The organism is Acinetobacter sp. GSS19 (assembly GCF_028621895.1).
Lineage (GTDB): Bacteria > Pseudomonadota > Gammaproteobacteria > Pseudomonadales > Moraxellaceae > Acinetobacter.
Genome location: NZ_CP117520.1, coordinates 1210828 through 1326170 on the forward strand (window position 1 = coordinate 1210828; position 115343 = coordinate 1326170).

At 42.3% G+C, this 115343-nt stretch carries 112 protein-coding genes, 2 tRNA genes, 3 rRNA genes and 1 pseudogene (2 of these 118 only partly in view); 39 read left to right on the forward strand and 79 right to left on the reverse strand.

Going from position 1 to position 115343, the window contains the following annotated elements:
• The 4 genes from PGW99_RS05795 to pnuC all read left to right on the forward strand — a co-directional run.
• Positions 1-409: the 3' portion of a GntR family transcriptional regulator gene (locus PGW99_RS05795; protein ID WP_273779274.1), read on the forward strand. 281 nt of this gene lie to the left of the window's left edge; 409 of the gene's 690 nt are visible here — the last part of the coding sequence; the start codon falls outside the window, past its left edge; its stop codon occupies positions 407-409.
• 265 nt (positions 410-674) lie between these two features.
• Positions 675-1913 carry a phosphotransferase enzyme family protein gene (locus PGW99_RS05800; protein WP_273779275.1) on the forward strand — a complete coding sequence of 413 codons (1239 nt, stop codon included), beginning with the start codon at positions 675-677 and terminating at the stop codon, positions 1911-1913.
• An 8-nt stretch (positions 1914-1921) separates the two neighbouring features.
• On the forward strand, positions 1922-4090 hold the full coding sequence (locus PGW99_RS05805) for a TonB-dependent siderophore receptor (RefSeq protein WP_273779276.1): 2169 nt from the start codon (positions 1922-1924) through the stop codon (positions 4088-4090).
• A 28-nt stretch (positions 4091-4118) separates the two neighbouring features.
• Complete coding sequence (gene pnuC / locus PGW99_RS05810; protein WP_273779277.1) at positions 4119-4694, forward strand: nicotinamide riboside transporter PnuC; 576 nt, start codon at positions 4119-4121, stop codon at positions 4692-4694.
• Positions 4695-4851: 157 nt separating this feature from the next.
• On the opposite strand, the gene PGW99_RS05815 is transcribed toward pnuC, so the two are convergent.
• The 4 genes from PGW99_RS05815 to PGW99_RS05830 form a co-directional block, all read right to left on the reverse strand.
• Positions 4852-5244, reverse strand: a complete 393-nt coding sequence (locus PGW99_RS05815) for a lysozyme inhibitor LprI family protein (RefSeq protein ID WP_273779279.1) — start codon at positions 5242-5244, stop codon at positions 4852-4854.
• 261 nt (positions 5245-5505) lie between these two features.
• Positions 5506-6507, reverse strand: coding sequence for an HlyD family secretion protein (locus tag PGW99_RS05820; protein WP_273779280.1), 1002 nt, complete (start codon positions 6505-6507; stop codon positions 5506-5508).
• Between the two features lie 44 nt (positions 6508-6551).
• Entirely contained in the window at positions 6552-6758 is a 207-nt protein-coding gene (locus tag PGW99_RS05825; protein WP_273779281.1) for a DUF1656 domain-containing protein, read from the reverse strand.
• Positions 6751-8826, reverse strand: a complete 2076-nt coding sequence (locus PGW99_RS05830; RefSeq protein ID WP_273779282.1) for an FUSC family protein — start codon at positions 8824-8826, stop codon at positions 6751-6753. The genes PGW99_RS05825 and PGW99_RS05830 overlap by 8 nt, the downstream gene beginning before the upstream one ends.
• A 442-nt stretch (positions 8827-9268) precedes the next feature.
• Between PGW99_RS05830 and PGW99_RS05835 the strand changes: the two genes are divergently transcribed.
• Positions 9269-10081, forward strand: coding sequence for an IclR family transcriptional regulator (locus PGW99_RS05835; RefSeq protein ID WP_273779283.1), 813 nt, complete (start codon positions 9269-9271; stop codon positions 10079-10081).
• Between the two features lie 50 nt (positions 10082-10131).
• On the opposite strand, the gene PGW99_RS05840 is transcribed toward PGW99_RS05835, so the two are convergent.
• Both PGW99_RS05840 and PGW99_RS05845 read right to left on the reverse strand, forming a co-directional pair.
• Positions 10132-10416, reverse strand: coding sequence for a hypothetical protein (locus tag PGW99_RS05840; protein ID WP_273779284.1), 285 nt, complete (start codon positions 10414-10416; stop codon positions 10132-10134).
• 103 nt (positions 10417-10519) lie between these two features.
• Positions 10520-11134: a cytochrome b/b6 domain-containing protein gene (locus PGW99_RS05845; protein WP_273779285.1), complete on the reverse strand. Its 615-nt coding sequence runs from the start codon at positions 11132-11134 to the stop codon at positions 10520-10522.
• Between the two features lie 259 nt (positions 11135-11393).
• Here PGW99_RS05845 and PGW99_RS05850 point away from each other — a divergent pair, with 259 nt between their 5' ends.
• From PGW99_RS05850 to PGW99_RS05870, 5 genes are all read left to right on the forward strand, one after another.
• Positions 11394-11801, forward strand: coding sequence for a rhodanese-like domain-containing protein (locus PGW99_RS05850; RefSeq protein WP_273779286.1), 408 nt, complete (start codon positions 11394-11396; stop codon positions 11799-11801).
• Between the two features lie 204 nt (positions 11802-12005).
• Positions 12006-12356: a NirD/YgiW/YdeI family stress tolerance protein gene (locus tag PGW99_RS05855; RefSeq protein WP_443098213.1), complete on the forward strand. Its 351-nt coding sequence runs from the start codon at positions 12006-12008 to the stop codon at positions 12354-12356.
• A gap of 102 nt (positions 12357-12458) precedes the next feature.
• The gene (locus PGW99_RS05860; RefSeq protein WP_273779287.1) at positions 12459-13118 is read left to right on the forward strand and encodes a response regulator transcription factor; all 660 of its coding nucleotides are present in this window, start codon (positions 12459-12461) and stop codon (positions 13116-13118) included.
• Complete coding sequence (locus PGW99_RS05865; protein WP_273779288.1) at positions 13119-14474, forward strand: sensor histidine kinase; 1356 nt, start codon at positions 13119-13121, stop codon at positions 14472-14474.
• A gap of 358 nt (positions 14475-14832) precedes the next feature.
• Positions 14833-15447: a riboflavin synthase subunit alpha gene (locus PGW99_RS05870; protein ID WP_273779289.1), complete on the forward strand. Its 615-nt coding sequence runs from the start codon at positions 14833-14835 to the stop codon at positions 15445-15447.
• A 221-nt stretch (positions 15448-15668) separates the two neighbouring features.
• Here PGW99_RS05870 and PGW99_RS05875 read toward each other — a convergent pair whose 3' ends face one another.
• The 3 genes from PGW99_RS05875 to PGW99_RS05885 all read right to left on the reverse strand — a co-directional run bounded on the left by PGW99_RS05875 (position 15669) and on the right by PGW99_RS05885 (position 18316).
• Positions 15669-16160, reverse strand: coding sequence for a flavin reductase (locus PGW99_RS05875; protein ID WP_273779290.1), 492 nt, complete (start codon positions 16158-16160; stop codon positions 15669-15671).
• A 107-nt stretch (positions 16161-16267) separates the two neighbouring features.
• On the reverse strand, positions 16268-17296 hold the full coding sequence (locus PGW99_RS05880; protein ID WP_273779292.1) for a methionine synthase: 1029 nt from the start codon (positions 17294-17296) through the stop codon (positions 16268-16270).
• Positions 17297-17323: 27 nt separating this feature from the next.
• Positions 17324-18316, reverse strand: a complete 993-nt coding sequence (locus PGW99_RS05885) for a DUF1852 domain-containing protein (protein ID WP_273779293.1) — start codon at positions 18314-18316, stop codon at positions 17324-17326.
• Between the two features lie 829 nt (positions 18317-19145).
• Between PGW99_RS05885 and hmpA the strand changes: the two genes are divergently transcribed.
• Complete coding sequence (gene hmpA, locus PGW99_RS05890; protein WP_273779294.1) at positions 19146-20354, forward strand: NO-inducible flavohemoprotein; 1209 nt, start codon at positions 19146-19148, stop codon at positions 20352-20354.
• Positions 20355-20418: 64 nt separating this feature from the next.
• Here hmpA and PGW99_RS05895 read toward each other — a convergent pair whose 3' ends face one another.
• Together PGW99_RS05895 and PGW99_RS05900 are read right to left on the reverse strand one after the other, a co-directional pair.
• Positions 20419-20814: an autotransporter domain-containing protein gene (locus PGW99_RS05895; protein ID WP_443098214.1), complete on the reverse strand. Its 396-nt coding sequence runs from the start codon at positions 20812-20814 to the stop codon at positions 20419-20421.
• A gap of 159 nt (positions 20815-20973) precedes the next feature.
• Positions 20974-21630: an ArsR/SmtB family transcription factor gene (locus PGW99_RS05900; protein ID WP_273779296.1), complete on the reverse strand. Its 657-nt coding sequence runs from the start codon at positions 21628-21630 to the stop codon at positions 20974-20976.
• Between the two features lie 191 nt (positions 21631-21821).
• Between PGW99_RS05900 and PGW99_RS05905 the strand changes: the two genes are divergently transcribed.
• From PGW99_RS05905 to PGW99_RS05915, 3 genes are all read left to right on the forward strand, one after another.
• Entirely contained in the window at positions 21822-23120 is a 1299-nt protein-coding gene (locus PGW99_RS05905; protein WP_273779297.1) for an MFS transporter, read from the forward strand.
• Positions 23121-23200: 80 nt separating this feature from the next.
• Complete coding sequence (locus tag PGW99_RS05910; RefSeq protein WP_273779298.1) at positions 23201-23392, forward strand: DsrE family protein; 192 nt, start codon at positions 23201-23203, stop codon at positions 23390-23392.
• Between the two features lie 12 nt (positions 23393-23404).
• On the forward strand, positions 23405-23551 hold the full coding sequence (locus tag PGW99_RS05915; protein ID WP_273779299.1) for a hypothetical protein: 147 nt from the start codon (positions 23405-23407) through the stop codon (positions 23549-23551).
• 106 nt (positions 23552-23657) lie between these two features.
• Here PGW99_RS05915 and leuE read toward each other — a convergent pair whose 3' ends face one another.
• Positions 23658-24308: a leucine efflux protein LeuE gene (leuE, locus tag PGW99_RS05920; protein ID WP_273779300.1), complete on the reverse strand. Its 651-nt coding sequence runs from the start codon at positions 24306-24308 to the stop codon at positions 23658-23660.
• Positions 24309-24665: 357 nt separating this feature from the next.
• On the reverse strand, positions 24666-25025 hold the full coding sequence (locus tag PGW99_RS05925) for a YidH family protein (RefSeq protein ID WP_273779301.1): 360 nt from the start codon (positions 25023-25025) through the stop codon (positions 24666-24668).
• A 207-nt stretch (positions 25026-25232) separates the two neighbouring features.
• Between PGW99_RS05925 and PGW99_RS05930 the strand changes: the two genes are divergently transcribed.
• Together PGW99_RS05930 and PGW99_RS05935 are read left to right on the forward strand one after the other, a co-directional pair.
• Positions 25233-25502: a hypothetical protein gene (locus PGW99_RS05930; protein ID WP_273779302.1), complete on the forward strand. Its 270-nt coding sequence runs from the start codon at positions 25233-25235 to the stop codon at positions 25500-25502.
• Between the two features lie 11 nt (positions 25503-25513).
• Positions 25514-26652 (forward strand): IS3 family transposase gene (locus PGW99_RS05935; RefSeq protein WP_100223103.1). Its coding sequence is split into 2 segments (ribosomal slippage): positions 25514-25772 and positions 25772-26652, totalling 1140 coding nucleotides; the frame shifts between segments, so codons are not numbered across the junction.
• A gap of 202 nt (positions 26653-26854) precedes the next feature.
• On the opposite strand, the gene PGW99_RS05940 is transcribed toward PGW99_RS05935, so the two are convergent.
• From PGW99_RS05940 to PGW99_RS05955, 4 genes are all read right to left on the reverse strand, one after another.
• Positions 26855-27640, reverse strand: a complete 786-nt coding sequence (locus tag PGW99_RS05940; RefSeq protein ID WP_273779303.1) for an acetoin reductase — start codon at positions 27638-27640, stop codon at positions 26855-26857.
• Positions 27641-27970: 330 nt separating this feature from the next.
• Positions 27971-28300 carry a four-helix bundle copper-binding protein gene (locus PGW99_RS05945; RefSeq protein WP_273779304.1) on the reverse strand — a complete coding sequence of 110 codons (330 nt, stop codon included), beginning with the start codon at positions 28298-28300 and terminating at the stop codon, positions 27971-27973.
• Between the two features lie 272 nt (positions 28301-28572).
• Positions 28573-29736 (reverse strand): zinc-dependent alcohol dehydrogenase, encoded by a 1164-nt coding sequence (locus PGW99_RS05950; RefSeq protein ID WP_273779306.1) that lies wholly within the window; start codon positions 29734-29736, stop codon positions 28573-28575.
• A gap of 448 nt (positions 29737-30184) precedes the next feature.
• A complete protein-coding gene (locus PGW99_RS05955; protein WP_273779308.1) occupies positions 30185-30673 on the reverse strand; it encodes a hypothetical protein in 489 nt (162 codons plus the stop codon).
• Positions 30674-30985: 312 nt separating this feature from the next.
• On the opposite strand from PGW99_RS05955, the gene PGW99_RS05960 reads away from it, so the two are divergent.
• Positions 30986-31228: a hypothetical protein gene (locus PGW99_RS05960; protein ID WP_273779311.1), complete on the forward strand. Its 243-nt coding sequence runs from the start codon at positions 30986-30988 to the stop codon at positions 31226-31228.
• A 69-nt stretch (positions 31229-31297) separates the two neighbouring features.
• Here the strand turns inward: PGW99_RS05960 and PGW99_RS05965 are convergent, their stop codons facing one another.
• The 12 genes from PGW99_RS05965 to paaA all read right to left on the reverse strand — a co-directional run bounded on the left by PGW99_RS05965 (position 31298) and on the right by paaA (position 42358).
• Positions 31298-31927, reverse strand: a complete 630-nt coding sequence (locus PGW99_RS05965; RefSeq protein WP_273779312.1) for a gamma carbonic anhydrase family protein — start codon at positions 31925-31927, stop codon at positions 31298-31300.
• 34 nt (positions 31928-31961) lie between these two features.
• The gene (gene paaX, locus PGW99_RS05970) at positions 31962-32903 is read right to left on the reverse strand and encodes a phenylacetic acid degradation operon negative regulatory protein PaaX (RefSeq protein ID WP_273779313.1); all 942 of its coding nucleotides are present in this window, start codon (positions 32901-32903) and stop codon (positions 31962-31964) included.
• A 65-nt stretch (positions 32904-32968) separates the two neighbouring features.
• Entirely contained in the window at positions 32969-34261 is a 1293-nt protein-coding gene (gene paaK / locus PGW99_RS05975) for a phenylacetate--CoA ligase PaaK (RefSeq protein WP_273779314.1), read from the reverse strand.
• Positions 34262-34317: 56 nt separating this feature from the next.
• Complete coding sequence (pcaF, locus tag PGW99_RS05980) at positions 34318-35529, reverse strand: 3-oxoadipyl-CoA thiolase (protein ID WP_273779315.1); 1212 nt, start codon at positions 35527-35529, stop codon at positions 34318-34320.
• 13 nt (positions 35530-35542) lie between these two features.
• Positions 35543-37093: a 3-hydroxyacyl-CoA dehydrogenase gene (locus PGW99_RS05985; RefSeq protein ID WP_273779317.1), complete on the reverse strand. Its 1551-nt coding sequence runs from the start codon at positions 37091-37093 to the stop codon at positions 35543-35545.
• A gap of 3 nt (positions 37094-37096) precedes the next feature.
• Positions 37097-37888: a 2-(1,2-epoxy-1,2-dihydrophenyl)acetyl-CoA isomerase PaaG gene (paaG, locus tag PGW99_RS05990; protein WP_273779319.1), complete on the reverse strand. Its 792-nt coding sequence runs from the start codon at positions 37886-37888 to the stop codon at positions 37097-37099.
• A complete protein-coding gene (locus tag PGW99_RS05995; protein ID WP_273779321.1) occupies positions 37888-38658 on the reverse strand; it encodes an enoyl-CoA hydratase-related protein in 771 nt (256 codons plus the stop codon). Before PGW99_RS05995 ends, paaG begins: the two co-directional genes overlap by 1 nt.
• A 26-nt stretch (positions 38659-38684) precedes the next feature.
• Positions 38685-39743, reverse strand: a complete 1059-nt coding sequence (gene paaE, locus PGW99_RS06000) for a 1,2-phenylacetyl-CoA epoxidase subunit PaaE (protein ID WP_273779323.1) — start codon at positions 39741-39743, stop codon at positions 38685-38687.
• 41 nt (positions 39744-39784) lie between these two features.
• On the reverse strand, positions 39785-40285 hold the full coding sequence (gene paaD, locus PGW99_RS06005; RefSeq protein WP_273779325.1) for a 1,2-phenylacetyl-CoA epoxidase subunit PaaD: 501 nt from the start codon (positions 40283-40285) through the stop codon (positions 39785-39787).
• Between the two features lie 28 nt (positions 40286-40313).
• Positions 40314-41069: a 1,2-phenylacetyl-CoA epoxidase subunit PaaC gene (paaC, locus tag PGW99_RS06010; protein ID WP_273779326.1), complete on the reverse strand. Its 756-nt coding sequence runs from the start codon at positions 41067-41069 to the stop codon at positions 40314-40316.
• An 11-nt stretch (positions 41070-41080) separates the two neighbouring features.
• The gene (gene paaB, locus PGW99_RS06015; protein ID WP_273779327.1) at positions 41081-41371 is read right to left on the reverse strand and encodes a 1,2-phenylacetyl-CoA epoxidase subunit PaaB; all 291 of its coding nucleotides are present in this window, start codon (positions 41369-41371) and stop codon (positions 41081-41083) included.
• Positions 41372-41413: 42 nt separating this feature from the next.
• Positions 41414-42358: a 1,2-phenylacetyl-CoA epoxidase subunit PaaA gene (paaA, locus tag PGW99_RS06020; RefSeq protein ID WP_273779329.1), complete on the reverse strand. Its 945-nt coding sequence runs from the start codon at positions 42356-42358 to the stop codon at positions 41414-41416.
• A 261-nt stretch (positions 42359-42619) separates the two neighbouring features.
• On the opposite strand from paaA, the gene paaZ reads away from it, so the two are divergent.
• The 3 genes from paaZ (at position 42620) to PGW99_RS06035 (ending at position 47877) form a co-directional block, all read left to right on the forward strand.
• Complete coding sequence (paaZ, locus tag PGW99_RS06025; protein WP_273779330.1) at positions 42620-44734, forward strand: phenylacetic acid degradation bifunctional protein PaaZ; 2115 nt, start codon at positions 42620-42622, stop codon at positions 44732-44734.
• Between the two features lie 189 nt (positions 44735-44923).
• On the forward strand, positions 44924-46360 hold the full coding sequence (locus tag PGW99_RS06030) for a spinster family MFS transporter (protein ID WP_273779332.1): 1437 nt from the start codon (positions 44924-44926) through the stop codon (positions 46358-46360).
• Positions 46361-46698: 338 nt separating this feature from the next.
• Positions 46699-47877 carry an MFS transporter gene (locus tag PGW99_RS06035; RefSeq protein WP_273779334.1) on the forward strand — a complete coding sequence of 393 codons (1179 nt, stop codon included), beginning with the start codon at positions 46699-46701 and terminating at the stop codon, positions 47875-47877.
• An 80-nt stretch (positions 47878-47957) separates the two neighbouring features.
• Here PGW99_RS06035 and PGW99_RS06040 read toward each other — a convergent pair whose 3' ends face one another.
• The 3 genes from PGW99_RS06040 to PGW99_RS06050 all read right to left on the reverse strand — a co-directional run bounded on the left by PGW99_RS06040 (position 47958) and on the right by PGW99_RS06050 (position 51856).
• Positions 47958-49169 (reverse strand): YeeE/YedE family protein, encoded by a 1212-nt coding sequence (locus PGW99_RS06040; RefSeq protein ID WP_273779335.1) that lies wholly within the window; start codon positions 49167-49169, stop codon positions 47958-47960.
• A 248-nt stretch (positions 49170-49417) separates the two neighbouring features.
• The gene (locus PGW99_RS06045; RefSeq protein ID WP_273779336.1) at positions 49418-50605 is read right to left on the reverse strand and encodes a PilT/PilU family type 4a pilus ATPase; all 1188 of its coding nucleotides are present in this window, start codon (positions 50603-50605) and stop codon (positions 49418-49420) included.
• 195 nt (positions 50606-50800) lie between these two features.
• A complete protein-coding gene (locus PGW99_RS06050; RefSeq protein WP_273779337.1) occupies positions 50801-51856 on the reverse strand; it encodes a 3-deoxy-7-phosphoheptulonate synthase in 1056 nt (351 codons plus the stop codon).
• A gap of 710 nt (positions 51857-52566) precedes the next feature.
• On the opposite strand from PGW99_RS06050, the gene PGW99_RS06055 reads away from it, so the two are divergent.
• On the forward strand, positions 52567-54120 hold the full coding sequence (locus tag PGW99_RS06055) for a phospholipase D family protein (protein WP_273779338.1): 1554 nt from the start codon (positions 52567-52569) through the stop codon (positions 54118-54120).
• A 387-nt stretch (positions 54121-54507) separates the two neighbouring features.
• Here the strand turns inward: PGW99_RS06055 and PGW99_RS06060 are convergent, their stop codons facing one another.
• The 3 genes from PGW99_RS06060 to PGW99_RS06070 form a co-directional block, all read right to left on the reverse strand.
• Positions 54508-55098: a uracil-DNA glycosylase family protein gene (locus PGW99_RS06060; protein WP_273779340.1), complete on the reverse strand. Its 591-nt coding sequence runs from the start codon at positions 55096-55098 to the stop codon at positions 54508-54510.
• Between the two features lie 120 nt (positions 55099-55218).
• Positions 55219-55917 carry a histidine phosphatase family protein gene (locus PGW99_RS06065; protein WP_273779343.1) on the reverse strand — a complete coding sequence of 233 codons (699 nt, stop codon included), beginning with the start codon at positions 55915-55917 and terminating at the stop codon, positions 55219-55221.
• Complete coding sequence (locus PGW99_RS06070) at positions 55914-57035, reverse strand: phosphotransferase family protein (protein WP_273779344.1); 1122 nt, start codon at positions 57033-57035, stop codon at positions 55914-55916. Before PGW99_RS06070 ends, PGW99_RS06065 begins: the two co-directional genes overlap by 4 nt.
• Positions 57036-57256: 221 nt before the next feature.
• Here PGW99_RS06070 and PGW99_RS06075 point away from each other — a divergent pair, with 221 nt between their 5' ends.
• Together PGW99_RS06075 and PGW99_RS06080 are read left to right on the forward strand one after the other, a co-directional pair.
• Positions 57257-57697, forward strand: coding sequence for a MarR family winged helix-turn-helix transcriptional regulator (locus tag PGW99_RS06075; protein WP_273779346.1), 441 nt, complete (start codon positions 57257-57259; stop codon positions 57695-57697).
• Positions 57694-58899, forward strand: coding sequence for an MFS transporter (locus tag PGW99_RS06080; RefSeq protein WP_273779349.1), 1206 nt, complete (start codon positions 57694-57696; stop codon positions 58897-58899). Before PGW99_RS06075 ends, PGW99_RS06080 begins: the two co-directional genes overlap by 4 nt.
• Before the next feature lie 96 nt (positions 58900-58995).
• Here the strand turns inward: PGW99_RS06080 and PGW99_RS06085 are convergent, their stop codons facing one another.
• The 4 genes from PGW99_RS06085 to PGW99_RS06100 all read right to left on the reverse strand — a co-directional run bounded on the left by PGW99_RS06085 (position 58996) and on the right by PGW99_RS06100 (position 62941).
• Positions 58996-59598: a nitroreductase family protein gene (locus PGW99_RS06085; RefSeq protein ID WP_273779350.1), complete on the reverse strand. Its 603-nt coding sequence runs from the start codon at positions 59596-59598 to the stop codon at positions 58996-58998.
• Positions 59599-59853: 255 nt separating this feature from the next.
• A complete protein-coding gene (locus tag PGW99_RS06090) occupies positions 59854-60345 on the reverse strand; it encodes a hypothetical protein (protein WP_273779351.1) in 492 nt (163 codons plus the stop codon).
• 90 nt (positions 60346-60435) lie between these two features.
• Positions 60436-61830, reverse strand: a complete 1395-nt coding sequence (gene fumC / locus PGW99_RS06095; RefSeq protein WP_273779352.1) for a class II fumarate hydratase — start codon at positions 61828-61830, stop codon at positions 60436-60438.
• Between the two features lie 103 nt (positions 61831-61933).
• The gene (locus PGW99_RS06100) at positions 61934-62941 is read right to left on the reverse strand and encodes an SDR family NAD(P)-dependent oxidoreductase (protein ID WP_273779353.1); all 1008 of its coding nucleotides are present in this window, start codon (positions 62939-62941) and stop codon (positions 61934-61936) included.
• A gap of 74 nt (positions 62942-63015) precedes the next feature.
• Between PGW99_RS06100 and tusD the strand changes: the two genes are divergently transcribed.
• The 4 genes from tusD to PGW99_RS06120 are packed head-to-tail and all read left to right on the forward strand — an operon-like array spanning position 63016 to position 64411.
• On the forward strand, positions 63016-63384 hold the full coding sequence (tusD, locus tag PGW99_RS06105; protein ID WP_273779354.1) for a sulfurtransferase complex subunit TusD: 369 nt from the start codon (positions 63016-63018) through the stop codon (positions 63382-63384).
• A 53-nt stretch (positions 63385-63437) separates the two neighbouring features.
• Entirely contained in the window at positions 63438-63788 is a 351-nt protein-coding gene (locus PGW99_RS06110; RefSeq protein WP_273779356.1) for a hypothetical protein, read from the forward strand.
• 13 nt (positions 63789-63801) lie between these two features.
• Positions 63802-64083, forward strand: coding sequence for a hypothetical protein (locus tag PGW99_RS06115; RefSeq protein WP_273779358.1), 282 nt, complete (start codon positions 63802-63804; stop codon positions 64081-64083).
• Positions 64084-64099: 16 nt separating this feature from the next.
• Complete coding sequence (locus PGW99_RS06120) at positions 64100-64411, forward strand: TusE/DsrC/DsvC family sulfur relay protein (protein ID WP_273779359.1); 312 nt, start codon at positions 64100-64102, stop codon at positions 64409-64411.
• A 385-nt stretch (positions 64412-64796) separates the two neighbouring features.
• Here PGW99_RS06120 and PGW99_RS06125 read toward each other — a convergent pair whose 3' ends face one another.
• Complete coding sequence (locus tag PGW99_RS06125) at positions 64797-66281, reverse strand: CYTH and CHAD domain-containing protein (RefSeq protein ID WP_273779361.1); 1485 nt, start codon at positions 66279-66281, stop codon at positions 64797-64799.
• A 1058-nt stretch (positions 66282-67339) separates the two neighbouring features.
• On the opposite strand from PGW99_RS06125, the gene aroQ reads away from it, so the two are divergent.
• From aroQ to accC, 3 genes are read left to right on the forward strand one after another with little or no spacing between them, the layout of a single operon-like run.
• The gene (gene aroQ / locus PGW99_RS06130) at positions 67340-67798 is read left to right on the forward strand and encodes a type II 3-dehydroquinate dehydratase (protein WP_273779362.1); all 459 of its coding nucleotides are present in this window, start codon (positions 67340-67342) and stop codon (positions 67796-67798) included.
• Positions 67799-67815: 17 nt separating this feature from the next.
• The gene (gene accB / locus PGW99_RS06135) at positions 67816-68235 is read left to right on the forward strand and encodes an acetyl-CoA carboxylase biotin carboxyl carrier protein (protein ID WP_273779363.1); all 420 of its coding nucleotides are present in this window, start codon (positions 67816-67818) and stop codon (positions 68233-68235) included.
• Positions 68236-68251: 16 nt separating this feature from the next.
• Positions 68252-69622 (forward strand): acetyl-CoA carboxylase biotin carboxylase subunit, encoded by a 1371-nt coding sequence (accC, locus tag PGW99_RS06140; protein WP_273779364.1) that lies wholly within the window; start codon positions 68252-68254, stop codon positions 69620-69622.
• A 74-nt stretch (positions 69623-69696) separates the two neighbouring features.
• Here accC and PGW99_RS06145 read toward each other — a convergent pair whose 3' ends face one another.
• Positions 69697-70173: a hypothetical protein gene (locus PGW99_RS06145; RefSeq protein WP_273779365.1), complete on the reverse strand. Its 477-nt coding sequence runs from the start codon at positions 70171-70173 to the stop codon at positions 69697-69699.
• A 291-nt stretch (positions 70174-70464) separates the two neighbouring features.
• Between PGW99_RS06145 and PGW99_RS06150 the strand changes: the two genes are divergently transcribed.
• Entirely contained in the window at positions 70465-71391 is a 927-nt protein-coding gene (locus PGW99_RS06150) for a hypothetical protein (RefSeq protein ID WP_273779366.1), read from the forward strand.
• A gap of 23 nt (positions 71392-71414) precedes the next feature.
• On the opposite strand, the gene PGW99_RS06155 is transcribed toward PGW99_RS06150, so the two are convergent.
• Positions 71415-72490 (reverse strand): IS3 family transposase gene (locus tag PGW99_RS06155; RefSeq protein WP_273779367.1). Its coding sequence is split into 2 segments (ribosomal slippage): positions 71415-72238 and positions 72238-72490, totalling 1077 coding nucleotides; the frame shifts between segments, so codons are not numbered across the junction.
• 109 nt (positions 72491-72599) lie between these two features.
• On the opposite strand from PGW99_RS06155, the gene PGW99_RS06160 reads away from it, so the two are divergent.
• Positions 72600-73115 carry a GGDEF domain-containing protein gene (locus PGW99_RS06160; protein ID WP_443098218.1) on the forward strand — a complete coding sequence of 172 codons (516 nt, stop codon included), beginning with the start codon at positions 72600-72602 and terminating at the stop codon, positions 73113-73115.
• 12 nt (positions 73116-73127) lie between these two features.
• On the opposite strand, the gene PGW99_RS06165 is transcribed toward PGW99_RS06160, so the two are convergent.
• The 8 genes and pseudogenes from PGW99_RS06165 to PGW99_RS06200 form a co-directional block, all read right to left on the reverse strand.
• Complete coding sequence (locus tag PGW99_RS06165; protein ID WP_273779370.1) at positions 73128-74291, reverse strand: MFS transporter; 1164 nt, start codon at positions 74289-74291, stop codon at positions 73128-73130.
• Between the two features lie 209 nt (positions 74292-74500).
• A complete protein-coding gene (locus tag PGW99_RS06170; protein WP_273779371.1) occupies positions 74501-74902 on the reverse strand; it encodes a helix-turn-helix domain-containing protein in 402 nt (133 codons plus the stop codon).
• Between the two features lie 2 nt (positions 74903-74904).
• Positions 74905-75195: a type II toxin-antitoxin system HigB family toxin gene (locus tag PGW99_RS06175; RefSeq protein ID WP_273779372.1), complete on the reverse strand. Its 291-nt coding sequence runs from the start codon at positions 75193-75195 to the stop codon at positions 74905-74907.
• 230 nt (positions 75196-75425) lie between these two features.
• Positions 75426-76109 (reverse strand): hypothetical protein, encoded by a 684-nt coding sequence (locus PGW99_RS06180; RefSeq protein ID WP_273779373.1) that lies wholly within the window; start codon positions 76107-76109, stop codon positions 75426-75428.
• 453 nt (positions 76110-76562) lie between these two features.
• A pseudogene (locus PGW99_RS12370) lies at positions 76563-76760 on the reverse strand (I78 family peptidase inhibitor); the annotation flags it as partial.
• Positions 76761-77061: 301 nt separating this feature from the next.
• Positions 77062-77265: a hypothetical protein gene (locus PGW99_RS06190; protein ID WP_273779444.1), complete on the reverse strand. Its 204-nt coding sequence runs from the start codon at positions 77263-77265 to the stop codon at positions 77062-77064.
• 1428 nt (positions 77266-78693) lie between these two features.
• Positions 78694-79832 (reverse strand): IS3 family transposase gene (locus tag PGW99_RS06195; protein WP_100223103.1). Its coding sequence is split into 2 segments (ribosomal slippage): positions 78694-79574 and positions 79574-79832, totalling 1140 coding nucleotides; the frame shifts between segments, so codons are not numbered across the junction.
• A 174-nt stretch (positions 79833-80006) separates the two neighbouring features.
• Entirely contained in the window at positions 80007-81341 is a 1335-nt protein-coding gene (locus tag PGW99_RS06200; RefSeq protein WP_273779376.1) for an amidohydrolase, read from the reverse strand.
• Positions 81342-81761: 420 nt separating this feature from the next.
• Between PGW99_RS06200 and PGW99_RS06205 the strand changes: the two genes are divergently transcribed.
• Positions 81762-82106 (forward strand): hypothetical protein, encoded by a 345-nt coding sequence (locus PGW99_RS06205; RefSeq protein WP_273779377.1) that lies wholly within the window; start codon positions 81762-81764, stop codon positions 82104-82106.
• A 73-nt stretch (positions 82107-82179) separates the two neighbouring features.
• Here the strand turns inward: PGW99_RS06205 and PGW99_RS06210 are convergent, their stop codons facing one another.
• The 7 genes from PGW99_RS06210 to PGW99_RS06240 form a co-directional block, all read right to left on the reverse strand.
• Positions 82180-82674, reverse strand: coding sequence for a Dps family protein (locus PGW99_RS06210; RefSeq protein ID WP_273779378.1), 495 nt, complete (start codon positions 82672-82674; stop codon positions 82180-82182).
• A 309-nt stretch (positions 82675-82983) separates the two neighbouring features.
• On the reverse strand, positions 82984-84147 hold the full coding sequence (locus PGW99_RS06215) for a pilus assembly PilX family protein (RefSeq protein WP_273776727.1): 1164 nt from the start codon (positions 84145-84147) through the stop codon (positions 82984-82986).
• A gap of 15 nt (positions 84148-84162) precedes the next feature.
• Positions 84163-85287, reverse strand: coding sequence for a PilW family protein (locus PGW99_RS06220; protein WP_273776728.1), 1125 nt, complete (start codon positions 85285-85287; stop codon positions 84163-84165).
• A 20-nt stretch (positions 85288-85307) separates the two neighbouring features.
• Positions 85308-85778 carry a type IV pilus modification PilV family protein gene (locus PGW99_RS06225; protein WP_273776730.1) on the reverse strand — a complete coding sequence of 157 codons (471 nt, stop codon included), beginning with the start codon at positions 85776-85778 and terminating at the stop codon, positions 85308-85310.
• Entirely contained in the window at positions 85775-86272 is a 498-nt protein-coding gene (locus PGW99_RS06230) for a GspH/FimT family pseudopilin (protein ID WP_273776731.1), read from the reverse strand. Before PGW99_RS06230 ends, PGW99_RS06225 begins: the two co-directional genes overlap by 4 nt.
• A complete protein-coding gene (locus PGW99_RS06235) occupies positions 86269-86625 on the reverse strand; it encodes a type IV pilin protein (RefSeq protein WP_273779445.1) in 357 nt (118 codons plus the stop codon). The genes PGW99_RS06230 and PGW99_RS06235 overlap by 4 nt, the downstream gene beginning before the upstream one ends.
• A 321-nt stretch (positions 86626-86946) precedes the next feature.
• Positions 86947-87846: a LysR substrate-binding domain-containing protein gene (locus PGW99_RS06240; protein WP_273779447.1), complete on the reverse strand. Its 900-nt coding sequence runs from the start codon at positions 87844-87846 to the stop codon at positions 86947-86949.
• Between the two features lie 108 nt (positions 87847-87954).
• Between PGW99_RS06240 and PGW99_RS06245 the strand changes: the two genes are divergently transcribed.
• A complete protein-coding gene (locus tag PGW99_RS06245) occupies positions 87955-88377 on the forward strand; it encodes a CidA/LrgA family protein (protein ID WP_273779449.1) in 423 nt (140 codons plus the stop codon).
• A gap of 1 nt (position 88378) precedes the next feature.
• On the forward strand, positions 88379-89074 hold the full coding sequence (locus tag PGW99_RS06250) for an LrgB family protein (protein WP_273776732.1): 696 nt from the start codon (positions 88379-88381) through the stop codon (positions 89072-89074).
• A gap of 6 nt (positions 89075-89080) precedes the next feature.
• Here the strand turns inward: PGW99_RS06250 and PGW99_RS06255 are convergent, their stop codons facing one another.
• From PGW99_RS06255 to PGW99_RS06275, 5 genes are read right to left on the reverse strand one after another with little or no spacing between them, the layout of a single operon-like run.
• Positions 89081-89821 (reverse strand): adenosylcobinamide-GDP ribazoletransferase, encoded by a 741-nt coding sequence (locus PGW99_RS06255; protein WP_273776733.1) that lies wholly within the window; start codon positions 89819-89821, stop codon positions 89081-89083.
• Entirely contained in the window at positions 89818-90423 is a 606-nt protein-coding gene (locus tag PGW99_RS06260; protein WP_337960654.1) for a histidine phosphatase family protein, read from the reverse strand. Before PGW99_RS06260 ends, PGW99_RS06255 begins: the two co-directional genes overlap by 4 nt.
• A gap of 1 nt (position 90424) precedes the next feature.
• Positions 90425-91477 (reverse strand): nicotinate-nucleotide--dimethylbenzimidazole phosphoribosyltransferase, encoded by a 1053-nt coding sequence (gene cobT, locus PGW99_RS06265; RefSeq protein WP_273776734.1) that lies wholly within the window; start codon positions 91475-91477, stop codon positions 90425-90427.
• A complete protein-coding gene (gene cobU, locus PGW99_RS06270) occupies positions 91462-91995 on the reverse strand; it encodes a bifunctional adenosylcobinamide kinase/adenosylcobinamide-phosphate guanylyltransferase (protein WP_273776735.1) in 534 nt (177 codons plus the stop codon). The genes cobT and cobU overlap by 16 nt, the downstream gene beginning before the upstream one ends.
• Positions 91983-92621 (reverse strand): 2'-5' RNA ligase family protein, encoded by a 639-nt coding sequence (locus PGW99_RS06275; RefSeq protein ID WP_443098185.1) that lies wholly within the window; start codon positions 92619-92621, stop codon positions 91983-91985. Before PGW99_RS06275 ends, cobU begins: the two co-directional genes overlap by 13 nt.
• Positions 92622-92872: 251 nt before the next feature.
• Here PGW99_RS06275 and PGW99_RS06280 point away from each other — a divergent pair, with 251 nt between their 5' ends.
• Positions 92873-93268, forward strand: coding sequence for a hypothetical protein (locus PGW99_RS06280; protein WP_273776737.1), 396 nt, complete (start codon positions 92873-92875; stop codon positions 93266-93268).
• Between the two features lie 152 nt (positions 93269-93420).
• Here PGW99_RS06280 and PGW99_RS06285 read toward each other — a convergent pair whose 3' ends face one another.
• The 6 genes from PGW99_RS06285 to PGW99_RS06310 form a co-directional block, all read right to left on the reverse strand.
• Entirely contained in the window at positions 93421-93654 is a 234-nt protein-coding gene (locus PGW99_RS06285) for a hypothetical protein (protein ID WP_273776738.1), read from the reverse strand.
• A 394-nt stretch (positions 93655-94048) separates the two neighbouring features.
• Positions 94049-94163: ribosomal RNA gene (gene rrf / locus PGW99_RS06290) — 5S ribosomal RNA — on the reverse strand.
• Positions 94164-94333: 170 nt separating this feature from the next.
• Positions 94334-97226, reverse strand: a 23S ribosomal RNA gene (locus PGW99_RS06295).
• A gap of 372 nt (positions 97227-97598) precedes the next feature.
• Positions 97599-97674, reverse strand: a tRNA-Ala gene (locus PGW99_RS06300).
• Positions 97675-97712: 38 nt separating this feature from the next.
• Positions 97713-97789 (reverse strand) — tRNA-Ile (locus PGW99_RS06305).
• A 61-nt stretch (positions 97790-97850) separates the two neighbouring features.
• Positions 97851-99386 (reverse strand): 16S ribosomal RNA (locus PGW99_RS06310).
• The 16S, 23S and 5S rRNA genes sit together here with 2 tRNA genes alongside, the layout of an rRNA operon.
• 515 nt (positions 99387-99901) lie before the next feature.
• Here PGW99_RS06310 and PGW99_RS06315 point away from each other — a divergent pair.
• Positions 99902-100801: a LysR family transcriptional regulator gene (locus PGW99_RS06315; protein WP_273776739.1), complete on the forward strand. Its 900-nt coding sequence runs from the start codon at positions 99902-99904 to the stop codon at positions 100799-100801.
• 105 nt (positions 100802-100906) lie between these two features.
• On the opposite strand, the gene map is transcribed toward PGW99_RS06315, so the two are convergent.
• Positions 100907-101722 carry a type I methionyl aminopeptidase gene (map, locus tag PGW99_RS06320; RefSeq protein WP_273776740.1) on the reverse strand — a complete coding sequence of 272 codons (816 nt, stop codon included), beginning with the start codon at positions 101720-101722 and terminating at the stop codon, positions 100907-100909.
• A gap of 704 nt (positions 101723-102426) precedes the next feature.
• On the opposite strand from map, the gene PGW99_RS06325 reads away from it, so the two are divergent.
• Positions 102427-102876 carry a universal stress protein gene (locus PGW99_RS06325; RefSeq protein WP_273776741.1) on the forward strand — a complete coding sequence of 150 codons (450 nt, stop codon included), beginning with the start codon at positions 102427-102429 and terminating at the stop codon, positions 102874-102876.
• Between the two features lie 585 nt (positions 102877-103461).
• Here the strand turns inward: PGW99_RS06325 and PGW99_RS06330 are convergent.
• Positions 103462-104988, reverse strand: coding sequence for a TerC family protein (locus PGW99_RS06330; protein ID WP_273776742.1), 1527 nt, complete (start codon positions 104986-104988; stop codon positions 103462-103464).
• A gap of 377 nt (positions 104989-105365) precedes the next feature.
• On the opposite strand from PGW99_RS06330, the gene PGW99_RS06335 reads away from it, so the two are divergent.
• Entirely contained in the window at positions 105366-105830 is a 465-nt protein-coding gene (locus PGW99_RS06335; protein WP_273776743.1) for a MarR family winged helix-turn-helix transcriptional regulator, read from the forward strand.
• Here the strand turns inward: PGW99_RS06335 and PGW99_RS06340 are convergent.
• From PGW99_RS06340 to tadA, 9 genes are all read right to left on the reverse strand, one after another.
• The gene (locus tag PGW99_RS06340; protein WP_273776744.1) at positions 105827-106489 is read right to left on the reverse strand and encodes an SOS response-associated peptidase; all 663 of its coding nucleotides are present in this window, start codon (positions 106487-106489) and stop codon (positions 105827-105829) included. The two genes, PGW99_RS06335 and PGW99_RS06340, sit on opposite strands and share 4 nt — an antisense overlap.
• A 165-nt stretch (positions 106490-106654) precedes the next feature.
• Positions 106655-108820, reverse strand: coding sequence for a malate synthase G (locus tag PGW99_RS06345; protein ID WP_273776745.1), 2166 nt, complete (start codon positions 108818-108820; stop codon positions 106655-106657).
• Between the two features lie 365 nt (positions 108821-109185).
• Positions 109186-110325 (reverse strand): cell division protein ZapE, encoded by a 1140-nt coding sequence (gene zapE, locus PGW99_RS06350; RefSeq protein WP_273776746.1) that lies wholly within the window; start codon positions 110323-110325, stop codon positions 109186-109188.
• 574 nt (positions 110326-110899) lie between these two features.
• Entirely contained in the window at positions 110900-111583 is a 684-nt protein-coding gene (gene pyrF, locus PGW99_RS06355) for an orotidine-5'-phosphate decarboxylase (protein ID WP_273776747.1), read from the reverse strand.
• Between the two features lie 33 nt (positions 111584-111616).
• On the reverse strand, positions 111617-111976 hold the full coding sequence (locus tag PGW99_RS06360) for a lipopolysaccharide assembly protein LapA domain-containing protein (RefSeq protein WP_273776748.1): 360 nt from the start codon (positions 111974-111976) through the stop codon (positions 111617-111619).
• Between the two features lie 17 nt (positions 111977-111993).
• The gene (locus PGW99_RS06365; protein WP_273776749.1) at positions 111994-112299 is read right to left on the reverse strand and encodes an integration host factor subunit beta; all 306 of its coding nucleotides are present in this window, start codon (positions 112297-112299) and stop codon (positions 111994-111996) included.
• Positions 112300-112455: 156 nt separating this feature from the next.
• Entirely contained in the window at positions 112456-114129 is a 1674-nt protein-coding gene (gene rpsA, locus PGW99_RS06370) for a 30S ribosomal protein S1 (RefSeq protein WP_273776750.1), read from the reverse strand.
• 110 nt (positions 114130-114239) lie between these two features.
• Entirely contained in the window at positions 114240-114923 is a 684-nt protein-coding gene (cmk, locus tag PGW99_RS06375; protein WP_273776751.1) for a (d)CMP kinase, read from the reverse strand.
• Positions 114924-115110: 187 nt separating this feature from the next.
• Positions 115111-115343 carry the 3' end of a tRNA adenosine(34) deaminase TadA gene (gene tadA / locus PGW99_RS06380; protein WP_273776752.1) on the reverse strand. The gene runs 280 nt beyond the window's last position, so only the last 233 of its 513 coding nucleotides appear in the window; the start codon falls outside the window, past its right edge — the gene reads right to left on this strand; its stop codon occupies positions 115111-115113.

Below are 115343 nucleotides of genomic sequence, written 5' to 3' on the forward strand. Positions count from 1 at the left end.
CTCGGCCCAACAGATTGATCAATTTAATCGCAGTGATCTGTTTAGTGAAGAAAGTCGCCAACTCGGCTTTATTGAAATTATTCGTTTACGTTATGCGGATGATGTACCTGTACTTCTAGAATATAACTATTTGCCTATCAGGTTATTTCCAAATGTACTGAATTATGACGTGATTACTTCAGTCCAAGAAGTCGTTAAAAATCGTTTTCATTATGATTACACGAGTAGCCAGTTAAAAATTAAAAATACCGGTGTATCCCATTTCGAGAGCCAATATTTAGGAATTCCTTTAAGCCAAACAGCAACTTACATTGAACGTATTTCAAAATCAGACGATCTTGTGATCGAATATGACATCGAAATTTGGTCCCAAGACAAAATTGAAATGACCTTGGATATACACGTATAAGCTTTAATGTTCATCGTAAAAATTTAGATCCTGGCGACTTGAACTGTTTTTAGGCTTTATAATTTCTGAAATACTTATAACAACTAATCATTCTATTTTTTTATTTAAAACGCTAAACTTGCGTTCAGCTTAATACTGGTATGTACCACTTAACTGTATCGTATGTCTTACATATTAAATGTGGATCAAAATGATGCATCCAAATTTTCTTAAATGATGAAGATCCACTATTGCGAAATGAGAATCTGGCTCAGGAGTGTCTACGATGACCATCATCACAGATGATTTAGGTCATGGTATGGGGAATGCTTGGGAAAATAAAGACTGGGCACATATTTCTGAACGGGAATTACAAAGCCTGCAGCAGCATTATGCATGTTTACAAGGCAATATTCAGACCTTATGGCATAGTCCACGCCCCTTTTCATCGGCTGTACTCTTAACCATTGTACAGGATTCAGCGACCACCGATGAAACAGTCGCTCATCCGTATTTTATTAAGCGCAGCCATTGTTCATTTCGTCGTGCCCGCGATATTTTACAGGAGCATGCCGTTCTTCAGCATTTAGCCGGCAAGGAAATTCCTGTTGCAACCTTGCTCTCGACCCATCAAGGTCTCACGGCTTTAGAGTTGGGTGACTGGACTTATGAAGTCTATGAAAAAGCAGAGGGTTTTGATTTATATGCAGATCAGCAATCCTGGAAGCCTTTTTTCTATGCTGAACATGCCGCCAAAGCGGGATCTTTGCTTGCTAAACTGCATCGTGCGATGCAGGATTTCCCTGATCTGCAGGGGCGATCGGCACGTTATCTAGTATCAAATCAGCAGCTTTTAGAAAGTGAAAATATCGTTGCAGCCATACAATCGCGCATTATACAAAGTCCAGAATTAAGCTGTTATTTTGCCGATAAAAATCTAGAACCGTGCTTTCTAGATCGAGTCGCACAGATTCATCAGAAGATTAAGCTTGTTTTGCAACAGGCAGCAAAAATTTGGACGCACAACGATTTACATGCTTCAAATCTCTTTTGGTCAGCGCCTAATGCGGATGCTGAGATTACGGCTGTGATTGATTTTGGTCTATCGGATCGGAATTCAGCAATTTATGATCTGGCTGTGACGATTGAACGTAATTTTATTGATTGGTTAGAATTAGAACAGAGCTCACATATTCAGATTGATGAAACCGGTTTAACCGCCTTTCTACACGCCTATTTTTCCGAGATACCTCCACAAGAAGATTTGAGTATTTTGCCGGAACTACTGAAAATCGTGCATTTGGATTTCGCTTTTTCAGAACTTGAGTATTTTGTTGGCATTACTCAAAACCAACAACATGCCGATGCTGCTTATTACCATTGGATCATCGGGCACGTCGACTGGTTCTTTGGCGAACAAGGTCAGCAATTTAACCACACGTTAACCCGACTCATTCAACACGAATTGCAATCTTCTCAGTCGCTCTCTCTAACCCCAGCATCATCCCCCATTTCACATACATAAGGTTTCGTATGAACAATCGTCAATTCAAACAGAATGTATTAACCAAGTCTTTAAAATTGATCATTCTGTCGCAGCTCTGTTTAGCCCCGCTGACTTATGCTGAAGACGATGTTCAACAGCTTGACACGATTGTCGCCACAGCTGATCAAAGCATCCCTTACTCGAGTGCCAAAGTGAATGTTGAGGGATTTGCTACGGACATTCTGCAAAAAATACCGGCATCAGTCTCTATCGTCACTGCAGATCTCATCGCGGAGCAACATGCTCGTGTACTGAATGATGTGGTAAAAAATGATGCATCTATTGGTGATGGTTATGCCGCGATTGGCTATTATCCAAACTTTGTCTCACGTGGTTTTGCACTCGATTTGGCATCTAGCTATCTGATTAATGGTAATGTGATTCGTGGTGAACAAAACGTTGCGCTTGAAAACAAAGAACGCGTAGAAATTTTAAAAGGCATTTCCGCGATTCAAAGTGGGATGTCGACCCCGGGTGGTGTGGTCAATTATGTCACCAAGCGACCGAAAGAAGTACAAGCATTAACATTCTCTGCCGATCAACATGGACAGTTTTCAGTGGCAAGTGATGTCGGTGGTTTCTTGGGTGATGAGCAACAATTCGGATATCGCATCAATCTGGTGAATGAGCAGATAGAGTCTTATGTCGACCATGTAGATGGTGAACGCTATCTAGCGGCATTGGCCTTGGATTGGAAGATGTCAGCGCAGTCCAAATTGGAATTTGATCTGGAAGCACAGCGTTCCGAACAAAGATCAGTGCCGGGTTATCAATTATTGGATGGCAAAGTCCCACAAAATGTGAAGTGGGATCGATTGCTGGGTTATCAGACTTGGGGCAAACCGGTCACGATTGACAGCCTGAATACCAGTTTAAAATATAGCTATGCATTGAATGATGACTGGAACTTGGGACTCGTTGCAGCGCACAGTAAATCCAAGGTTGATGATTATTCAACATTTCCTTGGGGTTGCTATGATTCAGTCTGTGAATACAGTGGCTTAGGCAACACCTTTGATGCGAATGGCAATTACGATATTTATGATTATCGTAACCCTGATGACACTTTCAAAACCAACCAATTTAAAGTCAAATTGGACGGGGTGATGGATAGCAACTGGGCACAACATCATCTAAATTTTGAGATTACGCAAACCAATAAATCTCGTGATCGTTTTACCGGTGTCAATGAATGGATTGGTGTGGGTAATATTTATACAGAAACCACAGACTTTGCACCATCAACAGCGAATGCTGGACAAAAGTATCAAGCGCTTAAAAGTAAACAAACCGCATTCACAGCCTTAGATCGTATTGAATGGAATGAACATTGGTCCACTTTGCTTGGTGGGAAATGGGTTGAGCTTGATGAACAAGCTTACGGTGAAGGTCAGGTAAAAGTACGCGATACCGATTTAGGCAAATTTTTACCGCAGTTTGCAGTGAGTTATAGTCCTGTAGAGTCAACGACTCTGTATGCCTCTTATGCGAAAGGTTTGTCAGATGGAAAAACAGCGCCTTGGTTTGCAAACAACGCTAGTGAAACCCTAGCGCCGATCTATTCAGAGCAATATGAAATTGGCTTGAAACAACAGATCAAGCAGTTTTTATTCACTGCGTCGATTTTTGATCTACGCCAAGACAACCAATATAGCCAGCCAACTGACACAGGCTTTATGTTTGTACAAGAAGGTGAGCAGCGGAGTCGTGGTCTAGAGTTAGGACTGAATGGTGCATTAACGGATGATTTGGCATTGACCTCATCATTGGCATGGACCAGAGCCCGTTTGGAGAATGTTGAAGCGGTTGAATATGGCAATCATCAAGCGCAAAACGTGCCAAAAGTTCGTTTCGCAACACATCTTCGTTATAACGTACCGAGTATTGAAGGTCTCACTGTTCTGGCAGGTGGTCAGTACAGTTCAAGTAAATATGCCAACAAAGAAGGCACTGCAAAAGTTGGGGGTTATAGCGTATTTGATTTAGGTGCAGCCTATCAATTTAAGCTGAATACGACCGATGCATTGCTGCGCTTGAACATTAATAACCTGTTCAACAAGAAATACTGGCGTGATGCAGGTGAATTTTTGGGCGACGATTATTTATTCTTGGGTTCGCCACGCACAGCAACCTTGTCATTCAATTTGAACTTCTAAATTGGCTGCTTAATCAGGTTATATTGCCATGGAAAATATAGAAATTGCAGCGTTCCTGTTCAATGTGTTGGGAGTATGGCTGACCTCCAAACAATATAAAGCCTGCTGGTTGGTGAATATTGTCGCTGTATTTCTCTATATCATTATTTTTTATCGCGTCAATTTATATGCAGATGCAGCATTACAAGCCGTATTTATCTTGATGCAACTGTATGGTTGGTATAGTTGGTCGAAGAAAGATCAAGACCAGGATCTTACCGTACAGATTGGCTATTTAAATAAAAAAATCTGGGTGTATAGCCTGATTGTGGGTATTGTCGCTGGTCTGGTGATTGGCGCTTTATTTGCTCATTTCACCGCAGCGTCACTACCTTGGTTGGATTCAATGTTGGCCTCTTTCAGCTTGGTGGCAAGTTATTGGGCGGCCAAAAAATATATTGAAAGCTGGGGACTATGGTGTGTTTTAGATGTAATTTATGTCGGCATGTATAGCTATAAATCATTGTATTTAACAGCCGTGCTCTATTTTCTTTTTATTCTTCTGGCACTCAATGGCTGGAGAATGTGGCGAAATTTATATGGAGCAAAAGTATCTTTAAATTAGAGATAAATGAACTGATGGATCATACTGGTAATGTCCCTAAAAATAATAGGATCTGAAAGTAAAATATTCTCTTTGAGAAACTGGATGGCGACTCCCCTTTTTACAAGCTGATCATCTTGTTTAGCAGTCCACCATTCCCTAATAAGTACTTTATTTCCTACTTGAAGTTCTCCAGTTCTTTGGCCCGAGAAGCGGTAGTGGACATAAAACAGTCATTACTACTCACAGCTGCCATTGTTCCACCATCAGGATCGGCGTAGAAATCACAGTTTGCATCTCGATATCTGATCCATGCACGCTGAGCTTCTTGTAGTTGCTTCTTTCGTTCAGGTGTTAGCGATGCCATTACATCTCTATATGCTTGATTTAAACGTATATCCTGACGTTGTGTTTCCGCCCCAATACAATCAAGCATTTCTACAGTAACACCACCAGATCGATCCATACAGCTAGAAAATTGCTGACTCAATTCCACTTCGTCAGCAAATGAAATTTGTGCTAGACACCCCAGCACCATACCAAATACAAGTGATTTATTATTCAAAAACATTGCAGCCTCAACTTAGTTTAAAAAGTATCTAAATCGTTTTGAATGTGTATTTTTGTCTTTATCTGAATAACTATCTATTTCATACACACTTTACACAGTTCTACTCGTACTACCATAATTCTACTCGATAAATATCCTGTATTTTTACAAAAAAAAGCATTATAGATCGACAACGCTATATCCTCTAATTCAAAGATGAAGAAGCGGTGAAAGTGATTACTCAATATCCTTTTGATAGAGCCTTCTGGTCAAGCCAATCCGTTAATTTTCCAGAATATGGATGGTTGCTGTACGACCAGAAACGAAAGCGAGCTGATTCGTAGGCATTTCATCCAACATAATTTTGACCGGCACACGTTGTGCTAGACGTACCCAGCTAAAAGTAGGATTTACATTCGCCAGTAGATTTGAACTGCTGGAGCGTTCACGGTCTTCAATGCCTGAGGCAATTCCCTGCACATGGCCCTTAAGCTTTTGTGCATCCCCCATCAGTTCAACCGTTGCAGGTGCACCGACATGAATCTTATTCAGTTTGGTTTCTTCAAAATATCCCACGATATAAAGCTGCTTGCGATCCACTAAAGCAGCTACTGCCTGCCCGGTCTTCACATAATGCCCCACTCGCAAGTCAAAATTCGATAAAGTACCATCGGCCGGTGCGCTCACTTCCGAACGCTGCAAATTTAAACGTGCCATATTCAAATGACTCTGGGCTACCTCAACCAGAGCTTGGTTCTGCATAACATTGGCTTTCGCCTGCTCAATGGAAGCCTGTAACTGTTTATGTTCTGCATGGCTTTGTTCAAGGTTCGCAAAGACTTGATCCTGCTCTTGTTTGGAGATTGCACCTTGCATCAAATTACTGTATCGGGTCGCGGTTTGTTCTGCTAGATGCAGATTGGCAGCAGACTTCACCAAATTAGCTTTGGCAGCTAGCAAGCTGGCTTGTGCCTGTGCCAGTCCCGCCTTGGCCTTGCCTAAATCAGACTTGGCTTGTTCAACATCGAGTGCTTGACGTGCAACATCAATTTTAAAGAGCACCTGTCCTTTTTTCACCGTCTGGTTATCCTGTACCAGCACCTGTGTGACCAGACCGGAAATATCTGATGAAACTTGAACAACATCCCCTCTTACCCGGCCATCACGCGTCCATGGCGCTGCATTGTAGTAATTCCATAAATGCACAATCGTGTAAACTGCGATCAAAATCGCTAGCATCAACACCACTGGGCGGATGACTTTTCGCACATCAAATGCATTCATGTAATTCACTTTTGCCGTACCTTTTTAATGATCCGATTAAAAAATTAAGCCCAACACCACAGAAATAGCCAATGCATAAATAGCAGTAGCATCATGTAAAAACACAGGTTGAAAATACTGGGGACGGCAATCCAGCCGTCCATCATCCATCGATGTGTGAATCGAGTACATAGCCTGAATAGTCCATAGGCGAAAATGGCCTGTACCAGTAGAATAGGCACATAAATGCCATAAATATTGACTTCACTCATGTGACGCGGTCTGCCCGGTTGTATGCACATGACCGATACTTGCCCGAATATTATTCAGTGAAATTAGTAGGCGTTGTCTGAAATGGAGATCTTGAATTTCATTCGCCTGTGTCTGCAAAACGTCCATTTGCTGTTGCAGCGCAGGATTAAAGCTTGCAGCTTGTCCCAAATGATTTTCATGCGTCCGGAAGTATTCATCGAGGTTTTGCTGCAGCAGATTGAGCTGCTGTTTCAGTGGGTCACCCTCCGGAAGTTGCAGCATCAGTTCCTGCAAACGAACCAAATCCACAATGGCACTGCTCTCGATCAATGCATTCTGGATTGCGATTTTAAGCGTGGGTGCCTGTACAGCTTTGCTATTCATGATCCCGACCCGATCCAGCATACTACGCAGGTGAACTTTAAAATCTGTCCCATAAGCCAGGTAAATGGCCTGTCGTAATGCACGGTAATGTAAAGCCAAAATACGGGAAGCACTGGTATCCGGGGACATCGCCCGAACCAGGTCAATCACAATCAAGGAGGTGATTACTCCCAAAATCATCGCAATAGAACTGTCCAGATATGCCACAGTATCAATGCTATATCTATTGTGTAAATTTAATCCCATCATGGTATTAATGCCTAATACCATTCCTACAGGCATTAAGATTGGATTCGCCATCATGCTGACTGCGATCAATATGAGCGGACAGAGCACCAATGCCAGCTGCCAAAAATCCGTCACATACGGAAAAATGCCAAAGGCATAGATGAACCCCAATCCTGCTGAAATCAGGCTCCAGACGATAAAGATCCGTAGCACGGGCACGGGATTATCTAAAGCGGTCAATATACAGGCGGTAATTACCCCCATTTGTGCCATCATGTAACCGGCTTTCCAACCCGATAGAATCCATGCGGCTGTGACTATTAGGGTAATCAAGGTTGCACTCACACCGCCCCGTACCGCAACCCCATAATCACGGTGCAGGCTTGGATAATCTGTTGTGAGCGTCGTAATGCTGGCAGGAATTTCCTTGTTACCTTGTTGGATACACTGCCAGATCAACTTGACTGCCATAATATTGGCCATAAAATGCCGGATATCCATTTTTAGCGCAGCAACCACCACCTGCTGTTCTGGAGTGACGGCTGCCATCAACGCATCGAAATCAGTGTCGAATCCAGATGGATACTGCTGTAGATCATCCTCTCTAAGTGGCTGTTCCTGCTTGATTAATAGCAGAACACGCTGCTTAATCTGTTGCAATTCGAGCGCTATGCTCTCCTGCTGCATTTGTTGTAATTGCCTGATCCGCTGTGACAACGCCACCAAATTTGCCACCACCAGTGACATTTGGTGCAACATTTCCTGTAGCGGTTTAGTCATGCCTTTCAGTTCGCCTTTTTCATAGGTTAAATGTACCGTCAAGGTATGAATATCCGCGGTATCACGAGTCATCACAGATAGAATCTGCGCATAACGTTCTGGAGTTTCTTCCCCATTCAGCAGATTCTCGAATACATTTTCAAGATCGTTCAGGGCTTTGTTGACCCTTTGTCTGATAACGGCCCCCAGATGAACCGGAAAGAAGCTAGCTGAAACCACAGCACTGGAGATCACTCCCACTGAAATTTCCAGTACCCGAGCCAGAGCAATGTCAAAAATACTGTATGTTTCAATCGAAGCAATGGCATTAAAGATAATCAGGACGGTGGAATAGCCTGCAAGCATGAAGACATAACTTCGTGGTGTACGATCAAGTAATGAGACATAGAGTGCGAACCCTACCCACAATGCCAATACCAGCGTAAATATCCAAGGGGTATTCAGGAGATATGGCATCAGTAACACGGCAACTAATGCCCCGGCTATGGTTCCGAGCAAGCGGTAGACACATTTTGATGACACCATGCCGGAATAGGGACTGGCAATAATCAGTACTGTTCCAATGGACCACATCGGGTTGACCAAGTTCAGTTCAAACGAGATGAAAAGTGCCAACATCGCGGCAACAAAAGTCTTGCACGCAAAAATCAGGTCAAGTCGGCTCGGTCTAAAAGCCAACAAGGGTTGAAATAACATGGGCACGTCTCAAATTTGTACTCGGCCGTGAGATTTCACGACACATGCACTATCCACGATCGCCGTGATGCGGTTTATATCGTTGATGTAAATCGTACTGATCAGGAGTTTTTCTGATGATGAGCGGTTACAAACGATCCACTCATATAGCACAGATTTCTTAAGGAAATAAAAAATTAAATTATCTAGATAAGAAACTGCGCAGGCAATTTACCTAAAACTTAGCTTTTTAGTCAAGTTAAATTATCTTAATTTGATAATTAAGCACATTTTTTATTAGGTAATAAGGCTATTGTTTAGATATTTTCTCAGATCCGTATTGTCTATCCTGAGTTTAGCGCTCACCTGTACAGACGAAAATCTGCACTTTACTGCCTCTTTTCTGCTATAAGACAGGGTATTGAAAAGGATTTCATATTGTTAAGGGAGTAAATCACGCATCATGGCCATTTCGAGTTTTGCTAAGATTCTGACTGTCCTGGATTTATTCTCAGTTACACGCCCCATCATCAATGTCGAGACCATTTGCGATGAACTAGGCTTGTCCAAACCCACTGCCTATCGTTATCTCAAGGAACTGGTTTCAGCCAATATCTTGAGACGTATTAGTGGAACGTCAGGTGATTACACGCTGGGCCCAAAGATTGCAATTTTAGATTACATTTCCCGTACGACCGACCCGTTGGTTCAGATCAGTATTCCTTTTATGCAAACCATCGTGGAACGTACCGAACTCAGTTGTCTGATTACCTATCTGAACCATGATTCCTGCATTGATCTGCACCATGAACTGTTCGAACCATTTGATGTTGGCACTTATGGTCGTGGCTGCCCAAGACCAGTCTATATTGGTTCATCGGCAAAGGTGATTTTGGCCCATTTGCCTAAACAAAAAATCCGCGACTACTATAGCCGTTTTGCCACTCAACTCGCAGAACTAGACTTTGCCATCGATGAAACCGGTTTTTTACAACAGATGAAAAAAATCAAAAAACAGGGCTACTACCTGTCAGAAGGTGAACTAGACCCCAATATTTGCGGACTGTCTGTGCCTATTTGTTTTTCTAATAAAGAGGTTCCTTTGGCGCTGACCGTACTCGGTTCAAAAAACCGTTTTGAATTTATCAATGTGGACAAAGTGATTGGTATGTTGCAAACAAGTGCTCATCAGATCGAACAGAGTTTTGCAGGCATCTCCGAAAGTCAGCATGATGGGATAAGCACAGAAGTGTTTAGGTCGGCTTCAAGAGAGTGATGAAATCATCTCAAATCATTGAGCTGAACTTATCGTTTTTGAAATTCCCTTTATAGCGTTTCATGATCAAAGAACGCCAAGAAAAGAAGAATCACGCCCATCAAAAGGTAGGGACATAAATATAAGGCAATTGCTGCAAGCCACGCCCAATCCCATCCGTAATGTGCACCAAGAACACCAAAGATCGTACCCACAATAGGAATGCCGGCTGTAATCAATGCAACGATGAGCCCTAATAGGCTATTCCATTCAAGAACATCATGAAAATAACTATAGATCGCAAAAAATTGCGTAATGGTAATGATCCAGTACCCTATAAATTTAATGAGTTTCATGATTCCCTGTATCCTCCAGAGTTTTCTATTGCATCGAGCAATCCAGCATCCTTGAGCAATGCTGGACTGTAGCCAAATTTATCTGTGCTGTTTTTACGAGGCCTTAGTTGAAATACCAAAACCAGAAAGTTAGCAAGATGCCCAATGAAAGGATTAGAGAAAACAGCGTGAACCATGAATGTGACTCATGCCCCCAAAACATACGCTTTGCCAGTAATTTTTTGAGAACAACACTATTTAAGATCAGGAAGGCAAGATGTAGCAATACACTAGCCAACAACAGATTTACAAAGAGTTCATGCACTTCTTCTAAAGTATGGCTGTGGGTGTAGTCTGTTAAATAGCCTGCCAGTACAGTTAATGGCATTACACAAAAAAGACCCAGTATGCTCAGCTGAAATAGGCTAGAAGTGGCCGATTTCAAAAACGTTGCAGAAAACCATGACCGCGGTTGCGCCCAATGACGTTGCACAAACTGCTTGATAATATGAAATCGACGTCCCCCTCCAGCAGGCTGAGTATGTGCGAATCGTGGGGCAAAAAACTGCCATAAAATCCTTAAAGTCAGTGCAATCGCAAGCGTATAGCCAAATGCCATATGCACGTGATGCCATTCTTCTTCCTCCCCAGTGAGATAAGCTCCAGCAAAACTCAAAATAAGCACAAGATGCAGGAATCGAACCAGTAAATCAGTAGATATCACTTTATTTGGAGTCATACGAAACCTTCTATAGACTGTATTTGCGTTGCAGAATAGCAACCCAAGATGAGTTGAATCTGAAGATACAATCTACGAGGTCAGGTTCATGATGCTTTTATTTATTAATAGGTTTTGGCTATTTATGTTTAATTTCAATCTTCAATACCTTTGATCTCATCGAGATATTGAAAAGAAATCGAAAGCCTTTTTACAATAAGCCAGTTTATGTAGCGTATTATAAAAACAATAACTCAAGATCATAATAATGAGGTGTAGCATGAAGACCCCAGATCAACTAATTTCTGAAGCGAAAAATCAAATCGTGGAAATTTCTGTGGAAAAACTCTATGAAGAATATTTAAAACATCCTGATCTCATTTTGATAGATGTTCGCGAGCCCGAAGAATATCAAGCCGCATCAATAGATCGTGCAGTAAATTTTCCACGAGGAATGTTAGAGATGAAAATTGCTCAACACCCTGTGGTCAATCACCACTGTGACCTTGAACTGGCTTTAAAGGAATTATCAGAGAAAAATATTTATTTGATTTGTGGTACAGGAGCTCGTTCCTCTTTGGCCACGCTCGCTCTGCAAAATATGGGGTTTATGAAACTTTATTCAGTTCAAGGAGGAATGCAAGCCTGGATTGCAGCAGGTTTACCCACTATTTCATATTTAAACTAACGTCTCTACAGCATTAAATAAACATAGCCATATTGATTCGTGAGGTTTGATTATCACTTTTCCTCTAAAAGTCTAGATTTCTCACTGTCTAACAGTTGTGCACTTATTTTATTCAGCTTGAGTAGCGATCTTAAGATTCAGCTCATCTACATTTGATTAAATTTTTGCATGGAAAGATAGATTCTTTGTTTTGAGGAGAGAAAGATGCAAGCATGCAAACAGGTGATTTTAGCCATGAGTTTAGGCCTGACCTCGATGATGGCGCTAGCGGATCAACACCATTCCCCTGCCAACACGATAACAACTGTCAAACAGGCATTCACTGCAAATAATGATACTCCAGTACGTTTGACGGGTTATATCGTTAAAGCGATGGGTGATGAAAAATATCAATTCCGTGATGATACGGGTTTGATCACGGTTGATATTGATATTGATAAATTGCAGGGTCAGTCACTTTCAGCAAAAAATAAAATTACGATCCATGGTGAAGTCGACATTGATCATAAGCCACGTAAGCAGGTGGAAATTGAGGTAGATCAGATCAAATTCTAAGGATTAAGTCTTTAAAAACCACATATTTTTTATGTGGTTTTTATTTCTTTTTTCTGAGGCTCAACTATAGTCAAATAAATGACCTCATGACTGAGTAAGCGAATGCGTATTTTACTTGCAGAAGATGATCATTCTCAGGCTGAAAGCATTAAAACCTGGCTTGAAATGGATGGTTATAATGTAGATTGGGTTGAGCGCGGAGACCATGCGCTGTTGGCGATTGAGCAGCACAGCTATGATTGTATATTACTTGATCGTGGTTTACCCAAAACCACGGGTGATGAGATTTTAACAGCCTTAAGGACAAAAGAATTCGCCACCCCTGTCATTTTTCTGACCGCACGTGACAGTATTAATGACCGCGTCGAAGGTCTAGATTTGGGTGCAAATGATTATCTGATTAAACCTTTTAGCTTAGAAGAGCTATCCGCACGAGTCCGTACACAATTGCGCCGTCAGCAAAGCAACACTGGACAGCAACTGAGTTTTGCGAATTTAAGATTGGATCCACACGCTAAAACTCTGATGAAAGATAAGGACGTCATCAACTTAACGTCTAAAGAGTTTCAGATTTTATATAAACTCATGCAAAAGCCAGATCATGTCATCACCCGAGATCAACTAGAGGAATCGTTATATGCTTGGGGAGATGAAATTGAAAGCAATGCCATTGAAGTCTTTATTTATCAATTACGCAAAAAAATAGGCAGTCAATATATTAAAACGATTCGTGGACTGGGTTATCGGATGAGTCAAAACTAAATGACAGCGGTTGTTTCATTACAAACGAAATTAATCAAGACTTCACTGCTCAGCTCAATTGTGGCTGGGATTTTGGCATTACTTATTTTCATCGGTATTTCCTGGTATCAAACCACGGAAACACAGGATGAAATCATGCATGAAGTGGCCGGTATGTTACTCATCAAAAGCATACAGTTGGGCACAGAACAATCTGTAGATGAATTAAGTGATGAGTTTGAGATCCAATACCGCCTGAGTTCACCAAACCAGTTGATAACACAATCCGAGCATTTCGAATTTGATACCCAGCAAACCACATGGAATTTGGGTTTTAACTCTACTTATGGTTTGGTCTGGCAGCAGCACCAATTATGGCGAACTTATCATGAAAATCGTCCAGAAGTCGGTATGAGCGTTCTGCTGGTACAACCGATGGGTGAACGTTTTCAGGTCGTTGGAAACAGTATCGCCGGTTATAGTTTGGTGCTGTTAGTCTTGTGGTTAATACAGTGGTTAATTTTACATTTTGCGATACGACGTCATTTTAGAACCTTGCAGCAACTATCCAATAATATTTCCTGTAAAGGGATCGAGGATTTATCACCGATTCAGACACCCTCGCCCGTTTTTAAAGAATTGCAACCGATCCTATTGCAATTAAATCAATTGCTCACACGCCTGAAAGATTCCTTGATTGCCGAGCAGCGCTTCACCGCAGATGCATCCCATGAATTACGTTCGCCGTTATCTGCCATTCAAATGCGTTTACAAGTTTTGAAACGTAAGTATCCTGAAATGGCACAGGATTTTATTCCTGTTCAGCAGGATGTTAGCCGTGGCGTGCAGGTGTTGGAGAATTTATTGCTTCTGGCCCGTTTGGACCCCGCCCATGCTGATCAGTTGCCTAGAACTGAGCTATTTCTTGACACCGTTTTTCAAGACGTGCTGCAAGCTTTACAGCCTTTTTCTCAACAAAAATTAGTGATGATCCAGGTCGATATAACTGCTGGATTATCTGTTCAGGTAAATGAGCAACTCTTTTTCACATGTATACGCAATCTTGTTGATAATGCTATTCGTTATGCAACACACCAAGGGCAAGTGCTGATCTATGCTGAACAGCAGGCGGATACCGTCGAAATCAGCATTGAAAATAGTGGTTCAGGAATCAGTGATGAGGTATTACAACGTTTAGGAGAACGTTTTTATCGGGCACTCGGGACACAGACTCAAGGATCTGGTTTGGGACTATCGATCTGTAAAAAAATTATTGAATTACATAAAGGCAAAATCAGCTTTGAACCCTCCAAGCTCGGTGGTCTGAAAGTTTCTCTTCGACTTCCCAACTTACTTGATCGTCAGGAGACAATATGACGAACCGTGAATTTGGATGTTTTGACACAACATCTCCAGCCCAGACTCTAAGAGAAAATTCCACTTTTAGTTCCTCTGATTTTTAGAGGGATTATCCTGTGAATTTAAGCTGAGAATATTTTTGGCTACAGGCAGTTGATCACTCAAAATAGTAAGCCTTACCTAGTGTGCATAAAATTCCTGTTGAACATGAGAGTAAATATAAACTGCGATTGATTGTTGGATCTTTATTCTATAATAAAGCGCTGCTTAAAGGATTTTTCTGTCTCTTTTTGAATGGAACGATGAGATTCAGTAGCTGGATTAAAGATTCCCACTTACAATTGGACTGAATTGAAAAACTGGTGATAGTTAAAATATGTATACAGGTATCGTTCAAGGTTTAGAAAAAGTCGTCGACATCCAGAAAGGAAACGGTTTTATCACTTTGGTCGTTAGTGATCAGCAGGGTTTCTTTAATGATGTTTTCATTGGTGCAAGTGTGGCGATCAATGGGGTCTGTTTGACGGTCACTACCATTGATACTGCACAGCAGCACATACATTTTGATATCTCAGACGTAACCCTCGCACTTACCACACTCAAAGATGTACAGATCGGTGATGAAGTCAATATTGAGCGTTCAGCCAAAGTCGGTGCTGAAAATGGTGGGCACAACCTTTATGGACATATTGAAGGTACTGCGACGGTAGCCAGTCTGGAACGCCGTGGTGAGACCCTGCATGTAGATTTAACTATCCCAGCCGGTAATATTAAGTATTTTTTCCTAAAAGGTTTTATTGGGTTAAATGGTTGCAGTTTGACGATTAACCGAGTGGATCGTGCTTTGGGAGAAATTTCGGTTGATCTCATTCCGGAAACTTTACGTCTGACGACCTGGAAGAATATTCAGCCTGGAGATGAGGTCAATTATGAAATTGACCAGATGACCCGGACGCTGGTAGATACGTTGGAAAATCTACATCAGCGCTAAGCAATTCAATTCATTAATATTTTTGTTATTCTTGACAGTTAATGTTTTATTGCTCCCCTTCTAAATAGTAGTTTCGAATAGAGCTTTATTGGCTGTTTATGTCATCATTCTTGTTTAATACAGTGGCACCATTGTTGTGCCACTACTTACATTGATTTTTTTCTAAAGATTTTTATTAATATTTAATTTGTAGCTTTATAAATTCTTATTTTAAAATTTACTTAGGCTATTTCAGTTTCTCCAACCTGATGATAAGCACGATTAAAGTAGACCAAAGCGGAATCTTGTTGATTTTTTTGTATAGCTACAATCGGACAAATAAAAATCGTATGTGTTCCTACTTCTTGAATTTGTTCAATTTCACAATCAAAGCTGACTAAGGCATCCGTTAACACCGGACAGCCTGTTGCTAATTCAGTCCAATCCCCATATTCAAAGCGCTGTTCTGAACTCATTTTCGATGCAAAGGCGTGGGAAAGTTGTTCATGCTGAGCACCTAATACATTGACTGCCAAAACTTTATTCTCAACAAAATAAGCATGTGAGCGTGATGATTTATTCATACACACCAACAAGGTCGGTGGTGTATCTGTGACGCTACATACCGCAGATGCTGTAAAGCCGTGATGACCAGATGCGCCCATCGTAGTTACCACATTCACCGCACTGCTTAATGAAGACATTGCATTTTTAAAGTCTGTAGCGTCAACCATCACTTGATTCCTATATCTTGCTATATCTTTGGGTGAGCGATTGCTCAGGGCTTTCTTGAGTCAGAATATTCCAATCAAAAACACCCCTTCACATATCCTATTTTGAGTTAAGCAGAAAGCTCTCGACGAATAATCTCTGCGCCTGCACTTAAAGCATTGAGCTTGCCGCGTGCCACTTGGCGAGATAACGGCGCCATACCACAGTTGCTTGAAGGATAGAGCTTGTCTGCATCTACAAATTGTAGGGCTTTGCGCAGAGTATCCGCCACTTCTTCTGCTGTTTCAATAACATCGGTTGCGACATCAATCGCCCCTACCATGACTTTTTTACCCCGAATGAGCTCAATCAGTTCCATCGGCACACGGGAATTGTGACATTCTAACGAAACGATATCGATCTTAGATTTTTGTAATTTAGGAAAGACTTCTTCATATTGGCGCCATTCTGAACCAAGTGTTTTTTTCCAGTCCGTATTGGCTTTAATGCCATAGCCATAGCAGATATGTACCGCCGTCTCACACTTCAAGCCTGCTAATGCACGTTCTAAAGTTGCAATGCCCCAGTCATTCACCTCATCAAAAAACACATTAAATGCTGGCTCATCGAATTGAATGATATCTACCCCCGCTGCTTCGAGCTCTAAAGCCTCTTGATTGAGAATTTTGGCAAATTCCCACGCCAATTTTTCACGACTTTTATAGTGGCCATCATACAAGGTATCAATCATAGTCATTGGACCAGGCAGTGCCCATTTAATGGGTTGATCGGTCAGCGAGCGAAGAAACCTCGCATCTTCAACAAAGACGGGTTTTTGACGGGATACTTCCCCCACCACTGATGGTACGCTGGCATCATAGCGATCACGGATTTTCACGATTTCGCGTTTATCGAAGTCGACACCATCAAGATGTTCAATAAATGTAGTCACAAAATGCTGACGGGTTTGTTCACCATCACTGACAATATCAATGCCTGCTTGTTGCTGTTCATGCAAGGCCAAACGTAAAGCATCAAGTTTGCCATCAATCAGCTCTTGCCCTTGTAATTTCCACGGCGACCAAAGTTTTTCCGGTTCCGCCAGCCAAGAAGGTTTTGGTAAGCTGCCAGCCGTTGAGGTCGGTAATAAGCGTTTCATAATCAATAATCTTCTATATTCTGGATATTAAGCCGCTTGATCTTCAAGCTTATAGCTTGCTGCCCATTGCTCAAGGATGCCTTGATAGGGTTTGATAAAGTGTTCTTCAGTCCACTTGCCTTGTTTAACTGCCAATTGACTACGTTCAACACGATCATAGACAATTTGGGTCAATGAATAATCCTGATACTCAAGACTCGGTTGATATACATGCCCCGCATTGGAGTTGGCATTGTAAATTTCAGGACGGTAAATCTTTTGAAATGTTTCCATGGTGCTAATGGTACTAATCAACTCAAGATCTGTGTAATCACCAAGTAAGTCACCATTAAAATAGAAGGCCAAAGGTGCAGCCGCATTTGTGGGCATGAAATAACGTACGTTTAAGCCCATCTTCTTGAAGTATTCATCGGTTCGTGAATATTCATCTTGCTTGTATTCGACACCTAACACAGGATGCTGATTCGCAGTACGGTGATAGGTTTTTGTGGTTGAAACACTCAGACAAATGACAGGATTTTTATCAAACTCTGCTTTGAATGCTTCCGAATTTACGAGATATTGATACAGCTTACCGTGCAAATCACCAAAATTTTCTGGCTTATTCGATGCTGGGTTTTTATTAATATGTTCGGGCAGTACTACGCTAAAGTCATAATCACGGACATAAGATGAGAAACTATTGCCGATCATGCCATCAATACGCTGATTGTTTTTATGATCCACAATGGTAGTTTCAAGCATTTCAATCGCAGGGAAAGTTTTGCCCTTACCTTCAACATCAATATCTACAGAAATGATATCCACTTCAACCGAATAACGGTCTGCTTTTGGGTTATCCCAATGTGCCAAAGCATTAAAACGGTTATTGATCATGCGTAAAGTGTTACGCAGATTCTGTTTACGGCTTTCACCTCGTGCTAAATTGGCAAAGTTCGTGGTAAGACGTGTGCTATCTGCTGGAAGATAGTTTTCATCGAAACGAATACGCTTAATTGAACAGACAAACTCTTTATTCATAGTGATCGCCACCCTAATTTTTGAGATCAATTAAATTTCTGAATGAGGCAATTTATACTCAAATAATGAGATGAATAAAAATGATTTTAAATAATCTAAAATTGAATTTAATTCATGATTTATTAGGGAAAGGACAATTTAAATAATGACTTCTTGGTTGATTGATATTTTTATAATTCTGCTTTTAATTAAAATATATTTTATAAAGCAAAGAGTTAAAACTTACTTCAAGCATAAGCCTGAATACTTAAAATCGCTAGTCTGAAGTGCTAGAAAGGAAGGTTGTAGAATTTACGAAAAGTTTCATTTCTCACATAAAATGAATTTATCTCATCTTAAAGTTAAAATATATCAATGTATTCACCCTGATTAATTTTTAAATGCGTAGCTGTACTCCAGGTATAAAATCAATTTTTAGGACTGCCACCGTCCCAGACAAGTATCCCTGATGCTTTTTTATAGACGAGAACTTACAACACTGGGAGAAATACGGAATTATTCGGGATTTATTTATGATCATTTTCTAGGTATTGGTTAAATTTTATTCCACAAAGAATAAAGCCCGATTTTTTCGGGCTTTTTCTTTGATACCCGCTAGGTGAGTCTACTCTACCACCAGTAACATCCTGTTCTTGTATGAATCCATCATGAGTAAAAACATACAACATGACCTTGATAGCCAAATACTTAAATCTATACCTACTAGAACGTACAAATTAACTCAACATTCTCATGAGAAATTGGGAACTTTATAAAATGTGATTGCCAATCATTTTTATAAGATGTATTTTAAATACATCTTATAAGTAACCGCAATGTGAGATCAACGATGACTCCGCAGCAAATTGAGTTAGTAAAAGCCACTGTACCTGTACTTCGTGAAAATGGTGTAGCTCTAACCGGCTATTTCTATAATCGCATGTTAGGTAATAATCCTGATCTAAAAGAAACGTTTAACATGGGACACCAACGTAGCGGAGCTCAGGCACAAGCCTTGGCAGGCGCGGTATTGGCTTATGCTGAAAATATTGAAGATCCATCTGTATTATTGCCTGTGGTTGAACTCATCGCCCATAAACACGTCAGCTTGAATATTCAATCACCTGATTACAACATTGTAGGTGAAAACTTATTACACTCGATTAGCGAAGTGCTTAACATTTCGATGGAAGACCCCTTGATTGCTGCTTGGGCTGCCGCTTATGGTCAATTGGCTGATCTATTTATCAGTACTGAAAAAGCCATTTATGACCAACATCAGCAAGCTAAAGGCAGCTGGTTAGGCTGGCGCAAGTTCAAAATTGCCAAAAAAGTGGTGGAAAGTGATGAAATTACCTCTTTCTATTTGCAACCTTCAGATGGTGGTGCCTTACCAACCTATGAAGCAGGTCAATATATTTCAGTTCGTGTATTTGTTGAAGAATTAGGTTTAAAACAGCCACGCCAGTACACGTTATCGACTAATCCACAAGCTGATTATCTACGTATCTCTGTAAAACGTGAGCATGAAAAAGGAGATTTGGCTGCTGGGTGGGTATCCAATACTTTACACGGTTTGCCAGAAGGTTCAGAAATTGAAGTTTCTGCTCCAACAGGTAATTTCTATCTGCTTGACTCAAATAAGCGTAATGTATTTATCAGTGGTGGTGTCGGCTTAACCCCAATGATTGCCATGTTGAATCAGTTAGTTACGTTATACATGCCACAGCCTGTTACTTTTATCCATGCCTGCCGTAACAAGCAAGTTCATGCCATGAAAAAAGATATTCAGGCATTGAAAGCAAAATATCCGCGCTTAAATACGTTTACGGTTTATGAATTCCCTCATTCAGATGATATTTTAGGGGAAGATTATGACGCGGCTGGCCGTTTAGATTTAATGAATATGGATCGCTCATTACTCCCAGTAAATGCAGATTACTATCTTTGTGGCCCAATGCCATTTATGGCTGAGCAACATAAAGCACTCGTTGCTCGTGGTATCCCTGCAGAAAATATTCACAGTGAAGCCTTTGGTACAGGTGGCGTAAAGCACTAATCTAGTGCATTCAAATGGCCTCATCGTGAGGCCATTTTTGAAATATCGAAAATTTTATTAGATTTTAGTTTGTTCTCTTAATACCCGTCACATCTACTTCAACTCGACGAAAAGTCTTCAAGGCTGATCTGATATATTGATAAGACAATTGGGCTTGTGGCTCGATCAACCAGTGACTGTTGCCTAACTTGTATAGATGGCCAACTTCAGCAGAAATGCCAGCGCCCCAACCATTTTGATCGACATTAACGCCATTACGAGCTTCATATTCGTTTTGCAAATAAGATACGTGACCCACTAAATCAAAATAGCTACCATTTTTATCATAGTAAGTCGAATATAAGCCTAAGCTAGCTACATCCGTTGTGCCTTCGCCCGTGTATTTATTCGCAGCCAAAAGGCCATTTTCTGCATGATAACGGTCAAAGAAGTCGATGCTACTACGGCCATAGCTCATCATGGCAGCCGTATGACGGCGTGAACCAGTATCTGGGTTATGCTGCCATAAGTTTTCTTCTCCTATGTTAGAAAAGGATCAAACTTATTTTTAAGTTTTAAAAAAATGATTTTAGGTAAATTCTCTTGATGCTTTAACCGAGATTCCTGTAAATATTTTCACTCATTGACTATTGAATTGTGTCCACTCAGCAACATTGGTTTTCAGTGCTGTTGCAGCATAACCTCGCTGTTTCAATACCTGAAGCGCATCTGCGGTCATAATGCAATACGGTCCACGGCAGTAGACGGTAATCGGAATCTCTGCGGGTAACTCATGTAAACGTTTTCTCAGCTCATTGAGTGGAATAGACTTTGCAAAAGGCAGATGAGCATGCGCAAATTCATTTTCCGGACGCACATCCAAAATGATCATTTCCCCTGCTTTGGCCTTTTCCAACAGAGTGTCGCGGTCTTCACGATACTGCTCCCCCTCGAGTTTACTAAGATGCTGTAAAGCATCCTGTAGTTCAAACAAACGATCTTGTGCAAAATTACGCATGGCATTTAGAAACTGGGGAATGCCCGCGCTCGCGAGCCGATATATCATCTGTTTACCTCGGCGTTCCGCGTTGACTAAACGAGCCAGACGTAACTCTTTCAAATGTGCACTGGTCAGTTTCACACTGATATTCGCTTCCTGCGCCAACAGCTCAACGGGTTTGCTGGCTTGTAACAACAAGTCCAGTAATTCTAATCGCTTTGGATTGCCAAGGACTTTGGCAATCCGAGCTAATTGAGCATAGAGTTCCGGTTTAATTTCCCGAGCATCAGCCATCATTGTTGCATCATCCTTTTACACAATTTCTCTGATTTTCTATCTTAGGGCATAAGCCATCAGTCCAGAATAACATTCCAAAGATATTTAGAATATTTTATATTATAACCATTCATAATCTGAAATTTCACCTCGACAAGCAGTCAAAATTCACGACTAATCCCATAAAGTTTACAAGTCAGGAGTACAGACCGATGTCGCAATTCAATCACTCTGAACAACAATATCACTACGGAATTCGTGAAAACCTGCTTCAGGTCGGCCATCAGCTGTTACAGGTGTTTCTGGTCGGCCTGACGATTGGCATGTTCCGGACAGTGGTTCCTGCTTTGGCTGAAGATGAATTTGGTGTGGCTAAAGGATCATTCATGATGCTGACCGCATTTGTGGTCGCATTCGGTTTTGTAAAAGGCACGCTGAATTTTGTGGCCGGACGCTGGTCTGAGCGGATCGGACGTAGAAAGGTCCTGATTTGGGGTTGGCTGGCAGCCATTCCGATTCCCTTTATGATTCTGTATGCCTCTTCCTGGGGCTGGATTGTCACAGCTACAATTCTACTCGGTGTCAATCAGGGTCTATGCTGGTCGATGACACAAACCTCGAAAATAGACATCACCCGTGCCGATGAGCGTGGTCTGACCATGGGGTTGAATGAATTTTCCGGATATGTCGGGGTGGCTTTGGCAGGCATTCTGACCGGTTACATGGCGTTGACTTGGGGACCGCGTTTGGGCTTGCTGATTTTTGGTTCAGTGGTCATCTCACTGGCTCTCATCCTAGCTATCTTTGCTGTTCGGGAAACGCAGGAATGGGCCAAGGCAGAAGCACATCAAAGCCTGACCCAGCCCCAGCATTTACAACTGTCCAAATTACCGCAAAATTTTCCCACCCATCCAACCACAGTACAAATGTTTCGCCTGATGAGTTGGGGAGATAAGCGTATGGCAGCTTTCTGTCAGGCTGGGATGATCGAAAAATTCGTCGATGCCCTGATCTGGGTGTTTTATCCGGTATTTCTCTATCAGCGCGGACTGGGCCTAGATGCAATTGGTTGGATTGTCGGTATATATGGCTTTGTCTGGGGAGGGACACAATTACTGACCGGAAAACTGTCTGATCATATTGGCCGGATGAAACCGATTATCTTGGGCATGTGGATTTGTGGTCTGGGTGTGGCAATGATGTTGATCCATGAGGGAATGCTGTGGTGGTCATTAAGTGCCGGAATCACCGGTTTTGGTATGGCCCTGCTCTATCCGAATCTGGGGGCTGCCGTGGCAGATATTTCCCATCCTAACTGGCGAGGTTCAGCAATTGGCATTTATCGCTTCTGGCGTGACCTAGGCTATGGTGTCGGTGCGCTGGGTTTTGGGCTGGTGGCACATTTTACCGGTGTAGTCACGGCAGGCTTTTGGTTTGTTGCCATTGCGATGTTCCTGTCTGGAGCACTGGTGATGCTCTGGGGAGAGGAGACTCACCCAAATCTGGACTAAGTCACAGACAACTTGGGATCGGTGCAGTATAGTCAATGAGTATTTGAAATCATAACAACCCCAACAGGAAGAAATAAAAAATGAAATACTTATTTATTTTTAACAGCGCAGCGTATGGCGATGAACGAACCTACAATGGTCTGCGTCTGGCAGGTGCATTAATTAAAAATGAGAATAATCAGGTTCGTCTATTTTTGATGGGAGATGCAGCCACTGCTGCAAAAAAGCCCAGAAAGTTCCAGCAGAATTCTATAATCTGGAAGTCATGTTAAGTCGTACCAGTCATGGCCATAAAGGCATACTTGGTGTATGTGGCGCCTATGGATGCACGGGGTTTTCAGGATGCTGAACTAATGCAGCATGCACACCGCAGTACCCTCAATGAATTAGCAGAATGGACTGAGTGGGTAGATAAGGTGCTAGTATTTTAAGGTTCAGTTTTCCCACATCATGGACTCATGGAGATCTGGTACCACTTTGATCATGTATAAAAATAATCAGGGTTTATCCCCTCGATTCAGCAGAATTCATTTAGCCCTACAAAGTAGCCATCGCCAGTTTAAGAGCAAATCCACAAAATAAAAGTCCAACTGCTGCGACACATGATGCTGTTATTTTATAACGGCGAGTAAAATAATCTGAAAGTTTTACGCCTGAAAAAATCAAAATAGATAAATAGCTCATACTAATAATTTGTAAAAGCACAGCAAGAGCCGTAAATGTTACAGCTGGGTACGGATAACGAGGATCCACAAACTGCACAAAGAACGATAAATAAAATAAAATAGCTTTAGGATTTAAAATACTAATCGTTAATGCAGTTTTAAACGGTCGCAATTTCTCAATATTTTTATTAATTGTTGCAATTTTCGTATTTGAATGCTGGGCATGCCAAGTGTGATTGGCAGCTATCAAGAGTTTAACACCCAAATAACTTAAATAAATTGCCCCAACAATTCTTAAAATGATAAATAACCAAGGGAAAGCATGCAGTAATGAGGCTGCTCCTAGTGCTGTGAGCAGAATCAAAATAAGATCACCGGTATACACACCTAAAGCACTCTTATAACCCGCTTTGATCCCAAAGCGTGAAGCAGTTGACATGACGTATAGAGAGTTGGGGCCAGGCAATAACACAATTAAAGTTGTGCCAATCACATAGGTAGTTATATCAGTTATACCGAGCACAAGACGCTCTCAAGCGATTACAAGAATTCATATATAAACTATAAAAAAAATCAACTGATTAAACAAAAATACTTCGCTACATTATTTAACAGGCTAGATATAGAAACGCTTATCATAATTTTAATCTACTGCTGAATCACAATGGACCAAGAAGTTCACATAAAAAGACCAACAAGTCCTGTTTATAAATAAAAATAGCGCTAAAAAATTCAGAGCGGATAGAGAAACCAATATAAATAGATCTCTTAGATTTAATACATTTGATGATATCTTTATTTCTATGGTTCGATTCAATCACCAAGCATAGCCTGTCTGGTATTGATTTCAACTGATCTAAGTCTAGTGAAAAAATTAACCTCATATCCAGAATGAAATGATGAGTAACATCCCGACAATGGTGTTAAATAAACTTAATACCATAGGTTGATGAGTACTATAACCTGCTATTAATTCAGATTCACTGAGAGACCTCAACCCTATACGATATTGAAGAATCGACCAAATACTGATAACCATGCCAAAAAAAATAATAATGATGCCTAACCATTTATAGTAAGTTACCTTATGGGCAAACAACATCGGGTTCACGATTTGCCCTAATAGTGTCGATTTCTCAATTACAAACCCAAAAGCAATCAATCCTAAGCTGCTTCTATTCCAAGCAAGTAGGGTTCTTTCGAGAGCAAAAAATACTCGGGGATCCTGCAGATTGGACATATATTTTTCCTAAAACCTTATAGAATTTTCTTAGTTTTTTATAAAATTGGCAGTACTTTAATCGATGATACCCTCCCACCCTTTTAATAAAGATGAGCAAAGCAGCTTGAGCAAGATAAGAATCTTATAACAAAATGTTTAGGAACGAACATCAAGTTCTAAAATTTAATAAAATGCCAGACAATCTTACTTAAAAAAGCAATAAAAATGAAAAAATTAATACAAACAGGTATTTTTACATTCTCGACAGCAATTCTTGTCTCATCAACCATGGCCGCACCTCAAGAGCCTATGAACAACAATTCATATAACCATGCATATATGCATTCTCCTGCTGCAAATCAAAGCCAACAGCAAATTCAGCAGCGTCATCAGCAACAAATGCAACAACGTCATCGTGAAATCGTACAAAGTCAGATATTGAAACTGGACTGCCACCACTCTCCTAGACAAATTTCGTCTATTCTTTTTGCATAGGAGAGAACATTATGAGTGGACAACGATACACCCCAGAATTTAAAGATGAAGCTGTTAAATTGATTACCGAACGTGGATATTCTGTCACTGATGTGGCTGAACGTTTAGGTGTATCACAGCACAGCATTTATAAATGGCTAAAGGCCGTACAGCCTTTACGCAACAACCCTGATGAACATGAACTACTCGAAGCAAAGAAAGAGATCCTTCGTCTTAAAAGTCAGCTTAAGCAAACTGAAGAAGAGCGAGATATCTTAAAAAAGGCCGCAAGGTACTTTGCAAGCCTGCCCGAGTAAAGTATCAGTTTATCCTTGAGTACAGCCATCAATTTAAGATTAAAACGATGTGTCGGGTTCTTAAGATTGCTCGTGCTGGCTATTACGCCTGGCTACATGAACCCGAATCAGGCAGAACAATTGAAGACAAACGGTTATTACAACTGATCCGCTCTTCTTATGATGCCAGTTATGGCATCTATGGTTATCGTCGCATCACGCTGGATCTTAAAGAGCTAGGTGAAAGCTGTGGCCCCAATCGTGTGCTGAAGATCATGAAGAACAATGGCATTGCCGCTGTTCGAGGATATAAAAAGCATAAAAGTTATGGTTGTGGCCGTCCTCCGATTGTGCCACCAAATCACTTAAATCGAGAGTTCGCTGTGAGCACCCCTGATACTTCCTGGGTGACTGATATTACCTACATCCGTACTTGGCAAGGCTGGTTATATCTGGCTGTGGTTCTCGATTTATATTCAAGGAAAGTCATCGGTTGGTCAATGAAACCTACGCTTGCCAAGGATATCGTTTTGGATGCACTTTTAATGGCGGTATGGCGACGCAGACCCAATGAACCTGTGATCATACACTCAGACCAAGGCTCACAATACAGTAGCGGAGACTGGCAGAAATTCTGTCAAAAGCATAATTTAGTTCCGAGTATGAGTCGTCGTGGAAACTGTTGGGACAATGCTGTTGCTGAATCCTTTTTTAGTAGTTTAAAGAAGGAAAGAATTAAAAAGAGGATCTATAAAACACGAGAAATGGCCCGTGCGGATGTGTTTGATTATATCGAGATGTTTTACAATCGAATCAGGCGTCATTCGCATCTCGATGGGATGAGCCCAGAAGCATTTGAGACAGCTTCAAAATGAGGCGGTCTCATGTCTAGGATACTGGGAGCAGTCCAGTATGCTCATCTATTGCTCCCCACAAACAATAGGACTTCGTGGGCAGATCAGGTTTGAGTTAGTACAGTTAATATTGTAGCTGTGATTTTTTCGAAAATAAGAACCTAAAATATAAAAGACCTAATGGAGGCAGATTAGGTCTTTTATCATAAGATGAAACTCGGGTTTAACGATAAACCATGCCGCCATCAGTAATGATGGATTGCCCAGTAATATAATCTGCATCCTCGCTCGCGAGGAAAGCAACCAAAGCTGCCACATCATCTGGAGTTTCGGTGCGTCCTAACGCAATACCTTCCGCATACTTTTTAAAAGTTTCACCAATTTTTGCACCTGTTAACTCTGCAAAACGCTGATCAATTTCCACCCACATATCTGTTCCGACAATCCCTGGACAGTAAGAATTAACCGTAATGCCTAAGTGAGCATATTCTTTAGCAGCCGCTTGGGTTAAGGCTCGAACAGCAAACTTGGTAGCAGAATAAACACTCAGCATCGCAAAACCATCATGTCCGGCAATTGAACAGGCATTAATAATTTTACCTTTCTGCTTTAAAGCCTGGAATTTTTTCGCCGCTGCCTGAATGCCCCATAGGACACCACCAAAATTGATATCGGTAATTTTATGGAATTCTTCTGGAGTGACATCATTTAAAGCTTGTACCTGTGCAATCCCAGCATTGTTAATCATCACATCGAAGCCACCGAGTTTGCTATAAGTATCTTCAATTGCTGCCGTCACTTGGTCGAGCTGACTAATATCTGCGATGGAAATGGAAGCCTTAACATGGCATGCTTCTATCTCGGCCTGTGTCGCTTTGAGTTTATCCTCATGCATATCTACCAAAGCGATATGCATGCCTTCTTTCGCCAAGCGTAAGGCAATGCCACGACCAATGCCTTTGGCACCCCCGGTCACTAGGGCGACTTTTCCATTTAATCCTCTGGACATTTCTCTTTCCTCTTTTTTTGTTCTTGCAGACGAAATCGTCTGTGATTGTTTGATTTATTTGTATAAATATGAACCTAAATTAAGAGGGATGCCAGATTATTCATAATTTGTTTAAATCTAATCTAGGGCGGGTATTCAGAGGAAGATATTAATTTTTTAAAATATGCAAATTATGATGAGGTATGATTGCAAGAAGATGATCTATGACTATCAGGTTCAGGATGATCTGCTCTACACAAATCATCCTTTTACTGTTTGCTAAAACTCATGCTATGACAACGTTTAAACTATAACTATTGTCTAATAATCAGTTCAGAGTTGACAATCTAGCTAAGCCGCCATCTTACGACACTCTACGGCGCAGCGACGGCAGGCTTCAGCACATTGCTGGCAATGGGCCGCCTGATGTTTACTGCACTCGTCAGCACAATACTCACAGACTTTGGCACACATTGCACAAATTTCCTGTATAAATGGCGATTTACGCTGTTCAGCCTGAGCGCATAGATGGCAAATATCTGCACATTCCAAGCATCGTTTGATGCACTCACGCATCATTTCCATCTGATCTTCATTAATACATTCGGTTGCACAGGACGTACAAGCCAATGAACACACCATACATGCTTGAGCGCATTCCGAAAAATTAAGGGTATGCATAGAGGTCTCCTAATCTATAAAAGTTAAAATGGATCCTCTAATACGCTAATCAGAATGAGGTAAAGGCAATACACGCTTTCAGTGATAAAAAGTTAAAAGCGTAAACTTGAGTAATTACGGATTAAAAATGGTGAAAAATGATCGTGCGTTCGGATAGACTGTTATAGCTATAAGGCGCATAAATTTTAGAACCCATACTTTTTCGATCAAATTCAGTAACCGTCCAAGTGAAGTTTTGAACGGCTACTTTCCCCCTTAAATTTATTATAAAGTTAAGGAGTTAAAATGACTTTGCGACAGTCCTGTTCGCGCTGATCAAAAATACGATACCCTTCTGCAGCATCCGATAAATTCATGCGGTGAGTAATGATCACTTCTGGAGAAAGGTCCCCATTTTCAATATGTTCTAACAGCTGTGGTAAAAACTGATGCACGTGGGTCTGTCCCATTTTAAACGTGAGACCTTTATCGAAGGCATCACCGAACAGAAAACCATGAATTGGCCCAGCATAGAGCCCGGGAACACTCACAATGCCTCCACGGCGGACTGCAGCAATACATTGTCTTAAGGCAGCGCCACTCGAGCCTTCAATTTTAAGATTCGTCAGTAAGGTTTCAATCACACTACCTTTTGCCTCGAAACCAATCGCATCAATCACAGCATCCACTCCCCGATGACCCGGGCTATGATTAATGATAAATTCGGCAGCATCGACCTGATCAAAGTTTACCGGAATGGCGCCATAGGTATTCCGGGCAAACTCCAAGCGATAATGATTATGATCGACCATAAAAATCATTTCAGCGCCCAACATGCGTGCACAAGCGGCTGAAAGCAACCCCACCGGACCCGCACCATAAATGGCCACACTCGAACCTTTGCCTACATTGGCATTGGTCACGGCTTGCCAAGCAGTCGGCAAGATATCGGTTAGGAATAAGACTTTTTCATCCGGCAGAGAACCCGGCACTTTAAAGGGTCCAACATTGCCTTTAGGCACGCGGACATATTCAGCCTGCCCTCCGGGAACACCACCATACAGATGTGTATAGCCAAATAAGGCAGCCCCCGGTGGAATCTGTTTTTTGTTCAGAATCGCACCACGATCTGGATTAGTATTTTCACATGCAGCCGTTAAATCATGTTCACAGAAGAAACACTGACCACAAGCAATGACAAAAGGAATAATCACCCGATCACCTTTTTGCACCTGAGTGACTTCGGGGCCAACCTCTTCAACAATCCCCATAAATTCGTGACCAAAAATATCCCCTTCCTGAGTCGCAGGCATTTTGCCACGGTAAAGATGCAGGTCTGAACCGCAAATCGCAGTTGCAGTGACGCGTAAAATAACATCATCGGGTGCTTGTATAATTGGATCAGGAACCGACTCGACCCGGACATCTCGGGCGCCGTGATAGGTAAGTGCACGCATAGGTAATTTCCTCTTCTTTATTTTTAAGCGGTCTCAAACGGCACTGTTCCTTATATTCAATCTACAGAAATGGAATGGCTATTTGAGTTGAGGCCGACATCACTTTTACGTTACCTACGGCATGGCATTTAGGGATGTTTTTAAATGTGAAATGAATAGTCTTTGCGTGAGCATCTGTAGACTTGAGGTAGAGCAGTACATAATTTGAAAAATATGGCACCTAAGCATCATGATCAGTAATATCTGATTATCTATTTAGATGACCCAATGGATTTTGAGCGATGAAAGGCTGCGGAGACTTCGGCCAACAAGGTGGCAAGTTACATCAGCAGACTTCTTGTACTCATTGAGGCTTCTTTTCTATCACTGGATATAAAAATAGTTTGAATCTATTCAAGAGCTGCCTCCAGGCAGATACGCCTGAAGGCAGGGTGAAATCTTATTTGCCTTATTCTTGTAATAATTGATTGATTTTTTCTGGCCCGAACCAATTCGGGTTGACTTCTTTATATGGAAAAACTGGTGGGTTTTGTTCTAAGTCTTCTCCCAGAATATCATCTTTTACTGATCCCTCAGACAATGCGTTCAACAAGGCTAAACGGTAAGAGTTCACACTCTTAAAACGTATTTTTAAAGTACTTGAACGTAAATCATCTACATCTTTCACTAACGCACTATTTACGTTACCAGAACTGTTAGAAAATTGTTTGAAATCAATCGGGTTAATTGTTAGAGATACATTACCATGCTCAGTCTGACCAGCACTTAACACAATGTCCAGATCAATGGTATCGATATACAAACCGGCTTTGGTTTGATTTTTGTCTAACTCTGTTTTCATGTTGCTGATGCCTTTACCGATCTGGGTCAATGCATCCTGTACGCTGACTTCATCTTTATTGACCAGACGCTTCGGTGAATTGGGCTGATTAATCAAACTGTTGCAACCCGATAGCAAAGAAATAATCAAAAGGGTCAATATACTTTTACTGTAACGCTGCATTTTTTGGTCTCATTTTTAGCTAAGCCTACAGATTATAATATTGTAAATTGAGCATATAGCCTACTGGACTTATTACTAAATTACGCTCATTCCCTCTATTAGTGAAAACACTTGTCCATATTCACAATTTGTTGATGTTTCATCAACTAATCTGTGCACAAAATCACAAACTGATCTAAACAGGCCCAACTCGCCCCACACGCAGGGTCCTGACTTAAAAATCAAGCGATAGATGTTGGAGTATTCATGAAAAAGTATATCCAAACTGAATTGGGCACTGAAAAACTCTGTCTTGAATGTGGTGAATACTGGCCTTTGGATGAGGAATTTTGGTTTCATCGGCGTAGTAAGGTCAAAAAAGACGGTACCTATAGCACCATTTATTTTCCCGCCTGTAAATGTTGTTATAACGCACGTTACCGTCCGCAGCGCAGCGCATCACAATATCCAATGCGCTCGAGCTACGAAGATTTATGGAGCGTCGCCTGATGCTCAGTTCATGAACAAGTCAATCTCAAAGGTCGGCTTCACCTAAACTTTAGGCTTACCAAGCTCACACTAACCGCTTGCAGGAACTTCATCTTGCACATTAAGTTTAGCTTTAATCACATGCTGTGAATGAAAATGCTGAAAAGTGCGCCGTCCAGCTGTGATTTCGGAATCGGCCTTGACCTCCTGCATGCTGTTCAAACAGCGCTGAGTCAGTTGGATATACTCGTTTGTTCCTTTTTTCTTCCAGTCAATTTCTTTGGCGTCCAAGCTGCGCACGACTTTGGCCGGGCTGCCGAGCAGCAGGACATTTGCTGGAATTTGAGCCTTTGCCTTGACGGTACTATTGGCACCAACAATCGTATTTTCTCCAATTTCGGCCTCATCTAGAATCACACTGTTCATGCCCACCAAGACATTTTTGCGGATCACGCAGCCATGCAGAATCGCGCCATGACCAATATGGCCATATTCTTCGACCAGTGTAATGCTTTTGGGGAAGCCATGAATGATGCAGGAATCCTGTACATTGGCATTTTTCTGGATATGAATACGGCCAAAGTCGGCACGCAGTGAAGCCAGCGGCCCAATGTAGACGCCTTCCTCAATAATGACATCTCCAATCAGCACCGCAGTGGGATGCACATAAGCCTGTGGACTGACCACCGGAATCACACCATCAATTGCATAACATGGCATCGTTTTCTTCCCTGAGTTTTTAGTTTTATTCTAATTAGGCGGTGAGTGCTTCTTGCTTTAAACTACCAAACCGTTTGAAAAATTGTGGATGTGCCGGTGGCATTGCCCCTTCTGACGTGCGGGCGATATCGAGGAAAAATTCATCTGCAACCGCAAAAATCCGCTGATATAAATTACTGCTGAGATTACGGGCATTTAATGACAGCCAGTCTGATGGCAGTAACTCAAAAGGTAAATTTGGATCTTTTAACAGAATTCGGCGATATTGGTGAATCAAGAGAATCCGGATCTGAAACGCCTGTAACGGATCCAGGTCTTCATCATGTTCGACCAGATTAAAAATTTCCCGGAAATCGCGGATAAATTTCTCGTAACGGGCGTGCAATTCTTGTACCGGCCAGTTCACCTCCACCATACGTTTCACCGTTGGATGAGATTCCTGCCATAACTGTAAGGTTTCTGCCTTAAACAGCACCACCTGATCGGTCATTTTGAGATTGAGCAGCAGGTTTTGCAGTTTAAGATGATCACAACCCGGATAGGCCATCAGATTGGTCGAAATGTTGGCAAAGCCCAGCCATTCCAGCTCGCGCTTTAAGATAATCTTGTTCTCCAGTTCGACAGAACTCAGTAGAACCAGATCCCACTTTCCATCCCACTCGGTATGGGTAAAGCTGTAAATTTTCTGATCGGCATGAATAAAACGTTGGCGGCTACTTTCTGTGACGCGGTAATAGCTGGTGCGACCGATTTTTTCGGAAATGAGCCAACCATTCTGTACCAAACGAAATACTGCGGTGCGTACCGAGCGTTCATTAAAGCCGAATACATCCATCAGTTGGATCAGGCTGGCCAGACTGATAATTCCGCCGCGATGAAAAACACTGTCACCGAAAATGGTCATGATGAGTGATGTTCCACTTAATGCTTCATGTTGAATGAAATCATCAATCACTTGTTTTAATTTTGGATTCATCACGTTTCACTTTTACCCTTAAAACTTAAAGGTGATTCATCCCCCGATCAATCACCTTTGCACTTTCATGCGGACTTGCGAATATCAAAGACCCGCTGAGCTTTACCTTCCGAACGTGGCAACGTGCCTTCCGGTAAAATTTCCACACTCACCGTAATCCCGACCATGGTTTTAATTTTGGCTTTCAACTGCTGTGACAGTTGGTGCCCCATCACGTCTGTCATATCTTTACGCATTTCTGTACGAACATGCAATGTATCCAAATGTCCATGTTTACAAATATGAATTTCGTAGTTAGGCACAAGCTGTGGAATATGCAAGATTTGTTCTTCAATCTGCGATGGGAAAACATTGACTCCGCGAATGATCATCATATCATCACTGCGGCCGACGATTTTGTCCATACGACGCATGGAGCGTGCCGTTCCAGGTAACAGGCGAGTTAAATCACGGGTACGGTAACGGATCACCGGCATGCCTTCTTTGGTAATGGTGGTGAAAACCAGCTCACCCAGCTCACCATCTGGCAATACTTCACCAGTTTCCGGATTGATGATTTCAGGATAGAAGTGGTCTTCCCAAATGGTTGGGCCATCTTTGGATTCCAGACACTCCATGGCAACCCCTGGCCCCATGACTTCAGAAAGTCCGTAAATATCCAGCGCGTCGATGCCTAAACGCTCTTCGATCTCTTTACGCATTTCATTGGTCCATGGTTCTGCACCAAAAATACCGGTCTTGATCGAGCAGTCTTTGGCTGTCCCAAATTTCTGCTCTAAGGCTTCAATGATGTTGAGGCAATATGAAGGTGTCACCATCAAGGCGGTTGGTTTGAAATCATGAATCAGTTGCGCTTGACGATCGGTCTGGCCACCTGACATCGGGATCACGGTTGCACCTAAACGCTCGACACCGTAATGCGCGCCCAAACCACCGGTAAACAAACCATAGCCATAAGACACCTGAACGGTATCCTTGTGCGTCAAACCTGCCGCACGCAATGAACGCGCTACCACATCCGACCAGACGTTGATATCCTGTTGCGTATATCCGACTACCGTTGGCTGACCAGTAGTGCCTGATGAGGCATGAACCCGTACAATCTGTTCTTGCGGAACGGCAAACATGCCGAATGGATAGTTGTCACGCAGGTCACTTTTGGTGGTAAATGGAAATTTGACCAAATCATCCAGCGTTTTGAAATCATCTGGATGTACACCGGCCTCATCAAATTTCTTTTTATACACCGGGCTGTTTTGATAAGCGTGTTGTAAGGTCTTTTTCATGCGCTCTAATTGAAGCTGACGTAATTCATCAATTGAAGCCGTTTCGATCTTTTCCATTGCGTTGTTATTCATGTTATTACTCCTTGTACAACCATCCTGGCTGTTATGATTCCAAAATCAGATTTTCCTTATGCGACATTTTCTAGAATGAGCGCGACACCTTGTCCCACACCGACACACATGGTGCACAGCGCATATTTTCCTTGACGGCGTTTTAATTCTTTCATCGCGGTAAGCACTAAACGTGTACCACTCATCCCTAGAGGGTGACCCAGTGCAATGGCACCGCCATTCGGATTGACACGAGCATCGTCATCCTTTAAACCTAAACTGCGCGTCACGGCGAGTGACTGTGCGGCAAAAGCTTCATTGAGTTCAATCACATCCATTTGCTCAAGCGTAAGGCCAGTTTGTTTCAGCACTTTTTCAACCGCTGGCACTGGACCAATACCCATATATTTGGCTTCAACACCGGCACTGGTAATGCCAACCACTTTTGCCAAAGGCTTAAGTGCATGTTGTGCCACAAAATCCTGATTTGCCAACAATACACAGGCGGCACCATCATTCACCCCGGAGGCATTACCGGCGGTGACCGAACCACCTTCTTTACGAAATGGTGCTTTTAGTTTTGCCAAAGTATCCAGTGTGGTATCTGCACGTGGATGTTCATCTTCACAGATCTGAATGATATTTTTCTTACGGTCCAGAATTTCGACCGGCATGATTTCCTGAGCAAGTATCCCGTTCTGCTGGGCTTGCGCAGTTTTTTGCTGGCTGCGGTAAGCAAACAGATCCTGATCTTCACGGCTCACCTGGTACTTTTCCGCCACGTTTTCTGCGGTTTCCGGCATGCTATCAACACCAAAATTCGACTTGAATTTAGGATTAATAAAACGCCAGCCAATAGTGGTATCAAAAATTTCAGGAGCACGACTAAAGGCTGCTGCAGGTTTGGACTGTACAAACGGCGCACGGCTCATGGATTCGACACCACCTGCCAATACAAACTGTGCTTCGCCTGACTTAATGGCACGTGCAGCCAAACCAACAGCGTCCAGCCCCGAAGCACACAAACGGTTGACGGTAATGGCCGGAACACTGTCAGGCAAACCTGCCAACAACGCCGCCATACGTGCCACGTTACGGTTATCTTCACCAGCCTGATTGGCACAGCCAAAGACCACTTCGTCTAATTCATGCCACGGTAAATCCGGGTGTTGCTGTTTGAGATATTGAATGGGTAAAGCAGCCAGATCATCGGCGCGAATACTGCTTAATGCTCCTGCATAACGACCAATCGGGGTACGAATGCCATCGCAAATAAAAACCTGTTCCATGTTGATTGGTCCTTTAGCCAGCCTGGCGATATTGTATTTTGTTTGTGAGTTGCGACTGTCCTAGCGCAACTTTCTGTCTTAAATATAAACTAGGTCGATACTTTTCTTCAGCATAAATATGATACATATTTTCTAAAACTTGTAAAATAGTGTTATAACCAATTTGTGTTGCCCATTCAAATGGACCTTTTGGATAATTCACCCCATATTTCATTGCTAAATCAATATCTTGTTCTGATGCAATACCATGCAATACAGCCTCGCATCCTTCATTGACCAACATGCTGATACTGCGGATAACATACAACCCTGGATGATCTTTAGACCAAATAGGTATCATATTCATACCCTGAAGGAATGCCGTCACCTGCGCCTGATCCTGCGCTGTACAAGCTGGCGAAGCCACCAGTGCGATCGCTTTGGCATTCTCCCAGTTAGCATGCCAATCCATTAACACAATTTTCTGCTGTGGATAGCTTAACTGCACAGATTCACCTTGGGTTAGGCGTAGTACAACCTCACCAATCTGAATCTCATTCTGATCAGCAGCTTGATGCTGGCTTTCCAGCCACTCAGCATGCTGGATCCGTTGAAGCAATCCCGGCTGATTAGACCAGTCACCTTTGATCAGCACCGAGATTTTTTGTTGAAGCGGCTGAACTGCGGGTAACTGATATTGCGCCACAGGGACTTGCGAATCGTAACGGTAAAAACCCTGCCCGCTTTTACGGCCATAACAGCCGGCATCAACCAATTCTTTTTGTACCAAAGACGGACGGTAACGCGGTTCGTAAAAGAACTCCTGATACACACTTTGCGTCACGGAAAAATTGATGTCCTGACCAATCAAGTCAGTGAGTTCACACGGCCCCATGGCAAAACCACCACACTCGCGCATAATAAAATCCAGTTGCTCCGGTGTCGTGACATTTTCCTGCAAGGCGCGAAAAGCTTCCGCATAATACGGACGCGCCACACGATTGACAATAAAACCGGGGGTTGATTTCGCCATCACCGGCACTTTTTTCCAGGCAGTCATAAGCTCGGTTAATCCCTGAGCAATCGCAGGGTCTGTTTTCAAACCGCAAATGATCTCGACCAGTTTCATTACCGGTGCGGGATTGAAGAAATGTAATCCCACCACCCGCTCTGGATGTGGAATTGCCGAAGCAATTGCCGTAATCGAAATGGATGAGGTATTGGACGCTAAAATGGTCTGTTCTGAACAAAGCTCGGCCAATTTTTGGAAGAGCTGCTGTTTGACTTCTTTCTTCTCGACAATTGCTTCAACGATAAGATCACTCTCCGCGAGTTGCTCAATCGTGCTGACAATCGACAAATTTTCCAGGGTACGAACCAGCAATTCTTGGGTCATTTTCCCAGCCTGAACACGTTTGCTCAGCTGGGCTGTCAGTTGTGAAACGGTTGTTTTAGTTTTTTCGACATCGGCGTCAAAAATTTGCGTGGTGTGTCCATGCATGGCGGCCAATTGTGCGATCCCAATTCCCATGGTCCCCGCACCAATCACAGCCACCTTGGCCTGTTGCAAGTTAAGGTGTGACATGGCTTAGCATCCTTTATAATCAGGGGTGCGTTTCTGCATGAAGGCTTGTACACCTTCACGGTAATCATGCGAGCGACCTGCCAGGCGTTGTAAATCACGTTCTAGAATCAACTGATCATCCAGGTTATTGTCCGCTGCGGCATGAATGGCTTTTTTGATCAGAGACAAGCCATAAGTTGGCTGCTTAGCCAAATGTTCACCCATTTTTTCTGCTTCGGCTTTGAGCTGGTCATCTTCCACCACCTGCCAGATCATCCCCAGCTGAAGCGCCTGCTCTGCACTGATCTTGTCACCGAGCATGGCCATTCCCATCGCTTGTGCGCGACCAACCAAACGTGGCAGGAACCAGGTACCGCCAGAATCCGGTACGAGACCCAAGCGGCAAAACGCCTGAATAAAGGAAGCGGATTTTGCCGCCAATACAATGTCACAGGCCAAGGCAATATTGGCACCCGCACCGGCCGCCACGCCATTTACGGCACAAACCACCGGTTTTGGCATTTCAGTAATCAGTTTAATCAGCGGGTTGTAATATTTTTCGATCGACAAACCTAAATCAGGCGCATCGGCATTCGGATCAACCACGCGATCATTCAAATCCTGGCCGGCACAAAAACCGCGACCTTCCGCCGAAATCACCACGGCACGGATATTCTGGTCTTTAGCCCAAGCTTTCAGCACTTTTGAGACTTCCTGATGCATAGTCTCATTAAAACTGTTGAGCTGTTTCGGACGGTTAAAAGTTAAGCAGCCCACCGCATTTTTTTCTTCAACGATAATTGTTTGGTAATCCATTACACACCTCTAAATTCCGGTTTTCTTTTTTCTAAAAAGGCATTGATGCCTTCTTGACGATCTTGCGTTGCAGCCAGCCAGACGAAATGCTGACGTTCAAGCTTCAGGCCCTGACTGAGTGTCACTTCATGAATTGATTTCAATGACTGTTTGATCACTTTGATCGCCAACGGTGCCTGTTTGGCAATCTTAGCCGCCAGTTCAAGCGCATACTGCACGGTCAATCCAGTTGGACAAATCTGACTACTAATGCCGTGTTGTAAGGCCACACGAGCAGGAATCATTTCACCAGTCATGGCCCAGCGCATCGCCAGTTGCTGGCCGACCAGACGTGCAAGACGTTGGGTTCCCCCGGCACCTGGCAGCATGCCCAGGCCAATCTCCGGCAGTGCAAATTGGGCATTTTCACCGCTGATCACGATGTCGCCATGCAGTGCCAGTTCAAAACCGGCCCCAAAGGCATAACCATTTACCGCCATAATCAGGGGCTTGGAAAATTCATCAATACGCTTCCACAGCAAGGGGCGCTGATCCTGCTGGATTGACACCACATCAAGTTGTGCCAGTTCATTCAGGTCGGCACCTGCGGCGAAACACTGCTCGTTGCCAGTAATGACCACGGTTTTTACTGTGACATCGCCATCGAGCTGTGCCAAAGTATCCGCCAACTGTTTAAGCGTGGCATTGTTCAGCGCATTACGTTTTTCCGGCCGGTTTAGCTCAATCAGCACCACACCGTCTTGGGGTGCCGAGGTTTTGATGTAATCCATGACATGATTCCTTGCTGATCCACGTGTTATTCATCAAAACTCAAACGGACATCCGAGCTGACTGGGCGTGACTGACAGCTGAGCACATAGCCTTTTTCAATTTCATCCTGCTCCAGGCTGTAATTGATAGCCATCTCGACTTCACCCTGTAGCACCTTGCATTTACAGGTCGCACATACGCCACCTTTACAGGCATAAGGCAGGTCTGCACCGGCACGTAACGCGGCATCCAGAATACTGTCATCTTGTTTCGAGACTTCTACGACCAGCTCACGGCCATCCAGAATCACATGGACTTTTTCTTCGCTGCGGTTTTCAATCTGTTGTGCGGTTGCTTTTGGCGCTGCACCGGTATTAAAACGCTCCGTATGGATTTTGCTGCGTGCAATTCCCATTTCCGGCAAAACCGTTTCCACGGCTTGCATCATTTCTTCCGGGCCACAGGCAAAACAGTGATCAAAATCCTGATCCAGTAAATCTGCCTGGAACAGTTGCTGCAATTTTTCTGCATCAATACGGCCATTGAATACCGCACTGTCGTTTAATTCACGCGAGAAAATATTGATCAGCTGGAAACGCTCTTTAAAGCGGTCTTTCAAATCCAGAATTTCCTCGGAAAACATGGTCTGCTTCCAGGAACGGTTGCCATACACCAAGGTAAAAATGGCTTCAGGCTGCTGGAACAGCACCGATTTCACGATCGATAGAATTGGCGTAATGCCACTACCTGCCGCAAATCCGAGATAGTTTTTTCCACCCTGTTTTGCGGCTTTCTGGAAAAACACCCCTTGTGGCGGCATCACTTCCAGCACGTCACCGGCTTTTAAGTGTTCATTGGCCCAAGTTGAAAACTGACCGTTTTCAATTTTTTTAATGGCAATACTGAGATCTTCACGCTGATCGCTACAGATCGAATAACAGCGGCGGATTTCACCCTGTTCAGTCAAATGTCGAATGGTGAGATGCTGACCTGGCTGATAGTGAAACGTTGCCTGTTGTTCTTGTTCAACATTAAAGGCAATACAGATCGCCTGCTCGGTTTGCGGACTAATTGATTTAATGGTTAATGGTACAAATTGGCTCATGTGAAAATCCCTCTCTGGCTCGACTATTCGGTTTTTTGCTTTTAGATACATTTGAAATAGTCGAATGGTTCTAGGCAGTCTTGGCATTTGTATAAGGCTTTACATGCGGTCGAACTGAATTCGCTTAATAGTTTGGTGTGCTGGCTCTGACAGTGCGGACACTGGATGCCATCAGTGAGTGCAACATGCGTTCCGCAGCTGTGAGCCTCACCTTTGGGTGGTGCAATGCCATATTGTTGTAACTTGGTTTTTCCAGCTTCGCTCATCCAGTCAGTAGTCCAGGCTTCGGACAGATCCACGACCACTTTGACCGGTGTCAGGCCTTGTGCAGTCAGGGCTTGGGTAATTTCATCCTTAAGCAGGTCTGTCGCGGGACAACCACTGTAGGTTGGCGTAAGTCGCACAATAATCTCGTCGTGCTGATTCAGCTCAACCCCACGAATCATGCCCAGATCAAGTACCGACAGCACCGGAATTTCAGGATCTGATACTTGCTGTAGAACTTCCCAGCATTGATCAACACAGTGTTTGATTAAATTCATGCGACTCACTCCTTGTCGTTACAGCGTATTACCAGATTGCGTTCGGATAGGCGCGCTGCATGTACTGCAAGTCCGCGAGGATGTAACCCAAATGCTCGGTATGCAGCCCCTGTTTCGCGCCACTGCGGTAAGCGCCAGTTTCTGGAACGGTGAGTGCAAAACGCTCTAGCTCGCTTGCGATCTGTGTATCCCACTGTGCTTTTAAGGCTTCAACATCGGGCAAGATGCCTTGCGCTACCAACTGCTTTTCATCCGCCGTTAAGACGAACAATTCTTCGGTAAAGCGCCACAGGTTGTTCAACCCTTTCTGGATTTTCTCGTGTGCTTCTGCAGTTCCCAGGCTGAGACGCTCCATCCAGGCCGTCGAAAAACGCAGGTGATATTTCACTTCTTTGAGAGATTTCACCGCAAATGCAGCCACTTCAGCATGTTGGCTCTGCGTGAGTGCATTCAACAGCAAGGCATTGTGATGATCCATCAACCATTGACGTACGATGGTTTGTGCAAAATCGCCGTTTGGTTGCTCAGCCAATAATAAATTGCGATATTCACGCTCAGTGCGGAAATACGCCAATTTGTCTTCATCACGGCCAAGACCTTCCACCTGACCTGCCAGGCTCAACGCTGTACGCGCTTGCCCCAATAAATCCAGACCAATATTGGCCAAGGCAATATCCAATTCCAGTTCAGGTGCATGGCCGCACCATTCTGCCAGACGATGTGATAAAACCAGCTGGCTATCGCCAATATGCAACAGGAACTGCGCTAATGCTTGATTTGTCATGATCCGTCCCCTTACATGTGCTCAATGCCGTCTGGAATATGGTAGAAGGTTGGATGACGGTAAACCTTGTCCAAAGAAGGATCGAAAAATTCTGATTTTTCATCTGGTTGTGAAGAGGTAATCAGCTCAGATTTCACCACCCAGATGCTGACACCTTCATTACGGCGAGTGTACACATCGCGTGCGTTTTGCAGCGCAATTTCCGCATCCGGCGCACGCAGGCTGCCGACATGGCGGTGGCTTAAACCCTGTTTGCTGCGTACAAATACTTCATATAGTGACCAGTTGTTTTTATTGTCCATGACGTTATCCTTCCCTTTTTTACTCATTTTTAAATGTTGGCGTTAAGCCACTTTTTTATCTTGCTGTTGGGCTTGCTGTTTTTTGGCATAGGCTGCTGCTGAATCACGCACCCATTTACCGCCTTCCCATGCATTACGGCGTGCTTCGATCCGCTCGTGGTTACATGGGCCTTTACCGGCAATCACGTTAAAGAATTCATCCCAGTTCACTGCGCCAAATTCATAATGGCCAGTTTCCTGGTTAAAACGTAAATCTGGATCTGGTACTGTCAGGCCAAGATGCAAAATTTGTGGCACCGTGTTGTCGACAAATTTCTGGCGCAGCTCATCGTTACTGAAACGCTTGATCTTCCAGGCCATGCTTTGTTCACTGTTTGGTGAATTGTCATCACTCGGGCCAAACATCATCAGCGCTGGCCACCAGAAACGGTTCACTGCATCTTGTGCCATCTGTTTTTGTTCCGGTGTCCCTTGTGCCAGTTCCATCATGGCTTCAAAACCTTGACGTTGATGGAAACTCTCTTCTTTACAGATACGCACCATCGCTCGTGCATACGGACCATAAGAAGTACGGCATAACGCCACCTGATTGACGATCGCTGCACCATCGACCAACCAGCCAATCGCAGCAATATCGGCCCAGGTCAAAGTTGGATAGTTAAAGATGGAAGAATATTTCATGCGACCGGCAATCAATTTATCCATCATGTCATCACGGTCTGCCCCCAAGGTTTCTGCCGCACTGTACAGATACAAGGCATGACCCGCTTCATCTTGTACTTTGGCCAATAAAACCGCTTTACGCTTCAAGGTTGGTGCACGGGTAATCCAGTTGCCTTCCGGTAACATCCCGATCACTTCTGAATGAGCATGCTGGCCGATCTGGCGAATCAGGGTCTTGCGGTAAGCCTCTGGCATCCAGTCTTTAGGCTCAATTGAAATGTCTTGTGCGATCGCACGGTCAAAATCTTCCACATGATTTTTCATTTTTTCCTCACTCATCCAAAGTGTTTATGCCTCAAAATTAAAACGATACAAATTTAAAATCAATACATATTTTTTAGTATCAATTAAAAATATTGAATCATTTTATTTAAGATATTGTTTTTTAAAATTTTTATTTTTTATATATTTTTAGAAATGATTTTTTTAGTGCCGACCTGATTGACAATTCGCTTTTTTACACACAAATTATGAAACGTAAAAATTAAAATTAACATGAAAACGTATCATAAAAGGAGTTTTATCATGTTGGAGTTAGAAACAGGCTCAAACACCACTATGGATAGTCAAGGTACAACCCACAGTTCAAGCCATGGTGTCAAAGTGTTAAGCTCACTGGTATGTGGTCAGTCGCATACAGCTCAGCAGGATTTGCGTACGGTTTATCATGCCATCACGGATGAGCCGATTTACCAGGTCAGCAGTCATGGCTTAAATATGCAAGCAGTCGTGGACTATGCCAAACAGCATGGTGCAAACATCGCCTCATGGACCTTCCATCAGCGTGCCAATGCATTGAAACAGGTCGCGCAATATCTGCTTGAACGTAAAGAACAGTATTATGAATTGGCAAAAGCCACTGGCTGTACCCGTAAGGATGCCTGGATTGATATTGAAGGCGGGATCGCGACTCTGTTTGCTTATTCAAGTCTGGTACGTCGTGAATTGAGCGATGAAACCGCCCTGGTTGAAGACAGCTGGATTCCATTATCCAAGTATGGAACTTTTGGTGCCAAACATATTCTAACCGCCAAAGCCGGCGTTGCCGTTCATATCAATGCATTTAACTTCCCGATTTGGGGCATGCTGGAAAAAATCGCACCGACACTTTTGGCCGGTGTCCCGTGCATTGTCAAACCGGCGACCGAAGGCGCTGAGCTCACACACGCAGTGGTTAAAGATATTCATGAGAGTGGTTTCTTGCCTGAGGGTGCCTTACAACTCATCTGTGGTCAGACCTATGATTTATTTAATTATCTAGGGCCACAAGACACAGTTACGTTTACTGGTTCGGCATCAACTGGGCAAAAATTGCGTGCACATCCTCACCTGAACCAATATTCCATTCCGTTTAGTATGGAAGCGGATTCCGTGAATAGCGCCATTCTCACTCCGCAAGCCGATGACGAAACCATTGACCTGTTTGTGCGTGAAGTCTTCCGTGAAATGACCACCAAAGCGGGCCAGAAATGTACCGCAATCCGCCGTGCCTTCGTTCCGGCAGAATTACTGGAAACCGTACAAAGCCGTTTAGTAACCAAATTACAGAAAGTGGTGGTGGGTAATCCTGAATGGGAACAGGTCACCATGGGTGCACTGGCCAGCGTAAAACAAAAACAGGATGTCGCCAGCAAAGTCGAACAGCTGAGCCAAGAAGCAGAAATTGTATTAGGTAGTCATTTACGCCACGATTTCACAATTCAGGCAGACCAAGCCGAACGCGGCGCCTTTTATCCGCCGACCTTACTGGTCTGCAAGCAACCGACGACTGCACAAAATATTCATCAAGTTGAAGCCTTTGGCCCAGTAGCGACCTTGATGCCCTATCAGGATGTACAAGAGTTGGCGGTCTTGGTCGCGCGTGGTGAAGGCAGCTTGGTGGCCTCCATCGTACGCCATCCAGAGGAAAATATTGAAGCGATTATTGCCAAGATTGCACCATGGCACGGACGTCTGCATATTCTCGATGCGAAAAGCGCCAAAGAAAGTACTGGACATGGCTCGCCATTGCCCTATCTGGTGCATGGTGGTCCGGGTCGTGCCGGTGGGGGTGAAGAGCTCGGTGGACTGCGTGCGGTAAAACACTATATGCAACGCACTGCCATTCAAGGTTCTCCAGATGCCCTGACCCAAGTAGGCCATAGCTGGACAGCCGGTTCACAGGTTTTTGAAGATCGCGTGCATCCGTTTAAAAAGTCTTTTGATGAATTGCGCGTTGGTGAACGCCTGCTGACTGCACGCCGAACCATTACCGAATCCGATGTGGTGAATTTTGCCGGTTTGAGTGGTGATTATTTCTACGCCCATATGGACAAGATTGCTGCGGCAGAATCACTGTTTGGTGAGCGCGTCGCGCATGGCTATTTTGTGGTTTCAGCAGCAGCTGGTCTGTTTGTCGATGCAGCGCAAGGTCCGGTGATTGCTAACTATGGTATGGACAACCTGCGCTTCGTTGAACCGGTGAAAATTGGCGATACCATTCAGGTTGAACTCACCTGCAAGCAGAAAACGCCAAAACAGCTGAAAGATCCAACACAAAAACCGCATGGTGTGGTGGTGTGGGACATCAAAGTGAAAAATCAGCATGACCAGTTGGTGGCTACCTACGATATTTTGACACTGGTTGAACGCACAGCTTAACTGAACCCACCTCTAAAAAGGAATCTTTTGATTCCTTTTTTTATTATTAAAAAAAATATCGTGTCATTTTTTGATATTTTTATTGACGATCGAAAATTTAATGCCTACATTAGATAAAGACGATACATTGAAAAACAAATATTAAAAACAAAAGTATCATAATTCCACATACTCATCACAGGAAGATGAATGATGAATGATAAAACCCTAGAAATAGATGTGGTTGAAAGGAACACCCCATCTGAAATAACAACTTTTGAGCAAGCAGCCTCTGCCGATCAAGCCATTACTACACCAGCAGAAATGACTGCAAATAAAACCAGCTCATATCAGTGGTATGTGGTGGTGATCTGTATGGTGGCCTACATCCTGTCTTTTGTAGACCGCCAGATTCTGTCACTGATGATTGAACCGATTAAACATGATTTGATGCTCAGTGACACGCAATTCAGCTTGTTACAAGGTTTGGCATTTTCCCTGTTTTATGCCTTTATGGGCGTGCCAATTGCAGCACTGGCTGACAAAAAATCACGCGTTAAAATTATCGCTGTCGGTATTGCTTTCTGGAGTTTTGCCACTGCAGCTTGTGGCTTAAGCAAGAACTTTATTCAAATGTTCCTGGCTCGTTTAGGTGTGGGTGCAGGTGAAGCAGCATTATCCCCGGCATTTTATTCCATCGTGGCGGATTTATTCCCGAAAGAAAAATTAGGCCGTGCCTTAGGTCTGTATGCGATTGGTGCATTCATTGGTTCGGGTCTGGCATTTTTAATCGGCGGTTATGTCATCGGTTTACTGAAAGATGTGGATCAAATTATCCTACCGGTCATTGGTCAAGTGAAAACCTGGCAACTTACCTTTATGATTGTCGGTTTACCGGGTGTTTTACTAGCGCTGGTGATGATTCTGACCATCAAAGAACCCACCCGTAAAGGTTTGAAAATGGGTCAGGACGGAGTTGTCGTTAAAGCCTCATTCGCCAACTCGATCGCCTTTATCAAAACCCATAAAAAGACTTTTTTCTGCCACTTCATCGGTTTTTCTTTCTATACCATGATGCTGTATTCACTACTGGGGTGGGCACCGGCCTACTACATGCGCCATTTTGGCTTAACCGCGAGTGAAACAGGTTATATCTTGGGTACTATTATTCTGGTGGCAAACACTTCAGGTGCATTATTCTGTGGCTGGCTCATCGACTTCTTCTCGAAAAAAGGTTATAGCGATGCTGCGATCCGTAGCGGGATGATTGGTTGTGCAGCCCTGATTATTCCGAGTGTCTTGTTTACGCAAGTCGATAATATGCAGCTGTCATTTGCCTTGATCTTTGTGGCGATGTTCTTCTCAACCTTCCCGATTCCAGCATCAGCTGCAGCAACACAAATGCTGACACCAAACCAGTTACGTGCTCAGGTGTCTGCAAAATTCCTGCTGATCTCTAACCTGATCGCTCTTGGTGTCGGAACAACCGCAGTTGCCCTGATTACGGATAAGTATTTCCAAAACACCTTGTTGGTCGGCAATTCAATTTCGATTGTGAATGCCGTTGCAGGTGTGCTGGGCGTATTCTTGCTGTATAAAGGTTGCCAATACTACCGTGAAAGTATGCAGCACGAAAAATTAAATTAAGCGGTACACAAAAGAATTAAATCGATTTAAATAACACCCTGAGTGGCGGATTTATGATCCAAATCGAAGGGTGTTTTTATTTGGCTGGGCTGCTCTGCATCATCCGTCTACCGATGATCCTTCCTTGAATCGGCGTGATTTTCTTATGATTCGATAGTTATAAGAAACTTTATTTTTCACACAGCAAAATTTATACTAAAGTCTTAGACATGGCGGACGTTCTTATTGTTGTTGCACCTGATAAAAATAAAATAAAAACCTCTTCACCTCAGCAACACTTCTTTCTTATACACAATAAGTCGACCTGTTCATGCGGTTCTCTACATTAAAGGTCAATCATGAACACTCCAGCTGATGCTCGGTTATGGAATAGATTTTTTCTATTCTGTTTGCTCAATAATATGTTCCTCTTCATTTTTTACTTTGCCCAGACCGCCATTCTGCCGGTCTATATTGTGAATGAGCTCGGTGGAAGCATTGCCCAAGCCGGCCTAGCCATGACTTTATTTATGGCTTCCTCAATTGCCGTTCGCCCGTTCAGTGGTCTGATCATTGAAAAATTCGGCAAGAAAAAAACCTTTTTTGTTTCTGAGCTCGCTTTCTGTCTTTTTGCTTTTATCTATTTGCTGGCAGATGACCTGACCACACTACTGATTATCCGCTTTCTGCATGGGATCTGGTTCAGTATTCTAACTACAGTGTGTGTCCCGATCGCCAATGACTATATCCCTGAACAACGCAAAGGCGAAGGCATGGGATACTTCGTCATGTCGATTAATTTAGGATTGGTGTTGGGACCATTACTAGGCTTGAGTTTTATTAGTCTACTTGGCTACTCAACCCTTACCTTATTACTTGCTGTTGTGATCTGTTTAGGCTTTGTCTGCTGTCTGATGATCCCGATTAAAGAAACACCTAAACGAGAGCAAGTAACAAAAGAACAGCTGTCTATCCACGATTTTGTAGAAAAGCGTGCGCTTCCGGCTTCATTGATGGTGCTGTTTGCGGGTTTTAGCTATTCCAGTATTATGGCTTTCATCTCAACTTTTGCCGAATCCAAGCATTTATTGAGTTATGCCGGTTTGTTCTTCTTGGTGTTTGCCATTTCAATGATCAGTGTGCGGCCTTTCACCGGACGGTTGTATGATCGCAAAGGTCCCAATCTGATCGTTTATCCTTCTATGGTTTTTTTTGCGATTGGGCTAGCGATTCTCAGTCAGATGGAAACGCTCACGGGCTTATTGATCAGTGCCATTTTAGTCGGTGTGGGTTTTGGTTCTGTACAACCGTGTCTGCAAACCCTGGCCATTCAACGTTCCCCAAAAAATCGTATTGGGCATAGCACCTCGACTTTCTTTACCTGTTACGATACCGGGATTGCCTTAGGTTCAATTCTACTCGGATTAGTGATTGCAAAGTTTGACTATGAAGTGATGTACCTGCTCTGTGCCGGACTAACACTAGGCAGTCTATTGTTCTATAAATTTGTGGTGGATCAACAAAAAACACTCGCTTGATTGATAAACACAGGTTTCATCTTTAGCAAGATCAAAGCAATGCAATAAAAAAGCCTATCTCATTAAGATAGGCTTTTTGCTTAACAACCTGTCAATTTTTCGGGCTGCGGTTTTTCATCGGGAAAGAAAGTTGGACGTAATTTTACGCCAACACTATTACCGATAAATGCAAATACCAACCAGAGCCAGCCATGCAAACTGCCAGAAGCAATCCCGCTAAAATAAGCACCAATATTACAGCCATAGGCCAATCGCGCACCGTAACCCAACAACAAACCGCCCACAATGGCCGCCATTAAAGAACGTTTTGGAATATTGAAATTTGGTGCAAATTTACCTGCCAAACTTGCAGCCAATAAAGCACCGAGCATGATGCCAAAATTCATCATCGAGGTAATGTCAAACCATAAGGATTGCGCCAAAGCTTTCGCATTCCCCGGTTGCTGCCAATAAGACCAGCCCGAAACATCCAGCCCCAACAACACAGCTGGTTTCGCAGCCCATACCGCAAGCGCAGAGGTCACTCCCCAAGGACGGCCAGCCAAAGCCAGCGTTGCAAAGTTGAGTAATGTAAGCAGAACACCGCCCCAAATTAAAGGCCAAGGTCCACGTAGAAAACGCGTCCAACCTTCAGCTTGATTTTGCGGTTCAGTTTCCAAACTACCATAACGTTTCTTTTCGAAATAAATACTCAACCAGGCAATCAAAGCAAAAATCGCGAAGCTCAAGGCTAAAGCTGGAACGACACCAAAACTTTTAACGAGCGAGATCGGTTCTAAATGGGGTAGATTAAACCACCAGTCAATATGTGAAGTAGCAATCAGTGAGCCGATACAGAAAAACAGCAATGTCACCAACATGCGTGCGCTGCCCCCACCAACTGTATATAAAGTACCTGAAGCACAGCCACCACCCAACTGCATACCGATGCCAAAAATAAATGCACCAATCATGACAGACATGGAAACAGGATTTACATTCCCTTTGACCGGATGACCAAACAACTCACCAGCACCCAGAGCAGGAAAAAACAGTAATACGGCTAGCGCTAACATGATCATTTGTGCCCGTAGCCCACGCCCTCGACGTTCTTTAATAAACACCCGCCAGCTTGAAGTGAAACCAAACGATGCATGATAGAGCGTCATCCCTAATGCTCCGCCAATCAGGAACAAGAGCGCTTGGTTTAAACCTACGATTTGATAAGTAGCAACACTACCCGCAAGAATTAAAAATAAAGCAATCCAGACCGATACATTTGATCGTTCTAATGGTGCAGCAATAACAGACATGAGAGATAGAAAATAGCACTAAAGTGGTGCTATTTTACGTGATAAATCACGTAAAACGATTTGCAAAACCATATATTATGTTTTTTATCATTGGGTATATCTGATTAATCATATCAGTTAAATTGATTTGAAAAGTCTTGTTTCTTCATCCTTCGTAATGTACGAGACATTCTCATCCCCCCCCCTAAACCGAAGCCATAATAAAAAAGCATCAACTTAGTTGATGCTTTTTCTGATCAAATCAGCGACTAAACCTTTTCAATCTGCTCAGTTTCTTCATCACGCATAATGCTCAGACTGGCAAATGGATCGACAGCTTGTTGGCTATCATCCTCAACGTTATCCTTGTTCAGTTTGATCTGTAAACGGACTGCATTGGCAGAGTCTGCGTTACGGATCGCTTCCTCATCCGTAATAGCATCTTTTTGGTACAAATCAAATAAAGCTTGGTCAAAGGTCTGCATACCCAGTTCACGTGATTTTGCCATAATTTCTTTGAGGACGTGGAACTGGCCTTTCAGGATATTTTCCGACATCAGTGGTGTATTAATCATGATTTCCACTGCCGCACGACGTCCTTTACCATCTTTGGTGCGGATCAAACGCTGTGAAATAATCGCTTTCATATTGGCTGATAAATCCATCAACAACTGATTACGGCGCTCTTCCGGGAAGAAGTTGATAATACGGTCCAAAGCCTGGTTGGCGTTGTTGGCGTGCAAGGTGGCAAGACATAAGTGACCGGTTTCCGCAAAGGCAATGGCATGTTCCATGGTTTCTGTATCACGAATCTCACCAATTAGAATTACATCAGGGGCCTGACGCAGGGTGTTTTTCAGGGCATTGTGCCAAGAGTGACAATCCACGCCCACTTCACGATGTGTAATCATGGACTTTTTATGCTTGTGTACATATTCCACTGGATCTTCTACAGTAATGATATGCCCTGCAGAATTTTCATTGCGGTGGTCAATCATGGCCGCCAGAGATGTAGATTTACCCGATCCCGTTCCACCTACCATCAGAACCAGACCACGCTTGGTCATGATGATGTCTTTTAACACTTCTGGTAGTTTCAAACTTTCAAATTTTGGAATATCTGCCGTAATGGTACGAATAACCATTCCTACATGCTGCTGCTGAATAAACACATTGACACGAAAACGGGAAACATCAGGAACAGAAATCGCAAAGTTACATTCAAAATCACGCTCAAACTCTTGACGCTGTTTGTCGTTCATTAAGCTGTAGGCAAAAATTTTGGTCTGTTCAGGAACAAGTGGTTGCTGGCTGACCTGTTTCATTAAACCCTGATGCTTGATACTCGGAGGAAAGTCCGCAGTGATGAACAAATCTGAGCCACCGAATTCAACCACTTTGGTCAGCATATGGAACATATATCGGCGAGCTTCTTCGAGCTTTTCAGGACTAAACATTGTTTTTATTCCAGCTAAAAAATTAATTTTATGTGGGTGTTAAAAAAATTACTACAAAAAAACAACGATAAAACAACAACATATTTTAGAGATTTTATTAAATGAAAATCATTTTATTATTTTTCTGTGATTCGATTTACATAAAAATCATCTAAATAGCGCCTAACACGCTATTCAGATGATGAAAAATTAAGCTCAAGCCAATGGCTCAAAACATTGCTGACGCATGTGTACAGCAATATCAGTCAATAACTGTTCGGTTTTTTCCCACCCCAAACAGCCATCGGTTACCGATTGCCCATATTGCATATCAGATGAAATTTTCTGCTGGCCATCGACCAAATGACTTTCCAGCATCACTCCGCGGACATGGGTTTGTTCACGTTCCGCAATAATCGTGCGCAATACTTCAGGTTGCAATAATGGATTCTTGGCACTGTTTCCGTGGGAACAGTCAATCACTAACGCTGGAAGTTGTGTTTTGCATTGACTTCTCATTTTCTCAATTTCACCGCATTGATAATTTGGTCCGGTATTGGAGCCACGTAAAATCAAGTGTGGTAGAGGATTTCCATTGCTGTGTAAAACACTCGGCAAACCTTGTTGGCTCATACCTAAAAATTGATGGGCATTTTGTGCGGATTGAATGGCATCCAAAGCGATCTGGATTGAACCATCTGTACCATTCTTAAAGCCAATGCTATACGGCATATGGCTGGAGATCTCACGGTGGATTTGAGATTCACTGGTTCGCGCCCCGATTGCGCCCCAAGCCAACAAGTCATCAAAATAGCCTGTCGCCAATGGACTTAAAATTTCGCTGGCTATCGGCAAACCCATTTCAATGAATTGTAAATACAGTTGACGAGACTGCTGTAACCCATGTTGCAAATCAGATGAGCCATCCAGATGAGGATCATACAAAAATCCTTTCCAACCAATCGTGGTTCGTGGTTTTTCAATATAGGCACGCATCACGAAAAAAATCTGGTCATTAAGTTCAGTTTGTAATTGTTTTAATTTTTCAGCGTATTCCAGCACAGCTTCAGGATCATGAATGGAACATGGTCCGGTAATCACCAGTAGGCGTGAATCTTTTCCGCCCAGAATATTCTGGATCGTCTGGCGGTGCTGTGCAATTTGTTCGGCCAGAGTGGCTGATAACGGATATTGTTGTTTCAGTTGATGCGGCGTACTAAGCAGTACTTCGGTGTTGGATGGAGAGATAAGCGCAGAATTTACAGCATTCATGAAAGTTTCCTTCGGACGTTTCAGGTCGTCCGCATATTTATTTAATCGTCTTGGGTCTATTTGGTGTGGTCTTGGTCATCCAGTTAAAACCATAAAAATTGCTAAAATATGAATAAGATAACTTGTTCATTACAGATTCCTCGTATTTTACTTAAACGCTAGACATTAAAAAAACCTGACCGGGTTGCCGATCAGGTTTTCTAGACTCAAGATGGGCAACCTTTTCTTTGCCCGAACACGCTCAGGCAATCATCTAAACTGCCAAAAATAAAAATAAGCGTGTGACATTACAGGTTGCTTGCGCATCTTGAGTTCAATGATTTAGTTAAATTCAGTTTTCTAAAATACGACGAGTATGCGGCTTTGACAAGATACATGGATATAAAAATCCATTTTTTATCCCATTCAAGTCGATTTCGTATGAAATCTTCCCATTTTTTCACCTCCCAATCACGGCGTAACTCGCAAATAAGTGGCCGTTCAGAATCAAGATCTTTCACCTAAGCAGCGTCTTATTAGGCAGAGATTCATTTTGCTGGGATAAAAGCAGAATTCATCACATCTTAAATATATTTTGCAAAATGTATTTTAAAAACTCTTTAAAATGCTATTTTTCATCTTAAGTGCATTACCAAACATTACAATCGCTCAAGTACAGGCTCATGTTATCTTTAGAGAAAATCGCTAGATCAGCATGAAAACAACTTAAAATGACCAATAAAAAACAGGTGTATTGTTTATTTATGTCGATGACTGCTTTAAGCCTGTGGGGATGTTCATTACCTGAGAATCAGGCACAACCTGAGCCTCCAATAGCTGTATTGGCGGATCATTGGCTGGATTCACCGCATGTAGATGAATATCTCACTCGACAACTGACGGCTTATACCTCGCTCGACGATGCTTTTTTAAGTATTGCTTCACGGATTTATTTGATCCGGCACGCCAAACAACATATCGATTTACAATATTACATCTGGAAAAATGACTTTATTGGTCAGTTGATGCTGGCAGAACTGTTAAAGGCCGCGGATCGCGGGGTAAAAATCCGGCTGTTACTGGATGATCAGAATGAAACTCAACTTGATCATGTTTTGAGGGCACTGGCACAGCATCCAAATTTTCAAATCAAACTGTTTAATCCATATATGGGCCGCCGTTTCCGGGCTTATGATTATCTGTTCCGGTTTGAACATGCCAATCGCCGTATGCATAACAAGCTGATTATTGCCGATGGGGCTATTGCGGTAACGGGTGGGCGTAATATCAGCAGTGAATATTTTGATGCAAGTTATGATTTCCAGTTTGCCGATATGGATATTCTGTTTTATGGCACAGCAGTGCATACGGCCAATCAGGTCTTTCGCGAGTTCTGGAATGATCCCCTGAGTTATTCAGTGCAACAATGGCTGGAAATGGATGATTCGATGGCAATTGAAAAACTGCGTGCTGAATATACCTCCTTATTAGAAAAGCCTCATGCCACCAATGAGCAGCTCAAAAAAGCCGAAAAACGCTTAGCGGTAAGACTGAAAAGTCAGAATTTACGTTGGGCCAAAGCCCATTTTGTGGCTGACTCACCCGAAAAAATACGTGGTCAGGCGCAGGATCAACAGCTGATCTACCATCAGATGATTGAGTTGATGGGCTTTCCAGCACAGCATATGGAGCTGGTTTCCGCATATTTTGTACCCACTGAATTCGGCACACAATATTTAAGCCAGTTCGCCAAGAGTGGTGTCAAAATTCGCGTACTGACCAATTCATTTATGGCCAATGATGTTGCTGTCGTTCATGCTTATTACCAGCAATACCGAATTGAACTGCTTAAAAATGGCGTTGAACTCTATGAGTTCAAACATGTGCTGAAAAGAAATAAACGCAGCTGGTATGAAATCGCCACGGGTCATGTCATTCCAGCTAAAAACAAGAACAGCTCCAGCCTGCATGCCAAGTTTTTTGATGTAGATGGTAAGGTATTTATTGGTTCCTTTAATTTTGATCCGCGGTCGGCGCATTTAAACACCGAAGTTGGTTTAGTCGTTGAATCAGATGAATTACAAAAGCAGATTAGTCAAAATCTGGATCATCAATTGCCTAAAATTGCCTATCAGGTGAAACTGAATGAACAAGGTGAACTGATCTGGCTGGAGCAAAAACCAGATGGTCAGGTTAAGATTCATCAACAGGAACCCGAAATGACAGCTTTCCAGCGCTGGATCATGATTCTGGTGAGCTATCTACCTTTTGAGTGGATGATGTAATTAAAACTCTCATCTGTGACTTCTCTTACACTTTGTTGATTTCAGTACCTATTTACTTTGAAAAATCCCTTTCTGGTCTGGATAACTTGCAAAATAGCTGGAAGTTCTGATTAGATTTTTTGGAAAATGATTTTCTAAATTAGCTTTTGGAACTTAAATCAGATTAAGCAATCCCTAGTCATCGATTGAATGATTATTAAAGGATTAGACAGGCTTCTTTCATCATTCAAGCCTACTTTTATTGACTAGGCTGATTCATCCGCAACAACACATGGATTCTGTACAGGCTTCGAGTTCATAAAAAGATTTCTTCCACATGCTGCATATTCACTGAGTAATAAATGCGGCTCAATTTATGAGACTTTGAAAATGAAGGTTAACTTGTCGTTATAGCAAATTGATTTCCTGGAAAAAATCGGCGTAGCTTTGTGCCTTTTTTTCTAGCGCCAGTGGATAAGCTCGTGATGAGGATGGCATACGGAACAATTGCAACTCACGGTCGGCGTAAAATGCTGTACTTGGCTGACCAATCATGGGTTTGATAGTGTCTTCCGGCAATTGTTGCATGAGCGTATCGGTTGCTTTATCACCTGTGGTCATGAGTGCGTGGCAATCTGGAATCTGCTGCAGTAAATTTTTGATATTGGTCGGTGTTACAACCTGCAAAAACTGATCGGCTGCATTGCCCTTCAAACGTTTAATCTGATACGCAGTATCAAAAATCGCAATTCCTTTTTCAGACAAAAAATCTCGAATCAACGCTTCACGGAATTTTTTATGCGAGAGATCAAGAAAATGGTCTTTATTGTCAAAAAAAACCAGACCAAAAATCCGCCACATATCATTCTGGAAATTAGGATAATAAAATGGCATTTTCCAGCGTTCAGCGGGAGGTGGAAAACTCCCCAGCATCAACAAACGGGCATTCGCGGGCAAGAAAGGCGCTAAAGGATGGGTTTCAATCACCAACTCAGACATTTTAAATCCTTAAACAACAATTCAAATGAGTTTATCGCCTTTTTTCAACATGCCACTTGTCAAATTGTTAAGCCTCGTACAAACAGGCATACAGCTTGAACAAACTCGGTATTTTAATGTTTACAGCCAGGTCAGTAACTCAGGTTGGGTAGCCTTGATAAAATGGTGCTCATTTAAACTGAGTAATTGCGGTTGATCGCTCACCAAACGCAGGGTGGTGATGCTGGTGTTGGTAATTGCCCAGTTTAATGCAAAGGTTTTTTCAGGACTTAAGCCCAGAATACTTCCGGTCGCAACGGAAATCACGCCTCCTGAAGTGAAAACGACCGCATAACGAGGTTTGTTCTGTTGCAGCGTCGTACAGAGTTGTTGAAGTGCATTTTCCACTCGATGCTTGAAATGAGGCCAAGATTCATCATATTCATGATGATGCGAACCTCCCGTCCAGCGTTGAATCGCTCCTTCAAAAATTTTGGCCAGATAATCGCGTGGGTTCATGGTTTGTGCGACATCAGCTTTAAGCAATTCAGGTTGCTGGAAACGCGGTTCATAGCGAGCAAAAACTTGCTCATGGTTAAATTCGTTCCATTCTGGTCGAATCTGAATTTCAGCTTCAGGGAAGCATTCTTCCAATGCTATTTGCGCCGTCTGCTGGTGACGTTGCATGCCTCCTGAAATTACAAACGGTGTTTCTTTTAAAATCTGGTTGAAGTACTGACCCAATAACTTGGCCTGTAATTCTCCATTGGGAGAAAGTTGATCATAACTCTCTGCACCAAATGAAGCCTGGCCATGGCGTACCAAATAAATTGTGGTCATGGTTTTAAAATACCTTGTAGTTTTTGCTTATAGCGCTGCGCTAGTTCATGGTCTTTTAATTTATGTTGTGCGATGAGTTTTAACGCGCGTACATGTAAAGCCTGCACCACCATCCAGAAGTTTTTAACTGCTGGATTAGCACTATGTTTATGGAAATAACGATAGTAAATCTGCTGGGTCACTACGGCTAAACGGAACAGACCAAAAACTTCATAGAAGGTCCAGTTTTCAGGGGATAAACCGGTTTTTTCCAGATAGTACTCAACCACCTGTTTACGATTAAACATCCCGGCCATATGAGTGGGCTGACGCCGCGTCGATTTAAAAATCATGTTATCCGTCGGCTCTACCCAATACGCAAGTGCTGTACCCAATTCCATGAGTGGATCGCCTAAGGTGGCCATTTCCCAGTCCAAGACTCCAATAATTTCTGTCGGTTGTTGTGGATCTAAGATCAGATTATCAAAACGCCAATCATTATGGATCAGGCAAGTGGTAGATTGCTGAGGTAAGTTTTCAAATAGCCATTTACGGACAAATTTAAAAGAAGGTACATTTAAGGTACGGGCTTTGGTGTAACGGCGATCCCAAGCTTCTAACTGGTTTCGGCAATAATTTTGGCCATCACCAAAGTTTTCTAAAGCTGTACCCTGATAAGGAACCTGGTGCAACTGAATAAGCTTGTCCAACATGTTCACGCAAAGCTGATGGACCTGTTTTTCAGAAAAGTTTAACTCCGGTGGTAACTTACTACGCAGAATGATGCCTTTAATCCGCTTCATAATGTAGAAATCACAACCAATGACGCTGTGATCCTGACATACGGCAATCATTTCCGGTACAACCGGGTAAAAATCGGCAAGGTTTTTCTGGATCTGGAATTCACGCACGACATCATGTGCCCTATTGAGTTTATGTCCTTTGGGAGGACGTCGTAACACCAAATCAATATTTTCGTATCGTAGGCGGTAGGTCCAGTTGGATTTCCCTCCAGAGTATTGGGTGACAATAGCCTCACCCTGCAAATCAACGCCTTGTGTTTTTAGCCACTGCTCGACTGCTAAAATATCGAGTTCTTCTCCAGGACGTATTTTGCCGCCTACATCAATCAGTGACATATTGATATCCTTGTTTTTGGTTTGTTTCTTTGTATTCCAACATTTTGCCAGCTCATTTTTATTCTTGCTATTAGATTTTTAAGTTGTTTTTTGATTTTATTTTAAATTACTTTTTAGTTTGCTTAGGCTATTTTTACTCATAAAACACTGCGCCTTTACACGGGGCTGAATTTTGAGCTATGCTATTTAAAATTAGTTACCCTAGTTAACCATCTAAAAAAATGATCTTTACTGAACCGACTTTCCGGGCTTTATTATTACGTAGCGCCCGTTTATTCAGCGATGAAATTAATCTCATTTTGCAGCCTCATCAGCTTAATTATTCGCTATGGCAAGTGATGTATGTCATTTCTCGACATCCAGACTGCACCTCGATTGAAATTGCACATTATTTAAATGTTTCCAAACCCTCAATCGCCAAACGTATTCATACCCTGCAACAGTTGGGTTTGGTGAGCTTACAAGAAGCTAAAGACAGGCGTGAAAAAAAGCTGAGACTTTCAGATCACGGCGAGGTGCTCTATACGACCTGCTCCGTCTCGATTCAACAGCTAGAAAACTCGCTGTTAACACATTTAACCACTCAGCAAGTGGAAAACAGCAAAGCAAGTTTTGAAATTCTGATCCAAGCCTTATTATCCTTCAAGGCGGATAACCCATGACTGTCACCTCCTCTTCTCCCACTTTATGGTCACGAAATTTTCTTTTGATCAGTGCGATCAATTTCCAACTGGTCCTCATTTTTTATTTTCTGGTGGTTGTAATTGTAGGATATGCCGTACATGAGCTGGGAGCATCCACTGCACAAGCAGGTTTAATTTCAGGCCTGTTTATTATTGGTACACTGCTCGGACGTTTATTGATTGCACAATTCTTACAGTATTTGGGCTATAGAACGACACTGCTGTTGGGCTTAGTGGGATTCCTGCTGAGTTCAGGTCTCTATTTTATTCATGCAGGTGTCACGTTCCTGCTGGCTGTACGCATGCTGCATGGCTTTACGATGGGCATTGCTTCAACCATTTTAGGCACCTTAATCGCACAAACCATTCCTGCTGCACGACGTGGAGAAGGAATCGGTTATTACAGTATGAGTAGTACCTTAGGAACAGCTATCGGTCCATTTCTAGCCATTTGGATGAGCCTACATGTGTCTTATTCCGTGATTTTCGGCTTATCCAGTATGCTGGCTTTTAACTGCTTGGCCTGTGGTGTATTGATCAAATTGGCACCTTATATACATGCCAATCAAAAAACAATATCATCTCTAAAGACTGAAAAGCAGCCATGGTTTGCCCAGTTTCTAGAGCCGAAAGCTTTACCGATTGCCTGGATTCTTCTCATCACTGCAACCTGTTATTCAGGTGTACTGTCTTTTATTCATTTTTATGCACAGAGCCTCAAGCTTGAAGAAGCTGCATCGATCTTCTTTTTGATGTATGCCATTGCGATTTTACTTTCCCGACCATTGACAGGTAAGCTGGTCGACCGTCGTGGTGAAAATGTAGTGATGTACCCTGCCTTGCTGATTTTTTCTGTCGCTTTGTTATTACTGAGTCAGGTACAGCAGGCGTGGATGTTATTGTTCTGTGCAGGGTTGTTAGGCCTCGGCTTTGGTAATATTCAATCCGTCTGTCAGACGATTGCCGTGAAAAGTACCTCATTACAACGTATGGGTTTAGCCACGTCAACCTTCTTTATTTTTCTGGATGCCGGATTAGGTTTTGGCCCATTTATACTTGGTAAATTGTTAAATTTCATCAGCTATAGCCAATTATATTTAGCCTCTGGCGTGATGGCGCTGCTTTGTGTCGGCTTTTATTATGTTCTACATGGTAAATACACTCGTGTTTCATCCCACTAGAACGGTCATAATAAATGTGTTTAATCATTAAAAAGCTCATCAAACCTTCTTTTAAGTTAATGAGCTTTTTGGGCTGCGTAGAATAATTTTGACAACTTATTGGAAAACTTTAAAACGTTCCGCATCATCCATAAAACTCTTTTCCCCTGCTGGTGCTTCAATTGAACCAAAGACCAATTGCGCACGTAATTTCCAGTTCGCTGGCACATTCCATGTGGCTTGTACTTTTTCATCAACCAATGGATTATAGTGCTGCAAAGAAGCACCTATCCCGATTGTACTTAAGGCCGTCCACGTCGCAAATTGGGCAATCCCCGTAGAATGTTCAGACCAGACCGGGAAATTATCGGCATACAGTGGGAACTGCTGTTGCATGCTTTTCACGACGTCCTGATCTTCAAAAAACAAGACTGTACCGAAACCCGCAGCAAAGCTGTCAATTTTTGCACTGGTTTTTGCAGCCGCCTCCTCATCTTTGGCAAATGCTTTAAGTGCATCTTTGACGATATCCCAAAACTTTTGATGTTGGTTATTAAACAGAATGACCGCACGTGAGGATTGTGAATTAAAGGCCGATGGGCTGAGTTTGATTGTATTTTGAATAAATTCAGTTAATTGTTCTGGAGTTTGTTTTACATGCTTACCAATCGCATAAATGCTACGGCGTTTTTCAATTATTTCTAAAAATTGGTTCGACATTTTTATACTTCCTTTGATATTTACCCGAAAAATTTGTTAACAGTAAATTTTATTGACAAGTAAAACTAAATAAAAAGTCAAAACTTAATTCATTTGGTTTTCTTTGTTACTTTAGCTGATTAGGACGTTGATTTTGTATAAAATTTGATAAGTTTTTGAATGTGAGATTATTTTTATTTAAAAATCAACTTATGCTTAGGCTATTTTTAGACAATAAAAATGTCAGCCACTTTGACTGACATTTTCCTGCGGTTATTAGAATTTGCTCAGAAGCACTTGTTCGCTAAGTTGACCTTTCCAGAGATCACGTAAAGTCGGTAAATAGAATTTTTCGCCCAATTCAACCAACTCAGCATCGATTAATGCATGAATTTCGTGCATAAATAGGTAATCCAGCTGTAACGTTGTTAATTGCGGTTGCGTCTGAGTCAGCTCTTTACGTTTAAGTTGGGCACGCTTTACCAACTGATCAGCGAATTCTTTGTCCTTATATTGTTTCAATGCATTCAAACGTAACTCAATTACTCCCCACCCACTCAGCAGTAATTTGAAACATTCAAAATCTTCACGGGTTGATTCCCAGGTCATCTGTTCCAGATTTTCATCCTGCGGCAAGACCGGAAGCAGCAGCTCCATAACACTCGGAAAAATCTTCTTAAAATTCAGGATAAATTTAACAGGATGCTCACCCGGATAATCCTTAAATTGAACTTGTTTCTGAACATCCGTTAAATAAATATCGAGCATAGTACATCATCAGCAGTTAGTTTCTGCCTGTATTGTACGCATTTATCCCGGAGATAAAAACCACTGATGATGATTCCGATCATTTACTGTTTATTTCGTATTGGGAGCAACCATTTTTTCAGGACGTACAACTTCATCAAATTGCTCTGGCGTTACTAGCTCTAATGCCACAGCAACCTCTTTGAGAGTTTTACCTTCTCTATAGGCCGTTTTGGCAACTTTAGCGGCATTTTCGTATCCAATTACCGGATTGAGTGCAGTCACTAACATCAAGGAATTATGCAGGAAGTGGTCGATCTTCTCACGATGCGGTTGAATGCCCACCGCACAATGTTCATTAAAGCTATTGCAGGCATCTCCCAAAAGTTGAATGGATTGCAACAAGTTATAGGCGATCACTGGCATAAACACATTCAGCTCAAAATTACCTGAAGCTCCGGCGATATTGATCGTTGTATCATTGCCCATCACCTGAGCAACCACCATGGTCATCGCTTCACTTTGTGTCGGATTAACCTTACCAGGCATGATGCTTGAACCTGGTTCATTTTCAGGGATATACAACTCTCCCAAACCACAGCGTGGGCCACTGGCCAGCCAGCGCACATCATTAGCTATTTTATTTAAACTCGCAGCCAAGGTTTTTAATGCCCCCGAGGCAAAAACCGCCGCATCACGTCCGGCCAAAGCTTCAAATTTATTCGGCGCAGTGACAAAAGGCAGTCCTGTCAGCTCAGCCAGACATTGGGCAGCTCGATCTGCATATTGAGGATGCGCATTAAGGCCTGTGCCAACGGCTGTTCCACCCAATGGCAACTCGTAGAGTCCGGTCAAGGCTTGATGGAGACGTTTTAATCCATGATCAAGTTGTGACACATAACCACTAAATTCTTGTCCCAAGGTTAACGGCGTTGCATCCTGTAAATGGGTTCGACCGATTTTGACAATTCCCTGAAACTGCTCTGATTTGGCCTGCAGAGTATCGCGTAATCTTTCTACCGCAGGAATAAGCAGTTCATTCATTTGTAAACAGGCAGCGACATGAATTGCTGTCGGAAATGAGTCATTGGTGGACTGGGCTCGGTTTACATGATCATTAGGATGAACTGGATGCTGAGCCCCCAAGGGATGACCTAATTTCTGGTTGGCAATATTTGCAATCACTTCGTTACAGTTCATATTGCTTTGCGTACCAGAACCCGTTTGCCAAACCACTAACGGGAATTGTGCATCCCACTGCCCTTCAATCACCTCATCCGCGGCCTCAACAATATAACCTGAAATATCCTGTGTAATTTGCCCCAACTCAGCATTGGTTAAGGCGGCCGCTTTCTTGACCAGCCCCATGGCACGGATCATGGCACGCGGTAAGCGTTCCTGACCAATTTTGAAATTTTGCAGACTACGTTGGGTTTGAGCTCCCCATAAAGCCTCACTTGGGACAGCCACTTCACCCATCGTGTCATGTTCAATTCGAGTTTGCATGTTCATAACCTCTCTTCATTATTAATATTGTCCGGGTGGGTTTCTCATGATTATTTTTATAATGATTGGTGGCGTGACTGTTTTAATCCATGCTTTGGAGCTACTAACGCCCTTGTAAAACATTTTGATAAAAACGCCATTCATCATCAATCATTTGCTGCAAGCTACGCTGAGGTTTCCAATGTAAAACCGTATGGGCTTTGCCAGTAGTGCCACCCAACTGGTCGAACTCCTGGTGTTTATCGGGTGCAATTAAAGTTTTAATTGGAGATTGGGTTTGCTGTTCAATCACTTTCAACAATTGTTGAATTGATGTTATCTCATCACGACAAATATTAAATGCTTCACAGACATTATATTGTGTTTGTAACCAGAGCAAACTTGCGCTAATGGCATCCGCGACATCTAATACATGGATAAAACTACGTTCTACTGTATGATCCTTGGTCTGCGCCTGATGTTGTAGTTCGAGAGCATCTCGTTGCATGGCAGCGACCTGCAGTGCTAAAGGCACAATATTTTTGGGTAAGGGGGGAATATTTTCGCCCAAAATACCGTGTTCAAATGCACCGACCACATTACTCAGACGCAAGATGGCAATTTTCCATTCATTATCTGTTTTGAAGGTATCCTGAATGATGGTTTCGATCATTTGTTGCGATCGGACATACGGATTTGGATAGGTGTAATCAAACGGTTCATATTCTTCTAAATTGAGTGAAGACTTGCCATAAACCGCCAGACTAGAAAGATGTACCAAGGTACGAACGCCCGTACGCTGCATGGCACGTAACAAGCTCATGATACAACTGACATTGTCATTATAATATTCGAGTGGTTTTAGACTGGATTCATGCAGGGATTTAAAACCAGCAGTATGTATAACCGCCTCGATAGAATACTGTTCAAAAACTTTATTTAAGGCAGGCGTATTACGTAGATCCACTTTGACAAAAGGAACATACATGCCAGAAATATATTCTAAGCGTTCCAGTGTCTGTAAATTAGCATTTGATAAATTATCGACCAATACAACTTCGTACCCTTGAGCCATCAAGCTTAAAGCCACGTGTGAGCCGATAAAGCCTAAACCACCAGTCACTAAAATCATTGTATACTACCTTCTTGTTATAAAGTCTGAATGTTTACTTCATTCCACCGGCACATCTCTCAAGTGAATTTTCAATGAGTACCTTACTGTTAATTACCGCTGCTCCCACTTCGATACATGCTTGGCATGCTTTCAGTCTAGCGCAAGCGCTAAAGAATAAAAATGAGGATTTTCGTGTTTTCTTTTATCAAGATGGCGTCACAGTGGCAAACCAATTGCAATGGGTGCCTGACGACCAGCGCAATCTGACTCAAGCATGGCAAAGTCTCGATATTCGCTTACCGGTCTGTGTCAGTGCCGCGCTTGCACGTGGTATTACCGATCAGGACAATGCTCTGCGTCACCAGCTCCAGCACCACAATCTGGCCGATGGATTTGAACTGGTCGGTTTGGGTGAGCTAGCCGATGCAACTCAGACCGCCACACGTGTGGTTCAATTTTAAAAACATCCATTTCTCATTTTTAAATATGTTATCGCTTGCAGAAGGCGGCTCTTATGAAAACTGTTCTTGTCATTCTTACTCAGGCCAACCTGACCAGCCTACAGGTGAATGAAAGTCTCTCCGCTAGTATGGTTCTGGCCACCTTTGGTTGTGAAGTGAAAATCCTGCTACTTGATGCAGCCTTAAGCTTATTGAAATCTGATCTTGCATTTGACCGTTTAAAGCACGCTTTTAAAGTGGCTTCAAATATGGTCGATAGTTTCGAGTTTTATGATTTAACACCAATTTGGGTAGAAAAAAAGCATCAGCAGCACCCCTTCGTGACTATGGCTGAACAAGAAATCGAGTTCGTCGAACTCAATGCAAATTTGATCCAATCTTTTGACCACGTCCTCTATTGGTAAAACAGGATATATCATGTCTGAAGCAAGTTTGTTTTTACTGCAAAGTCGTTTTGCCGATACTCCATTAATGCTTGATCGCGTTCGACAAATCTATGGTCCAGGCGACCAGATCTTATTAATGGGTGAAGCGGTGTTATTCGTTGAAGATACACGCCTGCATGACTTGCCTGTTTCAATTTTAGCCACCGATGCTGAAATCTTAGTAAAGAACCTTCCTGAACATATTCAGGTATTAGATCAGAATCAGTTTGCAGCATTGGTATTGCAGTTTACACGCTGCATTACTTTGAAATAATTACTTAGGCTATTTTATGAATTTACAATTAGATCAAGATGGTCATTTGGTAGATTACACGATCTGGAATGAGCAAGTTGCTCAGGAGTTGGCAAAAACACTGGATCTGGAATTAACCGATTGGCATTTTCAAATTTTGCTGGCCGTACGACAATTTTATCAACAGTTTGGCCACTCTCCGGCGACACGTCCCCTGATCAAGTTTTTAATGAAAACAGTGAGTCCAGAAATTAATAATGCGCTATTACAACAAAAATTTAATACGGGTCTTGTGGCACGGCATTTAAGCCGTTTGGCAGGTGTCCCTAAACCGGCAAACTGTTTATAAATATAAAAAAGCGAGCTTCGTTCAGAAGCTCGCTTCGCTGAAAGGACCTCATTACTTTATTCTTTTTAGTTCTTTTATCGTTTTAATTTACCTTATTGTTTCTGCTAAAGCCTACTGACCCAGTTTTACAAAGCTGCTACACGGATTGCTGTGTAGTCATCTCTGTATCAGTCATGTACATGCAACAGCAGATTACTTGGCCTTTCCTGACCATAATTAAATGGATGCAATCTGCGTGCCAAGCTTCTGTTTAATTTAAAAAAACGCAGTAAAAGAACAAATTAACGCTAAATTCAACTCAATGACCAAATTCTCAGTATTTTTTCAGCCTCGAAAAGCAGCATGATCTATGGCTACGCACCATGAGCATGCACATGAAAGAGGGTTAAGACCAAAATTTTGGTGCTTGAGGTAACTGTTCCAGTGCATTGGCACAGTCTTGTAAAATGAGAGTTCGTTGCGCGACGATCCAGCCCACGGCAAACCAGGCACGCTGATCTTTCTCTGCTTCTGTGCGGAATAATTGCTCGGCCACAACCAGATCATTAAATTCTCCTAATGCATCTAGCGCAGGACGGATGTGGCTTAAATACTTTTGTATGGCCTTCTTCGGATATAAAGGCGCAACAAACTCAACACAATAGCGTAGACGTTTAAGGCGCTTACGGGTACGGTGACGCTGTTCATCTTGAAAATGACGGAATCCTGCTGCATCTTCAACCAATTGGCGATGCAAACGCTTAATGCTCTTTTCGGCTTGTTCCATTAAGGACGTATTAGATTTCGTATCAGCAGAATCCTTACACGGCGTATTGGCAAACGTCATTAGAATTAATAATAGGCGCACATATTCAGGCGATCGTAAGGCTTTACCTGCTTGATCGTCAGGCAATCCGTTGGATAGAGATACCAAAGGTGCTCCTGCTGTATGCAATCGCGGAAACAGGCTTTCAGCCAAGGCATCACGATCACGTATCCCTCCTAACTGATTAAACAGTTCAGCCAGTATAGGTTCCCACCCGGGCGCAACTTCCTCTGACCAATGACCAAACACTCTTAATGCACTGCGTAAACGGCGAATCCCGATACGGGTTTGATGTAAATGCTCTGCCCGTCCAACCCCGCCCGCAACAGCAGCAGCATTGGGTAATATTTGCGCCAGACAGCTATTAACCATTTTTTTTAAGGCAGTTTCAGGACTGTCCTTTTTATTTAATGTCGGTGCAGAAGCCTGAACAGCAGGACTGACCTGCAAGCCATGTGCCAGCAAATCTCCTCGTTCAGCTTTACTTCTAACATCTAGCCAAAGCTTGTAACGCTTCACCCAACCAGAAGCAAAGGCAAGCAGGCTTTTCACTGAACCTTTTTTCAGTTCAAATTCAATTTCATAAATCTCGTCACGGGCATTTCCTGCACGGACTTCTCCACAATCCAGACATACTTCAATTTCAGCGCCCTGATAGTGGGCGAGATAATATAGACGCTCGACATCCGTTTCAAATTGCAATTTCAAAGCATCTACGGACTCACCCAAAGCCTGATCGAGTAACTGACGTGCTTCCACACTTGCATCCGTATGACGTTGAACATCCAGCTCGGGAGCCAATGCCTGTTCTGGGCTTAGAGTCACTTCATGCTCAAAACGCTGTAGATGATTACGGCCTGCAGCCTTAAAGGTTTGTACCCAATCTGCTCCTTCTTTACGCATACGTAGCGCCATCTCAGCCTCTGCCATTTTACGATCAGGGGTATCGTAATATTTGGCTTGCAGATGAATAGACTGGGCCTGCTTTTTGACCACAGCCTGATGAACTGCTTCACGGGAAGCTTCAGGAATCTGAAATTTCAATTCGATTTCAACCATGCCCATAAGATCTCACCCGTCGTTAAAGTTCATCGTTATTGTTTATTATGATGATGCAACTGCATATTCTTTCATACACAAGATTCACTGATCTACAAAAGGCACCTCATACAGTTTAACTATTGCATAGCTGCTCATGGAGCGTCAACAAAAAAGCCGCCAGGTGAAGCACCTGATTTTAGGCTTAGTCACTGATATTTCTCTACATTTCATTGGAATAGACACGTAATTTTCTGTCAACGGCATATTTCCAACAATTTCTTTCCAAGAGACATAAAGCCCAGTTTCGATACGCTCTCATCTTGAATTAAGATCACAGTCAGATATTCGTCAAATTTATACGCGTAATTTGAGCAAAATGGCCACTCCAAACTATGATTTAAAGCAATCTAAGAATATGATCTAAAAGAGTGGAAAATCAGGAAGGTCTAAATTGCAGCAGCCTGATTTTTCAGCTGATAAAAACGGCTATAGACTGTACAGCTACACTCATCCCAATAAAATCCAACTGTACCTGAATAGATTTAAATCCCATTGAAATTAACAGCCGAGCATCCAACCCAATAAACTATAATCTATTGTTTTTATTAATTTTAATTAAAATTAAAAAAGTAATACTAAATAGACAAACATGATTACGATTAAACTGAGGACCTTTAACCTTCCCTCTGATAAAGAGGTTAATTTCTTGAGTAGCGGGATTGTATTGTCTATTTATGAAGTGTGGTGCATTACAATATACGATATTTTTTGAACAACTCACGCTGAGTTTTTATGCTGTTCTCTAGGCAACCTGATCTTCCTCTTATAGACGATTCATCAGCAATTAACCCTTTTGATCTGATCCAACTGATCTGCTAAAAACTTTAATCTTGCAAAATTTTGTCATTTTTTAACATTGTCATTTCTGCACAAAATTCACAATATATAGCCCTGAATCGACATGCTGTTTTTGTGAAAATTTAAACCAATTAAAAAAAAATTGCGAAATTTTATGTCGAATTAAGCAAACTTTGTAGACATTTTACAGAGAAGATTTGCATTTTTAACTTGGAGCAAACTAAATGAGTTCGACGATTTTGGTTATTCATGGACCAAATTTGAATTTGCTAGGAAAGCGCGAACCAGAAGTCTATGGATCACTGACACTTGATGACATTAATCAACAGCTCATCGCCCAAGCCCACAACGCCGCCATTCAGCTCGATACCTTCCAAAGTAACTGGGAAGGGGCAATTGTCGACCGTATTCATCAAGCCTCACAAGAAGGCATCGAATTTATCATTATCAATCCTGCCGCGCTGACTCATACCTCAGTGGCTGTTCGCGATGCCTTGCTTGGCGTTGCCATCCCGTTTATTGAAGTGCATCTGTCCAATGTACATGCACGTGAAGCATTCCGCCATCACTCTTATCTTTCTGATAAAGCGGTTGGTGTAATTTGTGGTCTCGGTGCAAAAGGTTATCGTTTTGCGCTCGATTATGCCATCGAAAAAATTCAATCACTTACTACTCAATCATAATTTAGGAACACTGCCCCATGGATATCCGTAAAATCAAGAAGCTCATCGATTTGATGATTGAATCTGACTTGCAATCGATTGAAGTGAAAGAAGGCGACCAATCTATCGCAATCGCTCGCCCAGCACCAGTTTATGCAGCAGCAGCGCCTGTGGCAGCAGCAGCGCCTGCAGCAGCACCTGCAGCGGCAAAAGCACCACGTGGTGCGGTTGAACCTTCTCCAATGGTTGGTGTGTTCTATGCAGCACCAAGCCCAGGTGAAGCACCATTCGTTAAAGTAGGTCAAACGGTAACAGCGGGTGATACTCTAGGTATTATCGAAGCGATGAAAATCATGAACCCGATCGAAGCAACTCAAAGCGGCGTGATTGAAGAAATCCTTGTGAAAAACGGCGAAGTCATCCAATTCGGTCAACCACTTTTCCGCTATCGCGCTTAAGACCTCGGGGATTCATATGTTGCAAAAAGTTTTAATTGCAAACCGTGGTGAGATTGCTCTACGCATCGCCCGTGCTTGCAAAACTTTAGGAATTAAAACTGTTGGTGTTTATTCCGATGCGGATAAAGACCTGATGCACTTACGCTTTGTTGATGAAGCGGTCTGTATCGGTCCGGGTGCGACCAGTGAAAGTTATCTCAACATTCCAGCACTGATCACCGCAGCAGAAATTACAGGTGCAGATGCCATCCATCCAGGTTATGGCTTCCTCTCTGAAAATGCAGAATTTGCAGAAATCGTAGAAAGCTCAGGGCTAATTTTCATTGGTCCACGTCCAGAACACATCCGTCTGATGGGCAACAAGGTTTCTGCCATTATTGCCATGAAGAAAGCCGGTGTACCAACCGTACCAGGCTGTGACCATGCTGTGACCATTCACAATGCACTTGAGGAAGCCAAACTGATTGGTTTCCCATTGATCGTAAAAGCCGCTTCAGGTGGTGGTGGTCGTGGTATGCGTATCGTTGAACGTGTCGATACCCTGCTTGAATCGGTTCAGGCTGCACAGCGTGATGCTGAAATGTGGTTCGGTGATGATACTGTCTACATGGAACGTTTCCTGCAAAAACCACGTCACGTCGAAGTTCAGGTTTTGGCAGATGGTGAAGGCCATGCCATCCACCTGTATGACCGTGACTGTTCTTTACAGCGCCGCCATCAAAAAGTATTGGAAGAAGCACCTGCTCCAGGTTTACCAGAAGAAGCACGTGCCGAGATTCTTGAAGCCTGCGTGAATGCGTGTAAATTGATGCAATATCGCGGTGCGGGTACATTCGAATTCCTGTTTGAAGATGGTGAATTCTTCTTCATTGAAATGAACACCCGTGTTCAGGTTGAGCATCCAGTAACTGAAATGGTGACGGGTGTTGACATCATTGAACAACAGCTACGCATTGCTGCAGGTTTGGGTCTTGAACTGCAACAAGAAGATATCGAAGTCCGTGGTCATGCCATAGAATGTCGTATCAATGCTGAAGATCCAACCACGTTCATGCCATCACCAGGCAAAATCGAGAACTTCTATGCGCCAGGTGGTGCAGGCATCCGCTTAGATTCTCATATCTATCCAGGTTATAGCATTCCACCGTATTACGACTCGATGATTGCCAAACTGATTGCGCATGGTAAAGACCGCGCAACATCATTTGCACGTATGCGTCAGGCTTTAGATGAGATGATCCTAACAGGTGTAAAAACCAATATTCCATTGCACAAGGACCTCATCTTAAAAGATGAAAGTTTCTGTGAACAAGCAATGGATATTCATTACCTTGAAAAGCACTTGTTAAAGCAGCTTGAAGGTCAGCAAGAAGAAGCGAAAAGCTAATTCGGGCTAGAATAAAAAAACCTCTTACCATGTTAAGAGGTTTTTTTATTGGATCTGTTTTTTAAATTGAGGGATTAGGGCAATATGCGATGCAAAGTGGCAAAACATTGTTCCGCTTTTTCATTGTTACAAAAGTGAATCGTTCGTGGACTGGTCCACTGAACAAAATACTGGGAAACCTCTCCAGTCTGGTCTTCCTGACGACCAGAGCAATCAAGTGAGTTATTGTCATACTTGATCTGCAAGACCAAAGCCGGTAACTGTTCTTTGGAATCTTGTGGTGGTTGATAATCGTATAGACCTGAGGACCACTCCTGTCCACTCCGGATCACCACCTCATTGTTGCCACGGAAATTATAATACTCAACACAGGCTTTATTCTGTGGAATCTCCATACCCCACAAACCTAAGATTTCTGGTCGTGAAACAATGCGGATCGGACTATTATTTTCTTCTTGAGCCGTGGCTTCCCCCTGCACATTATTATTTTCTGCAACCGCAATGCCGCTCATCGTTAAAAATAAAAAAGTTGCCAAAAATATTCTTTTCATAAGTCTTTTGTGCCGTAAACTCTTGCTCTTTAACTTAGCATATTCTGATATAAAATCGTTCATCTATAACGATATATAACAATCGTTTCGCTAGGTTTTTATGCAAATGTTGTGGGTTCGGCATCTTTAGATTGCAACACTTCAATAACAACTCAGAGGTTTACTCGTTATTAAAATTTAATCATTTTCAATTTTGCTAAATTTTAGTACTCTTGAAGAATGTGATATTTCACTACATAAATAAATATTTTTACGTCGTAAATCACATTTAAATCGGGATAGGAAGTTCATTTGATTGATTTAACCCAAAAAGCATTGTTACGTACAGGCCAACATCTTCGCATATTGTTGATTGTCGCCAGCCTGATGTTTTTCTTTAGCGCTTTGGGTATTTTATCTCGTCCATTCGATTTACTCTCCTATTTCTGGCCGGCCAATGCCGTATTACTCGGGATTCTTTTACGTTTCCCACATCTACGCAGTGTTTCTGGCTGGTTAGGGGCTTTTATTGGCTTCCTTACTGCTAATATCGGATTGAATGGCGGTATCGAAATTAACGTCTATATGACGATTGCCAATTTGATTACCGTCTCCGTTTCACTTACGCTGATTGACTTACTTAAACTGAATTATCAGCGTTATCAGCGTTATCAGCAAGGTGTTCAGGATCTTTATCTGATTGTACTCAGTGTGCTGGTCGGCAGCATGATGGGTTCAGCCTTTGCCATTTTGACCATCCCGCATCTAGAAAATACTTTTTTGCCCGGGCATCAATTGTGGCTAGATTTCGCCATGTGGTGGAGTGCAGAAATGATCAATATGATCACCTTCCTACCCGTTGTGCTCGCATTACCTAACAAAGAACTTTTTCAGCGTTATTGGCATGATCAACGGCGTATAACTTGGGACTGGATGACTCTATTCCCCTTTCTTGGTGTGATCGTTTCACTTTTTTTCGCCAACGTATATTTCGGAACTGGAGCCCTCTTATTCCCTTCAGCTGCTTTAATTTGGTCAGCATTAACTTATCCGATCTTTTTTGTGGCACTGATCAATTGTCTAGTCTGCATGACCTTATATTACAGCGCCAATCTTCACTATTTAAGTCAGTCTGCGGAACTCTATCTGACCCATAGTATCTCAATCCGAGTCGGGCTATGTATGCTGGCGCTAGGCCCCCTGACACTAAGTATATTAAGTGCGGTAATCCTCCCATAAATAACCGAAGTTAAAAGTAGAGGTTAAGCAGCCATTAGAGGAGGCTTTCCTTTGTTTGCTTGGTGTGGTCTTTCATGATTGTAATGCCATAACCAGCTAGTTGCATAATCTTGTACTTCATCCAAAGTATCAAATAAGTGTTTGCTCAGCCAACTATAACGTATGGTCCGATTATAGCGTTCAATATACGCATTCTGCTGTGGCTTTCCAGGTTGAATATATTCAATACGAATACCGTGCTCAGTAGCCCAGCGCACAAATTCGTGACTGATAAATTCGGGGCCATTATCGCATCGGATCACTAACGGTTTTTCTCTCCACTCCAGCAATTGATTCAACGTACGAATAACCCTGATTGTGGGCAATGAGAACCCTGCTTCAATGGCTAGGCCTTCGCGGCGGTAATCATCAATCACATTCAATAATCGAAACTTGCGACCATCGGAAAGCTGATCATGCATAAAATCCAGTGACCAGACCTGATTTTCTCGGATTGGTTCTTTCAATGGTTCAGGCGCATGCCGTTTTAGTCTTCTTCTCGGTTTAATACGCAGATTCAGTGCTAACTCACAATAAATGCGGTAAACCCGCTTGTGATTCCAGCAGCAACTCTCAACATGCCGTAAATACGAGAAGCACAAACCAAAGCCCCAATCGGAATTTTCCTCAGTGAGTTCAATGAGCTGTTCAGCAATGAGTGCATTGTCATCGCTGAGTTTGGCTTGATAGCGGTAGCAGGTTTCACTAATGCCAAATGCTTTACAAGCCAAACGAATACTAATGGCATGCTGGGCAACTGCCTGTTGTGCCATCTTACGCCGGCAAGATGGCCTCACCACTTTTTTGCCATCGCTTCCTGAATGATCTCTGCCTTTAAGCGTTCCTCAGCATACATCTTTTTAAGTCTGGTATTTTCTGCTTCCAGTTCTTTGAGTCGAGCCATCAATGATGTATCCATACCCCCATATTTTGCACGCCATTTATAAAAGGTGGCATTACTCATGCCGTGTTCACGGCAAAGGGTCGCCACAGGTGTGCCAGATTCAGCCTGTTTCAAGATGGACATGATCTGACTGTCAGTAAATTTAGATGTTTTCATGCAGAATCTCCTGCCTACACTTTAAGAGAAAATTCTACTTTTAGATCCTATTATTTTTAGGGGGGATTACCGTGCCAACCGTAAAGCACTATATAAACAGGTACTTTATCTGGCGAACCATGACAGTTTAACTCAAGCCATGACCCGCCGTTATTTCCTCGAAGAAGCTGACCGTATTTTATACAGCCCAATCGTTCGCCCACGCAGTATCAGCATTTTATTGATGGACCTGGATTTTTTTAAAAATATTAATGATCAGTACGGCCACCATGTGGGAGATATGGTTCTCAAAAAGTTCTCCACAATCGTGAAAAACAGCCTGCGTGAAGAAGATCTCTTTGGGCGTTTGGGAGGAGAAGAATTTGCCATTCTACTCACCAACGTCAGTGCCGCACAAAGCGTACAGATTGCTGAACGCATCAGAAATGCTGTAGAACAGGCCAGTTTCCAACTAGAAGATGGTTCTACCTTGACGATCAGCGTGAGTATCGGCTTACATTATCAACCAGCACCTTTTTATCCTTATTTCACTCGTCTGCTCCAAGCAGCGGACGTAGCTCTCTATCGTGCAAAAGCCAATGGTCGTAATCAGATTTATATGCAACCGAAATCATCAATCATCTAACAAAAATAAGGGTTAGGCCGCTTTTTGTTCTACCTGATTTGGCAAACCAAAAATAAATAATAATCCCAACAACGTCGCGGCACCGGCCAGCATAAAAATCGTTTCCCCACCCATCAACTGCCAATAACGACCTGCCAAGATACTGCCCAAAGCAACCCCCAGTCCCCACATGGTACTGTAAAGCGCCTGACCACGCCCCTGTTGTCCAGCCGAGAAATTCTGGAAAATTACACGCATTGCTATCAGATGAAACAACCCAAAACTGAAGGCATGAATGGTCTGAGCAGCCAGCTGGAACCCAAAACTTTCTGAAAATATACCTACCACAACCCAGCGTATACCCGTGATCACTAAACAAAAAGCCACCAACACACGCCAAGAAAAACGGTTGAGGAATAGATGGGCACAAGCAAACATGATGATTTCTGCAATGACACCAATCGACCATAGCAAGCCGATTTGAGTAGTCGAAAAGCCGATTTGATTGAGAAAGTTACTGTAAAAACTATAAAAAGGCGCATGTGAGAACAGCATGACAAACTCAATCAAAAAAAAACTCATGACCACAGGACGCTTGATAATCGGCCACAGCGGTTCAAGTGTAGCTTGCCTGTTCGGTGCTGTTGCAGGTTCTCGAATTGTAAAGGCCCATAAAAAGGCCAAAAACGCGATACATAGCAATAAGATCGGCAGCATCGAAATCGGGATAATCTCTAACAGAGCTCCAATACCAAAGACCCCGACAATAAAACCAATCGATCCCCATTTTCGTACTTTACCGTAACGTTCCTTACGTTGTTCTCCCAACCAGAATAAAGTAACCCCTTCGAATTGGGCCAAGATCGCATTCTGGAAAAAACTGAAAATCAGCATTAATAAGGCAACGGTTTGAAAGTTATTGGGAATAATAAAAATTAAAAACCAAATACAGGCTTCCATCCATGTGGCAATACGTACCAGTAGCATGCGTTTACCGGTTTTATCAGCAATCCATCCCCAAATGAACGGGGCAAAAAACCGGGTAATAATCGCGATTGACGATAAAACTCCAATCTGCTGATAGTCAAAGCCTTGATCTTCCAGATACAGATTCCAAAATGGCATGAAAGTACCCACAATGGAATAGTAGAAGAAGTAGAATCCTGCAAGTCTAGACTGGATTGGAAGGCTTAGCATACAGTTGTAAACACTTGTAATTTCAATGAGTTAAGAATTTTAAGAGTGGTATGCAGTAGAACTCAAATGGAGGAAGTTGGCGTTCAATTGTATACTGCTCAAAAAACCATCTTTTTGGCCGTTATATGATACTCGCTCCCTTCTCTGATGTCTTTCAATAAAAAAACCGCCCTTTCGGACGGTTTCGTTTTTACCAATCACCTATGCCATCAAAAGAAAGTATCTGCAGAAACATTGAACCGTTCTGAGAGCGCTTTGATATGACGGATATTTAACTGGCGTTTGCCATTCAAAATTTCAGAGATGACAGACTGTGTGGCAACCTCTGGCAGATCAGACTGCCCAAGGTGATGTTGTTCCATCAAGAATGCCAAGGCTGTACGACCATCACCTTGAGGGATTGGCAGATGTTCATTCTCATAAGCAGAGACTAAATCACCCAATTGATGAATAAGCCCCATGAGTGGATCAGATTCATCATCACCTACTAGATCCAGTAGTTCATCTAGTGCTTCCACAAGAGTGCTGAAATCTTCTTCTGTCTCAGGCTTGGTCAGTAATGGCGCGACATAACGCCAATGGTCAACTGCCTGTTTAATCATTGCATTCATGTCTAGCCCTCCTTCCACTTACCTAAATCATATTCTTTGTGTGATAGAACATGACGGATATACACTTTCTTTGCTTGGTACATGACAATAGCAATCAATCTAATTTTGTTACCACCGATATCGAATACATGAAACTTTCCTACTTTATCGACTGCGGGAAATAAGCTCTTCATTTCAGCAAAGTCTTTAGGATTGTTCGCTTTAATGATTCGGTACCAACCATCTAATGCACTTTCAGCCTGAGGCCACTTCTGGATTGCTTCAACAATTCTGGTGTGGGTGATTACGTGCATTTGTCCATATCGCATTTTGCTATAAATTGAGTATATATCAAATATCGCAATTTGCAATATTGGTGTTTAAATGTAAAAAACCGCCCTTCCGGACGGTTCCGTTTATATGATCAACTAGTCTTTAGGCTCTTAAAGTCCTACCAATCAGATCGAATAGAAGATTTACTTCTTTGGATAAATAAATGCTTCTTTTAAATTAAGAGGCATTCATTACAAAATATTTAATGCTGCTAAAAGTTATAACGCAAACCAGCTTTATAAGTCACACCATCGATATCAAGCTCAGAATGACTACCTGACAAACAAGTATCACTAAAACACAATTCCATATCATGATTGAAAAGCCATTTATAACCGACTCGCCCAAACAGGAAAGTGGTCGGAGAAAATTTGTAGCCTACTTCCAAATCAACCGGTAATGTAATGTATTGCAACTCTAGACTAACATTGTTGAATGCAGGGTCATATTGGCTTTCATCTAGCCATGCATATCCTATTCCGAAGCCTGCTGATGTATATGCATTTCTGTTTTCCATCAGTTTATATTGCATGCCAATACCAACTTCATCAAAATCTACATCCGATGCTTTCTGATAAAGATATTCTGCATAAACACCCAATTTAGGGCTGAGACTCGCACTACTATTCAAGAAAGCCCCATTGAAGGTTTCATTACCACCAAGTTCATTTGAACCAATCCGTGAACCTGCATAACCGAATGACAAAGCATATTGAGGAATAAAACTTGACTGGTGCTTTTTATTAATCTCTGATTGAGATGAATGATATTCTACGGGAGCCCCCATGGGTTGTGGGTCAGAATACTGAGGAATTAATGATTGATCTTGCCAAGTATTTGCCATCGATGTGGCGGAAAAAAGACTGAGTAATCCTGTAATGAATATTTTTTTCATGACCTTATCCTTTTTCTTATTGTTTTAGATTATAAAATAGCCAATTTTGAGCAAAAAATAAACATCACTATGTAAGCAGGTTATTCATAATTTAGACTACCTCAAAAGGTGAATACACCCGACTCCCCATCTTCTTGCTTAAATGAATAATCCAAGTTGATAGACACCGTAAAATTAAACTGATATCCCTACTAATTTAAGGGTCAAAATCATGCCTGTTTATTAGGATTTATTCTAACTGATGGGGTATTTAATAAAAATGGAAGAACAGCAATTCAGCAACTTGTTCTCTCTAGATAAAATTTGCTTGATGCCAGAATTTTTTTATAACCTAAATTTCCTTTATAAATCTAATGAATACGAGTAATTAGTAGACTTAGGATCATAGGATGGATATTGGTATATCCATCATACTGATAGAGAAACTCTACTGAGCGCTTTTATGAGCATAATTTAGCCACAAGAAGCTTGCAGAATGACTTTAGATTGGGGATCAAGGACCACGGTAATACGATTTTCACGATAGTCCATTGTCACTGCTTGTCCTGGAGTGACTATTCTTACAATTTCAGATTGAGTTAGAGCTTTAATTTCGTACTCAGTCAAACCCGTTTGACCAACAAGTTTTGCTGCTGCTTCAGGGGAGCATTTTTTGATTCCCATTGTAGGTGTAGGCTGCAATTGTTCTGTTTTAACCCCATTAACACAAGCAGTTAAACTCATTGTGACCATCAAAATCATGACGTAGTGAATAATTTGCATTTTTTATCGAATTGATCAGGAAAAATTCATCATAACCAATAATCGCTTTCGTGTAACTCCTTCTAAAAGATCTCTGGACAGTCATCCCAACCTTGAACGATTACTCAATTTGCAAAAAACCTCGCGAAAGCGAGGTCATAGATTAATCAAAATAGGCTTAGCTCACGTCTACAATGAAAAACCTGAGCAATTAATGGGTGGAATCTAGATTCAACTCTTCATCTTTGGCACAGATCACAGAGGTCAAAATAGGAATTGCTAAAATCATGGGAACAACAATAATCCACAAATCCGTCGTTAACTTACTAGAAAAGAAAAATTGAATCGCAATTGCAGCTACAATCAACACCGAAAATAAAACAATAGCGAAACGAATAGCAAATTTGAGGAGCATTTTTTTCATCCCTTGATTCAATCAATTATTTGAGTATACGCCTCGTTTCACTCAAGATATATGGTTTAAAGCAATAAAGGCATAAAAAAATAAAGACTTTGAATTACTTCTATTTAAATTACACATTTCGACTTCAACTTTCCTGTTGGCCAACTATTCAGCTCAAGCCGAATACAGCAGATTCCGATAGAATAGATAAGAAGATACCAGCAAAAAAACTCCAATAAACCGATAAAAAGCATCTTGTTGTCCAGTTCCTAGAACTAACAGGGCCAATCCGCTCATAAACAGGATAAGACTCAAGATCATTCTTAAAATAAGCATTTGAAGACCTAATGACAGTGCAAATTTGCATAAAACTACCTGAAAATTTGCTGGAAGCCTGTTCGTTTTATAGGTATAAAAGTAAATCTTAAAGAGACAGTCTGGGATTAAAACCAAAAAGAAAAATGGGGTATCGAGATACAACCATTTGATTTATATTAATATTATGATTTAAATTACAAGCAGATAAGATAATACTTGAGTTAAAAGCATGTAATATACTATCTCAACTGGTTAACTTTGAGTAATGTTCAGTAAAATACCTATTTTTGCTAGAAACTTACATCTATTCACTTATTTTTTGTTTTTCTCCCCAAATAAATCTAATGAAAACAAGAAGAAATTTATGCCACGCTAAAGACTTATCATGAGAAAACATGAATAGGCTGATTTTTTACTAGAATCTCCACACATGAAAGCTCAGGATTCAGATGATAGCTGATCAAATAGACAGACGAAGTAACTGATCTATACATCCTACCTTAAAGACTTTTGACAAATCCACTATAGGTAGAATAGGAAGCGAGTAATGTTAATAGACCAATGCCAATGAAAAAATTCTCAGATTGAGAAATCCCCAAGACTAGAAAAATCAAACTGCCAATAATCAATAAACTTCCGATGATTACCCAAAGCTTTTCCATACTATATTTCCTTAAAATCATTATAAATATAATGTGATATAAGTCACATTTTACTAAATTTATTCTAATTTTTTAACACTTTGAGCTGAATTTTTTATTTATTTTTAACAGGAAGGTCAGGTCAATATTTTTAAAATTCTCTCCATAAAAAAAACCTGCTATTTGGGGAAATAGCAGGCTATAAAGAACGCTCAAAAAGGTTAGATATCTTTTTGAGGCCTCAATAATAACAAACAAACAACACTTTTACAAATTTTTGTGATGCATTTATCATTTTATTTTAGGAAAACGAGGTGTGTCGCATAAATTGGTCGCTTATTTAATCTCATTTTAAAGGTTCAAGCGCGTTTATCCTAAAAAATGAGTGAGTCTAATACTATGTTTACTTTCGTGTGTACGGATCGATGACCTAAATTTAAGCAAAATGGACTGCTCCCAGTATCCTAGACATGAGACCGCCTCATTTTGAAGCTGTCTCAAATGCTTCTGGGCTCATCCCATCGAGATGCGAATGACGCCTGATTCGATTGTAAAACATCTCGATATAATCAAACACATCCGCACGGGCCATTTCTCGTGTTTTATAGATCCTCTTTTTAATTCTTTCCTTCTTTAAACTACTAAAAAAGGATTCAGCAACAGCATTGTCCCAACAGTTTCCACGACGACTCATACTCGGAACTAAATTATGCTTTTGACAGAATTTCTGCCAGTCTCCGCTACTGTATTGTGAGCCTTGGTCTGAGTGTATGATCACAGGTTCATTGGGTCTGCGTCGCCATACCGCCATTAAAAGTGCATCCAAAACGATATCCTTGGCAAGCGTAGGTTTCATTGACCAACCGATGACTTTCCTTGAATATAAATCGAGAACCACAGCCAGATATAACCAGCCTTGCCAAGTACGGATGTAGGTAATATCAGTCACCCAGGAAGTATCAGGGGTGCTCACAGCGAACTCTCGATTTAAGTGATTTGGTGGCACAATCGGAGGACGGCCACAACCATAACTTTTATGCTTTTTATATCCTCGAACAGCGGCAATGCCATTGTTCTTCATGATCTTCAGCACACGATTGGGGCCACAGCTTTCACCTAGCTCTTTAAGATCCAGCGTGATGCGACGATAACCATAGATGCCATAACTGGCATCATAAGAAGAGCGGATCAGTTGTAATAACCGTTTGTCTTCAATTGTTCTGCCTGATTCGGGTTCATGTAGCCAGGCGTAATAGCCAGCACGAGCAATCTTAAGAACCCGACACATCGTTTTAATCTTAAATTGATGGCTGTACTCAAGGATAAACTGATACTTTACTCGGGCAGGCTTGCAAAGTACCTTGCGGCCTTTTTTAAGATATCTCGCTCTTCTTCAGTTTGCTTAAGCTGACTTTTAAGACGAAGGATCTCTTTCTTTGCTTCGAGTAGTTCATGTTCATCAGGGTTGTTGCGTAAAGGCTGTACGGCCTTTAGCCATTTATAAATGCTGTGCTGTGATACACCTAAACGTTCAGCCACATCAGTGACAGAATATCCACGTTCGGTAATCAATTTAACAGCTTCATCTTTAAATTCTGGGGTGTATCGTTGTCCACTCATAATGTTCTCTCCTATGCAAAAAGAATAGACGAAATTTGTCTAGGAGAGTGGTGGCAGTCCAAAAGATGGTTATGTGTGTCTAGAATTTTGGTGGCTATTCAACATAGAGCCATAAACTAAAAAGCCTATCATTGAAGATAGGCTTTCTCTTTAGGGTCAAAAGTCATACAAAAATTAATTAGCTTTCCATGCTTGCTGAACCTTCGAGGCAATATTCGGATAATCTAAAACAAACTGAACATGGGATTTAACACCTGTTTTAAGCGCGTTTTGATCTACCACAAATTTTGGATTATGGTTCGGTGCTGCTGTTGACATATCCTGTTGCTCAGGAGTTGCTCCCAAGAAAACGAACAATGCTGGCATCAATTTACCATAGTAAGCAAAATCTTCACTTGGGCTAAGGTTCTTTTCTAAAACATGAGCTTTACCTGACCCAGCCGCTTTCTGTAATGCAGGAGCAATCAACTCGGTTAAGGTCTTATCATTCATGGTTACTGGCGCATATGGGGAAATCTCCACTTGAGCTTTCACTTCATTCGCGTCAGCTGTGCTTTCAATCATGTGCGGCAAATGCTTCTGCATGCTATTGCGGATATCTTCATGATTTGAACGCAACGTACCAATCATTGATACTTTTTCTGGGATGATATTACCGCTGGTGCCAGCCTGAATCTGACCGATACTCACGACCCCCATGCCTTTACTTAGATCTGCACGGCGGCTGACCATGGTCTGCATATTGTTAATGATTTGTGCTGCGGCAACAATCGCATCACGACCATTCCATGGCATAGATCCGTGAACCTGCTGACCATTCAATGTAATACGAATGCTGTCTGCGCTGTTTAAAGCCGCACCACTCTTATAGTACAAATGACCGCTCGGCATACCCGCCATTACATGTAGACCAAAAATGACTTCAGGTTTAGGATTTTTCAATGCACCATCAGCAATCAGTTTACGTGAGCCAACCTGATCACCTTGTTTAAAGTTGTCAATATCCGCCCCACCTTCTTCAGCAGGCTGGAAGATGAAAACCACAGTACCGTTAATTTTGTCACGGTTTTTTGCGAGTACTTTTGCAGCGCTTAACAACATGGCAGTATGCGCATCATGTCCACAGGCATGCGCGACGGCTGTCTCTGAACCCTGATAAATAGCACGTACTTTACTGGCAAATGGCAAGCCACTTTTTTCTTCCATCGGCAAAGCATCCATGTCGGCACGCAAAGCCATCACTGGACCTGGTTTTGTGCCTTTGAGTATGCCAATCACACCTGTTTTGGCAAAACCAGTTTTCACTTCAATGCCATAACTTTGCAATTCTTGTTGAACGAGCTGTGAAGTTTTAAACTCCATGTTGCCCAGCTCAGGGTTTTGGTGAATTCGTTGATAAAGTTGGATCGTGTCTTTTTCCGTATTTTGCACGGCGTTATCCACCCAATCAGCCATAGCCAACGGGCTAGCAGCTACCATTGTCAACATCAATCCGATATGCTTTTTCATGATCATCCTTGTTCCAGCTTTTACATCATACCTAAAACATATAATCGAGTAAAAAGGTCGACTTTGTAAAATACCATTTAGGTTGGAAAAAATACCTAAGTTAGAACCTTTGGAGAAAAGACATTTTATTTAGTCACTTAAGATTTTTTGTGACATACATCATACTCTTGTTTTTCATAAAATTATTGATTGTAGTGAAGCATTCTCTTAATTCTTAACCTTTAAAAGAGCGATTTGAATCTGATTGGCACAACGGCACTAAGACTTTTGGCTAGGTTATTGATTTCTTCAGTTTTATCGAGCTTGAATCAGGCATTTGGCTTGGTCTAACGCTTGTGATCGTGTGTAAAACCATATAGATTCAATAGAAACAAACCATAAATTGAAAATGATTAAACTGAAAACAACAAGGAGTGTACGATGAAAAATCATCTTTTTTGTATCGGTGTGGAATTACGCAAAACCGGTCAATCCGCCGAAACAGCGGACAATCAAACTCCTGCCTCCACTTTCACCAACTTCAACGTGTACGTAGGTGCCAATGATTTGCATGAAGCATTGAGCCGAGTGCAACAACAGCTACAGCAAGATGGTTATGAAATTTTATTCATTCGTGGGGGGTGGGTCGTGGATGCGAACTGCAATGATGGCTTCTGCCCGACAGATGCAATGATGGGTAGTCAAGGTGGTGATTTATTGTTTAATGGACAGATTGCCTATGGCAAGCCACAGGAATGGTCGATTAACAGTGATTATGAATACTAATTTCCTTAATATGCCCTGAACAAAAAAAGAAAAAGTCTATATCAAATAGACTTTTTCTTTTTAAATCAAAAAATTACTCTTCCAACAAACTTCTTAACATCCATGCTGTTTTTTCATGGATCTCGATACGTTGGGTAAGTACATCTGCGGTCGGTTGATCATTTGCCGCATCTACAATCGGAAACAGTCGACGTGCGGTACGAGCGGTGGCCTCTTGCGCATTCACCAGATGACGAATCATCTCGGGAGCTTTAGGTACACCTTCTACTTCTTTAATAGAAGCCAATTTTACAAATTCTTTATAGGTGCCCGGAGCTGGAAAACCTAAGGCACGGATACGCTCGGCAATAATATCCAGTGCATTCCACTGTTCTGTGTACTGATCCATAAACATATTATGCAGACTATTGAATTGCGGACCGGTCACATTCCAGTGAAAGTTATGTGTCATCAAGTATAAGGTATAACTATCTGCCAAAAGCTGTGATAAGCCTTGTACGATCTGCGCCCGATCTTCTTTAGAAATACCAATATCGATATCCGCTGGTTTTACTTTTTTGTTCGCCATGATTGTTATTCCTCTTATAAAGATGCAAAGAATATGAATAGTTTTAATATGGCATAAGTAGCAACTTATGCAACTGCTAAACAGATAGAAAATTTAAATGGACAGAATAGAGTTCCTCAATCATAGAAAATAACCTAAAAGAATTGAATGAATTTCTGATTAATCGAGATTCATCATGTCATATCAATTTGTTCGAAAAGCTCAAGTGTGACCATTCGTTGATAACGTACTATAAAAAACCTGTAGGCTCAGCTGCTTACAGGTTTGATGTTATAAAGTCATTTTTATCTGAGGTAAGTCAATTCTAGGCTAAAGGACATCACTCCAAGCTAAAATTCGGGTACTAGTTGCCAAACCACCGCCATTTATATCACTCGAAGTACCAAAATAGGAACCATCATAAGTAATGGTCATGTTACCACCACCTTTGAAACCGGTCGAATTATTGCCGAATTTATAATTTCCTGGATTAGCAGAATCTGGAATAATATCAGTAACATAAACCGCACCACGGATATCTAAAGCCCCCCCGCCACTGACATCCATACTTCCACCTAAAACAATAATCGCCCCAGTAAACGTATTTCCACAACCCGAGCCAGCAATGTTACCGTTAACATCAAAATCCCCCTTGACGATGATAATTCCAGAGCAGGGTAACGAGCCTGAAAAATTACCGGTGTAGACTTTTACCTCTGAATTGCTTTCAATGCTGCTCACATACTGCATCACTTCATTGGGGTTGCCCCACATGCCCAAGTCAGTAGCTGAAATACAAGGTGCAGTTGTGCAAGTTCCCCCGTAATGTGCTGCATCGGCACGGTTATTCGGAATTGCATTTTTTACTGTCGTGGCAGAGGCTGAATCCAGTGTGGCAATCGCTAAACGGTCTCCCCCCTGAATTTTAAATTGATTACTGTTCCCCGCTGTAAAATTGCTCACATTGCCTGCCAAGGTTAAAGGTGCAGGTAGTTGAGGAAGTTTGAGTCCTCCGGGTGCCGCGATCCGAATTTTATAAATACTCTCACCCAAAATCACGGTACTAGTCCCATTCGTTTTAACCAGATTCCCGCTAATAAGCGCAATCACTTGTTTATTGGTTTCATCCCAGCAAGGATTGGTATTTGCAACTGTGCACCCCACGATATTTGCTGTAGGGTTGATCCAGTAATAGCCATTGGAGCCAGAATTTACGGTTAGATTTCCCGTAGAACTATAGGGAATTACACTCTTCCATCCGGCCTTATCTGAGTTAGAAGTTGGCAAACCATTGTTAACAAACCGATTTTTTGCCCAATCATAAAACACAGCAGCCCCATCTTCCGCAGCATTGGTGGTAATCGTTTTATTATTCAAATTTGCGGTCATTTTGTCCTGCATGACTGTACTGCGCATGGCATACAGCCCCATCATCGCCGCAACAGAGAGCAAAACTACAGTGAAAACCAATACAAAACCTTGTTGTTTTTTCATCGCTTGCCCTCTGCTTTAGTTCGTCGTCTCAAAAGTAATCGTGCTTTTGCTTTGAGTTTCATTGTTGTACTTTAAATAAATACTAAAAGTCTGATTGTTACCATTTGGAGCTGCAAAGGATGCGGGTGCTGAACTGGTAATATTCTGTAGAGGCTGATTACTGCTATTGAGGGTGCTGGAAAGTGACCAACCTGACAAATTATATGTATTCTGTCGGAGACCTATCTCAATATCAGTATTTTTAACAATCTTCGTGGTTTGTCCAATGATATCGCTCCATGACCACTTTTTCACCACTGTGCCATCTTTTTTATTCTCAACATACAGCAAAGCCAGAATCTGCTCTAAAGTTGGCTTCGTCACATTTCCATCTGTGGTCCCTGTGTTATTCGTTGAACCATTTGATCCACCGTTAGACCCCGTAGTTGCACCTGACCCAGCAGTCGTACCTCCTGAACCCGTATTACCAGCTGAACTATTGTTACTATTATTAACAGAATTATTGCTTGGAGTTCCTCCACTGGATAAACTTCCAACCCCTGCTCTTTGATGCGATGTAGCAATAAAAGTTAAGGTGGGCTGTTGTGTGTTACCTTGTTGGATGAGACTGATTTGTGTCTGGATACTGGTAATATTACTCAGAATATTCTGCACACTGGCATTTACCGCTGAGCTACTATTAAAAAACGGACTATAAGCGACTGTACCTGTTTGTTGAATACCATAAGAGAACTGTAAGCTCCCGATATCCTTAGCCAAAACATAGCTTTTAGTTGCATCATTGTCCAAAATACAGACCAGCTGATGATTATTATCGAGTTTCAGTGTATTGGTGGTTGAATGGTCACTTCGTCCCAAACAGTCACGTTGTGATCGGTCAAAATTAATCACCAGTTCACTATTCGTAGTTGGTGCCGCGAAAGAATCAGCTTGACGCACCAAACGCGTGATAGTTGCAGCAGCAAATCGAAGACCTTCTTGTGTTCGGTCTGCCACTTCCTTATCTAACATCATTTTCTGGTTAGTAAACAAAATGCTCATTGCACCACCGGTCACCACCAAACCAACGGTCATACCGACCATCAGTTCAACCAGGGTAACGCCTGCCTGAGCATGTTTGAAAGATGATATTTTTTTCATGGATCAAATCTCAGAAGGTTTTAAGATGCACATTTAGGCAAAGTAAACTGATAGCTAAAACTTTGCTGATTAGCGGTGGTATTGGTCGTATCTCTATACCAAGCTGCTTTCGCATTGGTCCATGAAATCACTACCTGAAAACGCTGACGAGTGGTATCAATTTCAGTGACTGTTCCCTGCCAGCCATTCATCATCTGATGCATAGCTTTCTGGTTAGTCGACAGACCATTTGTGGTGGTGGAATTCCAGTCATTTTGCCAACTACTGATCACAGTAGTTTTTTGCGTTGAGAGAGAACAAAGATTTGCCCACATCCGGTCGATCAAGTCATTCGCTTGTATATTGGCAATTGTTCGCTGGGTTGCCAGCTGGCTTTGCTGTACAGATTTAAGATGAAGAACTCCCAAACCTAACAGAGCCCCGGCTGTCAGAAACATGGCGATTAAAGCTTCGAGTAAAGTAAAGCCACGCTGTGAAACATTGATCTTCATGGGCAAGTACTCCCGAGTACTTTTTCTACACGCCCTGAGACAGGCACACAGACAGAATATGTTTCTCGGTCAGGCATCGAGACCTGAATCTGATAACGATCATTCGCTGCACCCACGGTATTGAACACAATGCTCGCAGGCCCAGTAATATTTAACTGAGAGTTGTTGTCAAAGCTGAGTGCAGCACGAACTTCTTCCGTCGATGCGCTCAAACTCGTACTTCGTGCAATTAGCCCTGTATTCCAGTTAGTTAGATTGGTCGTAACACATGTCGCACCATCTTGACTGGCACAAATTGTCGTGATTCGTCCCGTTTTAATCGCATCGCTACGCACCAACTGTAAAAAATGGGTAATTTCATTACTTGCTGATCGGATTTTGCTATTTTGCTGCCAGCTGTTCATTGATGGAACTGCGAGTGTTGCCACAATAGCTAGAATGGCAACAGTGACAATTAACTCAAACAGTGTAAATCCTGTAAGTGACTTGTTCATTTCCAGCACCCTGCGGTGGTTGGAGTTTTTTTGCCTTCCTCAGTGATGCTGAGGGTTCCACAACTGTCATTCTGCTTACTGGTCGGTGTAGCCGTAATGGTAAATTTCTGATTATTCGAGGTATCAACACTGAGCGTGTAATAGGAACTGACATTGCTTGGGGCAGCTAATGAACTCGGAATCGTATTGCTGGCTGGATAATTAAAACTGGCGTTATATTGACTTTCCATATACTGGGCCAAATTTAACATTGCCGCTTGAGCATCGGTACGATGCCCTTTTGCTATATATTGACTGTAATTCGGCAACACGATGGCTGCCAGAATTGCGATGATGGCCACTACCACCATCATTTCAATCAACGTAAACCCCGCAGAAAAAGGAGAAGCTTTCCGCTTTTCATACAAACACATATCTAACCATTATCTTTTTGTTAATTTTGTTTGATTTATATCACAATTATGTACCAATTGTGACAATTTTTAATGACTAATAAGTTATAAGTGAGTGTAAAGGTTTGTATTTTTATGCAAATACTATCGATTGCTAAGAATTTAAAGATGATAAATGACTAGACTTCTGGCAACATGCCAGCGGCAGCATTCTTAAAAGGAAGCCGGAGCTCATTGATAACGATTGATTACTTATTAAAAATTTTTAAAGCGGTGGATCTTCTAGAAATGAATCAACTGTTGATGCTGCTCGATAATCTTAAGCCAGGCTCGCGTCGCTGGACTCATCGGGCTTTGATTATACCAAGCCATATTCAAAGTCCAGTTTAAATTAGGTTCAATCAGACGCGTCATATTAAAGCTTTTAGCGTCTAGTCGCTTGCAATAAACTTCCGGCAGTAGGGCAATGCCCATACCGGCCTCCACCATTTTGGCAATAAAATCCCACTGACTACTTTTGCATAAGACTTTGGGTTCAAAACCTACTTGCTGTGCAGCCTGTAAAATCATTTGATTCAAGGTAAAGGTATCGGCATACAGCAAAAAAGATTCCTGTTCGAGTTCCCTTAACCCAACCGCCTCACGATGCTGCAAATACGACTGCTGATGAGATAGCACACACAAGGGTGAATCGAGAATCTGAATACCTGAAAATTTTGAATCTAATTGTCCCAGCAAAATCCCGACATCAATCTGCCGATTGAGCAATGCTTCTTCAATGCCATTCGCACCCACTTCAAGAAAGCTCAGCTCAATTTCCGGATACTGCCGATGAAATAACGCAATCAGGGCACTCAAGAGAACAGACCCCAGAGGCGGCAAACCTAACGCCAGTTTCCCTTTTTGCACCTGACGGATTTCGTCTAAGGTACTATAAATTTTCTTTTCATTTTCCAGCATGGCTAAAGCATGTTGATAAATCTGCTGACCACTATAGGTTAGACTTACCTCGCGCTTACGACCGGCCTGACCTTTGTTGAACAGTGCAGTGCCTAGTGCTTCTTCTAACTGGCGAATTGCTTTGCTCACCGTAGGTTGGGTTAAACATAACTGTTCTGCTGCCAGGCTAAAGCTTTGACAACGGACAATCTCTACGAAGATTTTCAGGCTTTTTAAATCCACAAAATCATTCCAATTCAGCATAATCATTTTATGATTATTCATAATTTAACATAAATATTTTTCTAAAATTAAAATAACATTTTAGATCATCAGGTTATTTCTGTGCGGATCTCCTCTCAGTCAAAACAACATTTCAAACACTTCGGGCAGCTCAGCTTATTGTTTCTGTTCTGGGCATTTGGGCTTCTGTTACAGCGAACTTTTAATCTGCCAATTTCAGCAGGCGTACTGGGACTCTTTTCCATGCTCACCCTGCTATTAACAGGCCTCTTGCCTTTACACTGGGTTAAGGCCGGTTCCGATCTGATCCTGAGTGAATTGGTACTGTTTTTTGTTCCCTGTGTGGTTGGGCTGATCAATTATCAACAACTCTTTATTCAACAAGGTTGGCAGTTGGTTCTCGCGGTCTTACTGGGAAGCTTATGTGTGCTGATTGTCACGGCTTACAGTGTATTTATTGGATTTAAAGTGGAAGCTTGGATCAAAGCTAAAATCGCTCGCCCTGAATCCCGTTTGCTAGGAGAGCAATAAAATGAATCTACTCGCCCTCGGATTTTTAATCGCCACACTATTCGGCTATATCTTCAACAAAAAACTTTATCGCAAATATCCCTATCTGGTGTTCTCACCAGCCATCTTGTTGCCCATATTGCTCATACTGGCAATATCCGCTCTGCAGAGTTCTTATAGCACTTATATGCATTACAATCAGTGGATTGTCTGGTTACTCGGGCCTGCTACTGTCGCGTTTGCAATTCCAATTTATGAATATCGTGACGTGATCCGGCAACATGTACTTTCCATCAGTTTAGGGATCATTTTAGGAATGACCGCAGGTGTGGTCAGTGCATTTTACCTGGCCAACCTGTTTGATTTTGATCAGATCACGCGTTACAGCTTAATGTCTCGCTCTATTTCTACACCTTTTGCCATGGAGTTAACTCAAAATCTGGGGGGATCTGTGGAGTTGGTCATTCTGTTTACCATGATGACCGGCATTTTGGGTGTCGCCTGTGCTGATCTGGTCTTGATTGCATTAAGATTAAATTCCCGTTTTGCTCAAGGTGCAGCTCTAGGCAATGCCGCTCACGGTTTTGGTACCAGCAAAGCCTTTATGCGCCATCGGGATGAAGGCGTAATTGCCTGCTTAAGCATGGTTCTATCGGGTATTTTTATGGTGCTCTTTGGTCCACTACTCGTACATGGCATCATTAGTCTATTAAGCTGAACAACATCACAGATAAAATGAGCAGATGACCAGACTACTTAAACTGACCGCTTCAACCATTTCAATACTGGCACCAATCGTGTCGCCAGTAATTCCACCAATTCTCTGGATAAATTTTCTTCGCAAATACCACAGCACTGCAGATGCAAATACCATGGCCACGGCAGCCTTAATCCCACCCAATAAACATATCAGCAGAGCAATCAATAGTATTCCCCATGCTAAAGGACGTGGCAAATATTGGGCCATCTGCGTCCCCAAACCATGACTGCGCACATAAGTCGTGGTTAAGAATAAATACAGTGGCGCTAAACGCCCCCATACAGGGAACATCAGCAGATAGACCTGTAGATTTTTGTCTATCAGGACATAAAGACAGCTCCACTTCAGCAAACAAAGCACAATCAAGCTGAGCACCCCAATAGGTCCACAGCTTGGATCTTTCATGATGCTTAACGTTCTGTCTTTATCACCAAAACCGCCCACCCAAGCATCCGCTGTATCGGCCAGACCATCAAGATGTAAACCTCCGGTTAGCCAGACCCACAGAATCAGACAAATTGTTGCCAGTAGAACCGCCGGCAAGGCATGAAACAGCGACACGACCGCATATAAAATACCGCCAATAAGCAGGCCAATCACTGGATAAAATAACAAGGCACGCGCATTTTGCAGCGGGCTGGGCACAGATTTTAATTGCACCGGGAAAATCGTAAGAAACTGCAGAGCAATCCAGAAAGCGCTCATACGGAGTTACCTTGAGCCATCATCAGTTCACCTTGGGCAGAAATCTGAAATGCATGTAGTTCAGCCAAAGCGGCCTCTTGACTCAATAGCTGATTTAAATCCTGCTGCAGAGCCAAACATTTCAGCAACTTAATGACACCTCCATGACTGATGACTAAAGCATGTGACCAACGGTGCTGTGATAGTACCATCTGAAGCTCTGTTATTGCATTCATCACTCGCTGCTGAAAATCGGTCAGAGATTCGGCATTAGGCGGAGTAAAACGTGTGGGAAATTGCCAAAAATTGGCGAGTAGTTCTGGTGAATGAGCATAAATATCTGCCGTGGCCTGGGCTTCCCAATCACCAAAAAACATTTCCTGTAAACCGGGCTGATAAATCAACGGCAACTGTAACTGAGCTGCCAAAGTTTCAGCAAACTGGGCGCAACGTTGCAAGGGCGAACTCACAATCACTTGCCATTGCACGGGGGATTGTATCGCACGATTTATCGTGGATTGCATCTGGCTCCATCCTAACGCAGTCAAAGCATCATCGGTTTGTCCGCGCAAGATGTGGCTTAAATGGCTCTCGCCATGCCGCAAGATATCAAAGTGCAACACATTAAACCTGCTGGCCAATCACAGCGGCTTCTGCGAAAGTGGCCATATTATTGTGGAGTGAACAGGCTAAACGGATTAAACCGAGTGCAGCTCCAGCACCACTACCTTCTCCTAGGCGAAGATTCAGTTTTAATAACGGCTCTGCTTGCAATTCGGTTAAAATCCGCACATGACCATATTCAGCCGACTGATGACCAAACAGCATCCAGTCACGCACAACCGGATTTAACCGAACAGCGCAGAGTGCTGCCACAGAACTGATAAAACCATCCACTACAATCGGCAAGCCAACCTGTGCACAGCGAATATAAGCGCCAGTCATTGCTGCAATTTCGAGGCCACCTACGGCACAAAGGGCATGAAAGGCATCGTCTTGGACAAAATCTCGATGCCGTTGTACCGCCTGATCGATGACCTTCTTCTTGTGCTGTAATCTTTCTTGCTGAATCCCCGTACCCACTCCGGTTAAATCTTCTGCTGGTTCATTAAGTAATAAACACGCCAAAGCTGAGGCCGAGCAAGTATTCCCGATTCCCATTTCTCCGGCGACAAAAATTGAAGCATTTGAGGATAAAGCCTTTTCTACACTCTGCGCACCTAACTGCATGGCCTCTTGACACTGTTCGGCTGTCATTGCTATTTCATGGATAAAATTTGCGGTGCCTGGTGCGATACAATAACGCTCTACTCCTTGATAATCATAAGGTTCTCCTACAGAACCACAATCAATCACCTGCAAGGTTGCATTGTATTCTTTGGCAATTACGCTAATACAGGCACCACCTGTGGCAAAGTTTTGCAGCATTTGTCGAGTGACCGCTTGAGGATAAGCCGAGATATTTTCCTCCATCACCCCATGATCTCCAGCAAAAATGGTAATCCAAGGCTGGTCAATATTCGGTTTTTCACTTTGCTGTAAACTGGCCAAAGTAATCGCAAGAGTTTCTAGCTCACTCAAGGCCCCGGTAGGTTTAGTTAACTGCAACTGGCGTTGTTCAGCACGCAAGCGAAATTCATGATTGGGCTGCTGACATTGAGCTAACCACCATTGCATAACATTTCTCCTTTTAAGACCATTGGTAACCCGGCAACACAGAAAATTACACAGTCTGCAAGTTGGGCCAATCGCTGATGCAAACGACCACTTTCATCGACAAAACGTCGACTAATTTCACCTAGTGGCACTACCCCTAAACCAGTTTCATTACTCACTAAGATCACTTGCGAGCGCAAATTTGGTAGTACCGTCAGTAATTTTTCACACTCTTGTAGCTGTAAATGATCATCTTCGGCACAGAGCAAATTAGTCATCCATAAGGTCAAACAGTCAATCAAAATAACTTGATGCTCACGATCAAGCTCTTGCAAGCGTTCCGCCAAATATAAACACTCTTCGACCAGTGTCCAGGAGGCAGGACGTCGCTGCTGATGATGGTAAATGCGATCTTGCATTTCCTGATCGAGGGCTTGTGCCGTCGCCAAATAAATCACAGGTAAGCTACTGGACTGAGCAATCTGTTCAGCCAGTCTGCTTTTGCCGGAGCGTGCTCCGCCCAAAATCAATTGCAACATTTTTCACCTAGTAAGAACTGTGTATGAGGGTATAAATGCCCTTGCAATTTTTGAGCTTGATAATAACCAAAAGTCAGTTGTTCAACTGAAAACTCAAAAGTCTGCTGCTCAATTTTTTCAAAACGCTGGATAATCTGATCTGCCGACCAAGCCTGATTATATAGACCCAAGGTAATATGAGGACAATAATCTACAGGTGCAATCTCCACTGTATGCTGTCCCAATAAATTCCGTAAATGTTGTAAGGTTCCACTAGCATCATGAACTTCTAGAAATAAAGCCGTTTCAAAACTATTCAGCTTACCTGTTTTTAAATGAAACTGTAATGGATACTGCTGTTTCAAGGTGCGTACATGCTGAATTAATCGTGCCTCTACAAAATCATCGTCCCATACCGGCATCGTATCTGTCAAAAAACCACAAATAAAAAGGCTGATATGAAATTGGCGCGTATTCGGAGTAAATAAGACATCGGTAAATTCCTGACGCAGTTGTGCTAAATACAACAAAAGCTCTGGTTGAGTAATTTCAATATACCAGAGCCCATACCACTCACGACCACGATGCCATTCAGGATAATCACGTGCTACTGTAGGTGTAACCGTCATCGAAGGGTTTAAAAACACAGCTAAAACTAACTCTGAACGATGCAAGTCATTAAAGCATGGTTAAAAACAGCACACAGTTAAAAATTTTCAGCTTGTCACATTTTTTGTCTAAAGAACAGACAGATAAAGATAGAGCTTTGTTAAATTTAAGGAATCATAAATTTTATAAGTTTCCAAAAAATAACTCTTTTATCTACAAAAGCACTATTCACACTCCCCCAAAAAACATTAAGCTTAAAAGATCAAATAACAACAAGAGCAACAAAAGTATGGCCATTTCATTGGGTTATAAAAATCGATCAGGTGATTTCATTAATCTTGAAGCAGAGATTGTTCACCCTGAACATCTACTCGAAACCTGGATCATTCTCAGTAATGCCTTTATGGAAGAAGGTGAAGAACAGTTAAGTATTGAAAAAATAGATTTCAAACAATGCCTTGAAGATATTTTTAATACCCGCCTAACTGGGTTAAATGTAGGCCTAACACGTAGTTATTATTTTGATGCCGAGCATCGAGCTCATGAAATTCACTTTTCTTATCAACGCCTCCTTGCTAATCCGGAACATATTTGCATCGAAGAATTTAAATATGAACCTTTAACTGAAGAAGATAAACGAGGGCACTATCTCTATAAGAAATACACGTCTACTCAGCAGAAATAATGAAAATAAAAACCCACCATTAAAATGGTGGGTATCGCTAAGTTAATTTTTTAGTTTTATTAATTTTTTCATAATTTTTCTTATTTGAATTTATTCTAGAAAGAATATATGACAAATCTATGAATATATAGTTAAAGTTAAATGAAATATCATCAGTTTAAGCAAGCATACCATTCATAAAATAATTCTCTAATCTTCACTTCATCCCAATCCTTACAAACGTAATAAGGTTCGCACTTTCCTGTCACTGGATTGGTCAACCATTGAAAGTAATAGCGTTCAAGCAAGGTTATAGAATAACTCGAAGGAAGCAAAATATCATCTGTATAACAACCATGAAAAATTCCACCGATAAATGAAATTGGATGAGAAATCACATTTTCCATTATAAAACCCTGACCAATTAATACTTATTGTTTTTTAGCAGATAATAATTACAAATTAATGTAGATATAAGTTTGATGTATCCTTTCCATACAAATTCGTGATGGATTTTGAGAGATTTTATTAACAGTTAATTTTTAAATTAAATATTAGCCTAAATTAAAAATACTGTTTAATAAATATTGGAATTTAATTTTATAAATACTCCGAAATCAAAAAATTTATTTAGTGTTATTATAAACTTCCCTATTTAGACCCATTCCCCCTCACGTTCTAGTTTGATCTAGTTGGATTGATGCTCAGGAGGCTAAGGTGTGGGTAAAATCTTTTGCATTTTTTACTAGGCAAAGAAAAAACCCCCACCATATTTAATGGTGGGGGTTTTTAGGAATAATGAGCTGGCGATGACTTACTCTCACATGGGTAACCCCACACTACCATCAGCGCGAAGAGGTTTCACTTCTGAGTTCGGGAAGGGATCAGGTGGTTCACTCTTGCTATTGTCGCCAGCACAACTGTTATGGTTTTCAGTGGTCTTACTTGATGCCACTTAGTTACCAAATCTTGAACAGATTGGGCTGTATTGAATCTTACTTTAAGGTGTTCATTTTAGCTTTAGTTTTAACTAAATCAAGTATTTATGATGAATCTAGCTTGATACAACAACTGTTTGGGTGTTGTATAGTCAAGCCTCACGATCAATTAGTATTGGTCAGCTTCACATATCACTATGCTTCCACATCCAACCTATCAACGTCCTAGTCTTGAACGGATCTTTAGAGGACATAAAGTCCTAGGGAAATCTTATCTTGAGGTAGGCTTCCCGCTTAGATGCTTTCAGCGGTTATCCCTTCCGAACATAGCTACCCGGCGATGCGACTGGCGTCACAACCGGTACACCAGAGGTTCGTCCACTCTGGTCCTCTCGTACTAGGAGCAGATCCTCTCAAATTTCCAGCGCCCACGGTAGATAGGGACCGAACTGTCTCACGACGTTCTAAACCCAGCTCGCGTACCTCTTTAAATGGCGAACAGCCATACCCTTGGGACCTGCTTCAGCCCCAGGATGAGATGAGCCGACATCGAGGTGCCAAACACCGCCGTCGATATGAACTCTTGGGCGGTATCAGCCTGTTATCCCCAGAGTACCTTTTATCCGTTGAGCGATGGCCCTTCCATACAGAACCACCGGATCACTAAGACCTACTTTCGTACCTGCTCGACTTGTGGGTCTCGCAGTTAAGCGCGCTTTTGCCTTTATACTCTACGCGTGATTTCCGACCACGCTGAGCGCACCTTCGTACTCCTCCGTTACTCTTTAGGAGGAGACCGCCCCAGTCAAACTACCCACCAGACATGGTCCTCGACCCAGATTATGGGTCAGAGTTAGAACCTCAACATTACCAGGGTGGTATTTCAAGGACGGCTCCATTGGAACTGGCGTTCCAACTTCAAAGCCTCCCACCTATCCTACACAAGTAAGGTCAAAGTTCAATGTCAAGCTGCAGTAAAGGTTCACGGGGTCTTTCCGTCTAGCCGCGGGTACACTGCATCTTCACAGCGATTTCGATTTCACTGAGCCTCTGCTGGAGACAGCGCCGCCATCATTATGCCATTCGTGCAGGTCGGAACTTACCCGACAAGGAATTTCGCTACCTTAGGACCGTTATAGTTACGGCCGCCGTTTACTGGGGCTTCGATCAAGAGCTTCGCTTACGCTAACCCCATCAATTAACCTTCCAGCACCGGGCAGGCATCACACCCTATACGTCCACTTTCGTGTTTGCAGAGTGCTATGTTTTTAATAAACAGTTGCAGCGGCCTGGTTTCTGTGGCTGCCAGCAGCTCAAGGAGCAAGTCCTATCACCGCCGGCAGCGTACCTTCTCCCGAAGTTACGGTACCATTTTGCCTAGTTCCTTCAGCAGAGTTCTCTCAAGCGCCTTGGTCTACTCGACCTGACCACCTGTGTCGGTTTCGGGTACGATTCCTGTGTAACTGAAGCTTAGAGACTTTTCCTGGAAGCATGGTATCAGCCACTTCACTGTACAAGTACAGCTTGCTATCAGATCTCAGCATAGAGTACCCCGGATTTGCCTAAGATACATGCCTACATCCTTTCACCTGGACAACCAACGCCAGGCTGACTTAACCTTCTCCGTCCTCTCATCGCATTACACAGAAGTATTGGAATATTAACCAATTTCCCATCGACTACGCCTTTCGGCCTCGCCTTAGGGGTCGACTCACCCAGCCCCGATTAACGTTGGACTGGAACCCTTGGTCTTTCGGCGAACGGGTTTTTCACCCGTTTTGTCGTTACTCACGTCAGCATTCGCACTTCTGATACCTCCAGCAGACTTCTCAATCCACCTTCATCGGCTTACAGAACGCTCCCCTACCACGTATACAAAGTATACATCCGCAGCTTCGGCACATAGTTTTAGCCCCGTTACATCTTCCGCGCAGGCCGACTCGACTAGTGAGCTATTACGCTTTCTTTAAAGGGTGGCTGCTTCTAAGCCAACCTCCTAGCTGTCTATGCCTTCCCACATCGTTTCCCACTTAACTATGATTTTGGGGCCTTAGCTGGCGGTCTGGATTGTTTTCCTCTTGACTACGGACGTTAGCACCCGCAGTCTGTCTCCCGGATAGTACTCATAGGTATTCGGAGTTTGCATCGGTTTGGTAAGTCGGGATGACCCCCTAGCCGAAACAGTGCTCTACCCCCTATGGTATTCGTCCGAGGCGCTACCTAAATAGCTTTCGGGGAGAACCAGCTATCACCGAGTTTGATTAGCCTTTCACCCCTATCCACAAGTCATCCCCCGGCTTTTCAACGACGGTGGGTTCGGTCCTCCAGTTAGTGTTACCCAACCTTCAACCTGCTCATGGATAGATCACCCGGTTTCGGGTCTATACCCAGCAACTAGACGCCCTATTAAGACTCGATTTCTCTACGGCTCCCCTATACGGTTAACCTCGCTACTGAATATAAGTCGCTGACCCATTATACAAAAGGTACGCAGTCACACCACGAAGGTGCTCCCACTGCTTGTATGCATGCGGTTTCAGGATCTATTTCACTCCCCTCACAGGGGTTCTTTTCGCCTTTCCCTCACGGTACTGGTTCACTATCGGTCAGTCAGGAGTATTTAGCCTTGGAGGATGGTCCCCCCATATTCAGACAAGGTTTCACGTGCCTCGCCCTACTCGACATCATTATCTAAGCCCTTTCGTGTACAGGACTATCACCCACTATGGTTGCACTTCCCAGAGCATTCCACTAAAACTTAGATAACTTAATGGGCTAGTCCCCGTTCGCTCGCCGCTACTAAGGGAATCTCAATTGATTTCTTTTCCTAAGGGTACTGAGATGTTTCACTTCCCCTCGTTCGCCTTGCATGACTATGTATTCATCATGCAATACCTATCTTATGATAGGTGGGTTCCCCCATTCAGATATCTCCGGATCACAGGATATTTGCCGCCTCCCCGAAGCTTTTCGCAGGCTATCACGTCTTTCTTCGCCTCTGACTGCCAAGGCATCCACCACATGCACTTAATTACTTGACTATACAACCCCAAACAGTCGTTAATCCCTACAAGTAGGATCAAGACAGATTAACTAATTACTTAGTCAATCCACAGTTTGTTGCCCGTGCATTTAAGCACTGTACAGCTTCAATCTAAATTCATATACCAAAACGCTTGATTCAGTTAATTTGCTAGTTCTCAATTTCATTCAACATTCACAATTGCTTGCTACTGTCTTCTGAATTGAGTGAACAATTTATTTTAGACTCAATTTTGCCAATCTGTTAATGAATAAACACGCCTTCGTCAGGTCATGCTTAATACCGTGATACTTAAATCACAGAAATTAATAAACATCATCGTATTCATTAAGTTCTGCAATCTTTAGCTTTAGCCTCGTACCGAAATACGTGGTGGAGACTAGGAGAGTCGAACTCCTGACCTCCTGCGTGCAAAGCAGGCGCTCTACCAACTAAGCTAAGTCCCCAGCTATATCATTAGTCAATGTATCGTATGAGTATGTCATGGTGGGTCTGACAAGACTTGAACTTGTGACCCCACGCTTATCAAGCGTGTGCTCTAACCAACTGAGCTACAGACCCTCAGATACATCGTCATGAAGAACAACTTGTTGTGGATTCTTACTAATCGTCAATCTTTCGTTAAGGAGGTGATCCAGCCGCAGGTTCCCCTACGGCTACCTTGTTACGACTTCACCCCAGTCATCGGCCACACCGTGGTAACCGCCCTCTTTGCAGTTAGGCTAGCTACTTCTGGTGCAACAAACTCCCATGGTGTGACGGGCGGTGTGTACAAGGCCCGGGAACGTATTCACCGCGGCATTCTGATCCGCGATTACTAGCGATTCCGACTTCATGGAGTCGAGTTGCAGACTCCAATCCGGACTACGATCGGCTTTTTGAGATTAGCATCACATCGCTGTGTAGCAACCCTTTGTACCGACCATTGTAGCACGTGTGTAGCCCTGGCCGTAAGGGCCATGATGACTTGACGTCGTCCCCGCCTTCCTCCAGTTTGTCACTGGCAGTATCCTTAAAGTTCCCACCCGAAGTGCTGGCAAATAAGGAAAAGGGTTGCGCTCGTTGCGGGACTTAACCCAACATCTCACGACACGAGCTGACGACAGCCATGCAGCACCTGTATGTAAGTTCCCGAAGGCACCAATCCATCTCTGGAAAGTTCTTACTATGTCAAGGCCAGGTAAGGTTCTTCGCGTTGCATCGAATTAAACCACATGCTCCACCGCTTGTGCGGGCCCCGTCAATTCATTTGAGTTTTAGTCTTGCGACCGTACTCCCCAGGCGGTCTACTTATCGCGTTAGCTGCGCCACTAAAGCCTCAAAGGCCCCAACGGCTAGTAGACATCGTTTACGGCATGGACTACCAGGGTATCTAATCCTGTTTGCTCCCCATGCTTTCGTACCTCAGCGTCAGTATTAGGCCAGATGGCTGCCTTCGCCATCGGTATTCCTCCAGATCTCTACGCATTTCACCGCTACACCTGGAATTCTACCATCCTCTCCCATACTCTAGCTTCCCAGTATCGAATGCAATTCCCAAGTTAAGCTCGGGGATTTCACATCCGACTTAAAAAGCCGCCTACGCACGCTTTACGCCCAGTAAATCCGATTAACGCTCGCACCCTCTGTATTACCGCGGCTGCTGGCACAGAGTTAGCCGGTGCTTATTCTGCGAGTAACGTCCACTTATCCCAGGTATTAACTAGGTAAGCCTCCTCCTCGCTTAAAGTGCTTTACAACCAAAAGGCCTTCTTCACACACGCGGCATGGCTGGATCAGGGTTCCCCCCATTGTCCAATATTCCCCACTGCTGCCTCCCGTAGGAGTCTGGGCCGTGTCTCAGTCCCAGTGTGGCGGATCATCCTCTCAGACCCGCTACAGATCGTCGCCTTGGTAGGCCTTTACCCCACCAACTAGCTAATCCGACTTAGGCTCATCTATTAGCGCAAGGTCCGAAGATCCCCTGCTTTCTCCCGTAGGACGTATGCGGTATTAGCGTTCCTTTCGAAACGTTGTCCCCCACTAATAGGCAGATTCCTAAGCATTACTCACCCGTCCGCCGCTAAGCTAAGGTGCAAGCACCCTCGCTCCGCTCGACTTGCATGTGTTAAGCCTGCCGCCAGCGTTCAATCTGAGCCATGATCAAACTCTTCAGTTTAAAATCATTTGCCACTTTTTCGAAGTAGCCAAATCTGGCTCATTAATCTTACTGACTAAAAATTCGCTCAAATAAACTTCGAGTAATTTCTACCAATTCAATCAATGATAATTTATCGATCAATCAACCAGTAAAAATCCACACAAGTTGTTCTTCATAATCTCTTAATGATCTCTTCCCTACCTCGTCAGTAGAAAATAACGAAAAAGATACTTAACAACCTCACCCTTGGTGAAGCTTCGTATCAATCGCGTCGGGATGTGCGTATTCTAGGGGATTTACGGCCGTTTGCAAGCACAATTCTTCAATTTAATTTCAAGCGCGTATTTTTTAACCTAAATTCATATTTTAAAAGCCAGAAAACTCACTGTAATTTAAAATGAATACTATAAAACCCACTTAAATAATTTTAGTTTAGCCATTTCCCATCATTACATTTATAGCAATATCCAATTTGACTAAACGCAACAAAAAACATTTTAATAGCACCAATGTTTCATAAATAGGATAATAAGATGCTCAATGATCTCGACGATTTTTATTATTTTGCTTTAGTCGTTGAACATGGTGGCTTTAGTTCAGCCGAACGTGCAACAGATATCCCAAAATCCAAACTCAGTCGTCGCGTCTATAATCTAGAAGAAAAACTCGGTGTCCGTTTAATTCAGCGAAGCTCTCGTCATTTTGCCGTGACTGAAATTGGCATGAATATCTATCGTCATGCACAAGTCATGATGAATGCTGCTCAGGCAGCACATGATCTGGTTGATCATCTGAGCATTCAACCGCGAGGTGTGATTAAACTCAGCCTACCCGTTTCTATTGCTCAAAATGAAATGACCAAGATTCTGCCGGATTTCCTTAAAATGTACCCTGAAATCAAAGTGCAATTAATCGTGAGTAATCGACGGGTCGACGTGATTAATGAAGGCATTGATATCGCACTGCGTGTGCGCTCAAATCTGGATGAAGACCCCAACCTGATCATTCGTAAGTTTGAAAAAATTGAACAGCACTTATTTGCAAGCCAAGCCTACCTCAACCAATATGGTGAACTGAAACATCCCGATGAATTAACTGAACACCGGATTTTAAGCATGGTAGATGAGCATCTGGATCAATTTTTAATTTTACATGATGCACAAAATCACCAGAAAAAGGTGAAAGTCAATCCTGTGGTGATGGGTTCCGATCTCATGATGTTGGCACAACTGGCAAGACAAAATTGCGGGATTGCCTTATTGCCGGATACGATTGCGAAAGATTACATTGAATCCGGAGAATTAATCCGCGTGCTGCCGGACTGGAAAGCGCCTCACGGTATTTTTCATGCCGTATACCCATCGCGACGTGGCCTACTGCCTGCGGTACGCGTCTTTATTGACTATCTAGTAGAACATCTCACTAAACGCTAACCCTAAAATTTAATAAGGCATTTTTTCCCCATAAAATGCCTTATTTTCTCAGTAATATACTTTCAATATCACTCGTTTTAGAAATTCACCATTTCTGATATTTTTTTAAGATCCACATTCAGATCTAATGATTTCTGGATAATGTCCTGTTCCTTCTGGCCAAGGCGACAACAATTCAAAACCTTCCTCAGTCACGGCAACCATATGCTCCCATTGTGCAGATAGAGATTTATCTACAGTTACCACCGTCCAGCCATCATTCAATTCTCTAACACGTGCCTTACCTGCATTTACCATTGGCTCAATGGTAAAGACCATCCCGGTTTTTAACTGCACGCCTTGCCCCGGTATACCGTAGTGCAAAACACTCGGTTGTTCATGGTAGGTTTGCCCAATTCCATGCCCACAGTATTCGCGAACAATACTGTAACCTTCTTTTTGGGCTACATTCTGAATCGCATGCCCCACATCACCGAGCGTGGCACCCGGCTTAACCATTTGTATACCTGCAAGCATCGCATGATAGGTGGTTTCCACTAGTTTCTGTGCTACAGGATTGACTGAACCAACATAATACATCCGGCTGGTATCTCCATAATACCCATCTTTGATAATCGCCACGTCAATATTAATGATATCTCCTTCTTTTAGAATTACTTCAGCAGAAGGAATACCATGACACACTACTTCATTCGGTGAAATGCACGTCGTTTTGGTATAACCATAATATCCAACATTCGCCGGTATCACCTTCAATGTGTTGACTATATAGTCATGGCACAGATCATCCAGATATTCAGTAGAAACTCCTGGTTTTACGTGCTCGCCAATCATTGCTAAAACTTCAGCAGCAAGACGTCCAGAAACTCTAAGTTTTTCCAGATCTTGTGCAGTTTTTAGTTGAATGGTTGCAGCCCGCATGATGATTGCCCTCGATTGATCAGCCCAGATTATAGCCTGTTTATGTGAATGAGTTCTATTTCGCTTAGAAATCCTTTTAGCCAATAATAGGAAATCATGCAATGTTTAAGATCACTTATCAAGGATCACCCAAGCCTACCCTTTATAATTTTATATTTTTCCAGATAGTAAAATTACTAGATGAGCCTATCTCGCAAGAAAAACTTTGGCCGATGAAATCGATGTCATGGGTCTTTATAGGATTCTGCACAGAAAAAACCCCATTTTTATCAAAAAATGGGGTTTACTGAACTTTAAAAATCAGAAAGTTATAAAGTTCAAGGAGCTTGTGAGGGTATGAATAGTATAACAAATTAAATACAAATTAACTATAAATAAAATAACTACAACCCCATATTTTTAATATTTATTTTATAGATTTAAAGACTTTATAACGATCAAATGAATCGTATCACAAGACAGATTTTAGACACTGCCTCAATATCCTTTTTCTAAAAATAAACATCAATCCCAACTCTTAAGACGATTGCTTGTAACAGAGTTTTTAACGGCTTAGACTAGTTCAATCGTATATAAATTCTAAATAACAAGAAAATAAATCTTCTCAGCCGTAAAGAATTTATCAAGCAAATAAATTGCGACGCTTAGAAGGATATGCTAAGAATAGAAAATACTTAAAAATCATAATGGACTAGGAGTCCCATATGTCATTTCAACACATTCTTGTTCCAGTCGATGGTTCCGAAATCTCCCTCGCTGCGGTAAAACAGGCCGCTATTTTTGCCAAAGCTTTTGATAGTAAACTCACTATCATCAGCATTGTGGTAGAAGATCCTTTCCGTGACAGTGATTTCTATTATTCGGCTGGCTCGGCTATTATGAAAGAGTACTTTATTGAAGCTTTTGCCAATGCACAAAAAGCTTTGGCAACCGCCCAAAATATTTGCGCAGAATATGGTGTGGGCGCTGAAATCAAAACCGTTAAAGGCGAAGTATCCGTAGGAACGCTCATCCAAATTGCTGAAGAGTCAAAGACTGACCTTATCGTGATGGGCTCTCATGGTCGCAAGGGCTTCCAGAAAGTGTTACTCGGCAGTTTTGCTCAAGATGTACTGGGCTCTACGCTGATCCCGGTGATGATTGTTAAACAATAAATCGTATAATCATAAAACATAAGCCTATCTTTTATATAGGTTTATGTTTTAATGACGCTATATATAAATAAACTTACCAAACCTCTTTTTTAGTTATTAAAACTCATTTTTTATACCCAACATCAAAAAATAAATTTTAAAATCAAATTATTAAATTCCTTTTATTTATTTTTGATAAGCTTTTTACCTTTTTTCATTATTAATTCATTTGTATAGCGCTTATGCTAACTCATGATGATAAAAACATGATGGACGCGGCCTTGCTATGAAACCGATCAGTCAAATTTTCTCGCAACAACGTTGTTCAAACTGCTGGGCACCATTAGCGAGCAATCCGCATGAATGCAGTAATTGTCATGAGCGAGATTTTGTCAAGATTCAGCATCCACCTTTGACATTTGGGATTGTTTTTTTCTTCGCCCTGTTTATTTTTGTATTCTTTATTCTCCCTCAGTTTTAACACACAAAAATCTTATGTTGTTTGCAGACTAAATCACACATCACATTAAGATTCATTCTGAATATCATAAACTTACTATGCTGTTATTCATTAAAAAAGCCCCATACAAAATGGGGCTTTTTTAATTAACGCGTATGGCTGATCTTGACCGTTTGGATACGATTTTCATCCAATTCAAGCACTTCAAAATCAATACCACGATACGAGATGACCATACCAATCTTGATAGGTTGTTGAGCTTTATCCAAAATCAAACCTGCTACCGTAATATAGTCGGCATCTTCTTCCACCAGATCCAGCATTTCCAATTCCAGTTCAAGCTGATACAAATCAAGCATACCGGTTGCTTTCCATGTGGATTCATCTAACTTGACTAAATCTGGCTGTTCATCGGCATCCGGGAACTCACCTGCAATCGCCTCAAAGACATCCAAGGGTGTAATAACACCTTGCACATTGCCAAATTCATTGGTCACCATCACCAGTGAACCCTTCGAGCTTCGCAAAGTATGAATGGCATCAATTACCTTCATCTTTTCAAAAATAAAGATGGGGCGCTGGCGTTTGAGCAATTGCTGTAAGGCAGCAGGGTCATCCAGATTGTCAATTAACTCCTTGGCACGTACCACTGTCACGACTTTATCCAAATTGCCACGGCACACAGGGAATAGACTATGCGGCACAGCCAAAACTTGCTCACGGATCTGTTCAGGCGAATCCTCTAAATTCACCCAAGAAATCTGGTTACGCGGAGTCATAATTGATGCGACTGAGCGTTCGGCTAAGGTTAATACCCCACCAATCATATAACGCTCTTCATTCACAAAAGCCGCTTGTGCTTCTGCCTGCTCTGCGGTCTGAATCGTTTCTACACGCCCACCCATCAGTTTAAGAATGGAATCGGCAGTACGATGTCGTAATGGAATCTTTGATTGATGTTTCGCTTGATTACGAGAAGAAAACTGGTTAAACGCCTCAATCAAGATGGCTACACCAATACCGGAATAGATATATCCTTTCGGAATATGGAAGCCAAAGCCTTCTGCAATCAAGCTGATCCCGATTAACAGCAAAAAACTTAAACAAAGAATCACGACGGTTGGATGACGATTTACAAAAGCAGTCAAAGGCTTTGATGCAACCAGCATCACAAATACGGCAATCGTGACCGCAGCCATCATCACATAGATGTTATCGACCATCCCAATGGCAGTAATAACGGAATCGAGTGAAAATACCGCATCAAGCACGATGATCTGTGCCACTACAGCCCAAAAACCGGCATACGCGACGGATGAATTGGTCTGAATCTCAGGTTTACCTTCAAGTTTTTCGTGAAGTTCCGTTACGGCTTTATAGACCAGGAATAATCCGCCAAATAATAAAATGAGATCGCGACCGGAAAAACTTAAATGTGCAATTTCAATCAGTGGCTTAGTCAAAGTGACTAACCAGGAAATCACCGATAACAGACCTAAACGCATGACCAATGCAAGAGACAGGCCAATAATACGGGCTTTATCACGCTGTTCGGGTGGAAGCTTATCTGCCAGAATGGCAATAAAGACGAGGTTATCAATCCCCAAAACAATTTCTAAGACAATCAGTGTCAGTAGGCCAACCCAAATTCCCGGATCTAATAAAAATTCCATTTTTAGATCTCCTGTTTATTAGGGAAATATTGAGCTATTGATGCAAACAACCTACTCGGCGACGGATCCATAACATTTTCCTTTACAAATAATGAAGCTTTATTATGCAGATTTTTTTCAAATTTAGGTATTTTTAAAAGCGATAGAATCAATCGAATTTTCAAAAAGTTAATTTAAACTGTTATCAAATAAAAGCATAAAAAGTGATAACAATAATATAAATTGTGATTAAAAATCATTTCCTTATATGAATTTCTTATTAATTAGGTAGGCTTTAACAAATTTATATATTGATTAAACATTCTATTTTAAAATAATATATAAATGTGACATAACTCATACAATAATTAAAAACATCACATTTAAGGACAGCCACTATGAGTAAAAAATACTCGAAATTTCTACCTTCACATGAAGAGTTTAATTTAGAACATTTTCCGTTTTATTGGATCACTCAGGTTCATTCTCAGTATGTACTCAAAGTAGATCATGTACTGAAAAAGTATGGGGTAGATAATTCCAGACGACGTATTCTGATTGCTCTCGCCTCCAAGCCCAACGCCAGTGTTTCCGATTTATCAGAAATGGTGGTATCCAAAATGTCGACTACCACAAAAATCGTGTATCGACTCAAAGAGGAAGGTTATGTCGACACCTATTCTTGTCCTCATGATGGTCGAATTACTCGCGTAGTTTTAACCGAATCCGGTCTAGAAATGACTCATAAAATCAATGACTTGACAGCAGCCGTTTTAGAACAATCCCTTGAAGGTTTGACAGCATTACAGATTGAACGAATGATTGATGGATTGAAGCATATTTTTCACAATCTATCTCATTAATCAAAGAAAGTCAGCTGCGGGGTTTCCTTGACAATTTTTGTCTTCGGAACATGCTGACATTCGAACTCTTCAACAGGAAAACCCTGCATAAAACGGTACATTTCCTGTGGAGTAGTGAGACTCAACCACTCGTCGAGCTGGTGGTGAGGAATCACCACGACTGAACGTTTCACGTTCCCCGGTTCATGAAAATCTTTCATCATCGGATGGTCTATGGCATCAATTGTCAACATCGTGGCGGAACGAATCACCTGATCATTTAATTTCATAATCTCGTACAAGGCCGCGATATAAAAAGCCTGGCCATCCTTGCGACGCACCGCCCAGCGTTGTGGCTGCTGATCGATATATTTACCCTCATAAAATTCTGTCACCGGAATAACAGCAAACTTACACTTCATCGCAGCAGCTTGAAAACTTGGCTTTTCTAGCAGTGTTTCACTGCGTGCATTGTAGGTCCGTTTTGCAATTTGCAGATCTGTAGCCCACTTGGGCACGAGACCGAACCTCACAGAACGCCATTCTAGACCTTGATCAGATTTAAATAACAAAGGCAGCTCATAACCCGGATAAACCTCATCTGGATAAGCAAAAGGGATTACGGGTAAATTGAGTGGTTTTGTCTGCTCAAGTGTCAAGGGTTTAAAGTTCGCACACATTGCCTAACCGGACTAACTCAGAAACTTTTATATAAAGCCACTGATACGCTTTTTCAATCCAGTGATAGCATTTTCCCCATTACGGCTGTCTACAATCACAATATCATTTTCATCAGATCAATAAAAAAAGCCTCCGAAGAGGCTTTTTTTATTCAACACGCTGAATTAGTCACCGGTATAACCTTTGAGTTTTAAGCGTGCAGCATGCAATAGTGGCTCAGTATAACCTGATGGTTGCTCATGACCTTTAAAGATCAAATCAGAAGCAGCTTGGAAAGCAATACTGTTTTCAAAGTCAGCAGACATTGGCGTATAAAGTGGATCATCCGCATTTTGCTGGTCAACAATTTTTGCCATACGTTTCAAGACTTCTTCAACTTGTGCACGGGTTACGATGCCATGACGCAACCAGTTCGCTACGTGCTGTGAAGAGATACGTAAGGTTGCACGGTCTTCCATCAAGCCAATATCATTGATATCTGGCACTTTAGAACAACCCACACCCAAGTCTACCCAACGCACTACATAACCCAAGATACCTTGACAGTTATTTTCAAGTTCATTGTTCTTCACTTCATCTGACCAATTTGTATCTGTCGCCAGTGGTGGAGTCAACAAATCATTCAGTGGCAATGCTTGTGTAGTTGCCAATTCTTTTTGACGTTCAGCCACATTGACTTGATGGTAATGAATGGCGTGAATTACCGCACCTGTTGGAGATGGAACCCAAGCACAGGTCGCACCAGCAAGTGGGTGCTCCATTTTGGTTTTGTACATGTCAAGCAGCATATCTGGCTTTGCCCACATCCCTTTACCAATTTGCGCTTTACCACTTAAGCCAGCATGTAGACCGATTATCACGTTACGGTTTTCGTATGCCGGGAACCAAATTTGGTTCTTCACTTCAGTTTTACGAACGAATGGACCTGCTTCCATAAAGGTATGGATTTCATCACCCGTACGATCCATAAAACCAGTGTTAATGAAAATGGTACGGTCTTTCGCTTGAGCAATACAGTTTTTCAAGTTAACAGAGGTACGACGTTCTTCGTCCATGATACCCATTTTAAGCGTTTTCGCCGGTAAGCCAAGCGCCTGTTCTGCACGTTCGAATAGCTCTACCGCGAATGCCACTTCTTCTGGACCGTGCATTTTTGGTTTTACGATATACATTGAGCCAGTACGAGAGTTGCGTAACTGGTTTTCACCACGGATATCAGCGAAAGTTAATAACGGAGTGATCAAGGCATCCATGATCCCTTCGTAAATTTCGGCACCATCCACCAAAATTGCCGGGTTGGTCATCAAGTGACCAACATTACGCAGCAACATCAACGAACGGCCATGTAGAGTTTGCACTTGACCATGGGTATCCGTGTAAGTACGGTCTTGATTCATCGCACGTGTAACAGTCTTGTCACCTTTCTGGAACGATTCAGTCAAGGTGCCTTTCATAAGGCCTAACCAGTTGCGGTAACCTTCAACTTTTTCTTCAGCATCAACTGCTGCGATTGAATCTTCAAGATCCTGAATCGTGGTTACAGCAGCTTCAAGCACGATGTCTTTGACGCCGGCTGCATCAGATTGACCAACAACTGTGCTAGCATCGATTTGTACAATCGCATGCAAGCCATTATTTTTTAGAACAATCTCAACTGGATTTGCAGCTTCACCGTTAAAACCTGCAAACTTTTCTGGCTGAGCTAAACCAGTGGTTGAACCATCTTTTAAAGTCACAACCAAGGCATTGTTTTCTACCGCATATTTTGTAGCATCGGCATGTGAGCCTTGTGCAAGCGGGAATGTTTCATTTAAAAAGTTTTTAGCGAATTCAATAACTTTTGCGCCACGTGCAGGGTTATAACCCTTACCTTTTTCAGCGCCACCTTCTTCTGAAATCACGTCAAAGCCGTATAGCGCATCATATAATGAGCCCCAACGCGCATTTGCCGCATTCAAGCAGTAACGTGCATTACGTACTGGTACTACAAGCTGTGGACCCGCTAAAGTCGCGATTTCTGCGTCCACATTTTCAGTGCTAATCTGGAAATCTTCTACTTCTGGTAATAAGTAGCCAATTTCAGTAAGGAAAGCTTTGTAAGCTTCTAATTCAAATGGATTATTGCGATGCCATTCATCAATTTTAGCCTGCAATTCATCACGCTTTGCTAATAGTGCTTTGTTTTTTGGGCTAAGATCGACAACGACTTGTTCAAAGTTTTTCCAGTATGTTTCGCTGTCCAAACCAGAACCAGGTAGTGCCTCATTCTCGATGAAATCGTAGAGCTCTTTAGCAATCGCTAATTTGCCTTTTTGAATACGTGCAGTCATTGTCTTTCCTGATATTGCTATTTTTTATCACAAGAGATTCTAGTATACCGATTTATACTTCACTGAATAGTAATATCACACAGCTAAATAGTAAGCATTTTTAATCTAATAAATATCAACATCATTAAATTAAATAATCAGTTTGGCGATACTACATCATCGTGATGAATACTCGATTACAGTTTATAAAGTTTTAGAAATGCCGAAATTAGACTTAAGTTCAGCTTTATTTAATAAATTATCGATTAAGCCTAAATTTCTGCATCAACCTTCCCGATTAAGCCATGAATCAAGAAAAATGTCGATAAATTGACCGCCATTTTATTAAAGCTTAGAGATAAAAAAGCGCCCGAAGGCGCTTGATCTTATTGCTCAATAATCTGAGGTGCCTGAATCTGCCGATGTTCAGCATTGAGATATTCATCAGATTGCATCTCTAGCAAACGAGAACGTGTCCGTTCAATCTCAAAAGCTAGTTTTTCACCCTGATAAATTTCAATAATACTATCTTGCGAAGTGAGTAAGAGCTTTACACCACGATCGTAAAATTCATCGACCAGATAGATAAATCGACGTGTCGCGTCACTCAGCTGATCAGTTAGATGCGGAACATTGCTCACCAATACGGTGTTGTAGATATTGGCGATTTCAATAAAATCCGCAGGACTACGTGGCTTTAAACATAATTCACTGAATTCACACCACAATACATCTTCGGTATGACCTAAAGTTTCTACTAGACGCTCATTAATGATGATCGGCTCTTGTGAAACTGTCTGTGTTTGCGTGAGTGCAGTAAAGCGTTTTGCCATCCACACTTGATGATCATGCGTCAAAGGCGATTTAAACAGCTGTGCCTGTTTTAACACACGCAAACGATAATCAACACCAGCATCCACATTCAGCACAGTACAATTCTTTTTGACCATTTCAATCGTTGGCAAAAAGCGATCACGGTGAATGCCATTTTTATATAAACCATCAGGGGCAATATTTGAGGTCGCCACTAAGGTAATGCCACGATTAAACAGCTTCTGGAACAAATCGCTCAGAATCATGGCATCGGTCACATTCGATACAAAAAACTCATCGAAACAAATAATGACTGCATCTTTATAAATTTGATCTGCGACCAAATCCAAGGGATTACGTTGTCCAGAAAGTTTATTTAGCTGTTTATGCACGTGTTGCATAAAGTGGTGGAAATGCATCCGGGTTTTACGTCGAAATGGAATTGAATCAAAAAACTGATCCATTAACCAAGTTTTACCACGACCAACCCCACCCCACATATAAACACCTTGTGGTGCCGTTTGACGACGGAAACGACGAAAGGCTTTTTTCGAAGCCTTATAGCGCTGCAAGAGTTCTTGCCAAACACGTTCTAACTCATGTACCGCCTGGGCCTGAGCATCATCAGACATGAATTGCCCCGAAGCCAATGCTTGCGCATAGCGTTCTGCCGGGGATAAAGAAGTTAAAGAGCTATTGTTCGGATCTGACATATCAATTTCGGCTATCTAAGGCAGGTGGAAGTATAATGGAGATTGAGATGAAACCAATAAAACTTTAGCGCAAATCTCTTAGGCGATTCAAACACGTAAGATGATGTACACCCAAACACCTCATCATAGATTAGGTTCACTCCATACCACCTAATCTAAGGCTGTGGAGGGCAATGAAAATACAGCTCACACCACATCAAAACTCAACAATCACCTTGTTGATTCCTTTCAATTTTCTACGCAGATAGACGGATTTACTAAAGCCAAAAGATAGATGATCAATCAACCTGTATCTCTTAGCTCCAGATGAGATGAATCTCTTTCACGCCCTATCTACAGAACAATATAAAGGGATTAAGTTTTTACTATAAAAAAGTGTCCGGTGAAAAGTACCTAAATGATCAAATTTATAGAATAATTTTGAAATCAAGCAGAAAAATAGAATTGTTTAGCAAATTCACAAATACTTAAATAACCGTGAGAGATTTTGAGTTGATCAGATCAAGCAAGTTTAAAGTTACTGAATCTGATCACAGAGATAAGAGGCTTTTATCTTATCCCTGTTTTTCAATGCTTAGCGAATAGAAGCCAAAATTTTATTTAAAGTTTGATTCGGATTCGCTGACTGGGTAATTGGACGCCCAATTACCAAATGCGTAGAACCATCTAACATAGCTTGTTTCGGTGTAACAATACGCTTTTGGTCATCAGCATTTGAACCTTCTGGACGAATACCAGGTGTAACCAAAGCAAAGTCTTGCCCCAACTCAGTACGTAAAATTTTTGCTTCTTGTGCTGAACACACCACACCATCCAATCCTGAATCTTTGGTTAATGCCGCAAGACGCTTAACTTGTTCAAAAGGTTCGATATCCAAGCCAATGTCTTTTAGGTCTTCACGCCCCATGGAAGTCAAAACCGTCACCGCAATCAACTGTGTTTGATAATTGCCTGCTTTTAGACGCTCAACACAGGTTTCCATCATTTTTCGACCACCTGAAGCATGCACATTGACCATCCAAACACCCAAATCTGCTGCTGCACAAACTGCCTGAGCCGTTGTATTTGGAATATCATGAAACTTCAAGTCAAGAAATACTTCAAAACCACGCTGCTGTAAAAGTCTGACGATCGCTGGACCTTCATGTGTAAATAATTCTTTCCCGACTTTTACACGACATAAGCGAGGATCGAGCTGATCCGCAATCGCTAAGGCATCACTTTGACTTTTCGCATCTAGTGCAACAATGATACTCAAGGCTCTACTTCCATTAAGCAAAATAAAAGCCCATTATAATGGGCTTTTATTTTCTGAGGGAATGTCTAACACAGTTTTTTCATGTCTGGCATGTGCCGCAGCATCCGCTGCAGCCAGTTGAGCGGCATGAATTTGCTCTTTGCGTAGATGGTCAATATCTTTACGAAGGCGTTTGATTTCCCAATTCGTTTGGAAAACACGGAATACTTGCACACCAAGTAGCAATCCCACAATAATTCCGAGTCCCAAAGTTAATAACAGCAATAACCCTAAACGCATCGCGGGCACTTGCAAGAATAGTAAATCGACCGAAAGTTCCGCTCCATTTTGTAAAACCAAAGCAAGAGCATAGCCAAAAATCACAATCAACACTGCGACAAGAAAATAACGCATACCGCTCTCCAGTTATTTTATTTCTGGATCGACTCGTTTACTGCATCACGCAAAGCTTTACCTGGTTTAAAGTGAGGCACAGCTTTTGCTGCCACTTCTACTGATTTACCAGTTTTAGGATTACGACCAACGCGCGGTTCGCGATGATGCAAAGCAAAACTACCAAAACCACGAATTTCAATACGGTTATCTGCAGAGAGCGCCTCGATCATCTGATCGATCATAATTTTAACCGCTTCTTCTACCAAAGGTTCAGCAAGATGCGGGTTCTTAAGGGCAATACGCTCTATTAAGTCAGACTTATTAAGTGCTTCTGTAGTCATCGTCGACCTCATTAATTATCATGCTACTTTAACTCGTATTGATAATAACCTGTTTAAATACAAAACGGTAGCGCAGTATGATAATACTACGCTACCGTTTACAGTATTCATATAAAAAGTACTCATTAGTTACACTAACAAGTACTTTTTAACAAATTACTTCATTTGCGCTTTGATCAAGTCACCAATCGTCTTAGGACCGTTTTCTTGAGCAGCAGAAGCTGTGCGAAGGTTTGCAACCGCTTCTTTCTCTTCAGCTTCGTCTTTCGCTTTGATAGACAAGTTGATAGAGCGAGATTTACGATCTACATTGATGATTTTCGCTTCAACTTCTTGACCTACTTCTAGGAATTTAGTTGCATCTTCAACGCGATCGCGGTTGATTTCAGAAGCTTTCAAAGTTGCTTCTACTTCGTCAGCCAATTTAACAGTTGCACCACGCGCATCAACTGCAGTTACAGTACCTTTAACCAAGGCACCGCGTTCGTTTGCAGCCAAGAAATCATTGAATGGATCGCTGTTCAATTGTTTGATGCCAAGGCTGATACGGTTGCCTTCAGCGTCTACAGACAAGATAACCGCTTCAACAGTGTCACCTTTCTTGTAACGACGGATGGCATCTTCGCCTTGTTCGTTCCAAGAGATGTCTGACAAGTGAACTAGACCGTCGATACCACCAGGCAAGCCAATGAAAATACCGAAGTCTGTGATTGACTTGATTGTGCCAGAAACTTTCTCGCCTTTGTCATGGTTTTTAGCAAACTCTTCCCATGGGTTAGCACGAGTTTGTTTGATACCAAGAGAAATACGACGACGTTCTTCGTCTACTTCAAGAACCATTACATCAACTTCATCACCGATCTGAACAACTTTAGATGGGTGGATGTTTTTGTTGGTGTGGTCCATTTCTGAAACGTGAACAAGACCTTCAACGCCTTCAGCGATTTCAGCGAAACAACCGTAGTCAGTCAAGTTAGTTACACGTGCTTTAACGATAGAACCTTTAGGGTAACGGTTCATGATCGCCATCCATGGATCTTCGCCTAATTGTTTAAGGCCTAGAGATACACGGTTACGTTCACGGTCAAATTTAAGTACTTTAACAGTAACTTCTTGACCCACTTCAACAACTTCTGATGGATGCTTGATACGTTTCCAAGCCATGTCAGTGATGTGAAGAAGACCATCAATACCGCCAAGGTCAACGAATGCGCCGTAGTCAGTAAGGTTCTTGATTGTACCAGTAACAGTTTGACCTTCTTCAAGTTGAGCAAGAAGCGCTTCACGGTCAGCTGAAGATTCAGCTTCCATTACTGCACGACGAGATACCACAACGTTGTTACGTTTAGCATCAAGTTTGATCACTTTGAATTCCAACTCTTTACCTTCAAGGTGAGTTGTGTCACGGATTGGACGAGTGTCTACCAAAGAACCTGGCAAGAACGCACGAACTGGACCGATGTCAACAGTGAAACCGCCTTTAACTTTACCAGAGATAACACCAGTAACGATTTCGCCGTCTTCAAAGATTTTTTCAAGTTTAGTCCAAGTTTCAGCACGTTTCGCTTTCTCACGTGATAAAACTGTTTGACCCATACCATTGTCAAGCGCTTCAACAACAACATCAACTGTGTCGCCTACAGCAACTTCTAGTTCACGTTGTTCGTTAAGGAATTCAGCGCGGTCAACGATGCCTTCAGATTTAAGGCCAGTGTCAACAGTAACCCAGTCAGAATCGATACTTACAACAGTACCTTGGATGACTGCACCCTTTTCAACATTGAGGTTTAATTCACTTTCTTCAAAGAGGGCTGCAAAAGATTCGGTCATGATATACCTGATAAATTCAGCGGTCTTGGATCAGACAAGGCCGGTTTAGTTAAGCATTCGCATAGTCCATATAAAAACTGATCAAGCTATGCGTCTGCTGATAAATTTAGTTATTTAGCCAATTGCGCATCGATATAATTCACCATCAATGCAAAGACCTGATCGATATTCAAATCCGAACTATCAATCTGGTAAGCATCAGGTGCAGGTTTAAGAGGTGCAACTGCACGTTCCATATCCCGTTTATCGCGAGCTTGTATGTTAGCTAAAATGTCGCCCATTTTAACATCGACCCCCATGCCCTGCAACTGTTTTACACGGCGCCCAGCACGCGACTCAGCAGAAGCGGTCAGATAAATTTTTGTCTGCGCCTCAGGGAAAATAGTCGTCGCCATATCACGACCATCCGCCACCAAGCCGGGTGCCTGTGCAAAAGCACGCTGTCGCTCAAATAGAGCGGTTCTTAATTGCGGAATCGCAGCAACCTTGGAAGCATATTCACCCACCCGCTCGGTACGGATAGTTTGGCTAACATCTTCACCATCGAGTAATACGATGGTGCCATTTTGTGTCATTTCGAACTTAATATTGAGATTCAATGCAATCTCGACACATTGAGCCAACTGTTGTTCCAGCTCATCGAGCAATCCACGTTTATGCAATGACAAACCCAAGAGTCGATACAATGCCCCTGAATCCAACAAATGAAAGTGGTAATGCTGGGCCAATTTTGCTGCCAACGTTCCTTTACCCGAACCACTTGGACCATCGATTGTAATAATATGAATTGTCATTGATTTACCATTTAAACAAATTGTGCTGCCAGTTTTGCTTAGCCTAGTTTAATCATGCGCTTCAACTGTGCAAGTTATTCTTGTTTGACTTTCCGCATTTTTGGTGATTTAGATCAAGAAAAGGAGAATAGCCACCTAAAAAACGCTAAACAACACCATCTAGTTCAGCCCATAAGGAGCAACACACTTAAAGGATAGTATTTTTAAATTGATTACGTTGTTGACGTTTCTCTTCGCGGCGTTTTTTAAAGAAATCACTCAACTGCTGTGAACATTGTTGATGTAAACAGCCAACGTCTACCGTGAACTTATGATTGTAATAACCATTTTCCAGCAAACGGCGCGCACTGACCAACGAGCCAGCTTTAGGCTCAGTAGTTGCAAACACCACCCGCTGAACCCGCGCATGCACGAGTGCAC

What these genes read in the sequence shown, in the direction of transcription:
- PGW99_RS05800 (WP_273779275.1), top strand. Translation starts at nt 675, where the DNA reads ATGACCATCATCACAGATGATTTAGGTCATGGTATGGGGAATGCTTGG.
- PGW99_RS05805 (WP_273779276.1), top strand. Translation starts at nt 1,922, where the DNA reads ATGAACAATCGTCAATTCAAACAGAATGTATTAACCAAGTCTTTAAAA.
- pnuC (WP_273779277.1), top strand. Translation starts at nt 4,119, where the DNA reads ATGGAAAATATAGAAATTGCAGCGTTCCTGTTCAATGTGTTGGGAGTA.
- PGW99_RS05815 (WP_273779279.1), bottom strand. Translation starts at nt 5,244, where the DNA reads ATGTTTTTGAATAATAAATCACTTGTATTTGGTATGGTGCTGGGGTGT.
- PGW99_RS05820 (WP_273779280.1), bottom strand. Translation starts at nt 6,507, where the DNA reads ATGAATGCATTTGATGTGCGAAAAGTCATCCGCCCAGTGGTGTTGATG.
- PGW99_RS05825 (WP_273779281.1), bottom strand. Translation starts at nt 6,758, where the DNA reads ATGAGTGAAGTCAATATTTATGGCATTTATGTGCCTATTCTACTGGTA.
- PGW99_RS05830 (WP_273779282.1), bottom strand. Translation starts at nt 8,826, where the DNA reads ATGTTATTTCAACCCTTGTTGGCTTTTAGACCGAGCCGACTTGACCTG.
- PGW99_RS05835 (WP_273779283.1), top strand. Translation starts at nt 9,269, where the DNA reads ATGGCCATTTCGAGTTTTGCTAAGATTCTGACTGTCCTGGATTTATTC.
- PGW99_RS05840 (WP_273779284.1), bottom strand. Translation starts at nt 10,416, where the DNA reads ATGAAACTCATTAAATTTATAGGGTACTGGATCATTACCATTACGCAA.
- PGW99_RS05845 (WP_273779285.1), bottom strand. Translation starts at nt 11,134, where the DNA reads ATGACTCCAAATAAAGTGATATCTACTGATTTACTGGTTCGATTCCTG.
- PGW99_RS05850 (WP_273779286.1), top strand. Translation starts at nt 11,394, where the DNA reads ATGAAGACCCCAGATCAACTAATTTCTGAAGCGAAAAATCAAATCGTG.
- PGW99_RS05855 (WP_443098213.1), top strand. Translation starts at nt 12,006, where the DNA reads ATGCAAGCATGCAAACAGGTGATTTTAGCCATGAGTTTAGGCCTGACC.
- PGW99_RS05860 (WP_273779287.1), top strand. Translation starts at nt 12,459, where the DNA reads ATGCGTATTTTACTTGCAGAAGATGATCATTCTCAGGCTGAAAGCATT.
- PGW99_RS05865 (WP_273779288.1), top strand. Translation starts at nt 13,119, where the DNA reads ATGACAGCGGTTGTTTCATTACAAACGAAATTAATCAAGACTTCACTG.
- PGW99_RS05870 (WP_273779289.1), top strand. Translation starts at nt 14,833, where the DNA reads ATGTATACAGGTATCGTTCAAGGTTTAGAAAAAGTCGTCGACATCCAG.
- PGW99_RS05875 (WP_273779290.1), bottom strand. Translation starts at nt 16,160, where the DNA reads ATGGTTGACGCTACAGACTTTAAAAATGCAATGTCTTCATTAAGCAGT.
- PGW99_RS05880 (WP_273779292.1), bottom strand. Translation starts at nt 17,296, where the DNA reads ATGAAACGCTTATTACCGACCTCAACGGCTGGCAGCTTACCAAAACCT.
- PGW99_RS05885 (WP_273779293.1), bottom strand. Translation starts at nt 18,316, where the DNA reads ATGAATAAAGAGTTTGTCTGTTCAATTAAGCGTATTCGTTTCGATGAA.
- hmpA (WP_273779294.1), top strand. Translation starts at nt 19,146, where the DNA reads ATGACTCCGCAGCAAATTGAGTTAGTAAAAGCCACTGTACCTGTACTT.
- PGW99_RS05895 (WP_443098214.1), bottom strand. Translation starts at nt 20,814, where the DNA reads ATGATGAGCTATGGCCGTAGTAGCATCGACTTCTTTGACCGTTATCAT.
- PGW99_RS05900 (WP_273779296.1), bottom strand. Translation starts at nt 21,630, where the DNA reads ATGATGGCTGATGCTCGGGAAATTAAACCGGAACTCTATGCTCAATTA.
- PGW99_RS05905 (WP_273779297.1), top strand. Translation starts at nt 21,822, where the DNA reads ATGTCGCAATTCAATCACTCTGAACAACAATATCACTACGGAATTCGT.
- PGW99_RS05910 (WP_273779298.1), top strand. Translation starts at nt 23,201, where the DNA reads ATGAAATACTTATTTATTTTTAACAGCGCAGCGTATGGCGATGAACGA.
- PGW99_RS05915 (WP_273779299.1), top strand. Translation starts at nt 23,405, where the DNA reads ATGGCCATAAAGGCATACTTGGTGTATGTGGCGCCTATGGATGCACGG.
- PGW99_RS05925 (WP_273779301.1), bottom strand. Translation starts at nt 25,025, where the DNA reads ATGTCCAATCTGCAGGATCCCCGAGTATTTTTTGCTCTCGAAAGAACC.
- PGW99_RS05930 (WP_273779302.1), top strand. Translation starts at nt 25,233, where the DNA reads ATGAAAAAATTAATACAAACAGGTATTTTTACATTCTCGACAGCAATT.
- PGW99_RS05940 (WP_273779303.1), bottom strand. Translation starts at nt 27,640, where the DNA reads ATGTCCAGAGGATTAAATGGAAAAGTCGCCCTAGTGACCGGGGGTGCC.
- PGW99_RS05945 (WP_273779304.1), bottom strand. Translation starts at nt 28,300, where the DNA reads ATGCATACCCTTAATTTTTCGGAATGCGCTCAAGCATGTATGGTGTGT.
- PGW99_RS05950 (WP_273779306.1), bottom strand. Translation starts at nt 29,736, where the DNA reads ATGCGTGCACTTACCTATCACGGCGCCCGAGATGTCCGGGTCGAGTCG.
- PGW99_RS05960 (WP_273779311.1), top strand. Translation starts at nt 30,986, where the DNA reads ATGAAAAAGTATATCCAAACTGAATTGGGCACTGAAAAACTCTGTCTT.
- PGW99_RS05965 (WP_273779312.1), bottom strand. Translation starts at nt 31,927, where the DNA reads ATGCCATGTTATGCAATTGATGGTGTGATTCCGGTGGTCAGTCCACAG.
- paaX (WP_273779313.1), bottom strand. Translation starts at nt 32,903, where the DNA reads ATGAATCCAAAATTAAAACAAGTGATTGATGATTTCATTCAACATGAA.
- paaK (WP_273779314.1), bottom strand. Translation starts at nt 34,261, where the DNA reads ATGAATAACAACGCAATGGAAAAGATCGAAACGGCTTCAATTGATGAA.
- pcaF (WP_273779315.1), bottom strand. Translation starts at nt 35,529, where the DNA reads ATGGAACAGGTTTTTATTTGCGATGGCATTCGTACCCCGATTGGTCGT.
- PGW99_RS05985 (WP_273779317.1), bottom strand. Translation starts at nt 37,093, where the DNA reads ATGTCACACCTTAACTTGCAACAGGCCAAGGTGGCTGTGATTGGTGCG.
- paaG (WP_273779319.1), bottom strand. Translation starts at nt 37,888, where the DNA reads ATGGATTACCAAACAATTATCGTTGAAGAAAAAAATGCGGTGGGCTGC.
- PGW99_RS05995 (WP_273779321.1), bottom strand. Translation starts at nt 38,658, where the DNA reads ATGGATTACATCAAAACCTCGGCACCCCAAGACGGTGTGGTGCTGATT.
- paaE (WP_273779323.1), bottom strand. Translation starts at nt 39,743, where the DNA reads ATGAGCCAATTTGTACCATTAACCATTAAATCAATTAGTCCGCAAACC.
- paaD (WP_273779325.1), bottom strand. Translation starts at nt 40,285, where the DNA reads ATGAATTTAATCAAACACTGTGTTGATCAATGCTGGGAAGTTCTACAG.
- paaC (WP_273779326.1), bottom strand. Translation starts at nt 41,069, where the DNA reads ATGACAAATCAAGCATTAGCGCAGTTCCTGTTGCATATTGGCGATAGC.
- paaB (WP_273779327.1), bottom strand. Translation starts at nt 41,371, where the DNA reads ATGGACAATAAAAACAACTGGTCACTATATGAAGTATTTGTACGCAGC.
- paaA (WP_273779329.1), bottom strand. Translation starts at nt 42,358, where the DNA reads ATGAAAAATCATGTGGAAGATTTTGACCGTGCGATCGCACAAGACATT.
- paaZ (WP_273779330.1), top strand. Translation starts at nt 42,620, where the DNA reads ATGTTGGAGTTAGAAACAGGCTCAAACACCACTATGGATAGTCAAGGT.
- PGW99_RS06030 (WP_273779332.1), top strand. Translation starts at nt 44,924, where the DNA reads ATGATGAATGATAAAACCCTAGAAATAGATGTGGTTGAAAGGAACACC.
- PGW99_RS06035 (WP_273779334.1), top strand. Translation starts at nt 46,699, where the DNA reads ATGAACACTCCAGCTGATGCTCGGTTATGGAATAGATTTTTTCTATTC.
- PGW99_RS06040 (WP_273779335.1), bottom strand. Translation starts at nt 49,169, where the DNA reads ATGTCTGTTATTGCTGCACCATTAGAACGATCAAATGTATCGGTCTGG.
- PGW99_RS06045 (WP_273779336.1), bottom strand. Translation starts at nt 50,605, where the DNA reads ATGTTTAGTCCTGAAAAGCTCGAAGAAGCTCGCCGATATATGTTCCAT.
- PGW99_RS06050 (WP_273779337.1), bottom strand. Translation starts at nt 51,856, where the DNA reads ATGAATGCTGTAAATTCTGCGCTTATCTCTCCATCCAACACCGAAGTA.
- PGW99_RS06055 (WP_273779338.1), top strand. Translation starts at nt 52,567, where the DNA reads ATGACCAATAAAAAACAGGTGTATTGTTTATTTATGTCGATGACTGCT.
- PGW99_RS06060 (WP_273779340.1), bottom strand. Translation starts at nt 55,098, where the DNA reads ATGTCTGAGTTGGTGATTGAAACCCATCCTTTAGCGCCTTTCTTGCCC.
- PGW99_RS06065 (WP_273779343.1), bottom strand. Translation starts at nt 55,917, where the DNA reads ATGACCACAATTTATTTGGTACGCCATGGCCAGGCTTCATTTGGTGCA.
- PGW99_RS06070 (WP_273779344.1), bottom strand. Translation starts at nt 57,035, where the DNA reads ATGTCACTGATTGATGTAGGCGGCAAAATACGTCCTGGAGAAGAACTC.
- PGW99_RS06075 (WP_273779346.1), top strand. Translation starts at nt 57,257, where the DNA reads ATGATCTTTACTGAACCGACTTTCCGGGCTTTATTATTACGTAGCGCC.
- PGW99_RS06080 (WP_273779349.1), top strand. Translation starts at nt 57,694, where the DNA reads ATGACTGTCACCTCCTCTTCTCCCACTTTATGGTCACGAAATTTTCTT.
- PGW99_RS06085 (WP_273779350.1), bottom strand. Translation starts at nt 59,598, where the DNA reads ATGTCGAACCAATTTTTAGAAATAATTGAAAAACGCCGTAGCATTTAT.
- PGW99_RS06090 (WP_273779351.1), bottom strand. Translation starts at nt 60,345, where the DNA reads ATGCTCGATATTTATTTAACGGATGTTCAGAAACAAGTTCAATTTAAG.
- fumC (WP_273779352.1), bottom strand. Translation starts at nt 61,830, where the DNA reads ATGCAAACTCGAATTGAACATGACACGATGGGTGAAGTGGCTGTCCCA.
- PGW99_RS06100 (WP_273779353.1), bottom strand. Translation starts at nt 62,941, where the DNA reads ATGATTTTAGTGACTGGTGGTTTAGGCTTTATCGGCTCACACGTGGCT.
- tusD (WP_273779354.1), top strand. Translation starts at nt 63,016, where the DNA reads ATGAGTACCTTACTGTTAATTACCGCTGCTCCCACTTCGATACATGCT.
- PGW99_RS06110 (WP_273779356.1), top strand. Translation starts at nt 63,438, where the DNA reads ATGAAAACTGTTCTTGTCATTCTTACTCAGGCCAACCTGACCAGCCTA.
- PGW99_RS06115 (WP_273779358.1), top strand. Translation starts at nt 63,802, where the DNA reads ATGTCTGAAGCAAGTTTGTTTTTACTGCAAAGTCGTTTTGCCGATACT.
- PGW99_RS06120 (WP_273779359.1), top strand. Translation starts at nt 64,100, where the DNA reads ATGAATTTACAATTAGATCAAGATGGTCATTTGGTAGATTACACGATC.
- PGW99_RS06125 (WP_273779361.1), bottom strand. Translation starts at nt 66,281, where the DNA reads ATGGGCATGGTTGAAATCGAATTGAAATTTCAGATTCCTGAAGCTTCC.
- aroQ (WP_273779362.1), top strand. Translation starts at nt 67,340, where the DNA reads ATGAGTTCGACGATTTTGGTTATTCATGGACCAAATTTGAATTTGCTA.
- accB (WP_273779363.1), top strand. Translation starts at nt 67,816, where the DNA reads ATGGATATCCGTAAAATCAAGAAGCTCATCGATTTGATGATTGAATCT.
- accC (WP_273779364.1), top strand. Translation starts at nt 68,252, where the DNA reads ATGTTGCAAAAAGTTTTAATTGCAAACCGTGGTGAGATTGCTCTACGC.
- PGW99_RS06145 (WP_273779365.1), bottom strand. Translation starts at nt 70,173, where the DNA reads ATGAAAAGAATATTTTTGGCAACTTTTTTATTTTTAACGATGAGCGGC.
- PGW99_RS06165 (WP_273779370.1), bottom strand. Translation starts at nt 74,291, where the DNA reads ATGCTAAGCCTTCCAATCCAGTCTAGACTTGCAGGATTCTACTTCTTC.
- PGW99_RS06170 (WP_273779371.1), bottom strand. Translation starts at nt 74,902, where the DNA reads ATGAATGCAATGATTAAACAGGCAGTTGACCATTGGCGTTATGTCGCG.
- PGW99_RS06175 (WP_273779372.1), bottom strand. Translation starts at nt 75,195, where the DNA reads ATGCACGTAATCACCCACACCAGAATTGTTGAAGCAATCCAGAAGTGG.
- PGW99_RS06180 (WP_273779373.1), bottom strand. Translation starts at nt 76,109, where the DNA reads ATGAAAAAAATATTCATTACAGGATTACTCAGTCTTTTTTCCGCCACA.
- PGW99_RS06190 (WP_273779444.1), bottom strand. Translation starts at nt 77,265, where the DNA reads ATGCTCCTCAAATTTGCTATTCGTTTCGCTATTGTTTTATTTTCGGTG.
- PGW99_RS06200 (WP_273779376.1), bottom strand. Translation starts at nt 81,341, where the DNA reads ATGAAAAAGCATATCGGATTGATGTTGACAATGGTAGCTGCTAGCCCG.
- PGW99_RS06205 (WP_273779377.1), top strand. Translation starts at nt 81,762, where the DNA reads ATGAAAAATCATCTTTTTTGTATCGGTGTGGAATTACGCAAAACCGGT.
- PGW99_RS06210 (WP_273779378.1), bottom strand. Translation starts at nt 82,674, where the DNA reads ATGGCGAACAAAAAAGTAAAACCAGCGGATATCGATATTGGTATTTCT.
- PGW99_RS06215 (WP_273776727.1), bottom strand. Translation starts at nt 84,147, where the DNA reads ATGAAAAAACAACAAGGTTTTGTATTGGTTTTCACTGTAGTTTTGCTC.
- PGW99_RS06220 (WP_273776728.1), bottom strand. Translation starts at nt 85,287, where the DNA reads ATGAAAAAAATATCATCTTTCAAACATGCTCAGGCAGGCGTTACCCTG.
- PGW99_RS06225 (WP_273776730.1), bottom strand. Translation starts at nt 85,778, where the DNA reads ATGAAGATCAATGTTTCACAGCGTGGCTTTACTTTACTCGAAGCTTTA.
- PGW99_RS06230 (WP_273776731.1), bottom strand. Translation starts at nt 86,272, where the DNA reads ATGAACAAGTCACTTACAGGATTTACACTGTTTGAGTTAATTGTCACT.
- PGW99_RS06235 (WP_273779445.1), bottom strand. Translation starts at nt 86,625, where the DNA reads ATGATGGTGGTAGTGGCCATCATCGCAATTCTGGCAGCCATCGTGTTG.
- PGW99_RS06250 (WP_273776732.1), top strand. Translation starts at nt 88,379, where the DNA reads ATGAATCTACTCGCCCTCGGATTTTTAATCGCCACACTATTCGGCTAT.
- PGW99_RS06255 (WP_273776733.1), bottom strand. Translation starts at nt 89,821, where the DNA reads ATGAGCGCTTTCTGGATTGCTCTGCAGTTTCTTACGATTTTCCCGGTG.
- cobT (WP_273776734.1), bottom strand. Translation starts at nt 91,477, where the DNA reads ATGCAATGGTGGTTAGCTCAATGTCAGCAGCCCAATCATGAATTTCGC.
- cobU (WP_273776735.1), bottom strand. Translation starts at nt 91,995, where the DNA reads ATGTTGCAATTGATTTTGGGCGGAGCACGCTCCGGCAAAAGCAGACTG.
- PGW99_RS06280 (WP_273776737.1), top strand. Translation starts at nt 92,873, where the DNA reads ATGGCCATTTCATTGGGTTATAAAAATCGATCAGGTGATTTCATTAAT.
- PGW99_RS06285 (WP_273776738.1), bottom strand. Translation starts at nt 93,654, where the DNA reads ATGGAAAATGTGATTTCTCATCCAATTTCATTTATCGGTGGAATTTTT.
- PGW99_RS06315 (WP_273776739.1), top strand. Translation starts at nt 99,902, where the DNA reads ATGCTCAATGATCTCGACGATTTTTATTATTTTGCTTTAGTCGTTGAA.
- map (WP_273776740.1), bottom strand. Translation starts at nt 101,722, where the DNA reads ATGCGGGCTGCAACCATTCAACTAAAAACTGCACAAGATCTGGAAAAA.
- PGW99_RS06325 (WP_273776741.1), top strand. Translation starts at nt 102,427, where the DNA reads ATGTCATTTCAACACATTCTTGTTCCAGTCGATGGTTCCGAAATCTCC.
- PGW99_RS06330 (WP_273776742.1), bottom strand. Translation starts at nt 104,988, where the DNA reads ATGGAATTTTTATTAGATCCGGGAATTTGGGTTGGCCTACTGACACTG.
- PGW99_RS06335 (WP_273776743.1), top strand. Translation starts at nt 105,366, where the DNA reads ATGAGTAAAAAATACTCGAAATTTCTACCTTCACATGAAGAGTTTAAT.
- PGW99_RS06340 (WP_273776744.1), bottom strand. Translation starts at nt 106,489, where the DNA reads ATGTGTGCGAACTTTAAACCCTTGACACTTGAGCAGACAAAACCACTC.
- PGW99_RS06345 (WP_273776745.1), bottom strand. Translation starts at nt 108,820, where the DNA reads ATGACTGCACGTATTCAAAAAGGCAAATTAGCGATTGCTAAAGAGCTC.
- zapE (WP_273776746.1), bottom strand. Translation starts at nt 110,325, where the DNA reads ATGTCAGATCCGAACAATAGCTCTTTAACTTCTTTATCCCCGGCAGAA.
- PGW99_RS06360 (WP_273776748.1), bottom strand. Translation starts at nt 111,976, where the DNA reads ATGCGTTATTTTCTTGTCGCAGTGTTGATTGTGATTTTTGGCTATGCT.
- PGW99_RS06365 (WP_273776749.1), bottom strand. Translation starts at nt 112,299, where the DNA reads ATGACTACAGAAGCACTTAATAAGTCTGACTTAATAGAGCGTATTGCC.
- rpsA (WP_273776750.1), bottom strand. Translation starts at nt 114,129, where the DNA reads ATGACCGAATCTTTTGCAGCCCTCTTTGAAGAAAGTGAATTAAACCTC.
- cmk (WP_273776751.1), bottom strand. Translation starts at nt 114,923, where the DNA reads ATGACAATTCATATTATTACAATCGATGGTCCAAGTGGTTCGGGTAAA.